Annotated in this window: 100 protein-coding genes, 2 tRNA genes, 5 pseudogenes and 1 riboswitch (2 of these 108 only partly in view); of the genes and pseudogenes, 46 read left to right on the plus strand and 61 right to left on the minus strand. The window is 68.3% G+C overall.

Annotated elements, in window-relative coordinates; translation table 11 throughout:
- The 5 genes from ACQ86G_RS18170 to ACQ86G_RS18190 all read right to left on the minus strand — a co-directional run.
- Window positions 1-351, minus strand: partial view of a hypothetical protein gene (locus tag ACQ86G_RS18170; protein ID WP_431256627.1) — the 5' portion only. The gene continues 546 nt to the left of window position 1, outside the view; 351 of the gene's 897 nt are visible here — the first part of the coding sequence; its start codon is at window positions 349-351; the stop codon falls past the left edge of the window.
- Window positions 352-550: 199 nt separating this feature from the next.
- Window positions 551-1,390: a hypothetical protein gene (locus ACQ86G_RS18175; RefSeq protein ID WP_431256628.1), complete on the minus strand. Its 840-nt coding sequence runs from the start codon at window positions 1,388-1,390 to the stop codon at window positions 551-553.
- 15 nt (window positions 1,391-1,405) lie between these two features.
- A complete protein-coding gene (locus ACQ86G_RS18180; RefSeq protein WP_067270396.1) occupies window positions 1,406-1,630 on the minus strand; it encodes a DUF350 domain-containing protein in 225 nt (74 codons plus the stop codon).
- 117 nt (window positions 1,631-1,747) lie between these two features.
- Complete coding sequence (locus ACQ86G_RS18185) at window positions 1,748-3,370, minus strand: DUF4178 domain-containing protein (protein WP_431261443.1); 1,623 nt, start codon at window positions 3,368-3,370, stop codon at window positions 1,748-1,750.
- Between the two features lie 19 nt (window positions 3,371-3,389).
- The gene (locus tag ACQ86G_RS18190; RefSeq protein WP_431256629.1) at window positions 3,390-4,445 is read right to left on the minus strand and encodes an SPFH domain-containing protein; all 1,056 of its coding nucleotides are present in this window, start codon (window positions 4,443-4,445) and stop codon (window positions 3,390-3,392) included.
- Between the two features lie 237 nt (window positions 4,446-4,682).
- Between ACQ86G_RS18190 and ACQ86G_RS18195 the strand changes: the two genes are divergently transcribed.
- Window positions 4,683-5,171 carry a spore coat protein U domain-containing protein gene (locus ACQ86G_RS18195; RefSeq protein ID WP_431256630.1) on the plus strand — a complete coding sequence of 163 codons (489 nt, stop codon included), beginning with the start codon at window positions 4,683-4,685 and terminating at the stop codon, window positions 5,169-5,171.
- An 84-nt stretch (window positions 5,172-5,255) separates the two neighbouring features.
- Here ACQ86G_RS18195 and ACQ86G_RS18200 read toward each other — a convergent pair whose 3' ends face one another.
- From ACQ86G_RS18200 to ACQ86G_RS18240, 9 genes and pseudogenes are all read right to left on the minus strand, one after another.
- Window positions 5,256-6,752: a carbohydrate-binding protein gene (locus ACQ86G_RS18200; protein WP_431256631.1), complete on the minus strand. Its 1,497-nt coding sequence runs from the start codon at window positions 6,750-6,752 to the stop codon at window positions 5,256-5,258.
- A 229-nt stretch (window positions 6,753-6,981) separates the two neighbouring features.
- Window positions 6,982-7,464, minus strand: a complete 483-nt coding sequence (locus ACQ86G_RS18205) for a hypothetical protein (protein ID WP_431256632.1) — start codon at window positions 7,462-7,464, stop codon at window positions 6,982-6,984.
- A 195-nt stretch (window positions 7,465-7,659) separates the two neighbouring features.
- Complete coding sequence (locus tag ACQ86G_RS18210; RefSeq protein WP_431256633.1) at window positions 7,660-8,298, minus strand: hypothetical protein; 639 nt, start codon at window positions 8,296-8,298, stop codon at window positions 7,660-7,662.
- The gene (locus ACQ86G_RS18215; protein ID WP_431256634.1) at window positions 8,295-9,725 is read right to left on the minus strand and encodes an aspartate aminotransferase family protein; all 1,431 of its coding nucleotides are present in this window, start codon (window positions 9,723-9,725) and stop codon (window positions 8,295-8,297) included. The genes ACQ86G_RS18210 and ACQ86G_RS18215 overlap by 4 nt, the downstream gene beginning before the upstream one ends.
- Before the next feature lie 118 nt (window positions 9,726-9,843).
- A pseudogene (locus tag ACQ86G_RS18220) lies at window positions 9,844-10,505 on the minus strand (class II aldolase/adducin family protein).
- On the minus strand, window positions 10,502-12,166 hold the full coding sequence (locus ACQ86G_RS18225) for a xylulokinase (protein WP_431256635.1): 1,665 nt from the start codon (window positions 12,164-12,166) through the stop codon (window positions 10,502-10,504). The pseudogene ACQ86G_RS18220 and the gene ACQ86G_RS18225 overlap by 4 nt, the downstream one beginning before the upstream one ends.
- Window positions 12,167-12,267: 101 nt before the next feature.
- Complete coding sequence (locus ACQ86G_RS18230) at window positions 12,268-13,152, minus strand: TorF family putative porin (protein ID WP_431256636.1); 885 nt, start codon at window positions 13,150-13,152, stop codon at window positions 12,268-12,270.
- A 23-nt stretch (window positions 13,153-13,175) separates the two neighbouring features.
- A complete protein-coding gene (locus ACQ86G_RS18235; protein ID WP_431256637.1) occupies window positions 13,176-13,628 on the minus strand; it encodes a DUF2147 domain-containing protein in 453 nt (150 codons plus the stop codon).
- A 140-nt stretch (window positions 13,629-13,768) separates the two neighbouring features.
- On the minus strand, window positions 13,769-14,953 hold the full coding sequence (locus ACQ86G_RS18240) for an MFS transporter (protein WP_431256638.1): 1,185 nt from the start codon (window positions 14,951-14,953) through the stop codon (window positions 13,769-13,771).
- 46 nt (window positions 14,954-14,999) lie between these two features.
- Here ACQ86G_RS18240 and ACQ86G_RS18245 point away from each other — a divergent pair, with 46 nt between their 5' ends.
- The gene (locus ACQ86G_RS18245; protein ID WP_431256639.1) at window positions 15,000-15,893 is read left to right on the plus strand and encodes a TetR/AcrR family transcriptional regulator; all 894 of its coding nucleotides are present in this window, start codon (window positions 15,000-15,002) and stop codon (window positions 15,891-15,893) included.
- Between the two features lie 97 nt (window positions 15,894-15,990).
- Here ACQ86G_RS18245 and ACQ86G_RS18250 read toward each other — a convergent pair whose 3' ends face one another.
- The 3 genes from ACQ86G_RS18250 to ACQ86G_RS18260 form a co-directional block, all read right to left on the minus strand.
- On the minus strand, window positions 15,991-16,929 hold the full coding sequence (locus ACQ86G_RS18250) for a glycoside hydrolase family 6 protein (RefSeq protein ID WP_431256640.1): 939 nt from the start codon (window positions 16,927-16,929) through the stop codon (window positions 15,991-15,993).
- Between the two features lie 154 nt (window positions 16,930-17,083).
- Window positions 17,084-17,443: a hypothetical protein gene (locus tag ACQ86G_RS18255; protein ID WP_431256641.1), complete on the minus strand. Its 360-nt coding sequence runs from the start codon at window positions 17,441-17,443 to the stop codon at window positions 17,084-17,086.
- 13 nt (window positions 17,444-17,456) lie between these two features.
- Entirely contained in the window at window positions 17,457-18,182 is a 726-nt protein-coding gene (locus ACQ86G_RS18260; protein WP_431256642.1) for a hypothetical protein, read from the minus strand.
- Between the two features lie 581 nt (window positions 18,183-18,763).
- Here ACQ86G_RS18260 and ACQ86G_RS18265 point away from each other — a divergent pair.
- On the plus strand, window positions 18,764-19,150 hold the full coding sequence (locus tag ACQ86G_RS18265) for a hypothetical protein (RefSeq protein ID WP_431256643.1): 387 nt from the start codon (window positions 18,764-18,766) through the stop codon (window positions 19,148-19,150).
- Between the two features lie 383 nt (window positions 19,151-19,533).
- On the opposite strand, the gene ACQ86G_RS18270 is transcribed toward ACQ86G_RS18265, so the two are convergent.
- Window positions 19,534-22,548 carry a patatin-like phospholipase family protein gene (locus ACQ86G_RS18270; protein ID WP_431256644.1) on the minus strand — a complete coding sequence of 1,005 codons (3,015 nt, stop codon included), beginning with the start codon at window positions 22,546-22,548 and terminating at the stop codon, window positions 19,534-19,536.
- A 479-nt stretch (window positions 22,549-23,027) separates the two neighbouring features.
- On the opposite strand from ACQ86G_RS18270, the gene ACQ86G_RS18275 reads away from it, so the two are divergent.
- Entirely contained in the window at window positions 23,028-23,540 is a 513-nt protein-coding gene (locus tag ACQ86G_RS18275) for a DUF4145 domain-containing protein (RefSeq protein ID WP_431256645.1), read from the plus strand.
- Between the two features lie 253 nt (window positions 23,541-23,793).
- On the opposite strand, the gene ACQ86G_RS18280 is transcribed toward ACQ86G_RS18275, so the two are convergent.
- The 9 genes from ACQ86G_RS18280 to ACQ86G_RS18320 all read right to left on the minus strand — a co-directional run bounded on the left by ACQ86G_RS18280 (window position 23,794) and on the right by ACQ86G_RS18320 (window position 32,525).
- Window positions 23,794-24,282, minus strand: a complete 489-nt coding sequence (locus tag ACQ86G_RS18280) for a hypothetical protein (RefSeq protein WP_431256646.1) — start codon at window positions 24,280-24,282, stop codon at window positions 23,794-23,796.
- A 121-nt stretch (window positions 24,283-24,403) separates the two neighbouring features.
- Window positions 24,404-24,958, minus strand: coding sequence for an NIF family HAD-type phosphatase (locus ACQ86G_RS18285; RefSeq protein WP_431256647.1), 555 nt, complete (start codon window positions 24,956-24,958; stop codon window positions 24,404-24,406).
- Between the two features lie 159 nt (window positions 24,959-25,117).
- Window positions 25,118-26,026, minus strand: a complete 909-nt coding sequence (locus ACQ86G_RS18290) for a hypothetical protein (RefSeq protein WP_431256648.1) — start codon at window positions 26,024-26,026, stop codon at window positions 25,118-25,120.
- Between the two features lie 444 nt (window positions 26,027-26,470).
- Window positions 26,471-28,336, minus strand: coding sequence for a carbohydrate-binding module family 20 domain-containing protein (locus ACQ86G_RS18295; protein WP_431256649.1), 1,866 nt, complete (start codon window positions 28,334-28,336; stop codon window positions 26,471-26,473).
- Window positions 28,337-28,608: 272 nt separating this feature from the next.
- Window positions 28,609-29,229 carry an immunity protein Imm33 domain-containing protein gene (locus ACQ86G_RS18300; RefSeq protein ID WP_431256650.1) on the minus strand — a complete coding sequence of 207 codons (621 nt, stop codon included), beginning with the start codon at window positions 29,227-29,229 and terminating at the stop codon, window positions 28,609-28,611.
- A 23-nt stretch (window positions 29,230-29,252) separates the two neighbouring features.
- Complete coding sequence (locus tag ACQ86G_RS18305; protein WP_431256651.1) at window positions 29,253-30,029, minus strand: hypothetical protein; 777 nt, start codon at window positions 30,027-30,029, stop codon at window positions 29,253-29,255.
- Between the two features lie 218 nt (window positions 30,030-30,247).
- Window positions 30,248-30,682: a hypothetical protein gene (locus tag ACQ86G_RS18310; RefSeq protein WP_431256652.1), complete on the minus strand. Its 435-nt coding sequence runs from the start codon at window positions 30,680-30,682 to the stop codon at window positions 30,248-30,250.
- Window positions 30,683-30,861: 179 nt separating this feature from the next.
- Window positions 30,862-31,218, minus strand: coding sequence for a hypothetical protein (locus tag ACQ86G_RS18315; RefSeq protein ID WP_431256653.1), 357 nt, complete (start codon window positions 31,216-31,218; stop codon window positions 30,862-30,864).
- Window positions 31,219-31,256: 38 nt separating this feature from the next.
- Window positions 31,257-32,525, minus strand: coding sequence for a PrpF domain-containing protein (locus tag ACQ86G_RS18320; protein WP_431256654.1), 1,269 nt, complete (start codon window positions 32,523-32,525; stop codon window positions 31,257-31,259).
- A gap of 81 nt (window positions 32,526-32,606) precedes the next feature.
- Here ACQ86G_RS18320 and ACQ86G_RS18325 point away from each other — a divergent pair, with 81 nt between their 5' ends.
- The gene (locus ACQ86G_RS18325) at window positions 32,607-32,993 is read left to right on the plus strand and encodes a VOC family protein (protein ID WP_431256655.1); all 387 of its coding nucleotides are present in this window, start codon (window positions 32,607-32,609) and stop codon (window positions 32,991-32,993) included.
- A gap of 18 nt (window positions 32,994-33,011) precedes the next feature.
- On the opposite strand, the gene ACQ86G_RS18330 is transcribed toward ACQ86G_RS18325, so the two are convergent.
- From ACQ86G_RS18330 to aspT, 7 genes are all read right to left on the minus strand, one after another.
- Window positions 33,012-33,293: a DUF2141 domain-containing protein gene (locus ACQ86G_RS18330; protein WP_431256656.1), complete on the minus strand. Its 282-nt coding sequence runs from the start codon at window positions 33,291-33,293 to the stop codon at window positions 33,012-33,014.
- The gene (locus tag ACQ86G_RS18335; protein ID WP_431256657.1) at window positions 33,290-33,472 is read right to left on the minus strand and encodes a hypothetical protein; all 183 of its coding nucleotides are present in this window, start codon (window positions 33,470-33,472) and stop codon (window positions 33,290-33,292) included. Before ACQ86G_RS18335 ends, ACQ86G_RS18330 begins: the two co-directional genes overlap by 4 nt.
- Window positions 33,473-33,850: 378 nt before the next feature.
- Window positions 33,851-34,225 carry a TonB C-terminal domain-containing protein gene (locus ACQ86G_RS18340; protein ID WP_431256658.1) on the minus strand — a complete coding sequence of 125 codons (375 nt, stop codon included), beginning with the start codon at window positions 34,223-34,225 and terminating at the stop codon, window positions 33,851-33,853.
- Between the two features lie 95 nt (window positions 34,226-34,320).
- Window positions 34,321-34,704 (minus strand): fluoride efflux transporter CrcB, encoded by a 384-nt coding sequence (crcB, locus tag ACQ86G_RS18345; protein ID WP_431256659.1) that lies wholly within the window; start codon window positions 34,702-34,704, stop codon window positions 34,321-34,323.
- A 58-nt stretch (window positions 34,705-34,762) separates the two neighbouring features.
- Window positions 34,763-34,831: riboswitch (Fluoride riboswitch) on the minus strand.
- 65 nt (window positions 34,832-34,896) lie between these two features.
- Window positions 34,897-36,015, minus strand: coding sequence for an ABC transporter substrate-binding protein (locus ACQ86G_RS18350; RefSeq protein ID WP_431256660.1), 1,119 nt, complete (start codon window positions 36,013-36,015; stop codon window positions 34,897-34,899).
- Window positions 36,016-36,296: 281 nt separating this feature from the next.
- Complete coding sequence (locus tag ACQ86G_RS18355; protein ID WP_431256661.1) at window positions 36,297-37,919, minus strand: bifunctional aspartate transaminase/aspartate 4-decarboxylase; 1,623 nt, start codon at window positions 37,917-37,919, stop codon at window positions 36,297-36,299.
- A 22-nt stretch (window positions 37,920-37,941) separates the two neighbouring features.
- On the minus strand, window positions 37,942-39,627 hold the full coding sequence (gene aspT, locus ACQ86G_RS18360; RefSeq protein ID WP_431256662.1) for an aspartate-alanine antiporter: 1,686 nt from the start codon (window positions 39,625-39,627) through the stop codon (window positions 37,942-37,944).
- A 398-nt stretch (window positions 39,628-40,025) separates the two neighbouring features.
- Here aspT and kdpF point away from each other — a divergent pair, with 398 nt between their 5' ends.
- The 11 genes and pseudogenes from kdpF to ACQ86G_RS18415 all read left to right on the plus strand — a co-directional run bounded on the left by kdpF (window position 40,026) and on the right by ACQ86G_RS18415 (window position 53,215).
- Window positions 40,026-40,115 carry a K(+)-transporting ATPase subunit F gene (gene kdpF / locus ACQ86G_RS18365; RefSeq protein ID WP_088406789.1) on the plus strand — a complete coding sequence of 30 codons (90 nt, stop codon included), beginning with the start codon at window positions 40,026-40,028 and terminating at the stop codon, window positions 40,113-40,115.
- Window position 40,116: 1 nt separating this feature from the next.
- Window positions 40,117-41,910 carry a potassium-transporting ATPase subunit KdpA gene (kdpA, locus tag ACQ86G_RS18370; RefSeq protein ID WP_431256663.1) on the plus strand — a complete coding sequence of 598 codons (1,794 nt, stop codon included), beginning with the start codon at window positions 40,117-40,119 and terminating at the stop codon, window positions 41,908-41,910.
- Between the two features lie 187 nt (window positions 41,911-42,097).
- Window positions 42,098-44,180 (plus strand): annotated as a pseudogene (gene kdpB / locus ACQ86G_RS18375) (potassium-transporting ATPase subunit KdpB).
- 16 nt (window positions 44,181-44,196) lie between these two features.
- On the plus strand, window positions 44,197-44,820 hold the full coding sequence (gene kdpC / locus ACQ86G_RS18380; RefSeq protein ID WP_431256664.1) for a potassium-transporting ATPase subunit KdpC: 624 nt from the start codon (window positions 44,197-44,199) through the stop codon (window positions 44,818-44,820).
- Window positions 44,821-44,825: 5 nt separating this feature from the next.
- Window positions 44,826-45,674, plus strand: coding sequence for a TorF family putative porin (locus ACQ86G_RS18385; RefSeq protein WP_431256665.1), 849 nt, complete (start codon window positions 44,826-44,828; stop codon window positions 45,672-45,674).
- A gap of 36 nt (window positions 45,675-45,710) precedes the next feature.
- On the plus strand, window positions 45,711-48,509 hold the full coding sequence (locus tag ACQ86G_RS18390; protein WP_431256666.1) for a DUF4118 domain-containing protein: 2,799 nt from the start codon (window positions 45,711-45,713) through the stop codon (window positions 48,507-48,509).
- A 54-nt stretch (window positions 48,510-48,563) separates the two neighbouring features.
- Window positions 48,564-49,271, plus strand: coding sequence for a two-component system response regulator KdpE (gene kdpE, locus ACQ86G_RS18395; protein ID WP_431256667.1), 708 nt, complete (start codon window positions 48,564-48,566; stop codon window positions 49,269-49,271).
- Between the two features lie 120 nt (window positions 49,272-49,391).
- Complete coding sequence (locus tag ACQ86G_RS18400) at window positions 49,392-49,664, plus strand: hypothetical protein (protein ID WP_431256668.1); 273 nt, start codon at window positions 49,392-49,394, stop codon at window positions 49,662-49,664.
- Window positions 49,661-50,584 carry a TIGR03571 family LLM class oxidoreductase gene (locus tag ACQ86G_RS18405; RefSeq protein WP_431256669.1) on the plus strand — a complete coding sequence of 308 codons (924 nt, stop codon included), beginning with the start codon at window positions 49,661-49,663 and terminating at the stop codon, window positions 50,582-50,584. Before ACQ86G_RS18400 ends, ACQ86G_RS18405 begins: the two co-directional genes overlap by 4 nt.
- A 517-nt stretch (window positions 50,585-51,101) precedes the next feature.
- On the plus strand, window positions 51,102-52,046 hold the full coding sequence (locus tag ACQ86G_RS18410) for an RNA ligase family protein (protein WP_431256670.1): 945 nt from the start codon (window positions 51,102-51,104) through the stop codon (window positions 52,044-52,046).
- A gap of 20 nt (window positions 52,047-52,066) precedes the next feature.
- Complete coding sequence (locus ACQ86G_RS18415) at window positions 52,067-53,215, plus strand: AAA family ATPase (RefSeq protein ID WP_431256671.1); 1,149 nt, start codon at window positions 52,067-52,069, stop codon at window positions 53,213-53,215.
- Here the strand turns inward: ACQ86G_RS18415 and ACQ86G_RS18420 are convergent.
- From ACQ86G_RS18420 to ACQ86G_RS18430, 3 genes are all read right to left on the minus strand, one after another.
- Window positions 53,197-53,928, minus strand: coding sequence for a glutamine amidotransferase (locus ACQ86G_RS18420; RefSeq protein ID WP_431256672.1), 732 nt, complete (start codon window positions 53,926-53,928; stop codon window positions 53,197-53,199). The genes ACQ86G_RS18415 and ACQ86G_RS18420 overlap by 19 nt on opposite strands.
- 138 nt (window positions 53,929-54,066) lie before the next feature.
- Window positions 54,067-54,576 (minus strand): hypothetical protein, encoded by a 510-nt coding sequence (locus tag ACQ86G_RS18425; protein WP_431256673.1) that lies wholly within the window; start codon window positions 54,574-54,576, stop codon window positions 54,067-54,069.
- A 177-nt stretch (window positions 54,577-54,753) separates the two neighbouring features.
- Window positions 54,754-55,482: a type 1 glutamine amidotransferase gene (locus ACQ86G_RS18430; RefSeq protein WP_431256674.1), complete on the minus strand. Its 729-nt coding sequence runs from the start codon at window positions 55,480-55,482 to the stop codon at window positions 54,754-54,756.
- 126 nt (window positions 55,483-55,608) lie between these two features.
- On the opposite strand from ACQ86G_RS18430, the gene ACQ86G_RS18435 reads away from it, so the two are divergent.
- The 4 genes from ACQ86G_RS18435 (at window position 55,609) to clpB (ending at window position 60,194) form a co-directional block, all read left to right on the plus strand.
- Window positions 55,609-56,121 carry a molybdenum cofactor biosynthesis protein MoaE gene (locus ACQ86G_RS18435; RefSeq protein WP_431256675.1) on the plus strand — a complete coding sequence of 171 codons (513 nt, stop codon included), beginning with the start codon at window positions 55,609-55,611 and terminating at the stop codon, window positions 56,119-56,121.
- A 70-nt stretch (window positions 56,122-56,191) separates the two neighbouring features.
- Window positions 56,192-56,497 (plus strand): CrcB family protein, encoded by a 306-nt coding sequence (locus ACQ86G_RS18440; protein ID WP_431256676.1) that lies wholly within the window; start codon window positions 56,192-56,194, stop codon window positions 56,495-56,497.
- Window positions 56,494-57,495: an LD-carboxypeptidase gene (locus ACQ86G_RS18445; RefSeq protein ID WP_431256677.1), complete on the plus strand. Its 1,002-nt coding sequence runs from the start codon at window positions 56,494-56,496 to the stop codon at window positions 57,493-57,495. The genes ACQ86G_RS18440 and ACQ86G_RS18445 overlap by 4 nt, the downstream gene beginning before the upstream one ends.
- An 86-nt stretch (window positions 57,496-57,581) precedes the next feature.
- Window positions 57,582-60,194, plus strand: a complete 2,613-nt coding sequence (gene clpB / locus ACQ86G_RS18450) for an ATP-dependent chaperone ClpB (protein WP_431256678.1) — start codon at window positions 57,582-57,584, stop codon at window positions 60,192-60,194.
- 42 nt (window positions 60,195-60,236) lie between these two features.
- Here the strand turns inward: clpB and ACQ86G_RS18455 are convergent, their stop codons facing one another.
- Complete coding sequence (locus ACQ86G_RS18455; protein ID WP_431256679.1) at window positions 60,237-60,947, minus strand: DUF599 domain-containing protein; 711 nt, start codon at window positions 60,945-60,947, stop codon at window positions 60,237-60,239.
- Between the two features lie 38 nt (window positions 60,948-60,985).
- Window positions 60,986-61,708: a pirin family protein gene (locus ACQ86G_RS18460; protein WP_431256680.1), complete on the minus strand. Its 723-nt coding sequence runs from the start codon at window positions 61,706-61,708 to the stop codon at window positions 60,986-60,988.
- 105 nt (window positions 61,709-61,813) lie between these two features.
- On the opposite strand from ACQ86G_RS18460, the gene ACQ86G_RS18465 reads away from it, so the two are divergent.
- The 4 genes and pseudogenes from ACQ86G_RS18465 (at window position 61,814) to ACQ86G_RS18480 (ending at window position 64,509) form a co-directional block, all read left to right on the plus strand.
- Window positions 61,814-62,776, plus strand: a complete 963-nt coding sequence (locus ACQ86G_RS18465) for a LysR family transcriptional regulator (protein WP_431256681.1) — start codon at window positions 61,814-61,816, stop codon at window positions 62,774-62,776.
- The gene (gene gluQRS, locus ACQ86G_RS18470) at window positions 62,773-63,678 is read left to right on the plus strand and encodes a tRNA glutamyl-Q(34) synthetase GluQRS (RefSeq protein ID WP_431256682.1); all 906 of its coding nucleotides are present in this window, start codon (window positions 62,773-62,775) and stop codon (window positions 63,676-63,678) included. The genes ACQ86G_RS18465 and gluQRS overlap by 4 nt, the downstream gene beginning before the upstream one ends.
- 105 nt (window positions 63,679-63,783) lie before the next feature.
- Window positions 63,784-64,128: pseudogene (locus tag ACQ86G_RS18475) on the plus strand (FKBP-type peptidyl-prolyl cis-trans isomerase); the annotation flags it as partial.
- Window positions 64,102-64,509 (plus strand): FKBP-type peptidyl-prolyl cis-trans isomerase, encoded by a 408-nt coding sequence (locus ACQ86G_RS18480; protein WP_431261444.1) that lies wholly within the window; start codon window positions 64,102-64,104, stop codon window positions 64,507-64,509. The pseudogene ACQ86G_RS18475 and the gene ACQ86G_RS18480, both read left to right, overlap by 27 nt.
- A 109-nt stretch (window positions 64,510-64,618) precedes the next feature.
- Here ACQ86G_RS18480 and mnmH read toward each other — a convergent pair whose 3' ends face one another.
- From mnmH to ACQ86G_RS18500, 4 genes are all read right to left on the minus strand, one after another.
- On the minus strand, window positions 64,619-65,686 hold the full coding sequence (gene mnmH, locus ACQ86G_RS18485; protein WP_431256683.1) for a tRNA 2-selenouridine(34) synthase MnmH: 1,068 nt from the start codon (window positions 65,684-65,686) through the stop codon (window positions 64,619-64,621).
- Window positions 65,687-65,721: 35 nt separating this feature from the next.
- On the minus strand, window positions 65,722-68,388 hold the full coding sequence (locus ACQ86G_RS18490; protein ID WP_431256684.1) for a [protein-PII] uridylyltransferase: 2,667 nt from the start codon (window positions 68,386-68,388) through the stop codon (window positions 65,722-65,724).
- Between the two features lie 16 nt (window positions 68,389-68,404).
- Window positions 68,405-69,223 carry a type I methionyl aminopeptidase gene (map, locus tag ACQ86G_RS18495; RefSeq protein WP_431256685.1) on the minus strand — a complete coding sequence of 273 codons (819 nt, stop codon included), beginning with the start codon at window positions 69,221-69,223 and terminating at the stop codon, window positions 68,405-68,407.
- 148 nt (window positions 69,224-69,371) lie between these two features.
- Window positions 69,372-70,199 (minus strand): undecaprenyl-diphosphate phosphatase, encoded by an 828-nt coding sequence (locus ACQ86G_RS18500; RefSeq protein ID WP_431256686.1) that lies wholly within the window; start codon window positions 70,197-70,199, stop codon window positions 69,372-69,374.
- Window positions 70,200-70,622: 423 nt separating this feature from the next.
- Here ACQ86G_RS18500 and ACQ86G_RS18505 point away from each other — a divergent pair, with 423 nt between their 5' ends.
- The 6 genes and pseudogenes from ACQ86G_RS18505 (at window position 70,623) to ACQ86G_RS18530 (ending at window position 75,867) form a co-directional block, all read left to right on the plus strand.
- A complete protein-coding gene (locus ACQ86G_RS18505; RefSeq protein ID WP_431256687.1) occupies window positions 70,623-71,237 on the plus strand; it encodes a TetR/AcrR family transcriptional regulator in 615 nt (204 codons plus the stop codon).
- Window positions 71,238-71,329: 92 nt separating this feature from the next.
- Window positions 71,330-71,983: a protein-L-isoaspartate O-methyltransferase family protein gene (locus tag ACQ86G_RS18510; protein ID WP_431256688.1), complete on the plus strand. Its 654-nt coding sequence runs from the start codon at window positions 71,330-71,332 to the stop codon at window positions 71,981-71,983.
- Between the two features lie 236 nt (window positions 71,984-72,219).
- Complete coding sequence (locus tag ACQ86G_RS18515) at window positions 72,220-73,590, plus strand: TolC family outer membrane protein (RefSeq protein ID WP_431256689.1); 1,371 nt, start codon at window positions 72,220-72,222, stop codon at window positions 73,588-73,590.
- Between the two features lie 97 nt (window positions 73,591-73,687).
- On the plus strand, window positions 73,688-74,473 hold the full coding sequence (yaaA, locus tag ACQ86G_RS18520; protein ID WP_431256690.1) for a peroxide stress protein YaaA: 786 nt from the start codon (window positions 73,688-73,690) through the stop codon (window positions 74,471-74,473).
- 105 nt (window positions 74,474-74,578) lie between these two features.
- Window positions 74,579-75,450 (plus strand): annotated as a pseudogene (locus tag ACQ86G_RS18525) (2OG-Fe(II) oxygenase).
- 87 nt (window positions 75,451-75,537) lie between these two features.
- A complete protein-coding gene (locus tag ACQ86G_RS18530; RefSeq protein ID WP_431256691.1) occupies window positions 75,538-75,867 on the plus strand; it encodes a hypothetical protein in 330 nt (109 codons plus the stop codon).
- A 100-nt stretch (window positions 75,868-75,967) separates the two neighbouring features.
- Here the strand turns inward: ACQ86G_RS18530 and efp are convergent, their stop codons facing one another.
- The gene (efp, locus tag ACQ86G_RS18535) at window positions 75,968-76,522 is read right to left on the minus strand and encodes an elongation factor P (RefSeq protein ID WP_088383725.1); all 555 of its coding nucleotides are present in this window, start codon (window positions 76,520-76,522) and stop codon (window positions 75,968-75,970) included.
- A gap of 191 nt (window positions 76,523-76,713) precedes the next feature.
- Window positions 76,714-77,820: an elongation factor P maturation arginine rhamnosyltransferase EarP gene (gene earP, locus ACQ86G_RS18540; RefSeq protein WP_431256692.1), complete on the minus strand. Its 1,107-nt coding sequence runs from the start codon at window positions 77,818-77,820 to the stop codon at window positions 76,714-76,716.
- Between the two features lie 191 nt (window positions 77,821-78,011).
- On the opposite strand from earP, the pseudogene uvrC reads away from it, so the two are divergent.
- From uvrC to ACQ86G_RS18575, 7 genes and pseudogenes are all read left to right on the plus strand, one after another.
- Window positions 78,012-79,948: pseudogene (uvrC, locus tag ACQ86G_RS18545) on the plus strand (excinuclease ABC subunit UvrC).
- A 27-nt stretch (window positions 79,949-79,975) separates the two neighbouring features.
- Window positions 79,976-80,551, plus strand: coding sequence for a hypothetical protein (locus ACQ86G_RS18550; RefSeq protein WP_431256693.1), 576 nt, complete (start codon window positions 79,976-79,978; stop codon window positions 80,549-80,551).
- A gap of 48 nt (window positions 80,552-80,599) precedes the next feature.
- Window positions 80,600-81,166 (plus strand): CDP-diacylglycerol--glycerol-3-phosphate 3-phosphatidyltransferase, encoded by a 567-nt coding sequence (gene pgsA, locus ACQ86G_RS18555; protein ID WP_431256694.1) that lies wholly within the window; start codon window positions 80,600-80,602, stop codon window positions 81,164-81,166.
- Between the two features lie 273 nt (window positions 81,167-81,439).
- Window positions 81,440-81,712, plus strand: a complete 273-nt coding sequence (locus ACQ86G_RS18560) for an HU family DNA-binding protein (protein WP_067270581.1) — start codon at window positions 81,440-81,442, stop codon at window positions 81,710-81,712.
- A 22-nt stretch (window positions 81,713-81,734) separates the two neighbouring features.
- A tRNA-Val gene (locus tag ACQ86G_RS18565) sits at window positions 81,735-81,810 on the plus strand.
- A gap of 137 nt (window positions 81,811-81,947) precedes the next feature.
- Entirely contained in the window at window positions 81,948-83,861 is a 1,914-nt protein-coding gene (locus ACQ86G_RS18570) for a peptidylprolyl isomerase (protein ID WP_431256695.1), read from the plus strand.
- Between the two features lie 117 nt (window positions 83,862-83,978).
- Window positions 83,979-84,054: transfer RNA gene (locus tag ACQ86G_RS18575), tRNA-His, on the plus strand.
- 92 nt (window positions 84,055-84,146) lie between these two features.
- Here ACQ86G_RS18575 and ACQ86G_RS18580 read toward each other — a convergent pair.
- Complete coding sequence (locus ACQ86G_RS18580) at window positions 84,147-84,959, minus strand: sensor histidine kinase (protein WP_431256696.1); 813 nt, start codon at window positions 84,957-84,959, stop codon at window positions 84,147-84,149.
- An 88-nt stretch (window positions 84,960-85,047) separates the two neighbouring features.
- A complete protein-coding gene (locus tag ACQ86G_RS18585; RefSeq protein ID WP_431256697.1) occupies window positions 85,048-85,773 on the minus strand; it encodes a Crp/Fnr family transcriptional regulator in 726 nt (241 codons plus the stop codon).
- A 168-nt stretch (window positions 85,774-85,941) separates the two neighbouring features.
- Between ACQ86G_RS18585 and ACQ86G_RS18590 the strand changes: the two genes are divergently transcribed.
- Window positions 85,942-86,070 carry a hypothetical protein gene (locus ACQ86G_RS18590; protein ID WP_431256698.1) on the plus strand — a complete coding sequence of 43 codons (129 nt, stop codon included), beginning with the start codon at window positions 85,942-85,944 and terminating at the stop codon, window positions 86,068-86,070.
- 20 nt (window positions 86,071-86,090) lie between these two features.
- On the opposite strand, the gene ACQ86G_RS18595 is transcribed toward ACQ86G_RS18590, so the two are convergent.
- The 4 genes from ACQ86G_RS18595 to ACQ86G_RS18610 form a co-directional block, all read right to left on the minus strand.
- Complete coding sequence (locus ACQ86G_RS18595) at window positions 86,091-86,594, minus strand: ferritin-like domain-containing protein (protein WP_431256699.1); 504 nt, start codon at window positions 86,592-86,594, stop codon at window positions 86,091-86,093.
- A 53-nt stretch (window positions 86,595-86,647) separates the two neighbouring features.
- Window positions 86,648-87,865 carry an extracellular catalytic domain type 1 short-chain-length polyhydroxyalkanoate depolymerase gene (locus ACQ86G_RS18600; RefSeq protein ID WP_431256700.1) on the minus strand — a complete coding sequence of 406 codons (1,218 nt, stop codon included), beginning with the start codon at window positions 87,863-87,865 and terminating at the stop codon, window positions 86,648-86,650.
- A gap of 85 nt (window positions 87,866-87,950) precedes the next feature.
- Window positions 87,951-88,517, minus strand: coding sequence for a hypothetical protein (locus ACQ86G_RS18605; RefSeq protein WP_431256701.1), 567 nt, complete (start codon window positions 88,515-88,517; stop codon window positions 87,951-87,953).
- Window positions 88,518-88,876: 359 nt separating this feature from the next.
- Complete coding sequence (locus tag ACQ86G_RS18610) at window positions 88,877-89,104, minus strand: hypothetical protein (RefSeq protein WP_431256702.1); 228 nt, start codon at window positions 89,102-89,104, stop codon at window positions 88,877-88,879.
- A 113-nt stretch (window positions 89,105-89,217) separates the two neighbouring features.
- Here ACQ86G_RS18610 and ACQ86G_RS18615 point away from each other — a divergent pair, with 113 nt between their 5' ends.
- The gene (locus ACQ86G_RS18615; protein WP_431256703.1) at window positions 89,218-91,665 is read left to right on the plus strand and encodes a catalase; all 2,448 of its coding nucleotides are present in this window, start codon (window positions 89,218-89,220) and stop codon (window positions 91,663-91,665) included.
- A gap of 30 nt (window positions 91,666-91,695) precedes the next feature.
- On the opposite strand, the gene ACQ86G_RS18620 is transcribed toward ACQ86G_RS18615, so the two are convergent.
- Together ACQ86G_RS18620 and ACQ86G_RS18625 are read right to left on the minus strand one after the other, a co-directional pair.
- Window positions 91,696-92,874 carry a PAS domain-containing sensor histidine kinase gene (locus ACQ86G_RS18620; protein ID WP_431256704.1) on the minus strand — a complete coding sequence of 393 codons (1,179 nt, stop codon included), beginning with the start codon at window positions 92,872-92,874 and terminating at the stop codon, window positions 91,696-91,698.
- Between the two features lie 89 nt (window positions 92,875-92,963).
- Window positions 92,964-93,695 carry a hypothetical protein gene (locus ACQ86G_RS18625; protein ID WP_431256705.1) on the minus strand — a complete coding sequence of 244 codons (732 nt, stop codon included), beginning with the start codon at window positions 93,693-93,695 and terminating at the stop codon, window positions 92,964-92,966.
- Window positions 93,696-93,932: 237 nt separating this feature from the next.
- Here ACQ86G_RS18625 and ACQ86G_RS18630 point away from each other — a divergent pair, with 237 nt between their 5' ends.
- Entirely contained in the window at window positions 93,933-94,157 is a 225-nt protein-coding gene (locus ACQ86G_RS18630) for a hypothetical protein (RefSeq protein ID WP_431256706.1), read from the plus strand.
- A gap of 96 nt (window positions 94,158-94,253) precedes the next feature.
- On the opposite strand, the gene ACQ86G_RS18635 is transcribed toward ACQ86G_RS18630, so the two are convergent.
- From ACQ86G_RS18635 to ACQ86G_RS18645, 3 genes are all read right to left on the minus strand, one after another.
- Complete coding sequence (locus ACQ86G_RS18635) at window positions 94,254-94,829, minus strand: PEP-CTERM sorting domain-containing protein (RefSeq protein ID WP_431256707.1); 576 nt, start codon at window positions 94,827-94,829, stop codon at window positions 94,254-94,256.
- Window positions 94,830-94,840: 11 nt separating this feature from the next.
- Complete coding sequence (gene pulA / locus ACQ86G_RS18640; protein ID WP_431256708.1) at window positions 94,841-98,470, minus strand: pullulanase-type alpha-1,6-glucosidase; 3,630 nt, start codon at window positions 98,468-98,470, stop codon at window positions 94,841-94,843.
- A gap of 129 nt (window positions 98,471-98,599) precedes the next feature.
- Window positions 98,600-99,490, minus strand: coding sequence for a helix-turn-helix transcriptional regulator (locus ACQ86G_RS18645; protein ID WP_431256709.1), 891 nt, complete (start codon window positions 99,488-99,490; stop codon window positions 98,600-98,602).
- A 96-nt stretch (window positions 99,491-99,586) separates the two neighbouring features.
- Here ACQ86G_RS18645 and ACQ86G_RS18650 point away from each other — a divergent pair, with 96 nt between their 5' ends.
- Complete coding sequence (locus ACQ86G_RS18650) at window positions 99,587-101,935, plus strand: hypothetical protein (RefSeq protein WP_431256710.1); 2,349 nt, start codon at window positions 99,587-99,589, stop codon at window positions 101,933-101,935.
- Between the two features lie 81 nt (window positions 101,936-102,016).
- Complete coding sequence (locus tag ACQ86G_RS18655) at window positions 102,017-103,708, plus strand: ATP-binding protein (RefSeq protein ID WP_431256711.1); 1,692 nt, start codon at window positions 102,017-102,019, stop codon at window positions 103,706-103,708.
- A 3-nt stretch (window positions 103,709-103,711) separates the two neighbouring features.
- On the opposite strand, the gene ACQ86G_RS18660 is transcribed toward ACQ86G_RS18655, so the two are convergent.
- Both ACQ86G_RS18660 and ACQ86G_RS18665 read right to left on the minus strand, forming a co-directional pair.
- Window positions 103,712-105,961 (minus strand): TonB-dependent siderophore receptor, encoded by a 2,250-nt coding sequence (locus tag ACQ86G_RS18660; RefSeq protein WP_431256712.1) that lies wholly within the window; start codon window positions 105,959-105,961, stop codon window positions 103,712-103,714.
- Window positions 105,962-106,226: 265 nt separating this feature from the next.
- On the minus strand, window positions 106,227-106,838 hold the full coding sequence (locus tag ACQ86G_RS18665; protein WP_431256713.1) for a cysteine dioxygenase: 612 nt from the start codon (window positions 106,836-106,838) through the stop codon (window positions 106,227-106,229).
- 153 nt (window positions 106,839-106,991) lie between these two features.
- Here ACQ86G_RS18665 and ACQ86G_RS18670 point away from each other — a divergent pair, with 153 nt between their 5' ends.
- Both ACQ86G_RS18670 and ACQ86G_RS18675 read left to right on the plus strand, forming a co-directional pair.
- A complete protein-coding gene (locus ACQ86G_RS18670; RefSeq protein ID WP_431256714.1) occupies window positions 106,992-108,077 on the plus strand; it encodes an LLM class flavin-dependent oxidoreductase in 1,086 nt (361 codons plus the stop codon).
- Between the two features lie 37 nt (window positions 108,078-108,114).
- Window positions 108,115-109,071: an ABC transporter substrate-binding protein gene (locus ACQ86G_RS18675; RefSeq protein WP_431256715.1), complete on the plus strand. Its 957-nt coding sequence runs from the start codon at window positions 108,115-108,117 to the stop codon at window positions 109,069-109,071.
- Here the strand turns inward: ACQ86G_RS18675 and ACQ86G_RS18680 are convergent.
- Window positions 109,058-109,951 (minus strand): SDR family oxidoreductase, encoded by an 894-nt coding sequence (locus tag ACQ86G_RS18680; RefSeq protein WP_431256716.1) that lies wholly within the window; start codon window positions 109,949-109,951, stop codon window positions 109,058-109,060. The two genes, ACQ86G_RS18675 and ACQ86G_RS18680, sit on opposite strands and share 14 nt — an antisense overlap.
- Window positions 109,952-110,099: 148 nt before the next feature.
- Here ACQ86G_RS18680 and ACQ86G_RS18685 point away from each other — a divergent pair, with 148 nt between their 5' ends.
- Entirely contained in the window at window positions 110,100-110,993 is an 894-nt protein-coding gene (locus ACQ86G_RS18685; protein ID WP_431256717.1) for a LysR family transcriptional regulator, read from the plus strand.
- A 10-nt stretch (window positions 110,994-111,003) separates the two neighbouring features.
- Here ACQ86G_RS18685 and ACQ86G_RS18690 read toward each other — a convergent pair whose 3' ends face one another.
- Together ACQ86G_RS18690 and ACQ86G_RS18695 are read right to left on the minus strand one after the other, a co-directional pair.
- Window positions 111,004-111,228, minus strand: coding sequence for a hypothetical protein (locus ACQ86G_RS18690; RefSeq protein WP_431256718.1), 225 nt, complete (start codon window positions 111,226-111,228; stop codon window positions 111,004-111,006).
- Between the two features lie 156 nt (window positions 111,229-111,384).
- Entirely contained in the window at window positions 111,385-112,077 is a 693-nt protein-coding gene (locus ACQ86G_RS18695; protein ID WP_431256719.1) for an aspartate/glutamate racemase family protein, read from the minus strand.
- Between the two features lie 131 nt (window positions 112,078-112,208).
- Between ACQ86G_RS18695 and ACQ86G_RS18700 the strand changes: the two genes are divergently transcribed.
- Window positions 112,209-112,563 carry the 5' portion of a hypothetical protein gene (locus ACQ86G_RS18700; RefSeq protein ID WP_431256720.1) on the plus strand. Its footprint extends 245 nt past the window's final position, so only the first 355 of its 600 coding nucleotides appear in the window; its start codon is at window positions 112,209-112,211; its stop codon lies beyond the right edge, outside the window.

The raw sequence follows: 112,563 nt of genomic DNA on the forward strand, positions 1-112,563 counted from the left end.
TGCGGCGAGGCCGAGCCGGCGCAGCACTTCGGCTTCCGCCTGGGCGCGGAACTCCTCGTCGGAACCCTCCTGGGCGACGGGCGCTCCGGCAGCCTCGGACGATGGCGCGAACAGGCTGCCGCGGGGCGCCAGCCCGACGGACGCGACAGGGCGCGGCGGCGCGGGCCAGGCATTGGACGTTGCTTCGGCCGCGAATCCCGTCAGCACCAGCGCGAGCGCGAGGGCCGTCCGGCAGGCGCGGCCGCGGTGCGCGGCGAAAGCGGACGAGGCGGCAGCGGTGATGACTGCGGATGCGGCTGCGGAGAGGGGCGCGGGAGAAGCGGCCTCGACAGCGGACGGAACGGACAACATCGGACGGAAGCGCGGGCGCGAGCGCAGGCGGAATGGGACTTCAGGCGCCGGAGTCTAAAAGGGCCAGCGTGCGCTGGCCCACACACGTTACGCCTGGTGACAAGGCCTGACCCCGTCGAACGGCGTGGTGCTGACGTCGATCTCGGGTGGATCACGTGGCGGACGACGCGTCCGACGACGCGGCGGAATCCGCCGCCGCTCAACGTCGGCAGCGCGGCGCGGTGACGTCCTTGAGCGCCCAGTGGTCACCGTCGCGCGCGAGCACGACCAGCGATTCTTCCTGCGCATTGGGGCAGGTCAGGGGATCGCCCGACGTGGTGCGCTCCAGCTCGATCGTGCGGTTGTCCTTCCAGCGCATGAAGCGGTAGAGGGCGTAGCGGTCGTCGGGCTCCTGCCGGAACCGCTCGACCAGCCGGCTCGAGGTCCGCTCCCAGATGAGGATGCCGTTGAAGTCGTTGCCCTCGGAGGCATTGACGACGACCAGCAGGCTGCCGTCCGGCGAGGGCCGGGGCGTGGCGCGCAGCCGGTAGCGTTCGCCGTCCTGGCGCGAGACCCAGATGACGTCGCTGCTCTCGTAGTAGGTGGCGCGCACGACGAAGAACTCGCGATCCGGCGACAGGCCGTCGAAACGGTAGTCCTCGTAGGCGGCTTCGCCGTGGCCGCTGGCATTGGGCCAGACGCTGTCGAAGAGTTCCGGCCGTCCGGACACGGTGGGCAGCACCAGCCGCGAGCCGGTGCGCTTGATGAGATCGTGCCGGGCCGACACGTTGGCCTTGCGGATTGCGTCCGCCTCGGCCTTGGCGCGGAAGGCCTCGTCGGAGCCGTCGCTGCCGGCGGCCTGTCCGGGGTCGGCCTCCGGCTTCGCGCGCTGCAGGTCCGTCGTGAAGTCGCCCTTGGGGGCGATGCCGGACGGTCTGGCCGGCGGGGGCGGCTTGTACGGCGTCGTCTGCGCGGCAGCCGGGCCGGCGGCGACGAACAGGGTGGCCAGGGCCAGCGCCCAGGGCGCAAGGGGGACGGCGAATCGGGCAGGCAGGGGCATGGAGGTGGCGTCAGTTCAACCGTGGATCGCCGCGGCGACGATCTGGCCGATGGAGATGCACATGGCCGCCACCACGACGGCGAGGGCCATGTTCTTGTGCTCGACGATCTCTTCCCACAGCTTGTACGGGGTCAGCTTGTCGATGACGATGAAGCTGATCCAGAACACCAGCACGCCGATCAGGGCGTACAGGATGGAGCCCAGCACGATCGCGGGCTTGAGCCATTCGAAACCTTCCATGTCGTTCTCCTGAGCTGTCGTTCGTTCAGTGTCGAGGTCGCGCATGCCGACCATGGGCGGAGGTCCGAGCGGCCGGAGTGTCTCCGCGATTGTCGGGCGACGCGTGACCGCTCGTGTCTATTTGTGGCCGCCGCCACCGCTGCTGTAACCGCCGTAAGAGCCGCCGCTGGAGCCCACGTAGCCCACGCCGGATCCGCGGCTGCTGCGCTTGCACTGCTGGTACTCGGCACTGCTCTCGCCGTAGGTGTCCTTGTAGCGGTCGCAGTCGTCCTTGCTGCAGGCGCGCAGCAGCGCGAACAGCACCGCGATGACGAAGATGCCGATGATGATGTTGCGCAGCAGCTTGCCCTGGTCCATGCCGGACGAGACGTCGCGGCGCAGCGCCGGCATCCTGTCCTCGGGCAGCGCGGAGAAGCGGCGCACCTCGGCGGCGTCGAGCGCGCGGCCGTGGCTCCAGGTCACCTCGTTGCCGGCCTGCTCGCTGCTGAGCAGCTCCAGCCGCGTGCCATTGCGCCACTCGTAGTCGCGCACGAGCGCGCGTTCCTCGCGCTTGACGCGCCAGTAGAACTCGCCCAGCACATAGGTGACCTTGGCGGTGTAGGTCCACTTGTGCTTGAAGTCCTTGTCCTGGTAGGTGACGGCCTTGGCTCTCGCGTTCGACGGCGCGCCGGTGATCGGGCGCACGACGCTCCAGCCGTCCTCGGTGTCGACCAGGAAGGCGAAGCCCTCCATGCGGCTGAACAGCAGGTATTCGCGCCAGAAGGTCTGTTCGTCCTCGCTGGACTCGGGGATGTCGCAGCGCTCCAGGTAACCGACGACCTGCCACGGCTGGGGCGTGCCGCCCGCGATGGCGAGCAGGCCGGTGGTGCCGAGCGGGATCTGCGGTTCCCCGCCGGTGTTCTGGCGGTAGGCCGTCAGGTCGGCGCCGGCGCCCTTGGACACGTCGACGACCGACTTGCACTGGCCGCAGACGATGGACTGCGTCGTGCCGAGTGCCGGCTCGAGCGCCGCGCCGCAATTCGGGCAGGGCAGCGACCTGGACTTCAGCGTCGCGCCGCTGTCCTCGCGCAGGCCGGTCAGCTTCAGGTCGGCGAGCACCACCGCGCGCCCGACCGACCAGGTGGGCTGCGCCGGATCGCTGTACTCGAGCGTCGCGACCTCGTCGGCGGTGTTGCGCAGGTCGACGACCGGGAAACTCGTCGCGAGATGGGGCGGATGCGGCAGCTCGCCCTCGACGGCCGCGATCGTCGCGTCCTCGATGGACGCGACCTGCCAGGCCGAGCCCGCCAGCATCTGCAGACCGCCAGGGCGCAGCGTCGCGGGATCGGGGGCGCGCTCGTCGAGCGGCGCCTCGAAGCTGATGACGAAGCGGCCGTTGTCCTCGGCCAGCCAGCCGCTGCGGGGCGGCCGGTCGGCGCCGGCGTCGAACAGGATGTGCCAATCGTTCCAGCCGCCGTCCGCATAGGACATCTGCAGCCGGCCGACGACGACGAAGCCCGTGCCGGCATAGCGCCCGGCGGCGCCGAGCTGCAGCGGCGAGTAGTCCTCGAAGACTTCGGAGGTCGTGCCGATCTTGCGCAGCGCGTCGCCCTCACGCAGCAGCGTGGAGCGGCAATAGCTGCAGACGGCGCTGGCGGACGCGGCCGAGGCGAACTCGACCGGCGCACCGCAATTGGGGCAGTGCGCCTGCCAGCGGCGCTGGGGGAAGCGGTAGCCAATCAGGATCCGGGGCGGGACCAGCCGGTGACGCCGGACGGCGTCAGCTGAGCTTCTTCAGCAGCTCGGCCTTCTTGGCCGCGAATTCCTCGTCGGTGAGGATGCCCTTGGCCTTGAGGTCGCCGAGCTTCTCCAGCAGCAGCAGCACCTCGTCGGCGCTGGCGCTGACGGGTTGCGGCTGCACCGGCGCGGCGGGTTGCGCGGTCTGATTGGCGCCCGCCAGGCTCTGCTGCAACTGCTGCGCCATGGTCTGGCCCAGGGCCAGGCCCGCGCCGAGCCCCATCGCATCGCCGGCCACGCCGCCACCGCCGCCCGAGCCGACGCCTTCGGCCAGCTTGGGGATGGCCTGCGCGGTCTGGTACTGCATGAACTGGCCCATGTTCTGGCCGATCATGCCCATGCCGATCTTCTGGTCGAGGATCTTCTGCAGTTCCTCGGGCAGCGAGACGTTCTGCAGCGTGACCATCTCGAGCTTGAGGCCGAGCGCGTCGAAGGACGGCGCGGTCGCTTCATGCAGCGCCTTGGCGAACTCGACCTGGTTGGCGGCGAGGTCCAGGAACGGGATGCCGGACTGGGCCACCGCGTCCGAGATGTGCTGCAGCATCAGGCCGCGGAGCTGGCCGTCGAGCTCGGTGACGGTGTAGCGCTCGCGGGTGCCGGAGATCTCGGTGTGGAACTTCTTCGGATCGACGACGCGGTATGAGTAGTTGCCGAACGCGCGCAGGCGCACGGCGCCGAAGTCCTTGTCGCGGATCGTGACGGGCTGGGTGGTGCCCCAGCGCTGGTCCACCTGCTGGCGGGTGGAGAAGAAGTAGACGTCGCTCTTGAACGGGGACTCGAAGAGCTTGTCCCAGTTCTTGAGGTAGGTGAGGACCGGCAGCGTCTGCGTGGTCAGCTTGTACATGCCGGGGCCGAACACGTCGGCGACCTTGCCTTCGTTGACGAAGACGGCCATCTGCGATTCGCGGACGGTGAGGGAGCCGCCGTACTGGATTTCGAAGTCCTGCATCGGGTAGCGGAACGCCAGGACGCCGTTGTCGTCCTCGGTCCACTGGATGATGTCAATGAACTGCTTCTTGATGAAGTCCATCAGGCCCATGGCGCTGCTCCACGAAAGGCACGGTCCAAAGCGACCGTCGCGGGGGAGTATCCCTCAGCGCCAACGCGACCTTGGTCACCCCGAGGGGGAGGGTTTCCACATGGAAACGACGGAGCGCCCCTTGCCCCTCGTCGGGGCGTGACGCAGAACTTGCGAGCCACGACCGGTTTCCCGTCAGGGTGACCGGACCTGTCCGCGCGGCAGCGCGGACTGCAGGCAACAGGTCCGGGATGACGCATGAAGATGATCCAGGCTGGAGCGGCGGTCCTGCTCGTGACTTCGGCCGGCTCCGCCCACGCGCTGTGCGCGCTGCTGTGCACCTGCACGCTCACGACCACCTCGCTGCAGTTCGGCGTCTACAACCCGTTGGCCTACGGGGACGTCAGCAGCACGGCCAAGGTGCAGGTGAAGTGCGGCGGCGTCCTCGGGCTGCTGATCCCGCTGACCGTCTACCTGGGCGCGGGCAACGGCACCGTCGCGGCCAGGCGCCTGTCGTCCGGCACGGCCAGCCTGGGTTACGGCCTGTATGCCGATCCGAACTTCACCGTGCCGCTGGGCGACGGCACCAACGGGACGGTCACGATTTCGGGCTCGGTGGACATCGACCTGCTCGGGCTGTCGCCCGGGCTGGAGTACACGATGTTCGGCCGCATCCCGGCGCGGCAGCTCAGCACGCCGCCCGGCGTCTACGTGGACGTGATCCCGGTCATCCTGGAATTCTTCTGAGCGTCTTCCTCGGGCGCACCGCGCCGGCCCGGCAGGCCCGGCGCGGTCCGGTCGGCCACCCGCTGTCCGCTGTCTGGAACAGGGCTACCTGGCGCTACCGCAACTGGCCGACGTCGGCGTCCACAGCGTCGGCGTCGAGGCCGGCGTCCAGCCGGCGCCGGCCCAGGCGGTGTGCGTCACCAGGGCCTTGTAGGTCTTGCCCTGATAGCTGACGACGGTGCCGACGTTGAAGGTCTTGCCTTCGCTCCAGGCCGCGCAGCTTGGCGCAGGCGCAGGAGACGGAGCGGGCGCCGGTGAGGGCGGGGGCGCAGGGGACGGGGCCGGAGAAGGCGCGGGGGCCGGGGAGGGCGCTGGAGAAGGCGCGGGCGGCGGCGGCGTGGCGCCGCTGGTGTCGGTGCCGTGGGTGGCGGTGGTCCAGCCGAGGAACTCGTACCCGCCCTGGTCGGGGCCGTGCGAGCGCACGTACGACTGGAAGTTGGGGATGGCGACGCCGCGGCTGACGTAACCGTTGAGCGCCAGCTCGGTATAGCCGGACTCGGTGTGATAGTTGCGGCAGTCGCGCACGCCCGATCCGTTGGTGAGCGACCTGGCCATGTACTCCAGGCCCATGGCCAGGCGCGGCAGCGCGTCCTTGGCGTTGGGCTTGTGCATCCAGACCGAGTTGTCGCCCTGGTTGGCGGCCATCTCGGCGGCCTGGGCGATGCCGATCAGGTTGTACTGCGGGTGCCAGCAGTCGCGGGCCTTGAGCTCGTTGATCTCGCCGTTGCCGTAGATCGACACCGGGATCATCTCGATCAGCCGCGTCAGGCCCGCGGCATAGCGGGTCGGGTTGTCCTGGTAGACGCCGGTGGCCATCATGCCGAGCGCGGCGGAGACGGCCCAGTTGTTGACGCGTGATTGCGCCTTGGCGGTCTCGGTGTAGAGGCGGTCGACGAAGCCGTTGAAGCGCGTGACTTCAGCGGCTGGCCAGTTGCCGAGCCCGCCGCCGTGGTGGCGCAGGATCTCGGCGGCACTGATCCACACCGGCAGCATCCACGCCGCCTCGAGCTGGACCTGCGCGGCGTTCGTGCCGGAGGCGACGGTGAAGCCGCGGAAGGTCGCGGCCCAGTCGTTGAGGATGGCGACGGCCTTGTCGCGGTGGCGCACGTCGTTGGTCTTCACCCAGCGCAGGGTGTTGAGGTAGGCGGCCATCGCGTCGTTCTTGAAGCGCGACTCCTGCGGGCCGCGGGCGCTGCCGACGACCTCGACGGTGGTCAGCGCCTGATGCGCATACGTGTAGTTGCTGCGCGAGTCGGCGAGCACCACGGCGTAGCCCGTCTTGATGCCGCTGCCGGACGGCGAGTTGGCGGCGGCCTTGAAGGTGTCGAGCCGCGCCTGGCTCATGAAGATGCCGGGGTGGCGGAACTTCGCGGGGGCGGTGGCCTGGATGGTCGCGCGGGCGCTGTCGTCCTGCGCGACGGTGGCATCGATCGCATCGGTCGCATCGCTCGCGTCGGTCGCATCGGCCTTGGACGTCGCGCCCTGCGCGACGACGCGCGGATCGAGCCCTTCGCCGCCGCCGCAGGCCGTCAGCGCGGCCAAGAGGAGGGGCGCGAGCGTCCATCGGAAACGGCGGGCAGAGGTCGCTTGTGGCGAGCGTGCGTGGCGCGTGGAGGTGTCCAGTCCGGTCATGTTCTTGAAGCTCCGCTGATGAGTGCGAGGCGACTTTACGAACCTGAAAACCGGCGGGGTGTGACGGGCGGTAATGAGATGCGAGCGGCGAAACGTCTGCGCGTTGGAGCTACCGCGAAAGGGGTAGGGTCGGGCGCGTTCAATCGCCGGGATAACGATAGGTCTTCGTGAACGGGACGCCGTTGAACGTGTGCGTGCAGCAGCGGCAGGTCGGCGCCAGGGTGGACGGGCCGACGTCGGGATTCACGAGTTGCAGCAGGCCCGCCTCATCGACGTAGAGGCCGCTGAAATGGCTGGACTCCCCGGTGCACACGTAGTCCTTCCGATCGTCCTCGTGCAGCGCGACCATCCAGAAGATCGGGTCGGGACGATCGAGTCTGCTGACGGCCTCCGAATGGACCTCCGACCACGGTTGCCCGACCTTGGACAGCAGGAACCGGTAGAGCGGCGTGTAGTCACGGCCACGTTGCTCCTTGCCATGCATGGGGCGACGCGTGGCGTCTGACATCTGCTCTGCCTTGGTGTTGCGCGTGTCGCCGAAGTCGCGTGCGCGATGGCGATCGCGCATCGTGTGCGCGGTCGTGTTTTCCTTGCGATAAAGCGGCGGCTTGGGCTTGTTCATCAGCAGCGTTGTAATCGAATCGACCGACCCATGGCCAACGCGTGTCGCGGCCTGCGGATGACGCCGGTGAACGGACGCGGAAGGCGGTTGGATGGCGGGCGCCGTATCCGCGCGCAGCTGCCCGCATTGCTTCCTCTCCCGCTTGCGGGAGAGGGTCGGGGTGAGGGCCAGCGGCCGCCGCAGTCCTCGCTCCGTTCAGTATCCGCGCGTCTCTTCGGGCCGCAGCCCCCGCCGCACCTGCTCCCGCGCCCGCGCCTCTTCCTTCATGAGCCTGCCGTTGGCAACGTGGCGGACGATCCATGGCAGCGTGCGAAGCTTCGCGCCACTGGCCGTTGCCGGCACCCAGGCCTTCGCGCATTTCTCGAAGAGCTCCGCGTTGAGCGCCAGTCGCGACGGCGTCATGCCGAGCAGCAGCAGCTGTCCCGCATGCAGTGCCACGTTGCCACCCTCGGCCAGCGCGCCGGGCAGTTGCGACAGGTCATGGGTGGGAGGCGCCATGTGGCCGAGCTGCCGGATCTGTTCGTCGAAGACGGCCGGCATCCAGCCGCCGAAGGCCGACATCTGCCGGCAGAACGGGCCGCCGCCGACGAGCACCGCGCAGACGTCCTGGCGTGCCTGGTAGACCGCGCGATGCAAGGCAACCGTCGGGGGCCCCTGCGGGCCTGGATCGAGCGGCAGCGCCTGCATCGAGGCATCCATGGCGGTCCCCCACCACATGCGTCCGCTCGAGGGATCGCGCAGCGACACGCTGTCCGAAGGCTGCGGCATCAGCCCGCGCGCCAGCAGCCGCTGCCGAAGGCTGCGCCAGGTGTCGGGAAACGCCTCGCCGCTCATGTCAGCGCCATCACGTCGTCGAAGCGGTTCAGCGCATCGTCGATCACGTCGTCGGTGTCGGCCAGGCTCGTGTAGAGCCGGCTGCCCGCCACCGAGATCAGGCCGTGTGCAGTGAACGCCGCCCCCATCTCCTCCATCATGTGCTTGCGACGCTTGGCCTCGTCCTTGACCTTGATCAGCTTCCACAGGCTGCTCGTGTCGAGCAGCAGCACGCCCGAGGTCTGCAGATGCACGATGGAACCGAGGTTGTAGGCCACGTAGGGCAGTCCGCGCCGCTGGATGATCTCGTCCAGTCCCCGGCGCAGGCGCTCGCCGGCGCGGCCGGCCACGGCGGGCGCATTGGTGCGCTCCACCTCGAGCAGCGCGTGGTAGCCCGCCACGCAACTGAGCGGATTGGCCGACAAGGTCCCGCCGACGAAAGCCCGCCGCGATGTCGTCCCGATCCCGCCGACCAGCGACATCATGATCTCGCGCCTGCCCCCGATCGCGCCCGCCATCGGGTATCCGCCGGTCAGGCACTTGCCGAGCACCGTCAGGTCGGGCGTCACGCCGAAGTAGGCCTGTGCGCCGCCCATGCCGGCACGGAAGCCGGTCACCACCTCGTCGAAGATCAGCAGCGCGCCGAACTCGTCGCAGAGCGCGCGGACCTGCGCGTTGAACTCGCGATGCACGGGCCGCGTGCCGCTCTCCGGACCGAAGGGCTCCAGCAGTACCGCCGCCGTCCCGCCGCGCAGCCGGTTCCAGCGCAGCATGCGGCGCAGGGCCTCCGGGTCGTTGGGCAGGCACTCCTGCGTGTTGGCCGCGGCGCCGCGCGGGATCCCGATCGCTTCCATGCGGCCGGTCTTGGGCAGCCGCATGCCGTAGACGAGCTGATCGCTCCAGCCGTGGTACGCCCCGCCGATCTTGATCACGCGCTGGCGCTTCGTGAACGTGCGGGCCAGCCGCACCGCGCCCATCACCGCCTCGGTGCCAGACCCCAGCATGCGCAGCATCTCCACGCCGGGCATGTGGCGGCAGACGAGTTCGGCGAGCTTGACCTCGTACTCGTGCAGCAGGCCGGTGACCGGGCCGCAGTCGTCGAGCAGCGCGTGCACCGCCGCGCGCACCGCGGGCGGATTGCTGCCGAGCAGCGTGGGGCCGCCGGCCTGCAGGAAGTCGATGTAGCGGTTGCCGTCGATGTCGGTGAGGTGCGCGCCCTCGGCCCGCGTGATCGCCAGCGGGAACGGATGGTTGAAGGCGAGGTTGTGCTGCACGCCGCCGGGAATGACGGTGGCGGCCTGCGCCGCGAGGCGCTTGGATCCGGCGCAGTGATCGTCGAACCAGCGCAGCACCTTGGGCATCGCGTCCGGCCGGATCGGTCGCATCGGCTGGTTGACCAGCGCGGCGAAGCGCTCGTAGAGCGCGTGCGTGTCGGGCCAGGCCGGCACCGCGGGCGCGTCGGGCGGCAGGACGCCGTGCGACGGATCGGTACGGCGGTCGCCTGGCGTGAACGCCGCGGGATCAGCGGCGGCGGCGCCGGAGGAGGGGCGGAGGCAAGCGTAGACATCACGGTCCCTTGAGATGGAGCAGCAGATCGCGCACCGGGGCGAGCCGGGCCATGAGGCCGGGCTCGCGGCGGGCGCGTTCGTCGATGCGCGCCGCGAGCAGGTCGCGGGCGAGGGCCTCGAGGTGCTCGACGGCGTCGAGCGCGGTGGCGCTGTCCGCCGCGCAGCACAGGATGCCATGGTTGCGCAGCAGATAGGCCTGTCGATCGGGCCGGACGGCCTTGGACAGCTTGCCCGCCAGCCACGCGGTGCCCGACGGCGCATAACCGACGACCGGCACCTCGGTGCCGAGCCAGCGTCGGTGCGCCTCCGGCACCGCCAGCGCCTGGCCGATGAGCGCGCAGGCGCTCGCCAGCGGCTGGTGTGGTGGACGCTGCAGCCGACGTCCGGCCGCGCGCGCAGCACGCGCGCATGCAGGGCGGTCTCGACGGAGGGCTTGCGTTCACCGTTGCTGGCGTCGTCGACGACGGCCAGATCGGCCAGCCGCAGCACGCAGACGTCCTCGGGCCGCATGACCAGGTAGTCCGTGGCCGACGGTGTGACGGCAACGAGTCCGTCGTCCATGCGCAGCATCAGGTTGCCGCCGGTGCCGGCGAAGTAGCCGCGCTCGGACAGGCGCAGACAGAGGTCCACCACGTGCCGGCGCGCGATCTCGTGTTTCATGTCGAGCCTTCCGTCGCCGTGCCGGTCGCGGTGCTGGTGGCGGCGGCTGCCGCTGCTGCCGCAGTCGTCGTCCCGGGCACGCGATTGAGCCGGTGATACAGCGGCGCCAGGCGCTCGCGGATTTCCTTGAAGGCCTCGAACTTGTCGTCGTAGAGGCTGCGCAGCGCGACGGTCGGTTCGTAGATGCGGCGCGTGCGACGCAACGCCGGCAGGTCCGCGAAGCGCAGCGCGCCAGTGCCGATGCCCGCGAGGTAGGTGGCGCCGATCGCATTGGCCTGGATGGGATGCTCGAGCTGTCGGATCGGCTGGCCGGTGACATCCGCGAGGATCTGGCACCAGACGTCGCTCTGCGCGCCGCCGCCCACGGTCGCGATGGTGCCCGGCGAGCGCCCCAGCAGCCGCGCGAAGGGCGCCATCATCCAGCGCGTGTTCAGCGCGACGCCCTCCAGGAACGCGCGGAAGATGTCCTCTCGCGAGTGCTCCAGCGAGAGGTTGATCAGACCCGCGCGCAGCAGCGGATCGTCCACCGGCGTGCGTTCGCCGAAGAGCCACGGTGTGTAGATCAGCCCGCGCGCGCCGGGCGGCACGCGCGCGGCGATCTTGTTGAGCAGCTCGTAGACGGCGGGGTGTTCCTCGTCGGACGCCAGCTCGTCGGGGTGGTAGAGGATGCGGTCGCGCAGGAAGGACAGGTTGGCGCCGGCCGTCGACTGCAGCGCCAGCGCCAGGTAGCGCTGATCGACCGCGCAGGGCACCGCCGCGATCTTGTGGCGGACATCGGTGCGCATGGTCGGCACATGCGCGCCCAGCCACGACGAGGTGCCGAGGTAGAGGTGGGTCTCGAAATCCGACACCGCCGCGCCGACCGCGACGGCGGAGGTGTCGACCGCGCCGGCCACGACGGGCGTGGACGCGGGCAGTCCCAGCGCCGCGGCGACCTCGGGCAGCAGCGGCCCCAGCACGTCGGTGGAGCGGACGATCGGCGGCAGCTTGTCGGCGTCCAGTCCCAGCGCGCGGATCAGGCCGTCGTCGTAGCGGATGCGCGAGGGATCGCGGTTGTCGGTGACCCAGCTGGTGAGGATGGAATCCTGCGTCGCGCACACGCGACCGCAGAGGCGGTAGTTCAGGTAGTCGAGCGCATTGAGGAAGCAGCGCGTGGCGTCGTGGACGGCGGGCTGTTCGTCGCGGATGAAGGCCATGTGGCCGGCGGCGTCGCGGCCGCTGAGCGACGGCGCGCCGCCGGTGAGCCGCAGCCAGCGCCAGAGCTTGCGCGGCGCGTAGCCCTCGATGTTGAGCCAGCGGCCGCGCAGACGGCGTCGGATCGCGGCGGCACCGCGCGCGTCCAGCCAGCTGAACGCCGGACCGATCGCGCGGCCGTCGTGACCGAGACAGACGGTCACCTCGGTCTGCGTGGAGCAGCACACCGCCACCACGCGCCGGCGTCGCGCCGCGTCGGGCGCGAGCACTTCGCCGGCGGCGTCGAGCAACGCCTGCCACCAGGCCTGCGGATCCTGCTCCGCCCGCGCGCCGTCGATGTGCAGGGGGACGGGACGGAAAGCCCAGGCGAGCACGTCCCCCGCCAGCGTCACCAGCGCGCACTTGCAGCCGCTGGTGCCGAGGTCCACCGCCAGCACCAGCGGTGCCGCGGCAGGGGCGGACGACAAGGAGGGACTCGAAGCGCCTGGCGAGGGTGAGGGTGCGCGCGAGGGCGAGGGCGAGGCAGCCGGCGACGCAGGCGGAACGGGCGCAGTGGCCGACGACGTCATCAGAACTTGCGCGACACCGACACCACGACGGTGTTGTTGTCCTGGCGCTTCCAGCCGTCGCCGTCGGGGATCATGAAGAGCTCCGGCCGATGGGTGCTGGTGGCGACCCACTCGGCGGTGAAGTTGAGGCCCCAGCGCACGTGGGTGACGCCGATCGAGTAGTCGCTGAAGTCCGCCTCCTTGAAGTGGCGGATCTTCTGCGTGCCCGCATGCAGGTTGAGCGTGGTGGTGGGCGTCAGCGGATGGCGGTAGGTCAGGTCGTACAGCAGGCTGCCGCGCGAGTTCTGGTCGCCGCGCGCATAACACTCGAGCGCCGGCGTGGGGTCGACGCCGGCGACGAGGATCTGGCCGCACACGCCGCCGGTGTCCGCGCCGCGGTAGGTGCGCGAGAGCACGTTGAGGATGCGACCTTCGAGCTTGCCCCAGCCGATCTCCAGCACGGCGTAGGCGGTGTCGTAGCGGGTGCGGCGGAAGTCCACCGGCACGCCGGCCTCCATGTCGATGCCGTGGGGCGCGTCGAACTTCGCGCCGGGGAAGAACTCCTTGGCCAGGCCGACGCCGAAGTGCCAGCCGTCGGGATCGCCGAAGCGGTAGCCGGTGCCGAGCAGCAGGTTGAAGCCGTCGCCGTCGGTGAACGCCTTCTTGCTGACGGTGGACAGCTGCGCCAGGCCGATGATCCCGGACTCGTGCGCGAGCTGCACGCCCAGTTGCAGCGAGGGCTTGCGGCCGGAGTCCGACACGCCGCGGTTGCGCAGGTCGGACAGCAGCTTCACTTCGGTCTCGATGCCCATCGTGGCGGTGCCGGACTCGTCGGCGTGAGCCGCCAAGGGGCAGAGGGCACCGAGGGCGGTCAAGGTCGTCAGCGCGGCGATCTTGTGGTTCATCTCTTGTCTCCTCGTTCTGGTGTTCAGGATTTGCAGACCGGCGTGGCAGGCAGCTCCGCCACGCGCTTCATCTGCTCGGTCTGGCCGAGGATCTCGGTCCCGATGTAGGCGCGGATGTAGAGGTCGCCGCCCTTCACGCGCAGCGCGCCCTTGTATTTCTTCTTGTCGCGTGGGTCGTAGACCCAGCCGTCGCGCCAGGCCTCGTTCTCGTAGCGGTCCAGCTGTGCGATCTGGATGCCGCAGGTGTCGTTGGCCTTGCCCGCGTCCTTGTCCCAGACGATGCGGCCGCACAGCGCGGCCGGCTTGTCGTCGCAGGGTTTGAACTCGATGACGGCGCCGCCGTCCGCGCTCAGCCATCGGCCCTTGGCGTCGTCCGGGCCGATGGCCATCGCCAGGCCGGGGATGAATGCCGTGAACAGCGTGACGCAAAGCGCGGCGATCACGGTTCGTCGAGAAAGGGCGGGTCGAGCTGCCATCGCGTCCTCTCCGGAGGGGCCTGCCCTCGCGTCAATTGGATAGTGATGGCTATGGTATAGCGATGACTATCGAATTGGATTTGCGGAGAAACCCTGTCGGAGCAAGAAGGGCGCTGCTGCCTTCGGAAAGGGCGGCGGTGTCAGTCCACCGCGTGCCGAGAGGGCGAGCGCGTCAGCGGCAGCGCGAGGATCGCCAGCCCGGCGAACGCGGCGGCCACGAAGGGCACCGGCGCGACCTCGTCGCCGGTGACGACCAGCGAGGCCATCAGCGGCCCGAACGCGCTGCCAAAGAGCTGGGCGGCCGGCACCAGCGAGGCGACGCGCCCGCTGCCGTCGACGCGGAAGGCGAGCGCCATCTGGAAGGGCAGCATGAACAGCCAGGTGAAGGTGAACAGGCCGCAGAGGACGGCGAAGGCGACGGTGCCGCCCTGGGCGGTCCTCGCGATGGCGAGCGCGCTGAACCCGAGCACGACCGCGCACCCCAGCAGCACGGGACGCACCGGCAGGCGGCGCACGAGCCAGGTGCCGACGCTGCCGCCGACGACCTGCATGCCGAGGCCGGCGGCGATCAGCGTCTGGACGGCCAGCGGCGAGAAGCCGGCGCGCGTGCCCAGCGGCTCGGCATAGGCCCACAGCGCGCCCAGGGTGGCGAGCTGCAGGAAGACGAGCAGCAGCGTGCCGACGCGGTACCGGGTCCAGGTCATGCCGATGCCGGCCTGGCTCACGGTGGGCGTGAGCGGGCCGAGCGGCCGTGCGAAGAGGAGGGCGAGCAGGGCGGCCGCGCCGCAGAGTCCGGCCAGCACGGCGAAGCCGCCCGGCCATCCGGACACGGGGAGGACCAGGTGCGCCAGCGCGAGGCCGAGCATCGACTGCGCCAGCGTCTGCACGACGAAGAACAGGCCGGCGAGGCGCTCGGGCACGGCGGCCCGGACGATGACGGCGGTGGTGCTCCAGACCATCAGGCCTTCGGCGACGCCGGCCCCGGCACGCACGAGCCCCAGGGCCAGATCACCGGTGACGCGCATGGTCACGAGGTTCAGCGCCGCCGCGGCGAGGGCGGCCAGGACGGTGACGGATCGCAGCGAGCGCACCGGCAGCGCCAGGTCGCCGATCAGGACGCCCAGGCCCAGGGCCACGATCTCTCCCATCGCCACCAGGCCGACGCCCTCCAGCGTGACATGACCGGCTTCGAGCAGGGCGCCCAGCAGCAGCGGCTGCAGGCCGAGCATCAGCAGCGCCACCGAGCCGACGGCGATCGCCAGGGCCTGCGCGCCACGGCGGCGCGTCGAGGTGGGAGCCGGAACCGCGAAAGGAAGTGTGCTCATCTCGGCGCAAACCATGCGTTGGAAGATGAGCGGAGATCTTATAGTCATGGCTATCTTTCCGGCGTGCTCGTCGACACTGGAAGAATCCCGGAGAGCCCAAGCCCGCCACGCCCTCGTCGATACCCGCATCGATGCCCCCATCGATGTTCATGCCGATGCCCACGCCGATGCCCACGCCTATGACTGCTTCGCGCCGCAAGATCCCCGCAGACGTCCCGGCGTCCGCGCTCGTCCTCGCACCGGCGATCGCGCCCGGGGCGGAGGGGCGCACGGTGTCGACTCCGAGACCGGCCCCGATGCCGTCCCCGATGCCCTGGCGGCACCGGCGCTCGCCGCCAAGAAGCTGCCCGCGCAGCAGCGCGCCACGGAGACCTACGAGCGCATCCTCGAGGCGGCGGCGCAGACCCTGATCGAGGTCGGCGTGGAGCGGCTCTCCACCAACCTCGTCTGCATGCGGGCGGGGCTGTCGCCGCCGGCGCTCTACCGGTACTTCCCGAACAAGTACGCGCTGCTGTTCGAGCTCGGGCAGCGCCTGATGCAGCGCCAGAACGAGTGCGTCGCGAAGTGGATGTCGGTGGAGGTGGTGCAGCGCGGCGTGCCGGCGCTGGAGGAGGCGCTGGCGGGACTGCTGCTGGACACCTACGCGGCCACGCGCGACACGCCGGCGGGCGTGTGGATCATGCGGGCGATGCGGGCCGTGCCCGCGCTGCAGGAGGTGCGCCTGGCGTCGCACGCGGCGGTCACGGAGGCGCAGACGCGGCTGCTGGTGAAGGCGCTGCCGGGCGCGAAGCGCGCGGAGCTCAAGCTCGCGAGCCGCATCGTCGTGGAGCTGATCTACGCGACGGTGGAGATGCTCTTCGACGAGAGCCTCAAGCCCAAGGAGGTCGCGCGCATCACGGCCGGGATGATGGCGAGCCACCTGGCGAAGGTGATGCACTGACGGCCTCGACGACCGATGCGAAGACCGATGATTCGAAGACCGATGCGATGGTCGACGCGTCGGTCGATGTGACGGGGCTCTGGCTGCCCGCCGCCCCTCAGTACCCGTGGATCAGCTTGTAGGCGAGTTCGGGATCGAAGATCCCCGCCTTGGCGGCACTCGTGCCGCACTGGCCATCGGAGAGCCCGGGGTTCTTTAGCCACAGGCGCATCTCGGGGGACTCGCCGGCGGGCGAGATCGAAGGCGCCACGCCGATCTTCCGCGCGGACGGGTTGCACCAGTTGCCCTCATAGACGGGCGGCGGGCCGTTCCCGTTGCGGCTGGTGTCGACGACGAAGGTCTTCGTCCCGAAGCCGCGCTTGGCGAGTTCGGCCGCGACGGCCTTGCCATAGGTGGTTTCGGTCTGCGTCGTCTTGAAGTTGGAAACGTTGAGCGAGAAGCCGCGCGCGTCCTTGATGCCGGCCTGGCCCAGCAGATCCGCGGCCTGTGCCGCCGACAGCCAGCTGCTGTGGCCGATGTCGAGGTAGACCTTGCTCAGCGGCGATTTCTTCTTGAACTGCTCGGTGGCATAGGCCAGCAGCGACAGGCGGGTGGCCTTGAGGCTCTCGCACTTCGTGCCGCCCAGGTCCGCGAGCGCATCGGGCTCAAGCACGATGACGGCCGAGCGCGTCGCGCCCACGGCGGAGGCGAAGGTCGAGATCCAGTCGCGATAGGCGGCGGCCGACGCCGCGCCGCCGCTGCTCTCTTCCCCGCCGCAATCGCGATTCGGGATGTTGTAGGCGACGAGGACGGGTGTGCGTCCCGCGGCGGTGGCGCGGCCGACGTAGCCCGCGACGTCCGCGCCGATGTCCGTCGTCCAGTCGCCGAACCAGCGCGCGCCCGGTTGATTGGCGATGCGGTCGCGGATGTCGTTCACGCGACCGTCGGACGGATGGGCCTTCACCCACTTCTGGGCTTCTGAATTCGGGTCGCCGTAGAAATCGGCGGCGTGGGCGATGCCGGTGACGGCGAGGAGCAGGGCAGGAAGGATTCGCAAGACAGTCTTTCTCATCAGCGGCAGACCTCGTCGATCCATTCGCGGGAACCGGGCTTGAGCGGGACCAGCCGTTGGCCCTGCGCGCCGTCGGAGGCGAGGCAGAACTTGGCCCCGTAGCCATGCGTCGGATCGGACGGATCGGAGGGCCGGCCGTTCAGGAAGACCAGATAGACGCGGTCTGGCAGCAGCGGGGCCGGTGGCGTGCTGACTTCAGCGCCGGGGGCACCTGGCCATAGGCGATGCAGCTCGCGTTCGACATCGGCGCGCCCTGCGCGGGATCGATGCCCAGCGACCAGACCTTGGTCACCGGCTTGGACGACGCATCGGAGACGATCACTGCCTGCAGTCTCACGCCGGGATCGCGCTTCGCTTCCTTCGCCGTGAGCGTGAAACAGGGCTTTCCGCCTTCCATGCGGACCTCGGCCTCGCCGCGGCGGGACGTGGCGCAGGCTGAGCAGATCCAGGCGGACAGCGCGAGCAGCAGCAGTGGCTTCATCGACTTCATGGACGTCATGGGCGTGCTCGACTCAGGGCAGGTTGGCCTTGTCGGCGGGATTGGCGATGAAGGATTTGAGCACCTCTTCGAAAAGGGGCAGGTTCTTCGCGTACTGCCTCTGGCTCATGGCATCGGGCGAACTGAGGTGCTTGAGCGCGAAGTAGTCCGCGAGCAGGTCGCCCTGGGACTCCATGTTGTAGTCACCGAGGGTCTGGCCGGCCTTCAGCTCGTACTTGTAGGACAGGCCGATCCGGATCGCGCCGCGCAGGCGCACCCAATAGCCGAGCTGGTGTTGCCACACATGGACCATCTCGTGCATGAACCAGTGCTTGTCGCCGTCCTCGCCCTGGGAGAAGTCTTCCTTGAAGTAGGCCTTGTTGAAGTACATCTCGCCGTTGGGCGTCATGGCGGTGTCGTCGGGCTGCAGGCCGAAGGGCAGGTACTCGTCCTTGTGGACCTTGATGACGGTGTAGTCGAGCGCGTCCTTGAAGAGCAGGCGGGCCATCGCGATCTCGCCGGTGGTGAGCCCGCGCTCGCCGCCGTCGGCTGTGGCGATGGGCTTGCGCGGCGCGGGGACGGACGGGGCGTGGGCGGGCGGTGTGAAGTCCGCGGCCACCAGCAGCCAGTTGTCGCCGGCGGAGGCGTCGAGGCCGATCGGGCCGGGGCGGGGCGAGTCGCCGAGCCAGGTCGTGCCCGGATCGGACATCAGCCGGGCGGTGTCGAGCCCGATGGGGCCGGGAACGCAAGCACGTGCCATGGGAAGCTCCCTGCAGGGGCGCCGCGGAGAAGTCCGGCGGCGAGCGGCCCATGTTGCCGGCTTGGTGGGGTGGGTGCAAATGACTCTTGGCCGGTCGTCCCGAGGGTGGGGGACGTCAGCGGCAGAGGCAAACGGACGGGACGCCTCTCCCGGCGGTGTCCTCGCGCCGCGAGCGTGGGGTCGGGCGTCCAGGTGCCGTGCCGCGGCCGACACTGCTGCGCGCAGGCGGCTTGCTGCGCTTCGGGGGTGGGGCGTATGGCGATCAGCAGCACGGTGAAGCCGATCACCGCCGACGCGATCAGCCATGCGGTGATCCGCTTCGTCTGCTCCGATGGCATTGCCTCTCCTCTGTCAGGGGCAGTCTGGAGTATCGCCGTGCCGCGACGCACCCTGGGTCTGCATCAGAATGCGGTGAGCACTCGAGGCCACCTACGATACCTGCTCTGCAAGTCCTCATGGTTGCCGCGAGAGCCAAGCCACTGCGTGGCGGAGGCAACGCTCACGGGACCGTGATCGGGGTGCTTGAATGAGCAAAGTCCGTCGGCGTTCGGCATAGAGCCACTGGGAGAACAAGAGAGATCATGGCGCTGTCGCTCAAGAAAATCCTCGCCTTCATGCCCGGCGGCTTTCTGGTCACCCTTTCGGATGTGGAGATCGACATCGAGGACCAGAACCAGTTGCGATTGAATGCGGACGGATGGCTTGTAGATTTCGACAAACGATCGCAGCGGGTCTCCTACGCCGGGAGGCTGCTGACGGTGTTCTCTGCTGTTGAATGCATTGACATCCAGCACTTCGTGAACGGGAAGAGGTTCGAATGGTGGGTCTTGTGCCTGAGGCTGAACGGCGGCAGGACGCGTTCGATCGGGCGCTCCATCGACGGCGCGCAGATCTCAATCGTGGCCGCCCGTGCGGCGACTGCAATGGGAAAGAAGGTTTGCGTTACGCAACGAGTGGGCGTGCTTTGAGCGCTGGGCAATGGGTCGATTGAGGTCGCGACTGGGTGTCATTGTTCAGTAGTCCTCCGTGGCCCGAACACAGCGTTTGCGATCGTTGTGGAGCGGCCGGCGGCTTCAGGCTGAACTGAGACATTCGCATGTCAGTGCCTGAACGGCAGCATCCACGAAGACTGGCCGTTGGGTGCCCTGGTTGGGTCCGGCGGCTTCATACCCGGAAGTGATCGCTCTATCCCAAGGCACAGGACGCTTACCGGGCAATGCTTGGCGTAGGGCGAACGCCTGCAACACCGCAGTCCAACCGTACCCTCGGCGACTTAGAACCCGCGCACCGCCGGTCGAGAGGGTAGACGGCACTCGCGTCGAGCTCGGTGCGCAACTCGCGCCCAGTGGTCTCACTTCAGTCGGCAGAGCCTGCGATACAGGGGATCGCAGGCGTAGATGACCGCCCATGAGTGCAACATGGCTGCAAGCAAGAACGGCCCGGAGGCGAGCTTCCAGAGCCAGCGCTTGAAGCTCGTCGGCGGGAGCTTGTGAACCAGGAACACCGCGAGCAGGTAGAGCAACAGCCATCGAAGCACATGCCCCGTCGCTCCGCTTGCAGGTCCAACAAATGCGGCGGTCCCAGCAAGGACAAGTGCGGCCAAGTACAAAGTAGCCAACACGAAGCGCTGACCAGCGGCGCCGAAACCAAGCTTCGCCGCGACCAACCTCGGCAGGCGCATAGCCCGATATCTGGCCGCACCAAGCACCGTGGCCAAGTCGCCGTCCTGCTCGAACTTCTCTAGCTTCGGAATTAGCTTTCCAAATCTCCAGTTCTGCGCCGGCTCCGCTGAGGGGTTAGCTCCGTCGTCCAGGGAATGGCTCGCCTGCAGATACCCGTCAGCCATCAGACTGAGCGCTTCAGCCTCCGAGTAGCAGTCAAGATCCGTTCGCATGCTGGCAAGCAGCCTTTGACATTCCGAATCGACGCCAAATTCAGTGGTACGCCGGAGCGACCGCGTCAGGTCGGCAAGGCGCTCATCGAGATCAAATGCACCATGCGGCGAGGGATCAGTAAGCCCCCGAGTCAGGTGCAGCGCCGTGAATTTGATGGTGGGCTGGGCAGCTGCGAGTCTGTGAGCCATGCTGTACGACTGTTCACGTATCCGCTCCATCAAGACGTCCGTCGAGTGGGTCATGACCTCAATATTGGCGACTTCTGGAAATGCCTGGAACTTCAACTGGCCAGCAGCGTCGCTTGCAAGAATCCAGTTGCAGCCATTCGAGAACAATGGATTGAATCCTTGGTTGTCGCACACGCCGCCATCAGCGAGTGCGAGCAAGGCCTCCTGGCCGGTCCTCCGGAACAGGATTGGTGCGAGGAGGCCGGGCACACTGGCAGATGCGGCCACGATCCTTGAGATCCTGAAGCTCTCTGGTCTCATGTCACCGCCAGCACTGATGTCCCCGTAGCGCCGCCACCGCAAGGTAGGCCGGCTGGAGATCTCCCTTCTCAGCTCATTGACCGGCTCACCATTCCCGCTTGTGGAAAAGATGTATCCGCCACCCGTGTTGAGTGCCGTCGTATTGATGAAGAGCTCGGGACATTTGGATCTTCTGGCCCCATTCCGCTTGGAGTCCACCTCAAATCTAGCCGGCTCCCCAAGGGGCGCCTGCATGAGGTCCCAGGGCGTGAGGGGCCAGATGGTCTCGCTCTTCCCCAGGTTCTCTCTGAATGCCAGCCCGGTTGGTTGAGAGTAGTTGAGACCGGCAACCCGCAGTGCCTTCAGTTTCGCCTCGTCAACGCCGCGATACTTAGGATTCGATCTGACGAGAGGGGCGAACAGGTGATCGTCAAGCAGATCAGCGATTCGCTCGCTGAACGTGTAGTTGGGCGACGACCACATGCGCCAGATCGCACGTGGGCTTCTAAACGCGGCCGCCCTCAGGTTCATCCCGGTCACGCGAATGAAGACGTCGACAAGATCGGCGACCAATGTCCGGTAGTCATCAACTGTGATTTCCAGATCATGCTTGGTGGTGTGCAGGGCCTTCAAGCGAACTGCATACGCTGCGCCTGCGATCGCACCGCCGGAGACGCAAGACAACATATCCACCCGACGCAGCAGGTCTCGGTCAGCCAGCGCCGCAAGTACCCCAAGATGGAAGCATGCTGCACGAAACCCGCCGCCGGACAACGCCAAGCCGCGACGCGTGTAAGGCACCAGCAGATCGTCGATCGCCCCAGACAGGGTCGCTGGATCAACGACCAACTCTGGCGGTCGGCGCGCGTCGGCCTTGGCTTCCAACTCCTCCAACCGTCTCTGCTCTTCGGCGGTGCGCTCGCCTTTCGCCAGCAGTTCGAGCGTCTCCTGCATCATTCTTATGGTCTCGATCTGATCGAACTGTCGCAGGTGAGCGTATGTCACACGCCTGCGAAGCTCCATTTCTCGCAGCACACACAGGACCGCACGCAGTGAAGGATCAACAGCCCGATCTCGTGCCACGTGCGCCCGTGCGATCACTAGGAGGGTCTGAAACAGTTCCTGAACGCCGTCGTCTTTGTCCAGAAAACCAGACGCGGTGATCGGCGTCTCACGGTACAGCTCCAGCCACTCCGAAAGCACCTCGGAGCTTTGAAACACCGCAGCGCGCACCAAGGGCAGGATGTTCTCCATAGCTTCTTCTGCCGCTCCATCCTCATCATTAGCGGTGTGCTCGACGGTGCGCGCATTCGCTACGCCAATCCGGAAGCAGTCCAACGCCCTCTGAACTCCGCCTTCCCAGGCGTCCCCTTCCGCTGACCCCCGCAAAGGCGCCTCGAGCCTGAGGGTGAGATCGCAGAACTGCCTTAGCAGCGCATGGAATTCGGAGATGGATCGGCAAAAAGGTGCCAGCCCAAGAGCCGCCTCGCGACCGACGTCCGCCAACAGGTTCCGATAGTCTGCGTCCTCTTGGCCAGCAAGTTCGTCACTCAGGCGATACGCCAGTTCTGCGAGCCACATCAAGTGCGTTGTTGAGGTCGGCAGAGATGGGTCGAACGAAGCTTCCGCTAGCTGGTTGAAGGCAGTGGCCAGTCGCGTGCGACGCGAGACCGTTTCGTTAAGACAGTAACAGATCGCCATCCGCACCTGCCTCAAGTGCTCACGCGCCATGCCCATCTGCGTCGGCTCTAGCGCGTTCTGTGATTGAGCCTCCAACATCAGCACGACCAGGAGCTCCTGGGGTGCGAAGACAGAACCGGGTATGGGTGGCTCGCTCAGCACCCGCTGCATGAACGCTCGGTCCAACGGATCGCTCTCACCCCACATCGCATCCGCGAGGATCGGGTATTCGTGTTCCTCAAGACTGTGGCGGAGATACCTGCCGAACAGCTCGGTCAAGTGTTCTACTGATACGCCTGCCGGAGGCGTCTGCTCCTTGTCCATCACATTCTCCCTGCACGTTTTCTCATCAGGAATTTTTTGTCGCTCTGATGCCACTGAGTCCAGACCCGGCCAAGCCCGATCAACACCTTCCAAGCAGCGGTCATCCTGACCCCGATAGAGTTGATTCAGGGGAGGTTGGCTGAAGTCAGCGCTAGGCTGAGAGCGGAAGTTCACCGACGTCTGCTTCGCAGCATCTCCCTACAGCGTCGAAGTTGGGCATCATATGCACCATGGACCGTACCCCCTACCACCTTCCATTCACCCAGAACCGCGTTCCAAAGTGGCGCTGCCCGAAGTGCTCAGTCGGTCACCTAGCGCTTTTGCCAACGACATTCGTGCACAAGGAAACGTCCGAGAGCCGGCGGGATCACGCGCATGACGCCTGGGAACCAGATTGGATCAGGTACGTCTTCTCTTGCGTCTTTGAGTGCACTGATGCCGACTGTAAGGAGTTGATTTCCTGTTGCGGAGAGGGCCGTGTGGAGTTCTTCGAATATGAAGATGAAGAGCACGGATGGGCGCAATCGTCGGACGACCAATTCACGCCAAAGTACTTCAGCCCCGCATTGGTCTTGATGGATATCCCGATCAAATGTCCGGATGAGGCCACAGCTCATTTGATGGAGTCTTTTGCGATCTTCTTTGCGGATCCTGGCGCAGCGCTGAACTGCACGCGCGCAGCGGTGGAGGCGGTCTTAACAGACCTCGGAATTAAGAGGTTTGTCGTTGTGAAAGGCAAGAGGAAGCCCGTGAACTTGCATCAGCGAATCCAACTACTTCCTCCCAAGCACGCCGAGCTGAAGGACATGCTACTTGCGGTTAAGTGGCTAGGAAACGCAGGGAGTCATGATGGAGAAAAGCCTAACTCAGGTGATGTTCGCACCACATATGACCTTCTGGAGCACGCCCTCTCTGAGATTTACGAAGCCAAAGCCAAAAAGCTCAAGGCCATTGCGAAGAGAGTGAATAAGAAGAAGGGGCCACTAAAGTGATGCCTGACCGTTTTGAGCTGCCGCTCGCGGCTCAGTTATAGCGTCCAATCTCCGCTATCGGACCTCGAGTTCGGCAACGCGAAGGACAGCTTCCGCTGCAGAGCGGTCGTCGGCTTCAGACTGAAGCCGCTCACCGGCTGCCCAAGGCTCCGTCAGACTTCGATCACCATCGGCCATCCCGAAAGCTTCAACGGACCATTTGCGCTCCTACCTGAGAGCAAACGCCACCTCGGAGCACATTGCGAGCCGCGAGCTACTGGTGAGACCAATCGTGGACGGTCATGCAGACGATGGTCTGCTCGGGATCATCTTCTAGCGGGCAGCAGCTTCCGCCGAAGGAGATGCCACAGGCCAATTGCGCCTCGGGGTAGTTCATCTCGTCGCCTTCGTCGTAATCAAGCGGATGCTGCTCTTGAAGATCTTTCATGGGGGTTCCGATCCCATGCTTGCCCAGGTAGGTCCCAAGGTACTTACCGGAGAGCGAGATGCAGTACAGCCTGCCTCGCGCGTTGAATGCGAGCGTCACATGCTCACCGAAGAACACCTGCCTGATCTGATCGTCCGCGTCCACAACGACAAACGTGTTGCCGGTTGCCAGCTGAGCATTGATCGGACGCGGAAGGTCGGGTGATCTGACCGCCGTCGTCAGCAGTGGCTCGATGTCGCCGACATTCATTCCAAGCTGAAAACCGGCTGCCGATTGTCCGGAAATGATCGGGGCGTTTAGTTCAAGATGGGCCATGACTCGATTGTGGCGAACGGCATCGACAAGCCCCTTGTCGTCTGCCTCGTGAGAAGGTCCGATTCCGCCGAGTTGCCGTCGCGGCGTCGAGCTGAAAGCGGAACTCCGAAGAGTGTCGGAACTAGGCGTCGGAGGATGCTTCTGCCCTGGATCGCCACCCGCGCTTCTCGATGGTCCGCACATTCGGCTCCGGCAGAAGAGATCGCAGGTACGTCGCCAGCAACGGGAGTTCGTTGTCATCCGGACTGCCGAGGAACTCACTGACGGTCACCAGGTTCCCGTAGCTTCTTGCGTACTTGGAGGGCGTGTCATCCACGGCAATGATGGCGCTCATTGCGTAGCCTTGCCGCTTGAGCTTGCTCAGATTCTTGATGGTCGTGTAGTTCCCGGTCGTCCAATCTCGCGCCGTGGTGCAGCGCTGACTCGACCACACGAATTTCAGGTCGCCAGGCTCGAAGAGTCTTTCAAGCACTGCTGCAGCGTAAACCTCCCCGGATGCAGTCCACACGGCCACATCGAAATCCTCCAGAACTGTCTTCAGGAACGCAGACAGATGCGGCCGCCGGTACACGAAGTACGGGCCGACACGGAAATCCTCAGGATGCGCAAGCTCAATCTCCGTTGCGTGAATGAGCGTCTCGTCGAGGTCAAGAACCAGAAGCTTTCGCGGCGACATGGATGCGTACGAGTGTGATTCGGGGGGACGAGCATTCGGCTTGTGCGAGCCTATCAGCTTCCGGATGTTCGATGTCCCGACGGTTCCGCGTGGAGTGCGCAAGGAATTGAATGACGCGGCCATTGCTGGCCGCTGTCTCATTCCCCTGAGCGAAGCCTCTCACTTGAGCGGCACTCTCACCGGCGGCGTCAGCGTGGTGGTCTGCCCGGTTGTCCAGAAGGCGTACTCCGTTCCGGACGCACCGGCGCCCGGCCCGGTGACTTCGCCGCGGCTCAGGACGCAATTGCCCTTACCGGACCATGTGAGCAGCCTGCGCAGCGAATCGACAGGACGATTCCACACGAACCCGCCGACATCGTTCTTGATCTTGTCATGCAGGTGCGCGAAGCACTGGTCTGCCTTGACCTCGGTCTTCACGACGACACCTGCCGGGGTGGCGTATTCCTCGGCGAGATCCCTGTTCAACGTCGTGTAAAACGCCCTACCCAGTTCAGTGTCGCTGACCGACACGTCGTAGCCTCTCTTCCAGATCGAGTCGGCGCCCGCCTTCGACGTGCCGTGATACAGCACCGTGCCCTTCGGGATCGTTCCGAAGGTGACGGAGAAGCCCTTGTCCAGCATGTTCGACAGCAGCTTCGGCGAGTTCTGCATCACCGCAGGCCACGGATAAGCAACCCGCTCCAGGACGGTCCTGCCGTCCATGGCCACCACATCGGACACATGCAGACCGGGCACATTGAACAGATAGGCCAGGACAGGCACGCCGATGTTCAGCATGCCCGGTGCGGTCGGCGTTGCCACACTCAAGGCCTCGGCGTCCCCGGTGCAGTTGGTGAAGAAATCATCGGTGCCGGAGAAGACGCCGTTGAAGGCGGATTGCCCCTTGAAGCTGGTGGCGCCGATCCTCAGCTCGCAGCCGGAGTCCTTCTTGCCGCTGATCTTGTACTTCGGCACACCGCCGGCCCCGGCGGCTTGCGGCGTGATGGTCGGCGTCCAGCCTGTGGCGGCGTGGGCGACGGCCGCCAGCCAGAGTGAGCCGGAGACAAGCAGGGTTCGTGTGGCGTTCATGACGATTCCTTTTGAGTTCAGAGAAGGGATGGCAGGTGTGGACAACCCTGCACAGACGCTTGTGCCTGCTCGTGCCTCGATGAGGGCACGCAGGTGCGAACTCAATGTAGGTAGCGCTCTCCGGCCGAACCATTACGGGCGATTACGCGCAAGCAGGCTTGGCTCACTCGCGCAGCCGTGGCCTTCAACCGGCAATTCATGGACTGCGGTGTTTCAAAGGCGCCGTGCGGTTCCGGCTTCAATGCAGGCAATGACTGGCCTGCCTGCATCAGCCCACGGCGACCTGCTCAAGCCCGCGTCGCAGCGCCGACGGTGACGCCGCAGCTCTTCACGGAGTGCCAGGTCTTGCGGGGCGATGGCGTACCAGATCACCCGTCCGATGGAACTGCCCCGCGCATGTGATGCACGGGGAACTTCGATGCGCGCATGTGCCCGCTGGAGTGCTCAGAACTTGAAGTTCCCATCAGACCGCGCCTGCGAGCCGCTCGCGCAGCTCGTGAACTCGCGATTGCCGCTGCTGGTGGCCTGGTTGCTTTCCCAGACGGCGGCCGAGCCGTTCCACTTCACGTACTTGTACTGGATGGCCGTGCCGGCGGGCAGGCTGACGGTGCCCGTCCACGGCACATTGGCGCCCGAGCCCTGGATGGTCAGCGCGAAGCCGGAGCCCGGCGCCCAGGCGCCCAATCCGGTCACGCTGCCCACCACGCGCAGGTTCTGGCCGACGACCGTGCTGGCATTCGCGATCGTGAAGGTCACGGCGCAGCTGCCTGTACCGCCGCCGCTGACCTTCTGTCCCGTGTAGATCGCCACGGCGGGCGTGCCGCCGCTGGTGTTGGCGGGCACCGTGAAGCTCGCGTTGCCGCCAGCGTCCACGGTCACCGAATCGGCCGTGCAGCCGGTGCCCGCGGCGTTCCTGGTCCCGTTGATGACGTTGCAGTAGGTGCCGGCGGACAGGCCGGTGGCGAAGCTGCGGGTCCAGGCGCTGCCGCTGTTGTTCAGCGCGACGAAGCCGACGTTGCCTCGGCTGAAGGCGACCTGGTTGCCGTTGTCGCCGGCGATCCAGTTCTGCTGCGCCTGCCCGATGCTGGCATTGCGGAAGCCCACCATGTTGGCCAGCGGCGTCCAGCGGTGGGCGAAGTCCCACGTCACGTTGATCTGAGGCACGCCGCCGCTGTAGGGGCTGGCCGTGGGGCGGTCGGCGTCGGTGTTGCTGAACTTGAAGCCGGAATACAGCTGCGCCTCGGCATAGCCCTGCGCCAGCATGAAGACGTTGGCCAGCGTGTAGCGCTGGTTGGCGGCGTCGTTGCTGGCCGCGTTGTTGATGTTCAGCGAACTCCCGTTGCGCTCGGTGTCCCAGTTGGTGACGAAGACCGTGGCGTTCTGCGGCTGGAGGAAGCCCCAGCTGCCGCCCCAGTTGCCCCACGTGCCCATGATGCCGGGGAGGCTGGACAGGGTGTTGCCGTTGTAGCCCCGGAACACGTCGCGCATCGCGTACGGGAACTGGAACTCGTTGATCGTGCCGTTGGGGAGGTAGCTGGGCCGGTCCACCTCGCCGTCGTTGATGATCTCCTGCGTGACCCAGATGTCCTCGCCCTGCAGCGTCTTGGGATACGTCGCCTTCACGGCGCTGAGGATGGAAGTCCACGCACCGGCCGGCATGTGCTTGGCCGCGTCGATGCGGAAGCCGTCGATGCCCAGCGCGAGCAGGGCCTTCAGGTAGTTGGCGATCTGGCCTTGCACGTAGCTGCTCTCGGTCGCCAGGTCGGGCAGGCCGCCGAGGCGGCAGTTCTGGACGTTGCTGCGGCCCGCCGGCGAGTTGTAGTCGGCGTCGTTGATGTTGCAGTTGGCGTGGAAGTCGCTGGCGCTGAAGAAGGGGTAGCTCAGCGTCGCGGCGTTCCAGGTCGAGCCGTCGGTGGCGGTGCCGCTGCCGTCGGCCATCTGGTTGACGACGATGTCGGCATAGACGCGCACGCCGGCCGCATGGCAGGCGTTGACCATGCTCTGCAGCTGCGCGGGCGTGCCCATGCGGCTGGTCAGGTTGGTGTAGTTGACGGGCTGGTACACGCCCCACCAGCCGTTGGCGTTCTTGGACGCGCCGGGCGGCGAGATCTGCACGCCGCCGAACCCTTTGGGCCCCAGCCATTGCGTGCATTCGGTGGCGATGTCAGGCCAGGCCCACTCGAACATCTGCACCGACGTGCTGTTCGGATTGAGCGCCTGCGCGGGGTTGCCGAACGCGGCAAGAGCGACGCCGGCGGCGGCCGTCAGGGCGTGGGCGAGCCGGCGGCTCGAGAAGGGCAGCTGGGGCATGTGGTCTCCTGTGTTGATCGACCGCCGCCCTCGTCGTGGGGCGGCTGGTGTCGGCCAATCGACTGCATGCCATGGCCGCTTCTCCACAGCGGAGAAGTGCAGCAACTCTAAGCTTGCATGTGCCGGGGATGCGTAGGAAAACTACTAAGTAGCGCCGTTTGCCTATGTATATGGAGCGGGTGATTTGTTTTTGATTGTAGTTTCGCTACTGAATGGACAGTGGAGCGACCTGCCGATGGCTCATGAGGTCGCCATGCCGTTGAACGGTCGCGTCAAGCGCGTGAATCTGCAACGAAGAGCCCCGATACGTCATCTCGCTTGAACGACGAGCCCGTCGGCTCGTCCAGAAGGTGGAGGACCGAATCGTCCTTCGACAGCACGGCGCCCAGCGTCACGTAGCGGATGTTGGCCGTGTCCTGCATGTACTCGTCCGTCTCGTCGCCGGCCGTGAAACGCCAGCCGCTATCGTTCTCTTCGTCCGGTGCCTCGCGATAGAGGAAGCGGATCGGCTGTCCGTCATGAAGGATTCGGTTCGTCACGAAGGCGCGCTTGATGTACCTGGCTGTGACGTCGTGGGGATCGTGGTGCTCGGTGTTGATGATGTGCCGCGCCTCGAAGCTCACCGGATCACCAGCCTGGAGACCGCGGATGTGAAACGGATCGTTGTCCAGCCGGCCCTCGAAACGCGCGCCGGGGTTGACAGCGTCCACCAGCACCCACATGCGCTCGACATGAACCTCGCTGGCGTCGTCGCCAGGACCGCGGAAGATCAGCTTCACGACTTCGCCGACCGAGACCTTGGAGAGGACTTCCGGCGACGGCTTGTAGAAGGTGTACTTGTGCTCCGCCGCGATGTGGGTGAGATCGTCGAGTTGCCAGTTGAAGCCGACCATGGTCGTCCGCTCAGGAGTACCCATCAGGCCGGAATAGGGAACTCGCCGATGGCGCGGCATCCCTCCTCGGATATCTCGAAGACTTCTGTCGAGAGAGGGTAGGCGGCTTCCTGATATTCCTGCACGGTGACGGCGCCCACGCGACTGGCGAAGTTGGCATGCTCCGCGGCCCAGAAATAGAGAAAGTCGCGATCGGGCGCCACTGCCAGAACGGGCCAGCCGATCGTGTGCTGAACGACTTCCCGAAGATTGGGCGCAAGCAGCAGCGACGCCTTGAAGGGCAGGGAAGTGCTCAGATAAGCCAGTCGAACGCCGTCTACGTCAGACCATTCGACCGTGGCCTCCCGCAGGCTCGACGCCAGGTTCTCGAACGCCATGTCTTGCGCCTGTGTCTCGCTCAGGCCGAGTTGCTCGAGCATGTCGTGACTCACCCAATGAATCGTTCCGCCGTCAGGCGACGTGTGAACCAGGACCCGGTCCACCCGATCGCTCAGCGGAACGCGAAAATCTGCGGGCTCTTCATAGTCATTGGGCTCCATCGCCCAGTAGAGCTGCTCAGCGGACAGGTCGTCCGTGCCGTGCGAACCCGTTTCGACGACCGTGTCCACGAAGCGGGCCACGCGATCGACGTCATCGCCATCTCCCAGACTTCTCTCCAAGTTGGAGAGACTGACCAGGAGGTCCGTTTCAGCGATGCTCAACGAATGTCGACCAGATTCCGGATCGATGCCGAATTCGATGCCACGTCGTTGCAGCTCCTGTTCAAACAGTCGTCGCGTGTCCGCAGGGGAGGTCGGCATCGCAAATCCGGTTGTTGAAAATGGCGGTCGATCTTATGCGGCGTCAGTGTGCTGCGCGAGTGCGCGTTGCGGCACTGGAGCGTTGCGCTGATAGGCGACAAGTTCGGCATCTCGCTTTGCGAGGCGCAGACTGTCTGGATGGGTGGAGCGGCCGGCCATAGAGAGCAGCGCAAGCGCGAGGCAAGGAGGCCTTCATGCCAGGGAGCCTAGCTAGACGCTCACTGGTTCACTGCCTTCTCGATGAAGTCAACGATCTCCGCCACTGGGATAGTGAAGATGCCAGCGTTCCCCGCTTCAAACGCCTGCTTCCAAGTTGCATAGCCCTCGCGGTAGTCCGGGTTTGGCGCAGAGGTGCCAACTAGTTTGAGAGCGCTGTCATCGAGGGTCTTCCTCGACACGGGGAAATGCGGAAGGTTTTGCGTAATGCCACTGGGCGCGCGACGGTTCTTGACCTTTACTCCGTTGACACTGATGTGAAAGATGGAACCGAGCTTTGCATCGAACTCCACCTTGTTGATCAACAGCGTGGAGCCTTGATCGTTTGAGCGCGTTCGGTACGACCAAACCTGCCCTTCTTTGAATTCTTGCGAGAGCGCGTCAGCCATGGTAGCCAGTGGAGTCAGGGCAATGAGAACGAGGATGTTGCGTCGCATGTACGGATCAACTGACGAGTTGGCCAATCCTGGCAACCTGAAATCGGGCCGCTCAGAGCGAATGCAGCTTACCCCAAGCCGACATTTCCTCCGTCCGCGCCTGGCAGCGTGCAATCGCCCAGGCTCATGACAGCGACAGAAAGCTTCCGCTGCGATGCCGCCGCAGCGCAAAGGCGAGATCAGCCCCAAGCAACCAGACGCTCCCTGCCGCCTTCGATCTCAAGGAACACATTCGAGTATGGACTGACCTCCGGGAACTCTGCCGTAGGGTCGCATCGCACTGCGCATGGCAGTCGCTCGGCCAGAAATCGGCCCAACGCCACGCAAGATGTCCAAGGAGCCGCCCCACCCACCGAAACACTTAGAAAGTGATCCTCGCTTTCCCATACGACGACAGGCGCGGCCTCGAACTCGAAGAACTGCACTCCTTCACCTAGGGAGTCTGTCGAAGCAATTGGGCCAAGGGCCGCCGAGAGTACAGAAATGACCGCGCTGACATCTGTCCGCGCGTAGGCTTCAATGTCGAACTTGCTCATTCGGCGTGGGTGATCAACTTGGAGTTCAGTTGCAGGGGTCAGGCCCCAGCGACTTGCTCAAGTGCCCGCTGCAGCTCTATCGACGCGCCATAGACCGGCGCAAACCCGCTGAGCAGCACTTGAGCGCTGCGCTGATAGGCCGCAGACTCGATGTCGAGCTGACCATCTCGAAGCGCGGCAACGATGGTCGTCGACAGGACCCCGGCGGGATTCTCGATGTCGACACCGATCTCGGAAAACGAGGCTGATGCCTGCTTGGGTGCCAGGTCATGCGCGACGGATCCGGGGATCAACGTCGCTGCGGCCAGGCAGCAGCCGCCCGACACCGCCAGCGACGAATGCACCGTCTGAGGCGTGAAGTACCGGACGGCCAGGTCGGCCCCGATGGTGGACGCGCCGATGATGCAGACCTTGGGAATGGTCTCGCTCAACAGCAACTCCTGCGCCGTCATGGGCTGACCATCCTTGCGGCGGAGCTGCATCTTCAAGCCGGCCTCGACCCAGATCTCCCTCAGGCGCTGCATCAGCTCGACGTCCGCCGCCAGTTCACGCGTGGACTCGTGGCCGGTCTTCCCCAGTTCGCCGGCGGGGATGATGACCATGGGAACCGCCACGTCCACGCAGCTCGCGCGCACGCCGTGGAAGACGTCGACCGCTTGACCCGTCGGAAGCAGGGCGCCGGTCTTGGCGCCCGCCGGGCGATGCAGGAAGAGATCCACCGCGGGGTGGCGCCCCATCACGCCGGGAATCTCGCCCGTGGCGAAGGACCCGTCCGGCTCGATCACCATGCGCGATGTCGTCAGGACGCCGGTATTGGTGTTCAGGATGTCCAGCTCGTTCTTGCCAGCGTTCTGCCCATTCACCAGGCCGGTGTCCAGGGCCCAGAGCTGTAGGGCCGAGGACATGTTCCCGCAGTTGACGCTCCAGTCGATGCGGCCGTGGTCCGACGCCAGCTGGGCGAGCGTGCTGATCAGGCGCGGCGCGGCGCCACCGTCTTCCAGCGAGGCGAAGAAGACCTTGTTGCTCGTGGCCGGACCTCGCCCCAGGCCTGTGATCTGTCGGTTGCCGGGCCACTCGCCTGTCGGGGGGACGCCCATCAGATGACGCAGCAGCTCCTCGCGGAGCTCGTGGTCCTGCGGAGCAATGGGATCCCAGATCACCAGCCCGGTGGAGGTGCCGCCGCGCATGTGATGCACGGGGAATTCCCACGTGTTGCCGCGAAGACGGGGGCGGGGAAGCTGGGTCATTGCTGGAGGCTCGGGGTGAGGAGTCTGAAGCGTATCCCGTCCGGGCTTCAGTCGCCTCAAGCGGCGCGCGCATCGATGAGCGCATGTGCGAATGCAGGCGACATCGGATACTCGCGCCTTCCTCCGCTCTGGCTTGCGCACGTGCTCCATCACCTGGAAATCGGTGTCTCCGATCTTGAGAACTCACTTCGATTCTGGACGCCGTTCCTGCGGCAGCTCGGCTACGAGGAGTCGCAACGATGGTCGGGCGGGGTGAGCTACCGCAGCGGCCCCACCTGCCTGTGCTTCGTGCAGACCCCGGGCGAGCACCTGGCGGCCGGGTTCCATCGCAGACGGATCGGGCTCAACCACCTGGCATTCCGCGGCGAATCCCGGGCGCATGTCGACGAACTCGCGCGATGGGTCGAGTCCGCCGGATACGCGACCCTCTACGCGGACCGGTATCCCCATGCTGGCGGGTCGGACCACTACGCGCTATATTGCGAGGATCCGGACCGGATCAAGGTCGAGGTGGTAGCGCCGGCGTGACACTCGTGTCCGGCGCGATCACGGCTGCGCCGGCAGCCGGATCGCGTGCCGCGTCGTGCCGGCGGGCAGCGCCGCCTGATCGAAGGTCGGCGGACCGAAGCTGCCCTGCGCCTGGCGCGAGAACGCGTAAGGCTCGATCGGGATGCCGATCACGCTGCTGTCGAGCTTGCCGTTGCCGTTGAGATCCTGGTAGATCGCGATGCCCACGGGCCCCTCGGGCAGTCCCTTCAAACGGACCTTGATGACGCCGTCGCGAGCTTCCGTCGAGGCTGTCTTCGCGGTCGCCACGGGCTTCTTCAACCAGCTCTCGGGGAGGCGTAGGCGGCCACCTGGACCGGGCTGGGCCTGTCCGCGCCGGTGGCGGTGACGCCGCTGATCTCGAGCTCAAGGTCGGCCGCGTACGCCGGCCGCGCTCCCAGCAGAAGGGCCGCGCCGAGGAGCGCGACGGCGACAGAGGAACGGGCAGGGCGGATCGACATTCGAGACTCCAGGAGGCGACCCAGGGATCGGGTCGATGAGACGCACTCTAGGAAATCGTCCGGGGTCAGGCCTTGCGCTTCAGATGAAACTGCAGGAAGGGGCGTGAATCGACGGGGAACGGCGTGAGCGGGATTTGGCTCCCGCCGGCGCTGGATGTCCGCCCCACAGCGCAAGCCACGCGCCCGCCGCAGCGGCTGTCCCCAAGCTGGGTTTGATGTTCATGGTCGGAAAGACGGACCGCTTTCGCTGCTGATCCGAGGAGCCCCGCGCACGTTACCGGAAGTATTGCTGTCGGTTGGATGCAAAGGTTTCAGGAATGCTCTGTCCATTTGACGGTGACGGAATGCCGATGGGCAGGCTGCAGCCGGGGTTGAGGCTCAGGGGCGAAACATCAGGATCACAGAGGCGGGTACTTTTCCGTCGACATCAAGAGGAATGCGGTCCGCTTTGGCCATGGCTCGGATGACGGCAGCTTCCCATTGCGGAGAGCCTCCCGAGCGAATCAGCTTGTATGACGTGATCTCTCCGCTTGCCTTGACGTTGATCTCCACCTCGCTGAAGGAGTCCGGAGATACGGGACCGGGATCAAGGAGGTAAAACCGTATCGCATCGCCTAGGCGCTTGGCGTACGGGATGGAGACGTCACTGAACGACGGTGGGCGCTGGCGTGCATCCTGGGGTGTTGACACGCCCTGCGCGCTGCAAAGACCTACCGCAGTAACGGAGGCAATCAAAGCGAAGAGAAGCTTCATTGTTCGAGGAGGCGCCTTGATCGGCACAGTGGGGCAGCGGCTAGCGTATCCGCATTCCGCATTCCGCTACCGCTGCGAAGCGGCCGGCGAGACCATCACCGCCCCCTGAAGAACCCCACCGTCACGATCCCCGCCGCGGTCAGCAGCAGCGACCCGCCCAGATGCATCGTCACCGCGATCGCCGCCAAGGCGGGCCGCTCGGTCCTGAGCAGCTGGACGATTTCTGCGGAGAAGCTGGAGAACGTCGTCAGTCCTCCCAGGAAGCCGGTGATGACGAAGAGGCGCCAATGCGCGGGGAGTTCCGGGTGGGCGCCGAAGTAGGCGAAGGCCACGCCGACGAGGTAGCCGCCGATCAGGTTGGCGGCCAGCGTACCGGGTGGGATGGCGGGGAAGAGCAGGTTCAGCGAGAGCCCCAGCCCCCAGCGCAACAGGCACCCGAGGGCGCCGCCCACCACCACTGCGAAGAATGAATTCACCATGTCCGTCCTTGTTGATTGGCCCGGACGGACAGCGAGTTCCTACGAAGCCATGCGCCGGGCTGTCGTAGGCATCATCAGCCGGCGGGGTGCCGGCGGTTCCTGGAGGTATGCCATCTCCAAGGGCATGACTCTAGCCGTGGCGCGGCCAGGCGCCATCGGCTCAAGTCCGCGGCGGATCCGCTGAGCGCCCGCTCAGCGCCGGACCTTCCCGTCCTCCGTGAGGATCGTCATGTCCACGTACCGCGAACCCGCGTGCTTCTGACCGGAGAAGCTGATGAAGAAGCCGCCCAGGTCGAGCTGGCTCTGCGCCTCCAGGCCGCTGATGATGTTGGACGGCGACGGGTCGTTGCCCGCGCGGCGCAGGCCTTCCACCATCGTCTTGGCGGCGACGAAGCCTTCCATGCCGGTGTAGCTCGGGTCCACCTTCGCGGCCTTCACGCGCTGCAGGTATTCGCCGGCGATCGGTGTCAGGCCCGAGAACGGGAAGGGCACGACCTGCGACACGACCACGCCGCGCGCATCCTTGCCCAGCTCCGCCGCCAGCGCCTGCGCGCCGACGAACGAGAAGTTGTAGAAGTTGCCCAGGAAGCCGGCCTTGCGCGCGCCCCGGATGAAGGCCGCGCCGGACTTGTACGCCGCCACCTGCACGATGCACTCGGGCCTGCCGGCCATCACCGAGGTCAGCGACGCCGCTACGTCCACCGAGTTGCGCTCCACCGTGCCCTGCGACACCGGGGTCAGGTTGTGCTGCTTGAGCGCCGCGGTCACCGCCGCCAGGCCGGCCTGGCCGTAGGCGTCGTTCTGGAAGAACACCGCCACGCGCGTGATGCCCACCGAGGTGATCTGCTTGACGATCTCTGCCGCCTCGTCGTTGTACGACGCGCGGATGTGGAACAGGAAGCGGTTGAACGGCGTGCGCAGCGCCTCCGCGCCGGTGAACGGCGCCACCAGCGGGATCTTCGCCGCGGTCAGCAGCGGCACCGCCGCCAGCGTCGTGGGCGTGCCCACGTAGCCGAACAGCGCGTTGACGCCGTCCTCGATCAGGCGCCGCGTGTTGGCCGCGCAGCGCTCCGGCTCATAGCCGTCGTCCATGCTGCGCAGCTCGATGCGCTTGCCGTTCACGCCGCCGCGCTGGTTGACCTGGTCGAAGACCAGCATCGCGCCTTCCTTGAACTGCTCCCCCAGTTCCTTCGCCGGGCCGCTGAAAGGCGCGGACTGGCCCAGCAGGATGCGCGAGTTGTCGGCGAAGGCAGGCAGGCTGCCGGCGCCCGCGAGGGCGGCGAAGTTCTGGAGCAGGTGGCGGCGGTTCATGGCGGGAAGACGTCCTGGCACTTCTGGAAAACCCGCAATCTTCCCCGAAGGCGGTGACCAGACGTGTATGCAGTAGCCACATCCCTGCTACATCGCCCGCGTATCCGTATTGACCGTGGACAACTTCACGCCGCTTTCACATTGAAACACGAACCCCCGGGGCCAGGGGTTGATCGATTCCGGACCCGAGCGGGCCCGGGGAAGGGCTTGACCTGCGGTGCCGCCACGTCGCCACGCCGCCGGCACCCTGGCGCAGGCCGGTCGCCAGCGTCGTCGAGTCCTCATCCGCCGGCGGGATGCTGCTGGACGTAGGCGGCATGCAGCTCGTCCGCCCACTTGCGCAGCGCCTGTCCGATGGCCGTGTACTCGTATTCGTTCAGGTTGGCCAGCGAAGCGCGCGCCGACGGCCGCGTGGCGCCGAAGCCCCGTCCAGGCAGCAGCACGATGCCGGTCTCCTCGGCGACGCGGAACAGCAGCTCGCCGGTCGACGACTGCTGGACGGCCCACTTGGCGAACGCCGGCCCGTACAGCCTGGCGGCGATGTCCTCGACGTCCAGCAGCGTGTAGTAGTTGACCGAGAGCGGGTCGTGCGCCAGTTCCACGCCCAGCGCGCCGTGCAGCGCCGTGTCCCGGCGGCGGATCAGCTTCTTCAGCGCCGCCTTGTAGGCGTCGTGCTCGTCCATCATCGCGAACAGCGAGAACAGCGTCATCTGCACCTGTTGCGGCAGCGACAGTCCCGCCGTGTGGTTCAGCGCCACCACCCGGCTGTCGGCCACCATGCGGTCGATGAACTTGAAGCCTTCGACGTCGACGGTGATCGACTCGTACCGCCGGTGCAGACGCTGCCGCTCGCTCTCCGGCGCCCGCGCCAGCGCCGCGTCGAAGATGTTCTGCTTGTGCATCGCGACCGCGCCCAGCCGCCAGCCGGTCGCCCCGAAATACTTCGAATAGGAGTACACCAGGATCGTGTTGGCCGGGCAGGTCTGGAACACCGACTGGAACTCGTCGGCGAAGGTCCCGTACACGTCGTCCGTGATGATCATCAGGTCCGGCCGCTCCTCCTTGACGAGCGCCTGGATCCGGTCGTGGCTGCGGCGGTCCAGGCAGACCGAGGCCGGGTTGCTCGGGTTGATGCAGAAGAACACCTTGACGGCGGGATCCTTGAGCTTGTCGAGCTCGGCATCGGGGTACTGCCAGCCCGCCTGCGGGTCGGCGTTCAGCGGCACGATCTCCAGCGAGAACTGCTCCAGGTGCGGGATCTCGATGTACGGCGTGAAGACCGGCATCCCGATCGCCACCTTGTCACCGGCCTTGAGCAGCCCGTTGCTCTGCAGGCTGTTGAAGATGTAGGCCATCGCGGCGGTGCCGCCTTCCACCGCGAACACGTCCATCTGGCTGGGCGCGATCGTCGACTGCGTCATCTCGCGGCTCAGGTAGTGGCCGACGATCTGTTCGGCGACGCGCAGCATGCGGCCCGGCACCGGATAGTTGCAGCCCAGGATGCCGTCGACCATCTCGTGCAGGTAGGCCGTCGCGTCGAGTCCCAGCTGGTCCCGGACGTAGCTCAGCGTCTTGCCGAGGAAACGCACGCCTTCCTGGTCCTTGTGCTCGCTGACGAAGCGCTCGAAGCGGCCCTCGATGCCCTCGATGCTGGCCAGGCCGCCGACGCCCTGCGTCATGTAGGAATAGGACAGCTCCGACTCCGCCGCGGCGAGCAGTCCGAGGCGGAAGAACGCCCGGCGCGGTGTCGTGGCCAGGAAGTTGGGGTTGCCTCGGCCCGCATTGAGCATCGCGCGGTTGCTCTTGCCGGACGAGGCCAGCTTGATCAGCTCGTCCTTGAGTTCGAACGGGCTCAGCGAGGCGAAGTTCTTCTTTCCGTGGTCAGTCGGTCCGTTTCCAGTCATGGCGGCTGTCTCCAGTGAGGCCTCAGGCGAAGGCGATGATCAGCGGACCCAGCAACGTCAGGAAGACGTTGGCCAGGGCATAGGTGATGGCGAAGGGCACCGTCGGCACGTTGTTGCCGGCCTTGTCGAGCACCTCGCCGAACGCGGGGTTGGCGCTGCGGGCGCCGGTCAGTGCGCCGGCGAAGACGGCCACGTTGTCGTAGCGCAGCACGTAGCGGCCAACGATCATCGCGATCAGCAGCGGGATCACCGTGACCAGGACGCCGAGCAGGAAGAGCTTCAAGCCCTGGTCCAGGATGGTGTGCACGGCCTGCTGGCCCGATTGCAGCCCGACCATCGCGACGAAGCCGGCCAGGCCCAGGTCGCGCATCAGCGCCGAGGCCGCCGTGGGCAGGTTGCCGGCGGTATGGCGGCGGCTGCGCCACCACCCGAAGAGCAGGCCGCTCAGCAGCGCGCCGCCGCCGCTGCCCAGCGTGATGGGCACGGGGCCGGCGCGCACCACCAGCAGGCCGATCAGCAGACCCACCGTGATGCCGAAGCCGTGGAAGACGAAGTCGGTCTTGTCGCTGGGCAGGATCACCGGCCCGACCGACTGCGCCGCGCGCTGGAGGTCGGCGCTGGCGCCGAAGAGGGTGACCAGGTCGCCGGGCAGCACCACCGTGTCCGGCCGGATCGGCACCGGGGCGCCGCCTCGCAGCAACGCGAGCGCATAGACCCCGTGACGCAGGCCCTCGGACAGGGTGGCGACGATCTCGGCAACCGGGCGGTTCAGGTACTGCGGGTTGGCGATGGACACGTCGCGCTTGACCATCACCAGTTCCATGTCCCCGGTGTGCGGCTCCTCCTTGCCGATTGCGCCGGCCTGCGCCACGACGGCGGAGCGTCGCCCCACGAGCAGGATCAGGTCGCCGGCCTCCAGCGCCATCTCGCCGGTGACGCCGATCTCGGCGCCGCCGCGTCGCACGCGCTCGACCGTCACGGTGCCCACCGGGCCGCTGTTCTCCACTGCCTTCACGGTCAGGCCGGTCTGCGTGACGCGGAGGACCCGGCCGACGATGTCCGGCAGCGCGCTCGACTCGTCGGCCGCATACAGGCGCATGCCCTTGAGTTGCGCCTGCTCGGCCTGCTGCGCGTCCTCGCGGATGTCGCGCTTCATGAACCATTGCAGCAGGTTCACGCAGACGATGATGGCGCCGAACGAGCCGAAGATGTAGGTCACCGCATACCCGATGGCCACGTTGGCCTGCATCGTCTGGGCCGCTTCGGCGGACAGGCCGAGCTTGTCGATCGCGGAGCCCGCCGTCCCGATGATGGCCGACTGCGTCAACCCGCCCGCGGCCAGGCCGGCGGCGAGGCCCTTGTCCAGTCCGAACACCCGGGCGATGACCAGCACCGTCACCAGTCCCGACAGCGCCAGGACGGCCGCCATCGAGATCTCGCGCAAGGACTGGCGCCCCAGCGAGCGGAAGAACTGCGGGCCGCTCTCGAAGCCGACCGCGTAGATGAACAGCGCGAACAGGATGGCCTTGATGCCGGAGTCGATGTGGACGCCGACCTGGCTGATGACCACCGCGGCCAGCAGGGATCCGGCGACGCCGCCCAACTGGAACGAGCCGAACTTGAACTTGCCGATCCAGTAGCCCAGGGCCAGGGACAGGAACAGCGCGAGTTCGGGGGATTGGTGCAGGACGGATTGGATGAACGTCACGCTGGCTCCCGGTTTGTGAAATGCAGCCTATCAACGGGTCGCCGTGGGGGCGATACCCCCTTCGGGGCGATTCCGGTGACAGACGAGGCGGGCTAATCGGGTCATCGGGTCATGGGGTCATGGGGTCAGGTCTGGTCTGGTCTGGCGGGGGCTGGCTGGGTCTGGCGAGGAGCGAACGGGATCACCCACGCCGTCTTTATGAAATCTTGATACCCGGCCGCCCAGCTTCTACAGCCCCTTGACGCGCCCGTTCCTAGAGTCCATCCATCCCATCCCGCCCTCAATCGAGAGGGCATGGGACCGTAAAAAATGGATGCACTCTTTCTCGGATTGAGCGTCGTGCTGTTCCTCGTGGCGGTGGGCCTGGCCGTGGCCAGCCATCGCCTGGAGGCCAAGCCATGAGCGCGCTCTACTGGCTGACCGGTTCCATCTCCGCCGGTCTGTTCGTCTATCTCCTGGTCGCCCTGTGGCGGGCGGAGGAGTTCTGACATGACGAACCTCGCCTGGGCCAACCTGGCCCTCTACCTCGCCGTCACGCTGCTGCTCGCCTGGCCGCTGGCCCGCTGGATCACCGCGCTCGCCAAGGGGCAGATGCCCGGATGGATCGCGGCGATCGAGCGACCGATCTTTCGCCTAGCCGGCATCAAGCCGGAGGAAGGCATGGGCTGGAAGCAGTACGCCATCGCGCTGCTGATCTTCAACTTCATCGGCGTCATCGCCGTCTACGCGCTGCAGCGCCTGCAGGGCGTGCTGCCGCTCAACCCGCAGGGGATGGGCGCGATCAGCCCGGACTCGTCGTTCAACACCGCCATCAGCTTCGTCGCCAACACCAACTGGCAAGGCTACGGCGGTGAGTCGACGATGAGCTACCTCACGCAGATGCTCGCGCTGACGGTGCAGAACTTCCTGTCCGCCGCCACCGGCATCGCCGTGGTGTTCGCGCTCATCCGCGGCTTCGCCTCGCGCCTGTCCGGCCACGTCGGCAACTTCTGGGCCGACATGACCCGCTGCACGCTGTGGCTGCTGCTGCCGTTGTCCATCGTGTTCGCGGTCGTCTTCGTCCAGCAGGGCGTGATCCAGAACTTCGACGGCTACCGAACCGTGCAGACGGTCGAGGCGCAGGACTACCAGACGCCCAAGCTCGGCGCCGACGGCCAGCCGATGAAGGACGCCCAGGGCGAGCCCGTGATGGAGCGCCAGCACACGCAGGAGCAGTCCCTCGCGATGGGCCCGGTCGCGTCGCAGGAAGCCATCAAGATGCTGGGCACCAACGGCGGCGGCTTCTTCAACGCCAATTCGGCGCATCCGTACGAGAACCCGACGCCGTTCACCAACCTGCTGCAGATCGTGGCGATCTTCGTGATCCCGGCCGCGCTGTGCCTGAGCTTCGGGCAACTGGTCGGCGACCGCCGGCAGGGCGCCGCGATCCTGGCCGCGATGAGCACGCTGTTCATCGTCGGCGTGCTGATCGCCACGCCCGCCGAGCAGGCCGGCAACCCGCTGGTGGCCGCGCAGGGCGTCGACATCCAGGCCACCGAGCTCCAGGCCGGCGGCAACATGGAAGGCAAGGAGACGCGCTTCGGGATCTCGGCCAGCTCGCTGTTCGCCGTCGTGACCACGGCCGCCTCCTGCGGCGCGGTCAACGCGATGCACGACAGCTTCACGCCCATCGGCGGCGCCGTGCCGCTGGTGATGATGCAGCTCGGCGAGGTCGTCTTCGGCGGCGTCGGCACGGGTCTCTACGGCATGCTGGTCTTCGCGATCCTGGCCGTCTTCATCGCCGGCCTGATGATCGGCCGCACGCCGGAGTACCTCGGCAAGAAGATCGAGCCCTTCGAGATGAAGATGAGCGCCGTCGCCATCCTCGTCACGCCGATCGTCGTGCTCGCGGGCACCGCCATCGCGGTCCTGGCGGGCGACGGCAAGGCCGGCATCGCCAACCCCGGCGCGCACGGCTTCAGCGAGATCCTCTACGCCTTCACCTCGGCGGCCAACAACAACGGCAGCGCCTTCGCCGGACTGTCCGCCAACACGCCGTTCTACAACACGCTGCTCGGCATCGCGATGTGGCTCGGCCGCTTCCTGGTCATCGTCCCCGTGCTGGCCATCGCCGGCAGCCTGGCCGCCAAGAAGCGCATCCCCGTGGGCGAGGGCACCTTGCCCACCCACGGCCCGCTGTTCGTCGTCCTGCTCATCGGCACCGTCCTCCTGGTCGGCCTGCTGAACTACGTGCCCGCGCTCGCGCTGGGTCCCGTCGTCGAGCACCTGATGCTCTGGAAGTGACCCTTCGGAGCCCATCATGACCAATCAACTCAAGACCCTCCATACGTCGGTGCCGGCCTCCGCCCGCACCGAGGTCCTCGGCGGCGCCAAGGTCGCCACGGGACCGCAAGGTCCCCAAGGATCTTCCGGCCCGCAAGGTCCGCAAGGACAGGATCCGCAGCCGCCGCGCGCCAACGCGAAGACCGGCATGTGGGACCCGGCGCTGGTGAAGCCGGCGATCCGCGATTCGTTCATCAAGCTCGCGCCGTCGACGCAGCTGCGCAACCCGGTGATGTTCGTCGTCTACGCCGGCAGCATCCTGACCACCGGCCTGTGGCTGGCGAGCTTCGCCAATCCGGCACTGGCCGGCGCCGAAGGCCCCGGCTTCATGCTCGCGATTGCGCTGTGGCTGTGGTTCACCGTGCTGTTCGCCAACTTCGCCGAGGCGCTGGCCGAAGGCCGTTCCAAGGCGCAGGCCGCGTCGCTGCGCGGCCTGAAGGCCAAGACCTGGGCGAAGAAGCTCGAGACGCCGCGCCACGGCTCGTCCTGGCATCCGGTCGCCTCCGAGGAACTGCGCAAGGGCCACGTCGTGCTGGTCGAGGCCGGCGACCTGGTGCCGCTGGACGGCGAGGTCATCGAAGGCGTCGCCTCGGTCGACGAGAGCGCCATCACCGGTGAATCCGCGCCGGTGATCCGCGAATCCGGCGGCGACTTCTCGGCCGTCACCGGCGGCACCCGCGTGCTGTCGGACTGGGTCGTCGTGCGCATCGCCGTCAATCCGGGCGAGGCCTTCCTCGACCGCATGATCGCGATGGTCGAGAGCGCCAAGCGCCAGAAGACGCCCAACGAGGTCGCGCTGACCATCCTGCTGGTCGCGCTGACGCTGGTGTTCCTGGTCGTCACCGTGACGCTGCTGCCGTACTCGCTGTTCGCGGTCGAGGCGGCCGGCGCCGGCACCGTGGTGTCGATCACCGCGCTGGTGTCGCTGCTCGTGTGCCTGATCCCGACGACCATCGGCGGCCTGCTGTCCGCGATCGGCGTCGCCGGCATGAGCCGGCTGATGCAGGCCAACGTGATCGCCACCTCCGGCCGCGCGGTCGAGGCCGCCGGCGACGTCGACGTGCTGATGCTCGACAAGACCGGCACGATCACGCTGGGCAACCGCCAGGCGAGCGCGTTCCTGCCGGCCCCGACGCTGCAGCAGCAGCTGCTGGCCGACGCGGCCCAGCTCGCCTCGCTGGCGGATGAAACGCCGGAAGGCCGCTCCATCGTCGTGCTGGCCAAACAGCGCTTCAACCTGCGCGAGCGCGAGCTGGCGACGCTGCAGGCGCATTTCGTCCCGTTCACCGCGCAGACCCGCATGAGCGGCGTGGACTTCGGTGATCCGGAGCATCCGAAGCGCCAGCTGCGCAAGGGCGCGGTGGAGGCGATCCGCCGCTTCGTCGAGTTGCATGGCGGCCAGATGCCGGCGCAGGTCACCGCGGTGGCCGAGGAAGTCGCGCGCCGTGGCTCCACGCCGCTGGTCGTGGCCGATCTCAACGACGGCCAGGCCCGCGTGCTGGGCGTGGTCGAGCTCAAGGACATCGTCAAGGGCGGCATCAAGGAACGCTTCGCGCAGCTGCGCAAGATGGGCATCCGCACGGTGATGATCACCGGCGACAACCGCCTCACCGCCGCGGCGATCGCGGCCGAGGCGGGCGTCGACGACTTCCTCGCCGAGGCGACGCCGGAGGCCAAGCTCAAGCTGATCCGCGACTACCAGGCCGAAGGCCGCCTGGTCGCGATGACCGGCGACGGCACCAACGACGCCCCCGCGCTGGCGCAGGCCGACGTGGCGGTGGCGATGGCCAGCGGCACGCAGGCCGCGAAGGAGGCCGGCAACATGGTCGACCTCGATTCGAACCCGACCAAGCTGCTGGAGATCGTCGAGACCGGCAAGCAGCTGCTGATGACGCGCGGCTCGCTGACGACCTTCTCGATCGCCAACGACGTGGCCCAAGTACTTCGCCATCATCCCGGCGATGTTCCTGGGCGTGTACCCGCAGCTGGCCGCGCTCAACGTGATGGGCCTGCACAGCCCGTCGTCCGCGATCCTGTCGGCCGTCATCTTCAACGCGCTGATCATCGTCGCGCTCATCCCGCTGGCGCTCAAGGGCGTCGCCTACCGGCCCATCGGCGCGGCCGCGCTGCTGCGCCGCAACCTGTGGATCTACGGCCTCGGCGGCCTGATCGTGCCCTTCGTCGGCATCAAGGCGATCGACCTGCTGCTGGTCGCGCTCCACCTCGTTTGACGCGGAGACATCCCTCATGACAACCACGCCATCCACTTCCCAGTCGTCGTCACATTCGCCGCTGCGCATGCTGCGTCCCGCGCTCGTCGGCTTCGTGCTGCTGAGCGCCGTCACCGGCCTGCTGTATCCGGCGCTGGTGACCGGCGTCGCCAAGACCATGTTCCCGTTCCAGGCCGAGGGCAGCCTCATCCTGCAGGACGGCAAGGTCGTGGGCTCCGAGCTGATCGGCCAGAACTTCTCGTCGCCGCGCTACTTCTGGGGCCGCCCGTCGGCCACCGGCCCGATGGCCAACAACGCCACCGGGTCGAGCGGCTCCAACCAGGGCCCGACGAATCCGGCGCTGGTCGACGCGGTGAAGGGCCGCATCGATGCCCTCAAGGCCGCCGATCCGGGCAACACCGCGCCGGTGCCGGTCGACCTCGTCAGCGCCTCGGCCAGCGGCCTGGACCCGCACATCAGCATGGCCGCTGCGCGCTACCAGGCCGCCCGCGTGGCCCGCGAACGCGGCCTGCCGGTCGAGGCCGTGCAGCGCCTGATCCAGGCCAACACCGAGGCCCGCGACCTCGCCGTGCTCGGCGAGCCGCGCGTGAACGTGCTCAAGCTCAATCTCGCGCTCGACAAGGCGCAACCTGCTCATTGAAATTCATGAAAACCCGTCTTCTCTCGCTGTTCCTGATCTCTTCCTGCTTCCTGCATGCCGCCGCGCGCGCGGAGGGCGAAGCCGCCGCCGCGGCGCCCGCGCCGACGCCCGGGCACACCTTCACCGGCAACGTCGCCTTCGTCAGCGACTACCGCTTCCGCGGCATCAGCCAGACGTGGAAGCGCCCGGCCGTGCAGGCCGGCTTCGACTACAGCCACGCCAGCGGCCTGTACCTGGGCACCTGGGCGTCCAATGTCTCGGGCAACAGCTACAACAACGGTGCGGGCATGGAGTGGGACCTGTACGGCGGCTACAAGCTGCCGGTGACCGACAGCGTCACGCTGGACGTCGGCGCGCTGGCCTACGTCTATCCCGGCGCGCGCCTGAATGCGGCCCCCGGCCAGCCGACCTCCAACAAGTACGACAACGTCGACCTCTACGCCGCCGTCACGGCGGGCGCGTTCTCGGCCAAGCTGTCGGTCGCCGCGACCGACTACTTCGGCCTGGACAGCGAGACCGCCGGCTACGCCTACTTCAGCGCGCTGCCGGCCAAGGGCTCGTCCAAGGGCACGGCCTACCTGGACCTGAACTACGGGTTCGAGCTGGGGCAGGGCTTCAACGCCGGCGTGCACGTCGGTCACCTGTGGATGCGCAAGTACGGCGACCTGTCCTACACCGACTGGAAGCTGTCCGTGACCGGGGAGCTGAAGGACCTGGGCGGACTGACGCTGGGCCTGGCCGTCGTCGGCACCGACGCGGACAAGGCGCTGTATCAGGCGGGCGACTCCGCCGCGGCGCGGGCGAAACGCCTGGGCGATACCGGCGTCGTGCTGAGCGTCTCCAAGACGTTCTGATGTTCCCTGAGCCCCTGACAGGGAGAGAATCGCCGGATGCCGAGCGCCGCTGACGAAAGACCTGACCCCGACAACCTGCTGGCGCAGATCCGTCAGCAGGAGGAGGCGCAGTCGCGCGGCCGGCTGCGCATCTACTTCGGGGCGTCGGCGGGCGTGGGCAAGACCTTCGCGATGCTGCAGGCTGCCCGGCATCTGGCGGACCAGGGAAGGGCGCCGCTGATCGGCGTCGTCGAGACGCATGGCCGGGCCGACACCGCCGCGCTGCTCGACGGCGTGCCGCCGCTGCCTCGTCTGCCGATGCGGCAGGTCGACCACCGTGGCCGGGCGCTGCCGGAGTTCGACCTCGACGGCGCGCTCGAGCGCCTGCGCGACCAGCCGGACGCGCTGATCCTGGTCGACGAGCTGGCGCATTCCAACGTCGCCGGCTCGCGGCATCCGAAGCGCTGGCAGGACGTCGAGGAGCTGCTCGCCAACGGCATCAGCGTCTACACGACCGTCAACGTCCAGCACCTGGAGAGCCTCAACGACGTCGTCGGCGGCATCACCGGCGTGCGGGTGCAGGAGACGCTGCCCGACACCTTCTTCGACCGCGCCGACGAGGTCGTGCTGGTCGACACGCCGGCCGACGAGCTGCTCGCGCGGCTGAAGGCCGGCAAGGTCTACCAGGGTGCGCAGGCCGAGCGCGCCGGCCAGCATTTCTTCCGCAAGGGCAACCTGATGGCGCTGCGCGAGCTCGCGCTGCGCCGCACGGCCGACCGCGTCGAGGACGACGTGCAGGCCTGGCGCAGCAACGAGCGCATCGCGGCCGTGTGGAAGACCGAGGCCTCGATCCTCTGCGCGATCGGTCCCGGTGACGAGGCCGAATCCATCGTGCGCAGCGCCGCGCAACTGGCGCAGCAGCTGGCGGTGAGCTGGCATGCGGTCTATGTCGAGACGCCGGCGCTGCACCGCCTGCCCGACGCTCGGCGCGAGCGCAGCCTGCGCGTGGTACGGCTGGCGCAGGACCTCGGCGCGACGACGGCGGTGCTGTCCGCGCAGGACCCGGCGCAGGCGTTGGCCGACTACGCGCGCGAGCACAACCTGTCCAAGCTGCTGATGGGACGGGGCGCGCCGCCCTCGTCCTCGTCGTTGCGCCGCTGGGGCAGCCGTGACCTCGCGGCGCACCTGGGGCGCGCGGCGCCGGAGCTGGACCTGATCCAGGTCGGCGCGTCCGCGACGCAGCGCAGCAGCGAGGCCGTTCCCGGGCCGACGTTCGGCGCCGCGCCGCGCCGCTACCTCTGGGCGACGCTGGCCTGCGTCGGCGTGGCCGTGCTCTGCTGGCCGCTGTCGCACCGCATCGCCAACGACAACATCGTCATGCTGTTCCTGCTCGGCGTGATGGGTGTGGCCATGCGCTGGGGGCGCGGGCCGGCCGTGCTGGCGAGTTTCCTCAGCGTGGCGCTGTTCGACTTCCTCTTCGTCGCGCCGAGGCTGAGCCTGGCGGTCAGCGACGTGCAATACGTGATCACCTTCGTCGTGATGCTGGCGGTCGGCCTGATCACCGGCCAGTTGACGGCGGGGCTGCGCTACGAAGCGCGTGTGTCGTCGGAGCGCGAGGCGAGGGCGCGGGGACTCTTCGAGCTGACCCGCGAGCTGGCCGGCGCGCTGCAGACCGAGCAGGTGATCGCCACGGCGGAGCAGCAGCTCGCGGTCCAGTTCGGCGGACGGGCGCTGCTGCATGTGCTGGACGACGACGACCGGCTGCAGCCGTCGCCGACGGAGCAGACACTGTCGATCGGTGATCGGTCCGATTCCGGCACCGCGCGCTGGGCGCTGGATCACGAGCAGGCCGCGGGCCTGGGCACCGACACGCTGCCGGGCAGCCAATGGTTCTACCTGCCGCTGCGCGCGCCGATGCGTACGCGCGGCGTGCTCGCGCTGCGACCCGGCGACGCACAGACGCTGATGCTGCCGGAGCGCCGCGCGCAGCTGGAGACCGCTGCGCGAATCGCGGGACAGGCCCTGGAGCGCGTGCACTATGTCGAGGTCGCGCAGCAGGCGCTGCTGCAGATCGAATCGGAACGGTTGCGCAATTCGCTGCTGTCGGCGCTGTCGCACGACCTGCGCACGCCGCTCGCGGCGCTGCAGGGGCTGGCCGAGACGCTGACCGAACGGTTGACGACGCGCGCGCCGGACCCCGGCGCCGCCGAGACCGCGCTGGCGATCCAGCAGCAGTCGCTGCGCATCAACGCGATGGTGCACAACCTGCTGGACATGGCGCGGCTGCAGAGCGGCGCCCTGAAACTCAACCGGCAGTGGCAGCCGGTGGACGAGGTCATCGGCAGCAGCCTGCAGCTGATGGGCGCGGCGCTGGCGCGTCACCGTGTGGTGCTGGACGTGCCGGCGACGCTGCCGCTGGTGGAACTGGATGCGGTGCTCGTCGAGCGCGTGCTGGCCAACCTGCTGGAGAACGCCGCGAAGTACACGCCGCCGGGGAGCGAGATCCGCGTGATCGCGCGGACGCACGCTGCGACTGGTGCGAACGACGCGACGGGTGAGAACGGTGTGGGCGGTTCCGGCGAGATGCGCCTGTCCGTCGAGGACAACGGCCCCGGCCTGCCGCCGGGCCGAGAGGAGGCGCTGTTCGAGAAATTCACGCGCGGCCACAGCGAGTCGCACCTGCCCGGCGTGGGCCTGGGTCTGGCGATCTGCCGTGCCATCATGCAGGCCCATGGTGGCCGCATCTGGGCCGAGCGCGCGACGCCGCAGGGCGGAGCGCGTTTCAGCCTGGCGCTGCCGCTGGGCGAGCCGCCGGCGCTGCCGGCCTTCGATGAAGACGGCGAATTCCACCCGTGAGCGTCCAGCCTTCTGTCCATCGTGAGTCAACCTTGAGTCAACCGTGAGTCAACCGTGACCGAGCTGCAGACAAGCGTCGTCCCCGTGGCGCTGATCGTCGAGGACGAACCCAACATCCGCCGCTTCGTGCGCCTGGCCCTGGAAGGCGAGGGCTGGGCCGTGCACGAGACCGGCACGCTGCGCCAGGGCCTGATCGATGCGGGCACGCGGCGGCCGGACCTGGTCATCCTCGACCTGGGGCTGCCCGACGGCGACGGCCAGGACTTCCTGCGCGACCTGCGCGCGTGGTCGGCGGTGCCGGTGATCGTGCTCTCGGCGCGCGGCGCCGAGGACGACAAGATCACGGCCCTCGACCATGGCGCCGACGACTACCTGAGCAAGCCCTTCGGCGTCGGCGAGCTGATGGCGCGGGTGCGCGTCGCGCTGCGCCGCAACCAGGCGCGGGCGAGCGAGCAGCAGGACCCCGTCTTCCGTTTCGGCGACGTCGAGATCGACCTGGCCGCGCGCCGCGTGCGTCGGGCCGGCGAGGACGTGCACCTCACGCCGATCGAGTACCGCCTGCTCAGCCACCTGATCGGCAACGCCGGCAAGGTGCTGACGCACCGCCAGCTGCTGAAGGCGGTCTGGGGACCGTCGCAGGTCGAGCAGAACCATTACCTGCGCGTCTACATGGGCAACCTGCGCCAGAAGCTCGAGGCCGAACCGGCCAGCCCGAAGCACCTGCTGACGGAGACCGGGGTGGGGTATCGGCTGATGCCCTGAGCGGTGTCATGCCCGTGCCCCGCGCACGATGTCCCCATGGCCTGTAGCATTGGCCGCACGCCCGCATCGGGGCGCCGACCCGACCTCCCCGGTCGACACCGCTCAACAAGGAGACATCTCATGATTCAGCAGGCCCAGGTCGAACTCGCCAAGACCTTCTTCGAACAGTCGAAGAAGGCGTTCGAACAGAACTACGCCGCATGGAGCACGGTGCTCGCCTCGCAGAAGGCGATCCTGGATTCGATGCGCGCGGGAGGCGCGCCCTTCGAGGTCGCCGCCGACCAGTTCCAGAAGCTGATCGAGTTCCATGAGCAGCAGTTCCGCGTCACCACCGACTTCATGAGCAAGCTGCAGGCGGACTACGCCAAGGTGGTGCAGCAGAAGACCAAGTGAGACCGGTCTTCCAGCCCGGCCGGCTGACGGTCGGGCTGATGACGCCCGTCGACGCGAGCCCCGATCGGATGGCCGACGTCGACGAGGCGCTCGCGCTGGCCGCGCTCGCGGACCGGCTCGGTTTCGCGGCGCTGTGGACGCGCGACGTCCCGCTGATGGTGCCGCAGGGCAGCGACAACACCGCCAGCGCGCTCGATGATCCTTTCCTGTGGCTGGGCGCCCTGGCCGGCGCGACGCGCGAGATCGCCGTCGGCACCGCCGCCATCGTGCTGCCGCTGCGGCATCCGCTGCATGTGGCGAAGGCCGCGCTGTCGCTGGACCGGCTCAGCGGCGGGCGCTTCGTCCTCGGCATGGGATCGGGGGACCGGCCCGCGGAGTTCGCGGCCTTCGGCGAAGACCTGGACCATCGCGCGGAGACCTTCCGCAGCCGCTGGGCCGTCGTGCGCGCGGCGCTGTCGCCCGACGCCGGCGACCGTGCCGCGGTGATCGAGGCGACCGGGGGCTTCCCCGTCCTGCCGGCTCCGTCGCGGCGCATCCCGATGATCGTCGTGGGCTCGGCCCGGCAGTCGCTGCAGTGGACCGCGACGCATGCCGATGCGTGGGCGACCTATCACCGCGAGGAAGCGCGGCAGGAGGGCCGCATCGAGTTGTGGCAACGTGCGCTCGAACAGAAGGGCGTCGGCGCGAAGCCGTTCGTGCAGTCGGTGCAGCTCGAGCTGCTCGCCGATCCGGCCGCCGCGTCGGAGCCGCTCGAACTGGGGCTGCGCACGGGACGCCGCGCGCTCATCGCCTACCTGCGTCGCCTGCAGGCGATGGGCGTTGCCCATGTGCTGTTCAACCTCGGGCGAGGACGGTCGGCGCGCGAGGTGATTGAGGAGTTGGGCGAGGACGTGCTGACGCGACTCGCGGACAACGATTGAGCCGCGGCGCTTCACGCGTTGCATCGCATCTCCTCGCATGGCATGGCATCGCATGGGGTGGGGTGGGGTGGCGTGGCGTCGTACTGGGCGGCGCGTCCCCTGTCCGGGTGTCGGATCGAGGCGTCAGTGCCGTTCCTCATGGGTTGACGGTGTCGAAGCCGCGATGGAAGAATCGCGCCCACGCCGGACGGCTCCGTCCGCGCGCGTTCCAACCTCTTTCCTGTCCGGAGGTGCCCCGATGAAGACCCGTACGTCCATCCACTGCTGATTGCCGACGACTGCTTCCCTGCAGCATCGTGTCGGCGCCGTCTGCGCCCGCGAAGGCTGCGGCACCGGTTCCTGACGCCCCGACGCCTGCCATGAGGCCGGTGGCGCACGACACCTCCCGCGACTTCCCCAGCGACTCCGCCCGGTCCATCGGACCGGCGGCGACTCGACCGCGCCTGCGACACGTCCGTCGGTTCCCTGACTCCACCAGGACCCGCCCGCGCCAACAACGCGGCGGGTGACGGACCTCATGCATTTGCAATCCCTGCCGCTGCTGCGCTATCCGCGCACGGCGCACCTCGCGGGCAGCCGCCTGCAGGCGGGCGACTCCGCCCATGACCAGATGCCGCTCGCGGCACTCGACGGCTGTCACGTCGTCATCGAGGAGAAACTCGACGGTGCCAACGCCGGCATCTCCTTCAGCGACGGCGGCGACCTGCTGCTGCAATCGCGCGGCCACTACCTGATCGGCGGGTTCGGCGAGCGCCAGTTCAACCCGATGAAGATCTGGGCGCTGGCGCACGAGCATCGGCTGATCGAGCGCCTCGAGGACCGCTACGTCCTCTACGGCGAGTGGGCCTACGCCAAGCACAGCGTCTGGTACGACCGGCTGCCGCATTACTTCAACGAGTTCGACATCTACGACCGCGTCACTTCGCGCTTCCTGTCGACGCCGCGTCGCCATGCGCTGCTCGCGGGCTCGCCGGTGCTGCCGGTGCCCGTGCTCTACGCGGGACCGATGCCGACCGATCCGAAGCTGCTCTGGGCGTTGGTGGCGCGCTCGCTGGCGAAGTCGTCCGGGTGGCGCGAGGCCTTCGAGGCGGCGACGCGGCGCGAATCGCTGCCGCTGGACCTGTGCTGGAAGCAGACCGACAAGGCCGACCAGTCCGAAGGCCTCTACCTGAAGGTCGAGGACGACCAGCAGGTGCTCGGGCGTTTCAAGCTGGTGAGGCCGTCCTTCACGCAGACCATCCTCGACAGCGAGAGCCACCATGCCCGCCGGCCGATCCTGCCGAACGCGCTGGCGCCGGGCGCGGACCTCTTCGCCGAGCGGCCCACGGTGACGTGGGGCGATCTCGGACTGGAGACGATCACGTCGCTGGCGGCGTTGAAGGCAATGGCTGCGTCGCGCGGCGCGTCACGCGATGCCCGACGCGACGCCCCACGCGGCGATCACGACCACCGATGTCCCTGAAGAGGACGGAGGAGAGAATCATGAATATTCAATGGAAAGACATCCAGGCCCTGGTGCCCGAAGCGGACAAGTCCGCGGACTTCGCGGCCTGCCTGGCCGCGTTCCCGGTGCTGGAACTGGCGAAGACCACGCCGCAGGATCCGCGTTATCACGCCGAGGGCGACGTCTGGACGCACACGATGATGGTGATCGAGGAACTGCTCGCCTTGCCTGACTATCAGGCCGCGAGCCGAGCCGACCAGGAGGTGCTGTTCCTGGCCGCGTTGCTCCACGACGTGTCCAAGCACGCGACGACGGTGATCGATCCGGTGACCGGCGCCATCGGCCAGCCGGGCCACTCCCGCATGGGCGCGATCGACGCGCGCGTGCTGCTGTGGGATGTCGGCATGCCGTTCGAGCAGCGCGAGGCCGTGTGCCGCCTGATCGCCGTGCACCAGGTGCCGTTCTTCGCGCTGGCCGATTCGAAGCGCGGCCTGTCCCCCGAGTTCATCGTGCGCGAGCTGTCCTGCCGGCTGAGCCTGCCGCTGCTGGCGGCGCTGGCCGAGGCGGACATGCGCGGCCGCGTCTGCCAGGACCGCGACCGGGTGCTCGACCACATCGAGCTCTTCCGCGAACTCGCGCGCGAGGAGGGCTGCTACGGCCGGCCGCGGGCGTTCGCGGATGCGCACACGCGGGTCAGCTACTTCCGCGGCGCGGACGTGCATCCCGACTACGCGCTGTTCCAGGAGCCCGGCGCCCGCGTGACGGTGATGTGCGGCCTGCCCGCGTCGGGCAAGGACACGTGGGTGGCGGCGCATCGGCGCGATCAACCGGTCGTGTCCTTCGATGACGCCCGAACGGCGCTCGGACTCCGGCACGGGCAGAACGAAGGCAAGGTCGCGCACGCGGCGGTGGACAAGGCGAAGGCGCTGCTGCGCGAGCGCGCGCCGTTCGTGTGGAACGCGACCCACCTGAGCCAGCAGATGCGGGACAAGACGCTGGACCTGCTCTTCGCCTACGGCGCGCAGGTCGAGATCGTCTACCTCGAACGCCCGCGCGCGGAACTGCTGCGTCGCAACGACCGGCGGGATACGTCGCTGTCCAACAGCGCGCTGCAGGGGATGCTGCGCAAGTGGGAACTGCCGGTGCCGACGGAGGCGCACACGGTGCGTTACTGCCCGGCCGATTGAGGCCAGCCCGCCATCCAGCGGTCGACGACCTCGCCCAGCGCCGCAAGCAGCCCCGCGCCGTGCGCGGCGGCGTCGCGGCGCAGCGTGTCGAGCGGCACGCGCGCCTGCGCGAGTTCGCCCGCGTGGCCGATCAGCCACTGCTCCAGACGCGCGGGATCGCTCTCCAGGTGGAACTGGAGCGCGAGCGCGAAGCCGTCGATCGCGAAGGCCTGGTTCGGGCAGAGCGGCGTCGTCGCGAGCGTCGCGGCGCCGTCGGGGATCTCGAACTGGTCGCCGTGCCAGTGCAGCACCGGCTGCCCGCCAGCGAGCGGCGCCAGCGCGGAGTCGCGGCCGGCGTCGGTGAGCGTCAGCGGTGCGAAGCCGATCTCCTTCTGGCCGTGCGCCATCGGCCGCACGGCGGCGCCGAGCGCCCGCGCCATCAACTGGGCGCCGAGACAGACGCCCAGCAGCGGCCGACGCGACGCGAGACGGCGGCGGATGAGCGCGAGCTCGTCGTTCAGATACGGATAGAGCGCATCGTCGTAGGCGCCGATCGGACCGCCGAGCACGACCAGCAGATCGACCGCCTCGAGGTCCACGTCGCGCAGGTCGTCGACGCCGGCGTCCAGCGTGACGAAACGATCGAAGCCGCGCTCTGCCAGCACCGGCCGCAGCAGGCCGAGGTCTTCGAAAGCCAGGTGGCGGACGGCGAGGACGGTCTTGGACGTGGGCATCGGCGTGGCGCGTCAGGCGCGCGAGCGGGTGGGAACCCGCGCAGTATCGGCGTCCGCCACGCCCGTCGCCGGTCGGGACGCATCCGATCGTCCAATCGACGCATCCCATCGTCCAGCATCGGACCGGCTCAGGCCGGCTCAGGCAGGATGAGGCAGCCGTCCCGACGCCGACCCCTTGCGGATGCGCCAGGCCTGCACGGCCATGAGGATCAGGAAGAGCAGGAACACGACGCTGATCACCTTCTGCAGCGCCGGGTCGTCGGGCCCGGTGAACAGCGGGGCGCCGACGGGCACGCGGGTGAAGGTCTCGTTCAGGCCGGGGATCATGTGGCAGAACAGCGTGAAGCTGTAGCCCAGTGTTTCCGCGTACGGCGAGAGGCCGCCGAGGAAACGCGTCCGATGCGCCGCAACGGCGATGGCCAGCGCGACGAGGGTGACGATCGCCAGCACGTGCGCAATGTTGAAACCGCCATGGCGGAAGATGCCGAAGGCCGTCAGGCAGGTGACGACCGTGCACCAGAGGTAGGCGCGCCCGAACGCCGACTGCCCGTCGATGCGGCCGTTGCGGAGGATCAAGGCGTAGCCGGCCACGAGGGCGACGATCGCGAACGCCGTATGCACGGCGCCAAGAAGGGTCAGACCGAACATGCGTGCTCCTTGCTGAGCCGCGTCGCCGCGGCGGGCTGGAGCGCGGCGCGCCCCTCCAGGCACGTTAGGGGGTGGGCCGGGGCGCGCGCATCGGTCGGATGGGGGAGGGCCGGGGGCGGGGTTTCCCGGGTCGGTCCCCCGGATTCATCCCGGGATCCGTCCGGTCACGCCGCCAGGTCACGCCGCCCGTGCGCGGCCGAAGACCGGCGGCCGATCCAGTTGCCCGATCCAATGGTGGTAGACGCTGGCGGCGGCGCCGCGCAGTCGCGCGAGGCGCTCGGGCAGGGCGGTGAGGATCTCGGTCTCGCTCTGCACCGTCACGCCGCGACCGCGTCGCAATTCCTCGCGTCCGTGCGCGCACCAGTCGCGCAGGCCCTGCTCGGTCACTTCCAGGTGGCTCTGGAGCCCGATGTGCGGTCCCAGCGAGAACCCCTTGTTCAGGCAGTTCGAGCCGAACAACGTCCGTGTCGCGCCGGCCGGGATCTGGAAGCTGTCGTAGTGCCAGTTGAAGCTCAGCAGCCGCTCCTCGCCGCCGAACAGCCCGCGCGCGGCCGGCGTGATCCACAGCTCGCGCCAGCCGATGTCGGGACGCGGATTCCGGGCCACGCCGGCACCCATCGCGCGCGCCAGCTGCTGCGCGCCGAAGCAATGGCCGAGGATCGGCCGGCTGTGCCGCAGCGCATCGATCAGCAACGCCTGCTCCGCCCGGATCCAGGGCGTGCCGTCGTTGACGCCGTGGTCGCTGCCCAGCAGCACCAGGCCGCTGAACGCGCCCGCCGTCCGCGGCAGGGTGTCGCCCAGGTCGGGCCGCAGCAGATGCACCGGCACGTCGTGCGCGCGCAGGCACTGGAGGAGGTAACCCGGACCTTGTGCGGGTTCGTGCTGGAGGATCAACACCGGTCTCATGCGAAGGGGCGCGGATCGCGCGCCGTTGTTGCGAGGCCTCCAGCGTAGGGAGCCGCGCATCAAGGTCGGGGCAAGACCCGGCCCTCCGATATCAAGAAGTCATCAAGCGCGGAGATGACGTGGGCGATGCCAGAATGTCGCGATGAACTTGCCCGCCTCGCGCGCCCCCGCGTCTCCGTCCGGACCGCCGACTTCGACCTCAGCGCCGAGACGCTGGCGCTGCGCGCCGATGACGGCGGCATCGGTGCCGTGGTGAGCTTCGTCGGCACGGTGCGCGACGGCGCGGACGGCACGCCCGTGTCGCTGATGGAGCTCGAGCACTATCCCGGCATGACCGAGGCCGCCATCGAGGCCATGATCGACGAGGCCTTCCGGCGCTTCGAGATCCGTGGTGCCCGCGTCGTCCATCGCGTCGGCGCGCTGCGACCGCGCGATCAGATCGTGCTGGTGCTCGTGAGCTCGCGCCATCGCGGCCAGGCCTTCCAGGCCTGCGAGTTCCTGATGGACTACTTGAAGACGCAGGCGCCGTTCTGGAAGAAGGAACACGGACCGGACGGCGCCCGCTGGGTGGACGCGCGTGTCGCCGATGACGAGGCGCTCGCGCGATGGGGGATCAACGTGGAGGGGAACGGTCGATGAGCTGGATGCAGGTGGCGGCGGTGTCCGTCGGAGCCTCGGGGGCGCGCTCGTGCGCTGGGGCGCGGGGCTGATGTTGAACGCGAAGTGGCAGGGTTTCCCGCTCGGCACGCTGGCCGTCAATCTCGTCGGCGGTTTCCTCATCGGCATGGCGCTGGAGTGGTTCGGGCGTTACCCCGACGACCTGCTCAAGCTGCTGCTCGTCACCGGGTTCCTCGGCGGGCTCACGACCTTTTCTTCCTTCTCCGGCGAATCGCTGTCGTTGCTGCAGCGCGGCGAATTCCTGATGGCGCTGTCGCATTCGGCGGCGCACGTGGTGGGCTCGCTGGCGGCCGCTGCGGCCGGGCTCAAGGTCATGCAGATGCTGACCTCGGCATGAGCGCCGCGGCAGACGCCCCGATCCGATTTCCCCGGCCGCTGCGTGCGGGCGACACGGTGGCGGTGGTCGCCCCGTCGTCGGGCGTGAAGCCGGCGATGCATCAACGCCTGGACGCCGCGCTCTGGATGCTGCGGCGTCAGGGACTCATCGTCCGCGAAGGGCGGTCGCTGCGGCAGCAGGTCCAGGGGGCCAGCGCGAACGCCGCCGAGCGTGCCGCTGAGTTGATGGAGGTGCTGCTCGATCCGGAGGTGGCCGCCGTGATCCCGCCCTGGGGCGGCGAGCTGGCGATCGAGGTGCTGGGACAGCTGGACTTCGAGCGACTCCGGGAGGTGCCGCCCAAGTGGTTCAGCGGCTTCTCCGACCTGTCGACGATCCAGGTGCCCTTGCTGCTGAGCGCCGGCTGGGCCTCCCTGCACGGGCCCAACCTGATGCAGCTGGGGGACACGGCACTGGACGCGGTGTCGAAACGGATCTTCGAACTGTGGTTCGCCGAGGGCGGCGCACCGTTCGAACAGGACTCGGCGCCGGGTACCGTGGCGAGGCGACTCGACGGCGGCATCGAGCCCCTGTCGATCGAAGGCTGCCTGGTCGGCGGATGCCTGGACTCGCTGTCGCGGCTGGCCGGCGCGAGGGTGGCCGACGTCGCCGCCTGGCGCGCCGCGATGGGTGACGACGAGCGGCCGCTCTGGTTCTTCGAGGTCGCCGAGCTGCCGCCCTTCGAGCTGGCCCGCGCGTTGCACGGCCTGCGACTGGCGGGCTGGTTCGACGGCGCCGCCGGCGTCGTCTTCGGCCGCAGCGCGGTCGCCAAGGAGATCGCCTCGGGCGGTGATTTCACGGAAGCCCACGCGCTGCAGCGAGCGCTCGGCGATCTGCCGTGCCCGCTGCTGCTGGACCTCGACATCGGCCATGTCGGTCCCCAGTGGTCCATCGTCCAAGGCGCGCTGGGACGCATCGACTGGCAGCCCGGCCACGCGACCTTGAGCCAGTTCCTCGCATGAGGTGAATGGGCGCGCCGCTTGCCGTAGTCTCCTCTTGAAAATTGGGGTCACATTCCCACTTGGGTTCGCAACGGAGGTTTTTACCCATGCGAGTCGACAAGCTCACCACCCGATTCCAAGAAGCGCTGGCCGAGGCCCAAAGCCTGGCGGTGACGCGCGACAACCCCTACATCGAACCCGTCCACGTGCTGGCATCGATGCTGGCGCAGGACGACGGCCCGAAGGCGCTGCTGGAGCGCGCCGGCGTGAAAGTGCCCGCCCTCAAGGGCGCGCTGGACGGCATCCTCGGCGGCCTGCCGCAGGTGCAGGGTGAGGGCCAGCAGGTCCAGCCCAGCCGGGACCTGGTCAGCCTGCTGCAGAACGCCGAGAAGGACGCCTCCAAGCGCGGCGACCATTTCATCGCCAGCGAGATGTTCCTGCTGGCGCTGGCCGACGCGAAGAGCGACCTGGCCGGCGTCGTGCGCGGCCATGGACTCACCCGCAAGGCGCTGGAAACGGCCGTGGAAGCCGTGCGCGGCGGCCAGAAGGTCGACAGCCAGGAGTCCGAGGGCCAGCGCGAGTCGCTGAAGAAGTACACCCTGGACCTGACCGAGCGCGCCCGTGCCGGCAAGCTCGACCCGGTGATCGGCCGCGACGACGAGATCCGCCGCGCCATCCAGGTGCTGCAGCGCCGCACGAAGAACAACCCCGTGCTCATCGGCGAACCCGGCGTCGGCAAGACCGCCATCGTCGAAGGCCTGGCGCAGCGCATCGTCAACGAGGAAGTGCCCGAGAGCCTGAAGGGCAAGCGGGTGCTGTCGCTGGACATGGCCGGCCTGCTCGCGGGCGCCAAGTTCCGCGGTGAATTCGAGGAACGCCTGAAGTCCGTGCTCAAGGAAGTCGCCGCCGACGAAGGCCGCATCATCCTGTTCATCGACGAGATCCACACGATGGTCGGCGCCGGCAAGGCCGAGGGCGCCATCGACGCCGGCAACATGCTCAAGCCCGCGCTGGCGCGCGGCGAGCTGCACTGCATCGGCGCGACCACGCTGGAGGAGTACCGCAAGTACGTCGAGAAGGACGCCGCGCTGGAGCGCCGCTTCCAGAAGGTGCTGGTCGACGAACCCACCGTCGAAGCGACCATCGCCATCCTGCGCGGCCTGCAGGAGAAGTACGAGGTCCACCACGGCGTCGAGATCACCGACCCGGCCATCGTCGCCGCGGCCGAGCTCTCGCACCGCTACATCACCGACCGCTTCCTGCCCGACAAGGCCATCGACCTGATCGACGAGGCCGCGGCCAAGATCAAGATCGAGATCGACTCCAAGCCCGAGGCGATGGACCGGCTCGACCGCCGCATGATCCAGCTCAAGATCGAGCGCGAAGCGGTGCGCAAGGAGACCGACGAGGGCTCGCAGCGCCGCTTCGCCCTGATCGAGGAAGAGCTGCTCAAGCTCCAGCGCGAATACAACGACCTGGAAGAGATCTGGGCCTCCGAGAAGGCGCAGGCCCAGGGCTCCGCGCACGTCAAGGAAGAGATCGACCGCATCAAGTTCCAGATCGAGGAACTCAAGCGCAAGGGCGACTTCAACAAGGTCGCCGAGCTGCAGTACGGCAAGCTGCCCGACCTGGAGAAGCGCCTCAACGAGGCGCAGGCCAAGGAGATGGGCAAAGCCAAGGACAAGACCCAGCCGCAGCTGCTGCGCACGATGGTCGGCGCCGAGGAGATCGCCGAGGTGGTCGCCCGCGCGACCGGCATCCCGGTGGACAAGCTGATGCAGGGCGAGCGCGACAAGCTGCTGCAGATGGAAGACAAGCTGCATGAGCGCGTCGTCGGCCAGGACGAGGCCATCGTCGCGGTCGCGGATGCGATCCGGCGCTCGCGCGCCGGGCTGTCGGATCCGGACAAGCCGCTGGGCAGCTTCCTGTTCCTGGGTCCGACCGGCGTCGGCAAGACCGAGCTGTGCAAGGCGCTGGCGGGCTTCCTGTTCGACAGCGAGGACCACATGATCCGCATCGACATGAGCGAGTTCATGGAGAAGCACTCGGTCAGCCGACTGATCGGCGCGCCTCCCGGCTACGTCGGCTACGACGAGGGCGGCTACCTGACCGAGGCGGTGCGCCGCAAGCCCTACAGCGTGCTGCTGCTCGACGAGGTCGAGAAGGCGCACCCGGACGTGTTCAACGTGCTGCTGCAGGTACTGGACGACGGTCGGCTGACCGACGGCCAGGGCCGCACGGTCGACTTCAAGAACTGCGTGATCGTGATGACGTCCAACCTGGGCTCGCAGCACATCATGGCGCTGCAAGGCGAGTCCGACGAGGTCATCCGTGACGCGGTGTGGGGCGAGGTCAAGGCGCACTTCCGGCCGGAGTTCCTCAACCGCATCGACGAGACGGTGATCTTCCATGCGCTGGGCGCGGACCACATCAAGTCGATCGCGAAGATCCAGCTGCGTCAGCTCGAGCAGCGGCTCGACAAGCTGGAGATGAAGCTCGACGTCAGCGACGAGGCGCTCGACGAGCTGGTCAAGGTCGGCTTCGATCCGGTCTTCGGGGCGCGGCCGCTCAAGCGCGCGATCCAGCAGCGGATCGAGAACCCGCTGTCCAAGCTCATCCTGCAGGGCCGCTTCGGCCCGAAGGACGTGATCCCGGTGAGCGTCGAGACGTCACCCGGCGGCGAACCCGGCGAGTTCTCCTTCGGCAGGGTGGTGCACTGACGTCACGGAGCGCCGCGCCGGTCGGATGACCGGCGCGGCGTCTCAGGCGCGCAGTTTCTCGAGGACCTCGGAGCGGAACTCGCGCTGGTACAGCACATAGACGACGCCGACGGCCGCGAACATCAGCGCCCACGGCGAGAAGAACCAGCCCACCACCGGGAAGGCCAGGTAGTAGCCGCGCAGGCCGTCGTTGAAGGCCTCCGCCGCCATGCCGACGACGGCGCCGGCGCGGTCGGCGAATTCCTCGCGGGCCTGCGATCCGAGTTGCGCGAACTGGCCGGCCTCCGGCGCGGACGCCACCAGCAGCGCGCCGAAGGTGTATTGCCGCATGCTCCAGGTGAAGCGGAAGAAGGCGTACACGAAGATCGCGGTCAGCAGCGCGAGCTTGATGTCGAACACCAGCGTGCTGGTCTTGACCGCGAACGGCAGCCCCAGCACCAGCGCGCTGGTCTGCTCGCTGGTGCCCAGCGCGGCCAGCAGGCCGCCGATGATCAGGATGGTGGTGGAGGCGAAGAAAGACGGGCTCGACAGCAGCGCCTGGCTGACCGCGCCGTCCAGCACCCGCATGTCGCGGTAGGTCAGCTGCAGCATCCACTGCCGGCGCACCCGGTTGGTGATGGCCAGCAGCGAGCCCTGCCCGTCGGCATGGCGCTTGGAGAACTCGGCGTAGCCGATCCAGGTCACGAAGAACAGGCCCAGCGCGGCCCAGTCGAGCGGCGGCAACGCGGCCAGCAGGGGTCGAAGCGATTGCATCGGGCGAGTGTAGGGCGGGCTTGCGCCCGCCCGCGGACTCACACCGGCAGATCGAACACCAGGACCTCGGCGTCCTGGCCGGCCTCGATCGCGATACCCGGCTCCTTGGCGAGCTGGAGCGCGTCGCCGGCGCCCAGCGCTTCCCCGTTCACGGTCGCCTGACCGCGCACGACGTGCACGTAGGCGATCCGCTCCGCCGCGAGCGGCAGCTCGGCGCGTTCATCGCCGTTGAACAGTCCGGCGTACAGACGCGCATCCTGGTGGATGGACACCGAGTCCTGCGCGCCGTCCGGCGAGGCCACCAGGCGCAGCTTGCCGCGCTTGTCGGCATCGGCGAAATGCTTCTGCTCGTAGCCCGGTTCCACGCCCTGACGGTCCGGCATGATCCAGATCTGCAGGAAGTGGGTCTGACCGTCCTTCGAGTGGTTGAACTCGCTGTGGCGCACGCCGGTGCCCGCGCTCATGCGCTGCACGTCGCCCGGACGGATCACGCCCGCGTTGGCGCCGCCCGGCGTGCCGTTGCCCATGCTGTCTTGGTGCGCCAGCTCGCCGCTGAGGACGTAGCTGATGATCTCCATGTCGCGGTGGCCGTGCGTGCCGAAGCCGGTGCCGCCGGCGATGCGGTCCTCGTTGATCACGCGCAGCGGGCCGAAGCCCATCCGCCGCGGGTTGTGATAGTCCGCGAACGAGAAGCTGTGGAAGCTCTTCAGCCAGCCGTGGTCGGCATAGCCGCGATCCGAGGACTTGATGACTTCACGCATGGGGATGCTCCTTCTGTGGCGGGCCCCCGGTGTGTGGTGGAGAGGGCCTGCTGGTTGGCGATGGACTCACGGGGCTTGAAGCCAGCATTCAAATAAGATGAAGGCATGGCTCAACAAGACAAACGCCGGGTGCTGACGCCGGAAGCGCTGGCGATGATGGACAGCATCGCGCGCAGCGGCAGCTTCGCCGCGGCGGCGCGGGAGATGGGGAAAGTGCCGTCGGCGCTGACCTACTCGGTGCGCCAGCTCGAGGACGCGCTGGACGTGCTGCTGTTCGACCGCAGTTCGCGTCAGGCGGTGTTGACCGCGGCGGGGCATGAGTTGCTGACCGAAGGGCGTCGGCTGCTGCAGGAGATGGATGCCGTCGCGAACCGGGTCAAGCGCGTCGCCACGGGCTGGGAGAGCGAACTCACCATCGCGTTCGACGACGCGATCGCGCGGCGCGCGATCTTCGACCTGATGGAGGCCTTCTACCTGCAGGCCGAGGACGGCAAGCCGCCGCCGACGCGCCTGAAGCTGCGCACCGAAGTGCTCGCCGGCACCTGGGAGGCGCTGATCTCCGGCCAGGCGGACCTGGCGATCGGCACCAGCGCGCAGCCGCCGGGGAGCTCGGTCGTCTGCGAGGTGCTGGGGCCGATGGAGATGGTGTTCTGCGTCGCGCCGCATCACCCGCTGGCGGGATTCGAGGGGGTGTTGACCTCGGCCGACATCGCCCGCCATCGCATCGTCGCGGTGGCGGACACGGCGCGCAGCCTCGCGCCGATGACCGTCGGCGTGGTGCCCGGGCAGGAGGTGCTGACGGTACCGTCGATGGCGATCAAGCTCGAGGCGATGCTGCGTGGCCTGGGCGTGGGCTCGCTGCCGACGCCGATGGTGCGGCGGCACGTCGATGCGGGGCGGCTGGTCCAGAAGGAGACCTTCCAGGGCCGGCGGATCTCGCCGATGCACTACGCCTGGCGCAACACCGGCCATCGTCCGGCCAAGGCGCTGGCCTGGTGGCTGGACCGGCTCAGGAGCGAGACGACGCGGCGCTCGCTGATCGAGCAGCACGAAGGATTGCTGCTGTGATCCAGCGGGGGCGGGGCTACGTCGGCCGGTTCGCGCCGTCGCCCACGGGGCCGCTGCATGAGGGGTCGCTGGTCGCGGCGCTGGCGAGCTGGCTCGACGCGCGGGCGCATGGCGGGCGCTGGCTGATCCGGATCGAGGACGTCGACCGGCCGCGCTGTCCGGCCGGCGCCGATGCGGTGGTGCTGTCGCAGCTCGCGCAGGTGCGGCTGCTGCCGGACGAGCCGCCGATCTGGCAATCCCGCCGCGATGCGGCCTACCGGGCCGCGCTCGATCGGCTGATCGCCGCAGGCTGGGCCTATCCGTGCGGCTGCTCGCGCAAGGACATCGCCGAGGCGATCGCCGCCCGCGGCGGCCAGCGGGAGCGGCACGGGGAGCTCGTCTATCCGGGCACCTGCCGTCACGGCCTGCACGGCAAGCCCGCGCGGGCGTGGCGGCTGCGCAGCACCTCGACCGTCGACGGCGACGCACCGCTGCGCATCGACTGGCGCGATCGCCGGCTTGGCGCGCAGTCGCAGGACCTGACGGACGAGGTCGGCGACTTCATCCTCCTGCGCGCGGACGGCCTCTGGGCCTACCAGCTGGCAGTCGTCGTCGACGACGCCTGGCAGGGCATCACCGACGTCGTCCGCGGCGAGGATCTCGCCGACAACACGCCTCGGCAGATCCGGCTGCAGGAATTGCTCGGCCTGCCGCGGCCGCGCCACCTGCACACGCCGCTGGTGCTCGGCGACAACGGCGAGAAGCTGTCCAAGCAGAACGGCGCCCAGGCGCTGGACCTGGGCGACCCGCTTGCCGCATTGCAACGCGCCGGCATCCGTCTCGGATTGCCGGCCCTGGAGGCGCGGACGATGCCCGAGTGGCTCGAACACGCCGTGGTGGCGTGGCGTGTACGCCTGCCCTGATCCGTCCCCGACCCCAAGGCCGGGCCCGGGGCCCTCGGCGGCTGGCATGATCACGCCTTTGCATTTCGGGATGTCACCGGCATCCCCCTTTCAAGGAACTCCCCGATGAAGACGACCGACAGCGGCCTGCAATACGACGACACCACCCCCGGCACCGGCGCCACCGCCAAGGCCGGTCAGGACGTGAAGGTGCATTACACCGGCTGGCTCTTCAAGGACGGCGAGAAGGGCACCAAGTTCGACTCCAGCAAGGACCGCGGCGAACCGTTCGAGTTCGAACTCGACGGCGGCATGGTCATCAAGGGCTGGGACGAAGGCGTCCAGGGCATGCAGGTCGGCGGCACGCGCGTGCTCGTCATCCCGCCGCAGCTCGGCTACGGCGCACGCGGCGCGGGCGGCGTGATCCCGCCGAATGCGACGCTGATGTTCGAGGTGGAACTGCTCGGCGTGTCCGGCGGCGTTGAAGCCATCGAACTCAACCAGCTCTCCACCACCGCCAGCGGCCTGCAGTTCGAGGACGTCAAGGAAGGCGAGGGTGCAGTCGCCGAAGCCGGCAAGCGCGTCACCGTCCACTACACCGGATGGCTCTACAAGGACGGCCAGCGCGGGCGCAAGTTCGACTCCTCCAAGGACCGCCGCGATCCGTTCCGCTTCCATCTGGGCGCGGGTGAAGTCATCAAGGGTTGGGATGAAGGCGTCCAAGGGATGAAGGTCGGCGGCACCCGGTTCCTCGTCATCCCGTCGGAGCTGGGCTATGGCGCTTACGGCGCCGGCGGCGTCATTCCGCCGCATGCGACGCTGCTGTTCGAAGTGGAATTGCTGGCTGTCTGAGCCAGGGCTTTCTTCCGCTCCCTGCAGCCCGCCGGGTCTCGGCCCGGCGGCCGAGTTCCCTTGTCAGCCGACGCCCCTGGCGGGGTCTCGCACCGTGAGGCCGCCGATGTCAAAGGCGCCCGAGCACGACGAGTTCCCGTGCGGCCCTGTCCATCTCCTCGAGGCCGCCATCGAGCAGCGACACCCTCGGCGCGTCGGCCAGCTTCGGGAACTGGTTCGTGAGCGAGCGTTCATAGCCGGGGTCGTAGTGATCCCGCATCAGTTCCCCGAAGACTTCCGTCCATTGCCCGCCGAGGGCCAGGGCTTGCCAGCGCGTCACGCGCTCGCGACCGCGCAGCGTCACCAGTCCGCCGATGAGCGAGTTGAACGTCTCGGGACGGTCCTTGAAGTGGGCGTAATCCTCGAGCAGCAACTGCACGCGTCCCGCCTCGGCCATGTCGATCCACACGCACCGGCCGTGTTGCCGCAGCCGGAGGTGAAGCGGCTCGGGCAGTTGGACGCCGCCGATCTTGCGGCTTTCGCTCTCGACGAACACCGGTCGGGCCGGATCCAGCGTCACCATCGCCTGCCAGAGCGCGGTGTCGAACGCCTTCTGGCTCGGCTGAGGCCGATCGGGGAGCGCGCCCAGCACCGAGCCGCGATGACGTGCCAGCGCCTCGAGGTCGAGCACCTGCTCGCCCGCGGCAGCGAGCGCCTGCAGCAGCCGCGTCTTGCCTGATCCGGTGCGACCGCACAGCACGACGAAGTCGAACCGGGCCGGCTGTTCCGCCAAGGTCTTGATCACCTCGCCGCGGAAAGCCTTGTAGCCGCCGACCAGCTGCAGCGACTTGAACCCGATCTGGTTCAGGAACCAGTTCATCGCGCCGGACCGCTGGCCGCCACGCCAGCAATAGACCAGCGGCCGCCAATGCTTCTGCATCAGCGGACGGTTGGCGTCGAGGTGATGAGCGATGTTGCGCGCGACGATGGCCGCGCCGAGCTTGCGCGCCTCCAGCGGATCCTGGCGGTAGAGCGTGCCGACGATGCGGCGCTCCTCGTCGTCGAGGACGGGCCAGTTCAGCGCCCCGGGCAGGTGGTCTTCGGCGAACTCCCCGGGGGAGCGCACGTCGATCACGGTGCCGAACCCGTCGAGCCGCGCGAAGGCCTCGGCCGATGGGATCACGTGGTACTGGCTCATGGCGCCGTCATTGTGCTGGCGCAGTCATCGTGCCGTCACTGCACCGACAGGGCGTCCAGCAGTTCCGTTTCGATCTGCAGTTGCATGCGGCTCTGCTGCAGCGCCGCACCGTCGAGCAGGAAGGTGTCTTCCACGCGCTCGCCGAGCGTCGAGACCTTGGCGAGTTGCAGATTGATCCCGTGCCGCGCCAGCACCCGTGCGATGGCGTACAGCAGGCCCGCGCGATCGGTGGCGCTGACCGACAGCAGCCAGCGTTGCGCGCGCTCGTCCGGCCGCAGCGCGATGCGCGGGGTGAAGGGGAAGCTCTTCACGCGGCGCGAGAGCCGACCCTTGCGCGGCTCCGGCAGCGGCCCCTGCGCGACGAGCGCCTGGCCGAGCTTGGACTCGACCAGCGCCGTGAGGTCGCGGTGGTGCAGGTCCAGTTCCGGCGCGATGACCTGGAAGGTGTCCAGCGCATACCCGCTGCGGGTCGTGTGGACCTTGGCGTCCAGGATGTTGAAGCCGGCGCCGTCGAAGTAGCCGCAGATGCGCGCGAACAGGTCCTGCAGGTCCTTCGCGTACACGAGCACCTGCAGGCCTTCGCCGACCGGCGACGGCCGCGCATGCACCACGGGCACGGTGCTCTCGACATGCCGCCAGAGCGCGCGCGCATGCCACGCCAGGTCCGGCGCGTCATGCCGCGCGAAATAGCTCAGGTCCAGCGTCTTCCACAACGCGTCCTCGGTGCCCGGCAGCTGCGCCTTCAGCGCCAGCTCCTGCCGGGCCTCCTGCTTGCGCGCCTCGATCTCCGCGGCCATGTTCAGCTTCGCGCCGCCCAGCGCGCGCAGCGTCAGCCGGTACAGGTCCTCGAGCAGCTTGCCCTTCCAGGCGTTCCAGACCTTGGGGCCGGTGCCGCGGATGTCGGCCACCGTCAGCAGGTAGAGCGCCGTCAGCGTGCGCTCGTCCTTCACCTTCTGGGCGAAGTGCTGGATGACCTCCGGATCGGACAGGTCCTCCTTCTGCGCGACGCGCGACATCGTCAGGTGGTGCTCGACCAGGAACACGACCAGCGCGGCATCGGCCTTGGGCAGGCCGTGCGCGCGGCAGAACCGTTTCGCCTCGGTCGCGCCGAGGTCGGAGTGGTCGCCGCCCCGGCCCTTGGCGATGTCATGGAAGAGCGCCGCGACGTAGAGCGCCGACGGCCGGTCGAACTGCGCCGCCAGCTGCGAGCAGAACGGGTACTCGTGCGTGTGCTCGGGGATGAAGAAACGCCGGATGTTGCGCAGCACCATGAGGATGTGCTGGTCCACCGTGTAGACGTGGAACAGGTCGTGCTGCATCTGCCCGACGATGCGCCGGAACACCCACAGGTAACGCCCCAGCACCGAGGTCTGGTTCATCAGGCGGAAGGCGTGCGTCTGTCCCTGCGGCTCGTCGAGGATGCGCATGAACATCGCGCGGTTGGCCGGGTCGCGCCGGAACGCGCTGTTCATCAGGCCGCGCGCGTTGTAGAGCGCGCGCAGCGTCTTCGCCGACAGGCCCTTGATGCCGGGCGTCTGCTGGTAGATCAGGAAGGTCTCGAGGATCGCGTGCGGCTCGCGCTCATAAAGATCGTCGCTCGCGATCTCCAGCATGCCGCTGCGCTCCAGGAAACGCGCGTTCACCGGACGCAATTCGTTGTCGCGGGTGCCGTTGATCTGCTCTTCCAGGTTGAGCAGCGTGATCTGGTTGAGCTGGGTGACCGCCTTGGCCGCCCAGTAGTAGCGGCGCATCAGCTTCTCGGAGGCCCGCAGCGAGCGCGTCGACTCGTAGCCGAAGCGCTCCGCCACCGAGGTCTGCAGGTCGAAGACCAGCCGGTCTTCGCGCCGCCTCGCCGCCAGGTGCAGCTGGCAGCGGATGCTCTTGAGCACGCCCTCGTTGCGCTGGAGCTGGCGGGCCTCGAAGGGCGTGATCAATCCCTTGGCCGCCAGCTGGGGCCAGGTCTTGCCCAGGCCCGCGCCGCGCGCGATCCAGATCAGCACCTGCAGGTCGCGCAGACCGCCGGGGCTCTCCTTGATGTTGGGCTCGAGGGCGTAAGGCGTCTCTTCGTACTTCGTGTGGCGCTGGCGCATCTCCAGCGTCTTGGCGCGCATGAAGGCACGCGCATCGACGGCCGCGCGGAAGGCCTGGTCGAAGCGCTTCACCAGCGGCCTGGCGCCCGCCAGCCAGCGTGACTCCAGCAGCGCGGTCTGGATGGTGACGTCGCCGGCGGCCTCGTCCAGGCATTCCTTGACCGAACGCACCGAGGAGCCGATCTCCAGGCCGATGTCCCAGCAGGCGGTGATGAAGGCCTCGATCGCGTGCTTGAGCGGCCCGGGCTGGTCGGGCGTGACGCCGTCGGGGAGGGCGTCGGGCAGCAGCAGCAGGACGTCCACGTCCGAATGCGGGAACAGTTCGCCGCGCCCGTAGCCGCCGACCGCGACCAGCGCGGCCTCGGGCGCCGCCGCGGCGATGCCCGATTGCGTCCACAAGGCCTGCAGCGTGCCGTCGACATGCTTCGCCAGCAGGCGCATCAGCCGCGTGGCCGCGGACACGCTGGCCTTGGCGGCCGCGAAGTCCTCCAGCAACTGCTGCTTGCCGGCCTTGAAGTGCTGGCGCAAGTCCGCGACCGACAGCGCGGCCGACAGCGCGTCAGGCGGGACCGGGGGCGAAGCGCCCACCTCGCCGGGCGTCCTGGCGTTCATGGGCGGTCCGCGCGGATCAGGCCGGCACGGCCTGGGGCAGGGCGAAGGCGGGCGGCGGCGGCGTGCCGGCCGACTGCGTCAGGATCTCGAAGCCGGTCTCGGTGACCAGCACCGTGTGCTCCCACTGCGCCGACAGCGAGCGGTCCTTGGTGACGATGGTCCAGCCGTCGCCCATCTCGCGGATCTCGCGCCGGCCGGCGTTGATCATCGGCTCGATCGTGAAGACCATGCCGGGCACCAGCTCCTCGAGGGTGCCGGGGCGGCCGTAGTGCAGCACCTGCGGCTCCTCATGGAACTTCTGGCCGATGCCGTGGCCGCAGAACTCGCGCACGACGCTGAAGCCGGCGTTCTCCGCGAAGGTCTGGATCGAGTGGCCGATGTCGCCCAGGCGCGCGCCCGGCTTGACCTTCTGGATGCCCTTCCACATGGCCTCGTAGGTGAAGGCGCACAGCCGCTTGGCCGCGATCGAGCCCTCGCCGACGACGAACATGCGGCTCGTGTCGCCGTGCCAGCCGTCCTTGATGACGGTGACGTCGATGTTGACGATGTCGCCGTTCTTCAGCGGACGGTCGTTCGGGATGCCGTGGCAGACCTGATGGTTGATCGAGGTGCAGATCGACTTCGGGTAGGGCGTGTAGCCCGGCGGCTGGTAGTTCAGCGGGGCGGGGATGCCCTGCTGCACGTTCACGATGTAGTCGTGGGCCAGCTTGTCGAGGTGCTCGGTGCTGACGCCCGGCTTGACGTGCGGGGTCAGCATGTCCAGCACCTCGGACGCCAGACGCCCGGCGATGCGCATGGCGTCGATGTCGGCGCCGGTCTTGATCGTGATGGTCATGGGTTCGATTTTAGCCGCCGCCAATCGGAAACGCCGGATCCCCACCGGAGGCCCCGAAGGCGGCCGACTTTTCAAGCGGAGCCCGGAGATCTGGCTCCGCCAGACTCATGGGCTCGCCCCCTGGGGGCCGGCGCAGCCGGTAGGGGGGTTATTCAGCCCAGACGATGACGCCGGTGTACGCGGTCACGAGCACCACGATGCCGAAGGCGATGCGGTACCAGGCGAAGGGCACGAAGCTGTGGCTGGCGATGTACTTCAGCAGCCAGCGCACGCAGATCCAGGCGCTGACGAAGGAGAAGAACAGGCCCACCGCGAACAGCGGGATGTCGCCGGTCGACAGCACCGAGCGCTCCTTGTACAGGCTGTACAGGCCGGCGCCGATCAGCGTCGGGATGGCCAGGAAGAAGCTGAAGTCGGTGGCCGCCTTGCGCGACAGGCCGAGCAGCATGCCGCCGATGATGGTCGCGCCGGAGCGGCTGGTGCCCGGCACCATCGCCAGGCACTGGACGAAGCCGACCTTCAGCGCGTCCATCGGCGACATCTGGTCGACGTCCTGGATGCGCACCGCGGTCTGCTGGCGGCGTTCCGCCCACAGGATGATGAAGCCGCCGATGATGAAGGTGCTCGCCACCACGACGGGGGTGAACAGGTGTTCCTTGATCACCTTGCCGAACAGCAGGCCCAGGATGACCGCCGGCAGGAAGCCGATCGCCACGTTCAGCACGAAGCGGCGCGCGCGCACGTCGCTGCCCAGGCCGGCGGCGGTCTCGCGCAGGCGCTGCCAGTACACGATGATCACCGCCAGGATCGCCCCGGTCTGGATCGCGATGTCGAACACCTTGCCCCGCGCATCCTCGAAGCCGCCGAGCAGCGCGCCCGTCAGGATCAGGTGGCCGGTCGAGGAGATCGGCAGGAATTCGGTCAGGCCTTCGACGATCCCCATGATCGCGGCCTTGATCAGCAGCACAGTGTCCAAACTACGACTCCAGAATGCCGCCTCGCTCGGGGGTGGAGGCGGGTCGGCGGGGATCATAGCCGCGGCCCGGGCCGGGTTTGCGGCGGTGCAGCACCCGGATGGGCGGGTCCGGCGTGAGAGGCGCGTGAAGGCCTTCAGTCCCTCTTAAAGGGCTCCGTGCCAGGCCTTGCGCGGGTGGGGCGACGCTTGACCGGTCTGAAAGCTCGCCGCTACATTACTGACCGGTTAGTCAGTTAATTTTCTGGCTGTTTGAGCCGTTCGCCGATCCCGCGCGCTGCGCGCGCCCTCACCCCCACCCTCTCCCGCAAGCGGGAGAGGGAGTAAGTTGTCCCGTTCCTTCTCCATGCCTCGCGCTTCCGCCAAGACCGCCGCTCCGGCGCCGTCGTCCGCTCGACAGCGGCGGAAGAGGCGCGGCCGCAGGAATTGCTGGAAGCCGCGCTGGCGCTGTTCGTCGAGAAGGGTTTCGCCGCCACCCGGTCGGAGGAGGTCGCCGCCAAGGCGGGGGTGTCCAAGGGAACGCTGTACCTCTACTACCCCTCGAAGGAGGAGTTGTTCAAGGCGGTGGTGCGCGAGTCCATCGGCACCAAGATCGCCGAAGGCGTCTCCGAGCTGGGCAAGCACCAGGGCTCGATGGCCGAGCTGCTGACCTGGATGCTGTGGAGCTGGTGGGAGCGCATGGGGCTGACCCCGGCCGGCGGCATCCACAAGATCATGATGAGCGAGGCCGGCAACTTCCCGCAGCTGGCCGCGTTCTACAACGACGAGGTCATCGGGCCCAGTTGCGCACTGCTGGCCGAGGTCGTGCGCCGGGGCATCGCCTCGGGGGAATTCCGCGACGTGGACCCCGATGCCTGCGTGATGGTGCTGATCGGGCCGGTGCTCCATCTGGTGCTGCATCAGCACTCGATCGGCAAGGCCGGCGCGGTGCACGATCACAAGCCCGAACCCGAGGTCGTGCTCAAGCTGCAGCTCGAACTGATGTTCGAGGGGCTCCTCAACCGCCCCCGGGATCCGGCCACCCCGCGGCCGGCCGCCTAGAATACCGCCCGCATTCCCGACCGTTTCCGGATCGCCTCCGACTGCATTCCCGACCGAATTTGGCGCGCCGCGCGGCGCCAGAGGACCAGAACATGAATTTCGAACAAGCCCGCTTCAACATGATCGAACAGCAGATCCGCCCGTGGGATGTGCTGGACACCTCGGTGCTGGCCCTGCTGGCCGTGGTCAAGCGCGAGGACTTCGTGCCGGCCGCCTACCGCAACGTGGCCTTCACCGACGTCGAGCTGCCGCTGGCGCACGGTCGCAAGATGCTGCCGCCCCGGGTCGAGGCCCGCTGGATGCAGGAACTGAAGATCGAACGGCACGAGAAGGTGCTGGAGATCGGCACCGGCGCGGGTTACATGGCCGCGTTGCTGGGCCACAAGGCGCAGCAGGTCTTCACCGTGGAGCAGGACGCGCAGCTGGTGGCAGCCGCCCGCGACGCGCTGCGCCGCAACGGCGTGCTGAACGTGACCGTGGTCGAGGGCGACAGCGCCAAGGGCCTGCCCGCCGAAGGCCCGTTCGACGTGATCCTGCTGTCCGGGTCGGTCGCGCAGGTGCCGCAGGCGCTGCTGGACCAGCTCAAGGTCGGCGGCCGGATGGGCGTGATCGTCGGCGAGGAGCCCGCGATGACCGCGCGCATCATCACCCGCACCGGCGAGCGCGAATTCGCGACGAAGAACCTGTTCGAGACGGTCGTGCAACGCCTGGACGGTGTCGACACGGGCTCGCACTTCACCTTCTGAGGCGCCTGCCGTCCGTCGCGCGTATTTGCCGTCGAAGGGGGCGAAGACTGCAGGTCGTCGCATTTCTTTCGAGGGAAGTGGGGGAGGTGATCTATAACCTCGCCCGCGGCACCCGGGTCGGATCGGAGGCGATCGACCCGCCGGTGCCGAGGTACTGAATCCCGTCCGCGGTCTGGCCGCGGCCGGTCCGCAGTTGGATCGATCCGAAGAACATCACATCGACACGAGGATGCCTCATGGCCGCTGAACGCCGTCCGTCTCCGACCTCCCGCCTGCCGCGGGTCACGCTCCTGGCCGCGGCGCTCGCCTTCGCGGCGGGCGCGGCCCAGGCGCAGAGCCTGCAAGAGCTGTACGACGCGGCCCGTGCCTACGACGCGACCTTCCTCGCCGCGCGCGCGGTGGCGGAGTCGGCGCAGTACCGTTACGGACAGGCGCAGGCGCTGGCGCGTCCGAGCGTGGGCCTGGGCGTCGGCGCGACGCGCAACGAGGTCGACCTGCCGGCGATCCCCAACGGCCAGGGCGGCTCGGTGAATACCGGCTGGCAGGGCAACACGGTCAGCAACGCCGGACTGAGCGCGAAGTACGCGGTCTTCAACCGGCCGAATGCCGGCAGCATCGAGCAGGCCCGCCTGGGCGTCGATGTCGCCCAGTCCGACCTGGCGTCGGCGGAGCAGGACCTGATCGTCCGCGTGGCGCAGGCCTACTTCGACGTGCTGGGCGCCAAGGACACGCTGTCGACCTCCAGCGCCAACAAGGCCGCGATCGCGGAACAGCTGGCCTCGGCCAAGCGCAACTTCGAGGTCGGCACCGCCACCATCACCGATACCCGTGAAGCGCAGGCGCGGTATGACCTGGCGACCGCGCAGGAACTGGCTGCCGACAATGACCTGCGCGTCAAGCGCGTGACGCTGGACCAGCTGGTGGGCCGTGTCGGCGTCGAGCCGCGTCCGCTGGCGGTGCCGGTGGCGCTGCCGCCGGTGGCGCCGTCGACGGTGGAACCCTGGGTCACCCAGGCCGAGGACGGCCATCCCGCCATCCGCAAGGCACAGCTGGGCCTGGACATCGCCAAGATCGAGATCGATCGCGCGCAGGGCGCCCGTTGGCCCACCGTCGACCTGAACGCCTCGCTGGGCGTGCAGCGCCAGACCGGCGAGGGCGTGAGCTACACCGGCAACACGAAGCAGGGCTCGCTGGGCGTGTCGGTGAACCTGCCGGTCTACACCGGCGGACAGATCACCAACCGCATCAAGGAGACGATGTCGCTGGAGGAGAAATCCCGCAACGACCTCAACTTCGCCCGCCGCAGCGTCGAGGAGAGCACCAAGCGCGCGTTCTTCGGCGTGCAGTCGCTGCAGGCGCAGGTCAAGGCGTACGAGGCGGCCGAGTCGTCCTCGAAGCTGGCGCTGGAAGCGACGCAGCTGGGCTACAAGGTCGGCGTGCGCGTCAACCTGGACGTGCTCAATGCGCAGACGCAGCTGTACACGACGCAGCGCGACCTCGCCAAGGCCCGCTACGACGTGCTGGTCAACAGCCTCAAGCTGCGTCAGGCCTCCGGGCAGCTCCGCCCCGAGGATGTGACGGCGATCAACACGCTGCTCGCGAAGTAAGCGGGCCGCCTTGGACGAAAGCCGCCTCCGGGCGGCTTTCGTCCATCCGGGCCGCTGGTGACAGGTCTTGCGCGTCGGACGCGCGACAATCCGCCCCATGCTTTTCGTGATCTCCCCCGCGAAGTCCCTGGACTACGACACCCCCACGCCGGACGCCATCGCCGCGCTCGCGAGCCGTCCCCAGTTCGTGCCGCAGTCGGCCGAGCTGATCGAGATCCTCAAGACCCGGTCGCCCGCCGACATCGGCGGCCTGATGGACATCTCCGAGGCGCTGGCGACCTTGAACGTCGCCCGCTATCACGCGTGGTCCTCGCGCTTCACCGACAAGAACAGCAAGCCCGCCGTGCTCGCCTTCAACGGCGACGTGTACGACGGCCTGCAGGCTTCGACGCTGTCGCTGGACGACCTGCAATGGGCGCAGCGCCACCTGGCGATCCTGTCGGGCCTGTATGGCGTGCTGCGCCCGCTGGACCGGCTGCAGCCCTACCGGCTGGAGATGGGCACGGCGCTGAAGAACGACAAGGGCGGCAACCTCTACGCCTACTGGGGCGACACGATCGCCGAGCATCTGAACGCGCAGAGCGCGCAGCTCCAGTCGCCGGTGATCGTGAACCTGGCGTCGCAGGAGTACTTCAAGGCCGCCGCCCGCAAGGTCCTGAAGCCGCGGGTCATCGAGTGCCAGTTCGAGGACTGGAAGAACGGCCGCTACAAGATCATCAGCTTCTTCGCCAAGCGCGCCCGCGGCCTGATGGCGCGTCATGCGATCCAGCATCGCATCGGCACGCCGTCGGGATTGCAGGACTTCGCCGTCGACGGCTACGCCTACGCCGCCGAGGCGAGCGAGCCGGACCGGCTGGTCTTCCGACGCCGGATCGCCGAGTGAGGTCCGGACGGCCGGCGACGAATGCGCAGCCAAGCGTAAGCGGCGACCGGTTTCCGGCACACCGGGATACAGGCAGAACCTCATCAGTTTGATACCGTTGCGGATATGAGTAACTCGCAATACCTCACGCCGGAGCTGCGCGACTGGGTCGCCACGCAACTGCGCAATGGCATCACGCGCGACGCGCTGTACCAGGCCATGCTCACCAGCGGCTGGCAGCCCGCGATGGCGCAGCAGGCCCTGGCCGAGCACCAGGGGGCCGAAGCGCCGTTCGAAGCCCCCTGACGCTGCCCGTGATCCCGGAGCGGGCGGTCGAACCGGGCTCCCTGCCGGAGCCCGACCTCAACGAGCAGCGCAGTGTCCTGCTGCCCGACGGCCATCGGGTCGAGATCCTGATGGCGCTGCAGCGGCCGCGGGTGATCGTGTTCGGCAACCTGCTGTCCGAGCAGGAGTGCGACGCGATCGTGTCGAATGCGGGGCAGCGCCTGGCAAGATCGGAGACCGTCGCCTCGCAGCGCGAGGGCAGCGAGGTCAATGCCGCCCGCACCAGCGAGGGCATGTTCTTCGAGCGTGGCGAGAACGAGGTCGTCGCCCGCATCGAGCGCCGCATCGCCACGCTGCTGAACTGGCCGTTGCGCAACGGCGAGGGCCTGCAGGTGCTGCGCTACCGCGCCGGCGCCGAATACCAGCCGCACTACGACTATTTCGATCCGCGCCACGCCAGCAGCAAGGCGATCCTGGAGCGGGGCGGCCAGCGGGTCGCCACCATCGTGATGTACCTGAACACGCCGCCCCGCGGCGGCGCGACGGTCTTCCCGGACATCAAGCTCGACGTGATGGCCCAGAAGGGCAACGCGGTCTTCTTCAGCTACGACCGTCCGGATCCCGCGACGCTGACGCTGCACGGCGGCGCGCCGGTCGTCGAAGGCGAGAAATGGGTGGCCACGAAATGGTTACGTCAGGGCGAGTTCGTTTGACGCGGTCTTGACCGGCCGCCCGCTAGACTCCCGTTCATCATCACGAGCGCCGGCCCGGGTCGGCGCGTCCCGAAGAAGGAAAACCACATGAAGTCGTTGATCGCCGCCCTGGGTACCGCACTGCTGACCACGCTCGCACAGGCGCAGACCCAGCCGCAGCCGCCCGCCACGGCGCCGATCCCGGCCGCGCACGCCGACATGGCGGCGCCGGCCAACCCGGTCGCGAAGCCCGCCAAGTCCGGTGGCAAGCAGAAGGCCGCCGGCAAGACGGCGAAGCAGGGCGGCAAGCATGCCGCGGCCAAGAAGTCCGGCGCGAAGAAGAAGCCCGCGCAGCACGCCGCCTCGGGCAAGTCCGGATCGAAGAAGGTGGCCAACGCCAAGCCGAAGAAGAGCAAGCAGCGCCACACCGCGGCTTGAGACCGGAAGCCCTGAAAGCAAAAAAGCAGCCTGCGGGCTGCTTTTTCGTTGGTGCACGGCGCCCGAAGGCCCGTGCCATTCGCAGGCGTCTTGGATCGCCTTAGACGCGCTTGCGGTACTCGTGGGTACGCGTGTCGATTTCGATGTTGTCGCCTTGCGCCACGAAGATGGGCACGGGGATCTCGAAACCGGTGGCGATCTTGGCGGGCTTCAGGACCTTGCCCGAGGTGTCGCCCTTGACGGCCGGCTCGGTCCAGGTCACTTCACGCACGACGCTGGTCGGCAGTTCCACCGAGATGGCCTTGCCGTCATAGAACACCACTTCCACTTCCATGCTGTCCTGCAGGTAGTTGATGGCGTCGCCCATGTTCTCGGCTTCCACCTCGAACTGGTTGTACTCGGTGTCCATGAACACATACATCGGATCGGCGAAGTACGTGTAGGTGCACTCCTTCTTCTCCAGGATGATCTGGTCCATCTTGTCGTCGGCCTTGAAGACGACTTCGGTGCCCGAGTTGTTCAGCAGGCTCTTCAGCTTCATGCGCACGGTGGCGGCATTGCGGCCACCGCGGCTGTATTCGGTCTTCAGCACGACCATGGGGTCCTTGCCGTGCATGATCACGTTGCCGGCGCGAATTTCTTGAGCGATCTTCATGATGATTCCGGGAGATTGGGTCCGGGCACAGTCATCTGGATGCTTGGAGATCCGAACTGTTCCGGCGGTGTGAGCGTCCTGTATCGGCATCCCGCCGCCTGAAGGCCTGCCCGTGGGCGTGCCGGAAGACGTACTGGGGAGCCGCGCAGTCAGAACGCGGAAAAGCCGCGCATTCTAGCTCGAAAGGCCCCTCACGCGCCACCCGGCAGCCCGGCAAAGGCCTGGAGACGGGCGGTGAGATCCGCCTGGGCGGCCAATCCGGCACGCCAGGCACGGGCGTGCGCGGCGGCGACGGGCAGTTCGCGCAGCGCTTCGGCCGCCTCCGGCGTCCACGGCGCCAGGCCGTTCCAGGCGCGGGAGAGGGCGCCCCAGCGGGCCCTCAGCGGCGCTGGCGCACCGGCCATCGATTGGGCGAGGAAGGCCTCCAGCTTCGGCCCATGCGCGCCGTCGTCCTGGAAATAGATCTGCCAGAGCATGGGCCGGCCAGCCCACTGCGCGCGGACGAACGAATCCTCGCCGCGCACGAGGTTCAGGTCGCAGGACCACAGCAGGCGGTCGTAGTCGGCCTGGCTGAGGCGGGGCAGGGCGATCGCGCGTTGCCCGGGGCGCAGCAACGGCGGAAGCGCCTGCTGCGGCGCCCCGGGGCACAGCAGCAGGAGCCACCCCGGCCCCAGCGCGTCGAGGAACGCGGCCAGCGGCGCGTGCGGGTAGGCGAACAGGCTGAGCACGCGTTCGCCGGGTGCCGGCGCCCAGCCGCGCACGGCCAGCCATGCGCCGCCATCGTGGGCGTCGGCGGCGTCGATCAGGCCGGGTTCGCGCAGCAGCCCGCCGGTGCGGTCGTTGAAGCCGGGGTAGAAGAAGCGCTTCTCCAGGCCCGCGCCGGGTCCGGAGAACTGCGGCGACGTCAAGCCATGACTGCGCTCGACGTAGCTTTCCGCGCTGAGGTATTCGAGGTTGATCCAGGCCGGCGTCGATGACCTTGCGGCCATCGCCGCGACGAAGCTGTCCGGCAGTTCGCAGCCGAAGGTCTCGACGACGACATCGCCCGGTTCGGCCCGCACGCTGTCGGCCCAGGGGCGGCAGGCGAGGCCGTCGACGGGCTCGGGCTGCATCCAGGCCAGCGGCGACAGGTCGTCGCTCCACAGCCGGGCCTGGACGCCGCGTCGCGCGAGGTCGCGCGCCAGACGCAGACACACGCCGAGGTCCCCGTAGTTGTCGATGACGCGGCAGAAGATGTCCCACGTCGGCCTGTCAGGAGTCTGCATGTCGGCCGGGGATTCGGCGGGGGTGTCGGGCATCGCCGGATTATCCGGCGGCACAATCGCGCCCCATGAGCACGACCCCCGCCGGCGCCAGCGAAGTGCCGGAACCGATCCCCGATCCGTCCCTCGCCCCCGCCGCGTCCGAGGCGCCGGCCGCCTCCGCCGCCGAGCAGTGGAACACCCAGTCCGCCGCCATCGAGGCCGCCGAGTCGCGCCGCGTCGCCGACATGGAGCGCGCCGCGCGCGAGGGCCGCGACCGTCTGCTGGCCGAGGTGCTGGCGCTGCCGGCGCTGCCCGGCGTGTACCGCTACTTCGACGCGCAGGACCATGTCCTCTACGTCGGCAAGGCGAAGAACCTGAAGCGGCGCGTCTCGAGCTACTTCCAGAAGGACCACGGCGGCACGCGCATCGGCATGATGATCGCGCGCATCGCGCGGCTGGAGACCACGGTGGTGCGCACCGAGGCCGAGGCGCTGCTGCTCGAGAACAACCTGATCAAGGCGCTCAACCCGCGGTTCAACATCCTGTTCCGCGACGACAAGAGCTACCCCTACATGCGGCTGTCGGGCCATGCCTGGCCGCGCATCAGCTACTACCGCGGCGCGGTCGACCGGCGTCATCGCTACTTCGGCCCGTTCCCGAGCGCCTGGGCGGTGAAGGAATCGATCCAGCTGATCCAGAAGGTCTTCCAGCTGCGGACCTGCGAGGACACCGTCTTCAACAACCGCAGCCGGCCCTGCCTGCTGCACCAGATCCACCGCTGCACCGCGCCCTGCGTGCCCGAGGGGCAGAACGACGACTACCGCCGCAACGTCAGCAACGCGGAGCGCTTCCTGCTCGGCGAGACGCAGGAGGTGATGGACGCGCTGCAGGCGCAGATGATGACGCACGCCGAGCGCTTCGAATACGAGCAGGCGGCCGGCATCCGCAACCAGATCACCGCGCTGTCGAAGGTGCTGCAGCAGCAGGCCGTCGACGAGAACAGCGCGACCGGCCGCGACCGCGACGTCGACATCCTAGCGGTGAAGCTGCAGGGCGGGCGCGCCTGCGTGAACCTGGCGATGGTGCGCGGCGGACGGCATCTGGGCGATCGCGCGTATTTCCCCAAGCACGTCGACGACGCGACCGCAGTCCAACTGCTGGACGACGACGAACTGACGCCGGTCGAAGGCGAGGGCGGCGCCGTCCGCGTCGAGCCGCCCAGCCCCGAGCGTCTGGTGCTGGAAGCCTTCATTGCCCAGCATTACCTGGACATGGCGGTGCCGTCGCTGCTGGTGCTGTCGGACGCGGTCGATCCGGCGTTGGCCGAGGCACTGGGCGTGCAGGCCGGCTACCGCGTGACGACGCAGGCGCAGCCGCGCGGCCAGCGCCGCATCTGGCAGGAGATGTGCGTCAAGGGCGCGGAGATCGCGCTGGCGCGGCTGCTGTCGGAAGAAGGCTCGCAGCAGGCGCGCACCCGCGCGCTGATCGACGCGCTGGACCTCAGCGTCACCGACCTCGACAAGTTCCGCATCGAGTGCTTCGACATCAGCCACACGGCCGGCGAGGCGACGCAGGCCTCGTGCGTCGTCTTCGAGGGCATCAGATGCAGAGCGCCCAGTACCGACGCTTCAACATCGAGGGCATCACCGGCGGCGACGACTACGCCGCGATGCGCCAGGTCCTGACACGCCGTTACAGCAAGATGGCCGAGGCCGCCCAGAATGGCACCGGACGGATGCCGGACCTGGTGCTGGTGGACGGCGGCAAGGGGCAGGTGTCGATGGCGCGCGAGGTCTTCGAGGAACTCGGCGTGGACCTGGGCCTGATCGTCGGGGTCGAGAAGGGCGAAGGGCGCAAGGTCGGCCTCGAGGAACTCGTCTTCGCCGATGGGCGCGAGAAGGTCTACCTCGGCCGCGATTCGGCGGCGCTGATGCTGGTCGCGCAGATCCGGGACGAGGCCCACCGCTTCGCCATCACCGGCATGCGGGCCAAGCGCGCGTCGATCCGCACCGGCGGCTCGCGCCTGGAGGACGTGCCCGGCGTCGGCCCGAAGAAGCGCGCGCAGCTGCTGCAGCGTTTCGGCGGCGTGCGCGGCGTGGCCGGCGCGAGTGTCGAGGAGCTCTGCAGCGTCAAGGGCATCTCGCGGGAACTCGCCGAAGAAATCTATCGTGCGCTGCATTGAACGGCGCGCGGCTTGTTGGGAACAGACATGACATCGATCGAACGAACTTCCAGGCGCCGTTCCTGGGGCCTGGCGTTGCGCTGGAGCGGCAAGCTCGCGCTCGCGCTGTCGCTGGCGGCCTGCGGCTCGCCGACGCAGCGCCAGCCGGAGCGTCCTCCGGTGCAGGACGCCCCTCGCATGCCCAGCGCGCCCGTCGCCACCCCCGTCGCCCCGGCCGGTCCGGTGCCGACCTCCCCGGCGGTGCGTCGCGGCCTGCCGCTGCCGGCGCCGCACGCGGTCAGCTCGCATGAGGATCTGCGCCGCCAGGCCGCGCAGCGCATGGTCGCCGCGAACCCGGACGGCACCTACATGGGCGAGGTGCCGCCCGAACTGCTGGCCATCCCCGTGCTGGAGGTCGAACTCAACCAGGACGGGTCGATCAGGCACATCCGGGTGCTGCGCAAGCCGACCCAGGCCGAGGACACGATCGAGGTCGCCATCGCGGCGGTGCGCCGCGCCGCGCCGTTCGGCGATGTGAGCCGCCTGCCCAAGCCCTGGAAGTTCGTCGAGGTCTTCCTGTTCGACGACGACCGGCGCTTCAAGCCGCGCACCCTGGACGATTAAGCGAAAGCCGACGGTTCCGCGCCTGGAAACGTGGGCACAATGCCGCCCATGTTCTGGACGCTGCCAACCCTGCTGACCTGGGCCCGCATCGTGGCCATCCCGCTGATCGTCGGGGTGTTCCACCTGCAGATGTCGCCCGCCCATCAAAACCTGCTGGCCACCGTCCTGTTCATCACGGTCGCGTTGACCGACTGGGCGGACGGCTACCTGGCGCGCAAGCTCAACCAGACCTCGTCCTTCGGTGCCTTCCTGGATCCGGTGGCCGACAAGTTCCTGGTCTGTGCGGCGTTGCTGGTGCTGCTGGAGCAGCAGCGCGTGGACGCGCTGGTCGCGCTGGTCATCGTCGGGCGCGAGATCGCGATCTCCGCGCTGCGCGAGTGGATGGCGCAGATCGGCGCCTCGCGCTCGGTGGCGGTGCACGTGCTGGGCAAGCTCAAGACGACGGTCCAGATGGTGGCGATCCCCTTCCTGCTGTTCGACGGCAAGGTGTTCGACCTCATCAACACGCGGATCTGGGGCACCTGGCTGATCTACCTGGCCGCCGTGCTCACCATCTGGTCGATGGTCTATTACCTGCAGAAGGCGCTGCCCGAGATCCGGGCCAAGGCGCGCTGAACCGGCCGCGGCCGGGCTTCAACGGCCCCTTCGACGAGTCCTTCAACGGGCCCTTCAACGGCCCCTTCGGCCGGGCGCTTCCCCCGCCACGTTGAAACAGCGTGTGAAGAGTGCGTGCGGATGCGGGTTTCAAGCGGGGCGCTGTCCCCTGGGCGACGGTCGGGCACCCCCTGGTATCAGGACTTCCCCTTGTCTGAGCCGCCGGGCAATGCGTCTAGAATCCGCTTCCCGCGCCGTTCGGGCGGCCTGGCAAACCAATGAGGGGGTACCTTCGTGAACAAGTCCGAATTGATCGAGCACATCGCCAAGCAGGCGGACATTTCCAAGGCGGCCGCGGGGCGCGCATTGGAAGCCGTGATCGGCGGTGTGAAGACCACGCTCAAGAAGAACGGCACCGTGTCGCTGGTGGGCTTCGGCACCTTCAGCGTCACGAAGAGAGCGGCGCGCACCGGCCGCAATCCGCGCACGAACGAGGCGATCAAGATCAAGTCGGCGAAGGTGCCGAAGTTCCGTCCGGGCAAGGCCCTCAAGGACGCGGTGAACTGAAGGCCGGGACCTGAAAGATTCCGGGCGCTTAGCTCAGTTGGTAGAGCACCTCCCTTACACGGAGATTGTCGGCGGTTCGAGCCCGTCAGCGCCCACCAGAAAACCGAGGCAGGTCCACGTCATCCGTGGACTAGAATGCCGCGGCCCAAAGGCGAACCCCGGTTCGCCTTTGTCGTATGTGACGTGCCACTGAAACGTGTCTTAGAAACGTGTCTTAAGAGACCTGAGGTTGTTGATGTTCGATTTCGTACGCAAGCACACGCGGCTGTTCCAGTTCCTGCTGCTGATCCTGATCGTGCCGTCCTTCGTGCTGGTCGGCGTGGAGGGCTACAGCCGCTTCATGGAAGGCGGCAACACGGCGGTGGCGTCCGTCGACGGCCACAAGATCACGCAGGCCGAATGGGACGATGCGCAGAAGAAGCAGGTCGAGCGCATGCGCGCCGAGGCGCCGACGATGGACCCCAAGGTCTTCGACTCGCCGGAAGTGCGCAAGGACGTGCTCGAGAACCTGCTGCGCGAGCGCGTGCTCGCCGCCGTGGTGGCCGACGAGCATCGCACCATCAGCAACGACCAGCTGCTCGAGCTGATCAAGACGGATCCGCAGCTCGCGGCGCTGCGCGACGTGGAGACGGCCAAGCGCATCGCCGCGCAGCAGGGCCTGACGGTGGACGGCCTGCTGCAGAGCATCCGCCAGAGCCTGCAGATCAACGGCGTGCTGGGCCCGATCGCGCAGAGCGCGCTGCCCACGCAGTCGAGCGCCGGCCTGGCCTTCGATGCGCTGCTGCAGCAGCGCGAGCTGCAGTTCCAGTCCTTCGCCGCGAAGGACTTCGCCGCGACGCTGACGCCGAAGGAGGCCGACCTCGAGGCCTACTACAAGGACCCGAAGGTCGCCGCGAAGTTCCAGCTGCCCGAGAGCGCGGACATCGAGTACGTCGTGCTGGACGCGGCCTCGCTGCAGGCGGGCGTGACCGTCAACGCCGACGACGTGCAGAAGTACTACGACGAGAACAAGGCGCGCTTCACCTCCGATGAGGAACGCCGCGCGAGCCACATCCTGATCAAGGCCGGTGCCGACATGGCGGCGGCGGACAAGGCCAAGGCGAAGGCCAAGGCCGACGAACTGCTGGCCGAGGCGCGCAAGAACCCGGCCGGTTTCGCCGAGCTGGCGAAGAAGAACTCCGAGGACCCGGGTTCGGCCACGAACGGCGGCGACCTGGACTTCTTCGGCAAGGGCGCGATGGTCAAGCCGTTCGAGGACGCGGTCTACGCGCTGAAGAAGGGCGAGATCAGCAACGTCGTCCAGTCCGACTTCGGTTATCACATCATCATGCTGACCGACGTGCGCGGCGGCCAGACGCGTCCGTTCGAGACGGTCAAGGCCGGCATCGAAGCCGACCTGCGCCGCCAGCTGGCGCAGAAGCGCTACGCCGAACAGGCGGACAGCTTCAGCGACACGGTCTACAGCGATGCGGATTCGCTGAAGCCCGCGGCGGACAAGTTCAAGCTGACGATCCAGAAGGCGACCGTGCAGCGCAAGGCCGCGGCCGATGCGACCGGCGTGCTGGCCTCGCCGAAGCTGCTGGAAGCGGTGTTCGCGGCGGACTCGCTGAAGGACAAGCACAACACGGCCGCGGTCGAGGCGGGCGGCAACCAGCTGGTGTCGGCGCGCGTCATCGCCTACAAGCCGGCGCGCGTGCCGCCGCTGGCCGAGGTCAAGCCGCTGCTGACGATGGCCTGGGTGCAGGACCACGCGGCGCAGGCCGCGAAGAAGGCGGGCGAGGCCCGTCTGGCCGAGCTGCAGAAGGGCGGCGACGCCAAGGGTCTGGGCGAGGCACTGACCGTGTCGCGCGCCAAGCCGGGCACGCTGCCGCAGAAGGCGCTGGACCAGGTCCTGCGCGCGGATGCCTCGAAGCTGCCGGCCTATGTCGGCGTGGATGCAGGCAACGGCGACTACTTGGTCGTCAAGATCGACAAGATCCTGCCGCGCGATCCGGCGCTGATCGATCCGAAGCGTGCGGCGGAGCAATACGCGCGTGCCTGGAGCACGGCCGAGATGGCCGGCTACTACAACGTGCTCAAGGCCGAGTACAAGGCGGCGATCAAGCCGGCGGTGCTGAAGGCGACGGCGGCCTCGGCGCCGGCGAACTGATCGGGCGCTGACAGGGAAAGGGCGGCACTCGCGCGATTCGAAAGTATTTGAAGAAGAATCGCAGAAAGTGCTTCCCACAGAGGAGAAAAGTGGCCATAATCTAAGGCTTCTCCAGTGGTGGCTATAGCTCAGTTGGTAGAGTCCCAGATTGTGATTCTGGTTGTCGTGGGTTCGAGTCCCATTAGCCACCCCACCAAATAAGAAACGCCCGCAAGACGCAAGTCCTGCGGGCGTTTTGCTTTGGGGTTTTGAATTGCCGTTCGCGCTGATCCTGTCGGGTCGTCCTCAGATCGCTTGCGGCGCTTGCCAGACGGGCAGCGTGAGGCAGAACTCGCTCCCCCGACCCAGGCCTTCGCTGTGGGCCGTGATCGAGCCGTCATGCAGTTCCGCGATGGCCCGGGCCAGCGAGAGCCCCAGTCCGAGCCCGTGGTACCCCGTGTCGAGCGGCCGTCGGCCCTGCACGTACGGCTCGAAGATGCGCCCCATCTGTTCCACGCTGATCCCCTGGCCGTTGTCCTTCACATGCACCACGCAATGCGTGGCGGAGGTGACGGCCCACAGTTCGATGCAGCCCTCCGCGGGGGTGTACCGGGTGGCGTTCGCGAGCAGATTGCCGACCACTTGAGACAGCCTCGTGCCGTCGCCGCGGACCTGGATCGCCGTCCCCGGCAGAAGGGCCATCATCCGATGCCGCTTCAGATCGCGTCCGGGTCGCGTGGCGTCCAAGGCGTTCGACAGGAACTCCCGCGCGGGGACCGGTACCCGCTGGACCGTCAAGGTGTGGCGTGAGACCAAAGCGTGATCCAGGAGGTCCTCCACCAGGCGCTGACAGGTGTCGAGCTGGCGTTCGATGACGGCGCGCTCCGCCGTGTCGCTCGGACTCGCCCTCACGTTGAGTACCCGCAGCGCGGAGCCGATCGCCGCCAGCGGATCCCGCAGCTCGTGCGCGACGAGGGCCAGGACGTCGCTGCGCCGCTGCTCGGAAGCCTGCAGCGCCAGGGCGCCGACTCTCAGGCTTTGATCGAGGGACGCACCAGGCATCTTTCCGACGCCCGCACCCTGCACGTCGGACCTCGTGAATTCAGGGGGCAGCGGCATCGTCGATCCTGAAGGCGAGGAGGGGACCTCACGCTGTTCCTCCCACGCGGACGCGTCTGTGCGCCGGCGAACCGACGGCCCTTGCTGTTCAGATTCCGGGGACAGGCGATGCCGTCAGCAGCCGGTTGTATTCGTTCTTGACGACGGCATAGCACTCGCAGGTGCGGTGCTCCAGCCCCGGGCGGTCCAGCACGGTGATGTGTCCGCGCCGGTAGCGGATGAGGCCCGCGTCCTGCAGGTTGCCCGCCGCCTCGGTGACGCCTTCGCGGCGCACGCCCAGCATGTTGGCGATCAGCTCCTGCGTCATGACGAGGTCGTCGCCATGCAGCCGGTCCAGGCTCAGCAGCAGCCAGCGGCAGAGCTGCTGATCCAGCGAATGGTGGCGATTGCACACCGCCGTCTGCGACATCTGCGTCAGCAGGGCCTGTGTGTAGCGCAGCAGCAGCTGCATCACCTTGCCGGCGCGGTTGAACTCCGTGAGCATCAGGTCGGATCGCAGCCGCAGCAGCTGACCGGCGCTCTGCACGACGCCGCGGCTCGGTGTCGTCTGGCCGCCCATGAAGAGCGACACCCCGAGCACGCCCTCGTAGCCGACGACGGAGATCTCGGCGGAACCGCCGTCCTCGAGCACGTAGAGCAGGGAGACGATGCCGGTCGTCGGGAAGTAGACGTGGGTCAGTTGCCCGCCCGACTCGTAGAGCACCTCACCGAGCGGTGCATCCACCACTTCCAGATCGGGCAACCATCGGGACAGCTCGTCATCGGACAGCGCGGCGAGGAGCCGGTTCGCGCGCGCCAACTCCATGGTCACCATGGGCGCTCCCTTGCGGCGTTGGACCGTCGATCGAGTATAGGAACGACGGACGACGGTGGCATCCGGTGAAGCCCCGGGCCATGGCGGCTGGGTACGGTGGCGCACCGACCCCGCCGACGGATGGGCGCAGGCTGCGCGCTCAATCCCCTCATCGGCTCAGGAGTACGCATGTCCAAACGTCAGCACGGCAACAAGGAAGCGAAGAAACCCAAGCAGGCCAGGCCGCCCACGCCATCACCGGCGATGCCGGGGCCGGCGGCACCGCCGCTGACGCCGTCGCGCGTCGGGCGTCGATAGCCTGGGGCGGCCGCTGGAGACTATTCCTCGGCCGCTTCACGATTCACGGCCGCTTCGGCCAGTTCCGTCATCAACTCGTCGGCGTCGTACAGGTCGTCGACCGCGTCCTTCAGCTGCTGGCTGTCGTCCTCCAGCTCGAGCGCGTTCGCGAAGGCCGCCACCGTGCCGAAGCCGGTGATGCCGTAGTGCGTCATGCGCTGGTACTGCGCAATGATGAGCGCGTCCAGCACCGGGCCGTTCTGCGGCGGGTGCTCGAGCACATGCTTGAGCGCCTCGCTGACCAGGCCTTCCATGCCCTTGCAGTGCTCCTTCGAGACCTCCTCGCCCTGGTTGGCGATCAGCGCCTTCAGGAGGTTGGTGTGGTCCGCGATGCCGGTCTGCGCCTCCTCGAGCAGTTGCGTCAGCTTCGCGTTGGTCGCCTGAGGCGTGATCTTCTTGAGGGCCCGCGCCATCTGGTCGTTGGCGGACCAGAGGTCCTTCAATTCGCTGATGTAGAGGTCGGAGAGAGAGGAGATGGTGGCCATGGTGGCGCTCCGGGAAGTGGGGGAAATGGGTGGGAAGGGGGCGGTCGCGGGTGTCACGCGTCCGCGGTGCGCGGATGCGCGGAGAAGAAGCAGATCATCTGGCTCGCCGCATCCGGGCCTTGCCAATCGGCGTGGGAACCCCGCCGGTCGCCGCCGGACCAGGCATGGCCCGCGCCGTCGATGAGCCAGAGCTCGGCGAGCGGGCGTCCGTCCGTGGCGACGCTGGTCTTGCGCGTGTAGGCCCGACCGCCTTCGCGGCCGTGTTCGATGCGTTCCGTGGTCTTGAGGCCGCTCGTCGCATCGGCGTAGACATGCTCGCCGTTGAGCGGGTGGACCGTCATGTCGCGGGTGCCGTGGAACACGATCGTCGGCATCGCCCGTGGCGGCGACGCCGAAGGGCGTGCGGTGTTGCGCGTCTCGTGGCCGGTCCGCATCATGGCGAGCGCCTCGGGCGCGCTGGCGACCGCGCCGCAGGGCAGGCCCGAATGGACGCCGACCGACGCGAACAGCTCCGGGTAGGTCTGCCCGAGCACCGCCGCCATCGCGCCACCGGCGGACAAGCCCGCCACGTGCACGCGTCGCGCGTCGACAGGACGCCCGGCCATGACGTGGTGCGTCAGCGCCGCGAGCAGCGCCGGCTCGCCGCGGCCGCGCTCCTGGTGGCTGGTCTTGAACCAGTTCCAGCAGCCTTGCGGATTGACCTTCGTCGACTGCTCCGGATAGAGCACCAGCCAGCCGTGGCGTTTCGCGACCTCGTTCATGCGGGTCCCGGCGGCGAAGTCGTCGGGATTCTGCGTGCAGCCATGCAGCATCAGCAGCAGCGGACGCGGCAGCGACGGATCGCCGGGCGGCACGTAGAGCTTGTAGTCGATGGATGCGCGGCCATGCGTGTAGGCGGCGGCGAGGAACCGCTCCTCGTCCATGACCGGCGCGCGGGCTTCGCGCGCCTGTGGTACATGGTGATCGGCATGCGCCTGCTGGAGGTCATTGACGTCGTGAACGTCACGGGCGTCGAGCACCTCACGTCGGACCGGCGCAGACCGCAGTCCCTCGGTCACGCCGATCTCGACGTGCCGATCCTCGATCACGCGCGCCTCGACGTCGATGACGTCACCATGCCGTGCGTCGCTCTCAGCCTCGGCCGTGGCATCGTCTGTCGTGTCTGCCGCGCCGGCCAGGGCGTTCTGAATGGAACGCGTGGCCCCCATCAGATCGCCGCCACGCGTCTGCAGGGCGGCGCGCGACATCATGCGTTGGAAGTCGGGATTCATCAGGGTTCTTTCTTGACGCAGGGACACCGGGCGAACCCGGCGGCGGCCGCGGAGGCCGCGGGGATGGCGAGGCGGGCGAGGCGCATCACCGCGCCACGTTCTGGCCATTGGCGGCGGTCCAGCTGCGCTCGAAGTGCGCCGCGTCCTCGTCGTTCTTCGCGCGCAGGCCCATCAGGATCCCGCCGTTGCGCACGCCTTCCTCGTACTGCTTGACGCGTTCCTCCGGCATGCTCCAGCCGATCAGCGCGCCGATCAGGCCCCCACCGGCCGCGCCGGCGCCGGCCCCCGCGGCCGCCGCCGCGATCGGACCGGCGATGACGAGGCCCAGCCCCGGCAGCACGAGGCTGGTCCCCACCGCGGCCACCGCCGCAGCGATCGCGCCGACGGTGCCGCCGATGGCCCCGCCTATCCCCGCGCCTTCAGCCGCCTTGTTGCCGAGCTCGGTCTCGACGCCGGCATCGCTGAAGTGGCGCTGCCGGGTGTCGTCCGACATCACGAGATCGATGTCCTTGGGGTCATAGCCGCGCTCGCTGATCGAGCCGTAGGCCGATTCCGCGCTGGCACGGTCCGGGAAGAGTCCGGTCACGAGACGGTCCTGCGACGAGCCCGCGGCGGCGGAAGAGACGGACGGGGAGGTGGGGGTGGGGTTCATGAGAAGGTCCTGGTTTGAGGGAGAGGCGTGGGGGCAACGGCTCGCGTGCGCATCGGTGATGCGGCGCGGCCTGAGTCGACCGATCTGTTCCCGTGCGGCCGATCCTGGTGGAAGGCAGGCGGGCCTCCATGCGGCGCTGCCTGCGTCGAATCGACCGATCCTCCTCTGAAGAAGGGCAGGGATCGTCGGCGCGGATCCGGCGCGTGGCGGACGCCCGGCGGCGCCGGATCGGGAAGTTCTCTCTGCGTTTGCTCGATAGCGGGCGGGCTTACCGATCGACGTTCCACCCGATGGCCACGGGCTTCGGCCCTGGCACCGAGCCGCCAGCCGTCAAGCCCAAGGCGCTGAACGCCGACGGACTACAACTTCCCCGGCTTGAGGATCCGCCCAGTCTTGGCGAGGTCCGTGGGCTGGCCGACACCGCCGACGAGGCCTGCTCCAAGAACGCGCAGGCGAGGGTCGTCGGACATGCGCATCGCTGCGATGCGCACGGCGGCGGCCCGGGAGGCGCGGGCGGCCTGGCGCCCGGTCGGCGTCATCGCTTCCGTGGCGAGCTGGCCGATGTAGTCGGGATCGAAGGGGTGCATGAGGCTTTCGAGGGAGGGAGACCGCCTCCATGGGCACGCGGCGAGCCAGGGTCGGCGGGAGCGCTTCCTGCCACCCCTTCCGTCGAGCTTCAAGCCCACACACGAGGACGACCATGCCCAGATCTCCCACTCCGCCCGCCCCACCGTCCCGCAAGGGACCCGCTGCCAGCAAGACGCCGGGTGATGCCGGTCCCAAGGCCGCCGCCCGCAACACCGACAGCGCGTCCAGCAGCGCGCCGTCCGGCGAGGCTGGCGATCTCGCGCTCAAGCAGGCCGCCGAAACGAACGCACTCGCGACGGCATTCCCCTTCAATGCCAACAAGCCGGCCGAACACGGCTTCGATGAAGGCGTGCATCCGCAACCCGGCGTGACCGTCGAGGCGCCATCGCGCCTGCCGTCGGCCAGCACGCTCTCCGAAGCGCAGACCAACGGCAAGGTCGGCACGCAGGCGACGGAAGGCCGCAATGCCACGATCGCGCCATTGGACCGTGTGCGCGTCGATTCCTCGGGTCAGGCGCTGACGACCAACCAGGGCGTGCGCATCGCCGACAACCAGAACTCGCTGAAGGCCGGCCCGCGCGGCCCGGTGCTGCTCGAGGACTTCATCCTCCGCGAGAAGATCACCCACTTCGACCATGAGCGCATCCCCGAGCGCATCGTGCATGCGCGCGGTTCCGCGGCGCACGGCTTCTTCGAGTGCTATGACGCGATCACCGACCTCACGCGCGCAGCGCCGTTCAAGGAGGTGGGCAAGCAGACGCCCGTGTTCGTCCGCTTCTCCACCGTGCAAGGCGGCGGCGGCAGCAAGGACACGGCGCGCGACGTGCGCGGCTTCGCCGTCAAGTTCTACACCGACGAAGGCAACTGGGACCTGGTCGGCAACAACATCCCGGTGTTCTTCATCCAGGACGCGATGAAGTTCCCCGACCTGGTCCACGCGGTGAAACCCGAGCCGCACCACCACATGCCGCAGGCCGCGAGCGCGCACGACACCTTCTGGGACTTCGTCTCGTTGATGCCCGAGTCCACGCACATGCTGATGTGGGTGATGAGCGACCGCGGCATCCCGCGCTCCTACGCGACCATGCAGGGCTTCGGCGTCCACACCTACCGCTTCGTCAACGAGGCGGGGGAGAGCGTGTTCGTGAAGTTCCACTGGACGCCCAAGGCCGGCACGCACTCGCTGGTCTGGGACGAGGCGGTGAAGATCTCCGGCGCCGATCCGGACTTCCACCGGCGCGACCTGTGGGAACGCATCGAATCGGGCGCCTTCCCCGAGTACGAGCTCGGCGTGCAGGTCTTCACCGAGGAGCAGGCGGACGCGTTCAGCTTCGACATCCTGGATGCGACCAAGCTCATCCCGGAGGAACTGGTGCCGGTGCGTCCGATCGGGCGCATGGTGCTGAACCGCAACCCGGACAACTTCTTCGCGGAGACCGAGCAGGTGGCGTACTGCACCGCGCACGTGATCCCGGGCATCGACTTCAGCAACGACCCGCTGCTGGCCGGGCGAATCCACTCTTACGTGGACACGCAGATCACCCGTCTGGGCGGTCCCAACTTCCACGAGATCCCGATCAACGCGCCGATTGCGCAGGTCCACAACAACCAGCGCGACGGCGCCCATCGGCAGGCGATCCCGCGCGGGCGCGTGTCCTATGAGCCGAACTCGCTGGGAGGCGGCTGTCCGTTCCAGGCGGGGGCGGCGCAGGGCTTCACCTCCGTCGCGGCGCGCCAGCGCGGCTCGGACGAACAGGCCAAGGTGCGCGCCAAGCCCGAACTCTTCGCCGAGCACTACAACCAGGCGCGCCTGTTCTTCGAGAGCCAGTCGCCGGCCGAGCAGGCCCACATCGCGGCGGCCTTCCGTTTCGAACTCAGCAAGGTGACGGTGCCCGCGATCCGCGAGCGCATGCTGTCCTCGCTGCGGAACGCGTCGGAAGAACTGGCGGCAAAGGTCGCCGACGGCCTGAACATGCCCTTGCCGCCGCCGATGCCCCTGGCCATCGAGAACGCGCCCGAGCCGGAGGTGCGCAACTCGCCGTCGCTGTCGCTGCTCGCGCGTCCGGGCGACGGCTCGATCGCCGGCCGCAAGGTGGTGATCCTGGTGGCTGACGGCGTTGTCGGCCAGGGGGCCAAGGACGTCCATGCCGCCCTGCTCGCGCAAGGCGCCGTGCCGCGCTTCGCGGCGCCGCGCATCGGACCGGTGAAGTCGGCCGATGGCGTGATGATCGAGGCGGACGTGTCGCTGGAGAACGAACCCGGCTTCCTGTTCGACGCGCTGGTCGTGCCGGACGGCGAGGAAGCGATCCGCGCCCTCGGCCGTGACGCCCACGTCTATGAGTTCGTCCGCGACCAGTTCCGGCACTGCAAGCCGATCCTGGCGCTGGGCGCCGGCGTCGCGCTACTGCGCGCGGCGGGTCTCGGACCGGCGGTGGAGCCCGACGTCATGACGCCGGGCCTGTTCACCGGGGATTCCGCGGAGAAGGGCGTCAAGTCGCTCATCGATGCCCTGGCGACGCACCGCCACTTCGAGCGCGAAACCGATCCGCCGAAGGTCTGACGCTTCAAGTCGGACGCCAAGTTCGATGCTTCACGGCGGCGCCGCGACGGGGTGCTCCGACACGTCGAAGGAGACCGGCTTGTGCAGCGGGATCCGCACGAGGAACTCGCTGCCCTGGCCGATCCCGTCGCTCTTCACTTCCACGGTGCCGTGGTGGAGGGCGACGATCTCCTTGACCAGCGCGAGCCCGATGCCCAGGCCGTCCCCGCGCCGGGTCGAGGCGCCGTCGGCCTGCGTGAACATGTCGAAGATCCGGGGGCGCAGGTCGGGCGCGATGCCGCAGCCGGTGTCCTGCACCTTCAGCACGAAGTGCGACGCGTCGACATTCACCACCACCGCGACCTGTCCCTGCCGGGGCGTGAACTTGATGGCGTTGTTCAGCAGGTTCACCACCACCTGAAGGAGGCGGCCGGGATCCGCGTCCACCAGGACCGGCACCGGCGGCAGCACGCTGATCAGCTCGATGCCGGCGGCCCCCGCGGACTCGCGGCAGGTGTCGATCGCGTCCAGGACCAGGCGCTGGAGCTCCACCCGACCGTAGCGCACGGTCATCTTCGCCTGGCTCACGCGCGTCATGTCGAGCAGGTCCTCCACCAGCCGCTCCATCAGGCCCAGTTGCCGCCCCAGGATCTTGACGGCCTGCTCCTGCCGCGTCGGATCGTCGGGCGGCGAGAGCAGCCGGCTCGCGAGGCGCATCGGTTGCAACGGATTGCGCAGCTCGTGCGCGATGGTCGCGAGGAACACGTCGCGGTCCTTGCGCTCGCTTGCCAGGCGCTGCAACTCGTTCTCCAGCCTCAGCACGCGCAACTGCAGATGGGTCGCATCGCGGAACAGCTTCGCAAAGCCCCGGAACGTCCCGCCGTCATGCATCGGCAGCGTGAGACCGCTGGCCCAGAAGCGCGACCCGTCCTTGCGCATGTGCCAGCGCTCGTCCTCCGCGACACCCAGCGTGCGCGCCGCATTCAGCTCGTGGTGGTGCTGACCCCGCGCGACGTCCTCGGGAATGAACAGGCGCGAGAAATCCTGGCCCACGATGTCGTCGGCCGAGAAACCGGTGAGGGTGTGCGCGCCCTCCGTCCAGCCGCTGAGGCAGCCTTGCGCGTTCAGGAACGCGATGCCGTACGGACCGGCCTGGGCCGTGAGCAGATCCCGCATGAGCTCGACATCCGCCGGATCCCATGCGCCGTGTTCGGTTCGATGCGGCGTCATGGCGATTGCTCCAGGAGGGGTGGCCCGTTCGCCGGAGGAGGATCGGCGGGGCCGGGTCGGTGGTTTCTCGGCAAGGCGTGTACCCGGTGTCAGGCGGTGACGTCGTCGATCGTCAGCAGGATGAAGGTGCGATGCGGCCAAGCGACGCAGGCCGCGTTGAGCTTGACGGTGCGAAGGCCGATGCGGGGAAAGACGGCGCTGACCGCGTAGTCGCGCACCCGCGTGTGCCGGGGGACCAGGGTCTCGAGCAGCTCGCGCAGCGCCGGGATGTTCCATTGACCGTCGCCCAGTGCGTAGAGCCCCTTCTGGAGCGTGTCGCGCGCGGTGGTCTCGTAGCGGCTGTAGAACGCCTGGTTGGCGCGCGTGACGCGCCAGTCGGGCGTCAGCACCAGCAGCGGCAGGGACATGGTCTCGATGATCGCGTCCGCGAAGTCGCGGCCTTGGGTCACCTCGTCATGCAGGACCTTGAGCTCGCGGTTGCGGACCCGCAGTTCGTCGTTGGTCGCGCTCAGTGCCTCGTTCAAGGCCTGGAGGTGCTCCATCGCGGTCTCGAGTTCCTCGTCGCTGCCCTGGCGCGCCTCGTGGCTCGACTGCACCTCCTCCTCCGACGCCTTGATCGACGCCACCGCGCGGGCGTGTTCCGCGCGCATCACGCGGGTCTGCGCGTGGTTGTGCTCGCGGGCCGCCTGCAGCGCGTCGGTCAGCCGCTGGATCTCCTGGCGCTCCGCGACCCCGCCGCCCAGTCGCGCCTGCACCGATGCCTTGAAGGCGCGAAGCCGACGGCATACGCGGTCGAGGCAGACCTCGTCAGGATGGGGCACGGCGCGGACTCCCGCGATCAGATCCACTCAGATCAATGGCAACCGCAGCTTGAGGCGTCGACGTGACGGGGTCTGTGGGCCAGCGCACGCAGGCCCCCGTGCATCGGTCCGGGGAAGAAATATCCGGACCGCCCGGGCATCCGTGCTTGAATCGGCGCCACTGACCGCACGCGCACCCGACTCTCCCAGTCCCCGCGTCAGCCAGTCGCTGCGGAGAAACGGACCATGAGTACGTCAATGACAGTCGACTTCCGGCACACGTTCCTGGGCACGGGCCGATCCATCAAGGTGTGCGCGGACGTCATCGCCCGCGGCAGCTTCCTGACCTGGATCGCCACCTTCAACATGGATCCGAAGGTCTTCGAGATGACGGGCTGCGTGTGCCGGGCCGAGGACGAGAGCGAGCGCCACGCCGTGATCTGGTCGATCGGTCAGGCGCTGGACGTCAGACGCTTCGACTGAGCGGTCGCTGAACCGGCGACGGACCAGCGCCGAGCCCGCGCCGAGTCCGCGCTGGACAACAGCTCGATGGCGCCTGAACGCCGTTTGCGCAGCAGGTCAACGCTCGCGCCGGCGCGCCCGCATCCCCACGACGACGCCCAGGCCCAGCAGGACCAGCGCCGCGCTCGCCGGCTCCGGCACGGCCGAGGCGGCCGTCACATCGAAGGTCAGACTGCCGCGCAGCCATTGCCCTTCGGCGACGTCGAGCGCGAAGTCCTTGTACGCCTCGCTGAACTCCAGTCGCAGCAGGCCGTCCGCGCCGACGCTCAAGCCGAACGCGCTCAGGTCGAGCGCGCCGCTGTAGCTGCCGACACCGCTGGCGAAGTCGGTGCCGCCCGGCGCGAAGGTGATCAGGTCCGAACCGCTCGATCCACCGAAGCTGACCTGCATCTCCGACAACGCGCTCGGCGCGAAGGCATTCAGGTCGAGCGACCACGACAGCGAGTTCAGCACGGCGTTCGCGCCGACATCGATGAACCACACGGTGTTGCCGGCTTCGCCTTGCAGGTTGATGCTCTGCGCCCCGGCGACGTCGATGACGATGGGCGCGGCCTGCGCGGGCGCGCTCGCGAGGCCCAGCAGGGCGGAGGCAGCCAGGACGGACGCTGCGGCGAAGTGAGGGATTCTCTTCATGACGTCGGCTTTCAATGGGAGGCAGAGACGGTTGTGGTGGCGGAAGCGGAGGCGGGGACGACGAACACGACCGCCGTGCGCGCCGGCACGGAGAAGCGTCCGGTGGCGCGATCGAAGCCCGCCTGCCGGGCGCACGCGTCGGCGGCGCCTGGCGCGGTGTGCACCGGATGCAGCGTCAGCGCATGCCCCGCCAGCGACGGCAGCGTCAGGTCCTTGGCGGTCTTGTCGACGTTGATGAGGTAGACCAGCTCGGCGAAGTTGGCGCCGGGATATCCGGTGCCATCGAGCCTGCCGACCAGCACCGTCGCCTCCTGCGACGAACCCGTGTTCGGGAACGTCAGCCGCGCCTTGATGTCCTCGGCTGTGCGCAGGCGCAGCAGCGTCGAACTCTTGCGGATGCGCAGCAGGTCGCGGAAGGCGTCGCGCGTCCACGCGATGTCGGCCGCGGCCGGCTTGATCAGCGCGTTCGCCAGTAGCGGCTTCGCGTACGGCCAGTTGTCCGCGTTGTCGCGCGACGGTGGCAGGCCGACGCCGAAGTGGTTGTTCGCGTAGGTCCAGTCCAGGCGGTTGAACCAGTCGCCGCTGTCGTAGCTGTTGCGGTCCAGCGACTTGCTGCGCAGCGTGTCCGTGCCCGCGTGGAAGTAGGCCACGCCCTGGCTGAACGCGTTGATCGCATTGGCCAGGATCTGCACGCGGGCGCGGTCCTCGCGGCTGGTGCCCACCGGCAGCCTGAACGCGTTGTTGTCGAACAGGGTCAGGTTGTCGTGGTTCTCCACGTAGTTGACGACCTCGCCCGGCTCCAGCACCCAGCCGGCGGGAATGCCGCCGACGTCGATCTGCTCCAGGCGCAGCGTGGCGTCCCAGCTCGTCTGCATCTGGAAGCTGCGGATCGAGCCCGCCAGTGACGCGCGGAGGCGGTCGGCCTGCCACATCAGCTCGGCGCGCGTCTGGCCGCCGTTGTGCCCGTTGTTGTCGTAGAAGAAGCCGTTCACGTAGCCCTGGCTGGCGAGCAGCGCCTCGCCCGAATCGCAGCAGCCGCCGCCGCGCACCGCGTCGCGGATCAGCGGGTTGAAGCTGCCGATGCCCGAGCCGTTCAGCGACAGCATCTCCGCCTGCACGAAGCGCGCGCCGTTGGCGACCTCGCCGAGGTTCCAGCCCTCGCCGACGATCTGCACCTGGCGACCGGCGGCCTGCTGGACCCGCGTCTTCAGCGCCTCGATGACCGCGCGCGGATGGTGGCCCATGATGTCGAAACGCAGCGAGCTGATGCGGTAGTCGCGCGTCCAGATGACCGCCGAATCGATCATCAGCTTGGCCATCATGAGGTTCTCTGACGCCGTGTTCTCGCAGCAGGTCGAGCGCTCGATGCCGCCGGCGGCGTTGTAGCGGAAGTAGTAGTTGGGCACGACCTTGTCGAGCACCGAGGTGGCGTTCTGCCCCGACGAGGTGGTGTGGTTGTAGACCAGGTCCATGCCGACGCGCAGGCCGGCGGCGTTGAGCGCCAGCACCATGCGGCGGAACTCGACGACGCGAGCGAGTGGGTCGTTCGCGTTGCTCGAGTAGCTGCCCTCCGGTGTCGAGAAGTGCTGCGGGTCGTAGCCCCAGTTGAAGCAGTCGGTGCCGGCCGAGGCGGCGACGGCGGCCTGCTGCGACTCGCCGTCCGGCGCGCCGGCGGGCGAGGGCGTCACGCAGCCCTTCTCGTTGACGGTGGCGAAGTCGAACACCGGCAGCAGGTGGACGTCGGTCAGACCTGCGGCGGCGAGGGCGCCCAGGTGACGCATGCCGTTGGAGCCCGACTCGGCGAAAGCCAGGTACTTGCCGCGCCGCGCGGCGGGCACGGTGGCGTCATTGATCGAGAAGTCGCGGACGTGCAGCTCGTAGATGCTCAGGTCCGACGGCGCCGACACGGTGGCGGGCGGCACGCTGCCGTCCCAGCCCACGGGCTTGGTCGCGGCGGACTGCAGGTCCATCACCACGCTCTGCTGGCCGCCCAGCGTCACGCCCAGAGAGTAGGGATCGGCGACGAGGTTGCGCACCAGGCCCACGCCCTTCACGAACACCTGCACCTGGTAGCGGTAGGTGGCGCCCTGCAGGCTGCCGGCCTTGCTGAGGCGCCAGACGCCGGTGGCAGCGTCGCGCGTCATCGGCTCGGTGGTCGTGCGGGTGAGCGTCGATCCGGCGATCGGCGTCGTCAGCACGAGGGCCACGTCTTGCGCGGTCGGTGCCCACAGCTTGAAGGAGGTCGAGCCGTTGGCGACGACGGCGCCGAGATCCGGCACGTCGTTGGCGGCGGCGTAGAGGTCGTCGAGCGCCCCGGCGATCTGCGCGGTCGTCGCGTTCTGGACGCGGCCGTCCGCGTCCTCCTGCACGAGCACGAGTTGCCGCTGATGCAGCGCCGGCAGCCGCGCGACATCGCCCGCGCGGACGCTGAAGACCGCGCCGTTGCCGACGTACTTGAAGCGCAGCGCGTCGGCCGGCGGCACGGTGCCGGTGAAGGCGTCCAGCGTGATGAACCCGTCGGCGCCGCTGACAGGCGCGTTGGCGGCGACGCTGATCTGGCCGGTCGCCGAGTGGTACAGCCGGACGGTGCCGGTGGCGCTGATGCGCGGCCACTTCACCAGCGTCTTGTTGAGCCACACGGCGCGCGCGTCGGTGCTGGACACCTGGCGCAGGTCCGGCGACGCGGTGTAGACCGTCGCATCGCGCTCGACCAGCCAGACGTGGCCGACCTGGTTCTGGATCGTCAGCGCGGAGAACTCGACGCGGACGTTGTTGTCGCGGCCGTCCTTGTCGTTCTCGTTGGGCGGCATGCCGTGGACGATGAACTCCAGCCCCTTGCGGCTGGCGTCGCCTTGCGGATTGAGCACGGGGATGTCGAAGACGACCTCGTCCGCTCCCGCCGCGTATCCCGGCATCGCGCTGAAGGCGACGGGCTGGTTCCAGTGGTCGATCGTGACGCCGCCCGGCAGCGCCGCGGCGTTCAGGCCGCTGCCGTTCCACAGGTGCAGGCCCCAGGCGCTGTACGCGCCGTCGAAGCGCTTGTAGTGCACGCGTACCGTCGTGATGTCGGGCGTGGCCAGCTGCAGCGGGTTGCCCGGGTAGGTGGTGCCGTCGCCTTGGAGGCGCCAGACCTCGTTCGCGCCGGCCTGCAGCACGAGGCTCTGGTCGGCGCCGCCGTTGTCCTTGTTGTCGCCGTTGTGGAAGAGGAAGCCCACGGTGCCGCTGGTGGCGGCCAAGGGCACGTCGTAGTAGACGCCGAAGTCGTCGCTGCCCGCGGCGTTCCAGCCCTCGTTCCAGTTGGGGCTCTTCGCGGCGTTCCAGGTGTGGATCTGCCAGCCCGCGTGATTGCCGTCCGCGCGGCGGTAGTGGACGCGCAGCGAGGTCGCCGGAGCGTCGGGGGTTGCCACCGCGGCGACTCGCGCGCGGGTGGACGGCGGTGTCGCGCCCGTCGGCACCTCGGCGATCAGCGCGACGCCGTTCTCGTCGACGGCCGCCGCGCTGGTGCCGGCCTTCTGCGCGAGTCCGGCCTCGCCGCCGCCGCACGCGGAGAGCAGCCCGCTCAGGCCCATCGCCACGCCGAGCGTCAACGCGCCCGCCATCCGCCGCGCCGTGCGCGACCACCCGTCAGCCCATGCCTGCATGTCCGTGCCCTCCTCAAAGGTGGCCGGATGCTAAAGAAGTAAAACTACATCAATAGACCGTGAAATCCCGAAGTCGGATTACATGTCGATGGTTCATGGGACACGGGAGGGACACGACTTAGGCGGTATTCAGGCCAATGCGCCACGGCTGGCGTCTGCGGGATGTAGTTTTGCTTCACCTCGGAGCGTCCGTGGCGAACACCCGAACTCCCGCCGGAACGCGCGGTTGAAGTTCGACAGGTCCGCCCAGCCGCTGTCGTAGGCGACGTCGGTCACCGGACGGCGGGTATCGCGCAGCAGATGCAGCGCGTGCATCAATCGCTGGCGGATGAGGTACTGGTGCGGCGTGACCCCGATGGCCCGGCGGAACACGCGCAGCAGGTGGAAGGGGCTCAGGCCGGCGGCGTGAGCGACGTCGTCGAGCGTGAGGGCCTCGGCGCTGCGGGTCTCGATGCAATGGGCCGCCGCGCGAGCGCGCTCATCCTGCCGGGGCGCAGGCGCGGGCGCCTCCTCGTCGCCCAGCGCGCGGCGCACCTGGGCCACGATGGCCAGTGCCGCCTCTTCGAGCGCGAAGCCTTCTTCCCCGCCGTCGTCCAGCCCGCGGAAAAGTCCCGCCACGCGCGGCAACGGCGGCAGGCAGGCATGGGTGAAACGTTCAGCCCCCAGCGTGCCGTCGAGCATCGCCGCGGACATCGACAGCACCGTGCAGTCGTCGCCCGAGCCGTCACAGTCCTCGTGCGAGCAGGCGTAGCCGTCGCCGGCGTTGCCGAGCATCAGCCAGCCGGGGCCGAGCACCGCGCCGCCGGTGCGCGTCCGGTAGGTGAAGCGGCCGCGGTCGACCAGCGTGATCGAGCACTGCAGGTGCTCCTCGTCGACCGGCGGCTCGCCCTGCACCGCGCGGCACTGGCAGTGCAGCAGGCGCAGGCCGGTCCCCGACTGCAGCGGCCGATAGCGGCGCTCGGGCGCAACGAGGTCGTCGACGTCATCGGTGTCGTGGAGGGTGGGGCAGGGCAGCGACATGGTCGGGATGCTATGGAGCGCCGGCTCCAAGGCCTGTCAGCAGGCATCGCAGTTTTTGCCAAGTCTTCTGCGGAGGCCGTCCCTAGGCTGACGGTCATGAAACACCTCATCACCCCCTCCATCGCTGCGCTCATGAGCGCGCTGTTCCTCTTCACACCGGCCGAGGCCGCCGACCACCTCGACACGCCGACCGTCATCGCCGACCCCGCCGCCGACATCGGCGACCTCTACGCCTGGACCTCCGCGGATGGCAGGCGTCTGAACCTCGTCATGGACATCGTGGGCAAGCGCTTCTCCGATCAGGTCCAGTACGTCTTCCTCGTCGACAGCGGCCAGCGCTACGGCGCGACGACGGTCGGGACGCGGCTGCTCTGCCAGTTCGAGGCGGCCGGCGTCGTCCGGTGCTGGGTCGGGCGCGAGGACGGCGTGCAGGGCGACGCCGGCGCGGCGGCCGGTCTGACCAGCCGCAGCGGGCGACTGCGCGTCTTCGCGGGCCAGCGGGACGATCCCTACTTCAACAACGTGCGTGGCACGCGCGCCGCGCTCAATGCGGCGGCGGAGGCCATCCGTGCCGATCAGGCGCCGCCGGACGCGAGCGGCGTCCCTCGTTTCGACGAGAGGACGGTGAAGCGCATCGGCGCGCTGTGGGGGCAGACGGAGGGCGGTCCGGCGCGCAACTTCCTCGCGGGCTGGACGACCTCGGCGCTGGTCGTGTCGGTGGACCTGGGCCTCGTGAACGCCGGCGGACCGATGCTGGCGGTCTGGGGGCGCACGGAGCGCCGCCAGGAGGTGCCGACTGCGGATGCGGGACCACCGCCGCCCGGCGCGCCCATCGATCGCATGGGACGCGCGCTGACCGGCAACGCGCTGCTGGCCACGATCGGCACGGACGAGGCGGCGAACGCGCTGAAGGAGGCCTACAACCGCGCGGGCCCGGCCGACTGGCAGGACTTCGCCCCGGAGATCGGCCGCAACCTCGCGCTGTACGACGGCTTCGACGGCGTGGCGGGCAACCAGTGGCTCGTGGAGGCGAAGGAGGCGTCGCCCGGGCGGCACCGGCGTCTGGCGGCGCTGCTGGCCGACGACCGCCTCTGGGTCGATAGCCGCCAGACGCGATGCGAGGTCTATCTGGCGGTCGAGCGCCGCGCCGCCGGCGCAGCGGTGCCGCCCGACTGCGGCGGTCGCACGCCGCTGGTCAACGTCAACGCCGTGTTCCGCTCGCTGCTGATCCGCGGCACGCCGGACGTGGCCGACGATGGCGTCACGCAGGATGATCGCGCGCATTCCACCGTGGATTTCCCGTTCCTCGCCGCAGCGGTGATGCCGGCGGGCTCCACGGCTTCCGTCGCATCCGCCGCATCCGCCGCATTGGCGGTATCCGCGGTATCCGCGGCAGCCGCCGCATCGGATCCGTCAATGCCTTCAAGGCCCGCGGCAGCCACGACGCAGGGCGTGATCGCCATCGCCAACCTCGATCACCTCATTCACCAGCACGGCACCGATCCCGCAGCGTGGGAGCTGTCGCTGATGCGTCTGCAGTTCTTGGCCGACTACCGGGTACTCGACCAGGCGGCCGCGCTTGCGGCGCCTTCGACGGTCGACGCGGCTCGTGGTGCCGCCGGCCGCCTGCGGCAGGCACGCGCGCTCACGACCCTGCATCGCTTCGCGCAGGCGGAGCGGGTCCTCGATGCCGCTCGTGCCACACCGGTCCAGCGCGCTGCGTTGCTCGTCGCGACCGGGCGGGCGGGTCAGGCCTTGCCGGTGCTGAGGGACGAGGCCGCGCGCCGGCCGGACTTCGCCAGCCTCAGCGCGCTGGCCCGGGCCGAGGCCGGCGTCGGTCGCCTCGAAGCCGCCGATCGCCACTACGCCCAGGCGCTGACGATGCTGGACACGACGTGGCCGTTTCCCGCAGCCGCCGTTGCGTTCGCGCGTGGGCTGATGTGGACGGAGCAGGGCGGCGACCCGGTGCGGGGCGCGGCCTTCTACGAAGAAGCGCTGCGCCTGCTGCCCGACTACGCGGCGGCCGGCATCCACCTCGCCGAGTTGGAGCTGGCCCGCGGCGACGACGCCTCGGCGCAGTCGCGGCTCCTGCGCGTCGTCCGAGCCAGCGAAGAGCCCGAAGCCCTCGCGCTGCTCGGCGAACTGCATCTTCGACAAGGCGAGACTGCGTTGGGTCGCGAGGAGATCGTCCGCGCGAAGCGTCGCTACGAGGCGCTGCTGGCCCGTCACCCGCAGGCGTTCGCCGATCACGCCGCCGAGTTCTACCTCGGTGCGGGTCGCGATGCGCGCCGCGCATGGGTCCTGGCCCAGGCCAACCTGCGCGAACGCCCGACACGCCGCGCCTACCTGCTGGCGATCCGCGCCGCCGAGGCCCTGGCACTGACCCGCGAGGCCGCTTCGCTGCGCGAACGCAGAGACGCCCGCCACGCGCCCCATGCGGCATGACCCGCAGACGTGTCGTCGCACCCGGCTGCGATACTCCGCCGTCCCCTTCGCTCCGGAAGGGCCCAGCTCCTGCCGCCCGCCATGACCGACGACCTGCGCCACCCTGCCGATCTCCCCGCCCCGGCGGCGACCTCCGAGGCGGCCCCCGAAGAAGCGGCATCGCAGCGCGAGCCCGACGACCTGGCCCAGTTCAGGACGCTGTTCGAGCGCATGGACGAGGGCTACTGCGTCATCGAGTTCCTCGACGGTCCGCACGGCCCCCTGAGCGACTACGTGCACGTGCTCGCCAACCCGGCCTACTACGCCAACGCCGGCATCGCCGACGTCGTCGGCCAGAAGGTGCGCGAGATGGTGCCGGACGAAGCCGGCGCCTGGGTCGAGATCTACCGCAACGTCCTGCTCACCGGGGTGCCGGTGCGCTTCGAGCGTGAGCTCGAACGGACCGGCCGCTACCTCGAGCTGTCCGCCTTCCGCATCGATCCGGTCGAGCGTCGGCAGGTGGCGGTGCTCTTCCAGGACGTGACCCGGCGTCACCGCGCCGACCAGGAACTGCGCGAGCTCAACGACACGCTCGAGCGTCGCGTCCAGGAGGAGGTCGAGCAACGCCTGCGCACCGAGGAGGCGCTGCGCCAGTCGCAGAAGATGGAAGCCGTGGGTCAATTGACCGGCGGCATCGCGCACGACTTCAACAACATGCTGGCGGTGGTGGTCAGCTCGCTCGACCTGCTGGCGCGCAAGTTCCTGAAGGACGACCCGCAGGCCATGCGCTACGTCGACGCCGCGCGCAACGGCACCCAGCGCGCGGCGCAGCTGACGCAACGGCTGCTCGCGTTCTCGCGCCAGCAGCCGCTGCGGCCCGAGGCGCTCAACGCCAACCGGCTGGTGGCCGGCATGTCCGACCTGCTGCGCCACTCGATCGGCGGGACCATCGCGCTCGAGTCGGTGCAGGCCGGCGGCCTCTGGCGCACCCACGCGGATCCGAACCAGCTGGAGAGCGCGATCCTCAACCTGGCGGTCAACGCCCGCGACGCGATGCCCGAGGGCGGACGCCTGACCATCGAGACCGCGAACGCGCACCTCGACGAACGCTACGTCGCCGAGCAGGTGGGCGTGCTGCCCGGCCAGTACGTGATGGTCGCGGTGACCGACACCGGCAGCGGCATGACGCCGGAGGTGCTGACACGGGCCTTCGATCCGTTCTTCACGACGAAGGAAGTGGGCCGCGGCACGGGGCTGGGACTCAGCCAGGTCTACGGCTTCGTCAAGCAGTCGGGCGGGCACGTGAAGATCTACTCCGAGCTCGGCCAGGGCACGACGGTGAAGATCTACCTGCCGCGCCTGCTCAACGACCAGGAGGAAGAGATCGAGTCGCAGCGCGTCCCGCTGGTGTCCGCGTCGCAGGGCCAGGAGACGGTGCTGGTGGTCGAGGACGAGCCCGCCGTGCGCGCCTCCTCGGTCGATGCGTTGACGGAGCTCGGCTATCGCGTGCTGGAGGCCGACGGCGGCGAGGCGGCGCTGAAGCTGCTCGACGCGCATCCCGAGATCGCGCTGGTGTTCGCGGACGTCGTGATGCCGGGCATGAACGGCCGCAAGCTCGCCGACGAGGCGCGCCGGCGCCGGCCGGGACTGCGGGTGCTGTTCACGACCGGCTACTCGCGCAACGCGGTCGTGCACAACGGGGTGCTCGATCCCGGCGTGGACCTGCTGGGCAAGCCGTTCACGCTGGATGAGCTGGCCGCCGCCGTCCGCGCGGTGCTGGACCGCGCGGATTGAGGCTCAGAACCGGTAGGTCGCGTTGACCGACACCGCGCGCGGGGCGCCCCAGGAGTAGGTCGAGTACCAGCTGAAGATCGTGTAGTACTTCTTGTCGAAGAGGTTGGTCACGTTGATCGAGGCGGACAGGTTCTTGTTGAACTCGTAGCTCGCCATCGCATCGAAGATCCAGTAGCCGTCGACGGTGTGCTTCATCGTGCCGCCGCTCGGCGTGGCGATGTCGCCCCAGGTCTTGTCCTGCCAGCGCGCGCCGCCGCCCACGCGCAGGCCGTTCAATGCGCCACCGAAGGCGCCGTCGAGCTTGTGCGTCGTGTACAGGCTGAACTGGTTGGCCGGCGTGAGCGTCGTGACGCGCGTGCCCTGCTGCCTGGACACGCTGTTCGTGTAGCCCGCCTGCAGCTGCCAGCTCGGCGTGATCTGGCCGGAGATCTCGAACTCCACGCCCTTGGTCTTGATGCCGTCGGCCGCGCGGTAGGCGACGCCGCCGGTGGGTGTCTTGCCGCCGGTCTCGATCGCGAAGTTGTCCTGCTGCAGCTGGAAGTAGGCCGCCGATGCGTTGAGGCGGCCGTTCAGCCATGAGGCCTTCACGCCGGCCTCGTAGTTCTTGCCGCGCAGCGGATCCAGCGTGCGGCCGGCTTCGTCCTGCGAGGACTGCGGCGTGAAGATGTCGGTGTAGCTCGCGTAGAGCGCGTACTCGCGGGTCAGGTCCCAGACCGCGCCGAGGTAGGGCACGAACACGCCGGACTCGTCTAGTCCCTGCGCCTTGTTGCGGTACGCGGACCAGCGGCCGCCGGTGATCAGCTTCAGATCGGCGGGCAGGTTCCAGCGCACGGCGGCGTAGACCCCGCGCTCGCGCGTCGTCTCGTCGTTGGCGAAGTCGGGGGTGCTGTGCCACACCGGCTCGGGCACCTGACCGTTCCACTGGTAGTAGTTGGGCACGTTCACGTCATAGCCGTCGGCGAGGTAGTAGCCGTCGTTCTTCCATTGGCGGCGGGCCAGGCTGCCGCCCACCACGAGTTCATGCTTGCGGCCGCCCAGCGTGAAGGGACCGGTGGCGTAGACGTCGGCGGCATCGCTGGTCGTCTTGCCGATGTACTGCCCGATCCACATCGACACGCCGGCGCCAGTGGCCGGGTTGGGAAAGCCCGAGGCGCCCGCGCCGAGGTTGGCGTCGTAGCCGTTGATCTGGTGGTTCAGCTGCAGCTTGGCGACCCAACCGCTGTCGAAGTTGTGCTCCAGCGTCGCGAAGCCGGTGCGGGTGTACTGCTCCCAGCGGCTCCAGGTCGCGCCGTTGTTGAACGAGCGCGGCCGGTCGTTGAACTCGCCCAGCGAATTCAGCAGCGGGATGCCGCCCCAGCTCGAGCCCTTGGGCTTGCTGTCGAGGTAGTCGAAGCCGACGGTGAGCAGCGTGTCGGGGGTCAGGTCGGCCTCGACGATGCCGTAGAGCACCGTGGTCTTGCGCTCGTAGTGGTCGACCTGCGACTGCCGGTCGGTGTAGGCGGCGACGCCGCGTGCGCGAATGCTGCCGCTGTCGTTGAGCGCGCCGCTGGCGTCGACCTCGCTGCGCCAGGTGCCCCAGCTGCCGATGCCGGCCGAGGCGTGGCCGCGGACTTCACGCGTCGGCTTCTTGCGGATCAGGTTGATCGTGGCGCCGGGCGAGCCGCTGCCGGTGAGCAGGCCGGTCGCGCCCTTGAGGACTTCCACGCGGTCGTAGATCGAGGTGTCGCTGAGCGTGTTGCCGGCGGAGTACGACGAGTCGCGCGTCATCGGCACGCCGTCGTACTGGAAGTTCTGGACCGCGAAGCCGCGCGAGTAGTACTCGGTGCGTTCGCTGTCGTAGGTGACGATGCTGATGCCGGGGGTCTGCGCCATCACGTCGTCGATGGACGTGAGGTTGAAGTCGTCCATCTTCTGGCGCGTGATCACGCTGATGGACTGCGGCGTCTCCTTGGGCGAGAGCACCAGGCGCGTCGCGGTGGCGATGGTGCCGGAGGCGTAGGAGCCGGACTTCTCGGTGATCTCGCCGAGGCGGTTGGCGTTGACGGTGACCGCGGGCAGCGCGACGTCGGCCGTGGCGGCGGAGGCCGCCGAAGCCGCGGGGGCCGCGGCCTTGGCCGGGGCATCGGCGCTGGCGGGATTGCTCTGCGCCAGGATCGGCGTGGAGATCAGCAGGCCGGCGCCGGACAGGGCAATGGCGAGCAAAGGCAGAGCAGGGCGGGGCAAGCCGCGCGAGGACCGGAGCGTGGTGGACATGGCAGGGCGTCTCCTGCCGCGGCCCTCGGCGAGGAGGGCATCACGTCGGCCTGTGCCGCGGAGATCTAGGTGGGGAGGGGGTGGAACATGGTCGAGCAGACCGCGAGTTGTTGATAATAATTCTCAATTGAGAAATTTCTCATTTGAGTTGATCGCGTATTCGCACAGGGCCACGTCCAGTCGCACGGATGCGACGGTGGCCGGCCTCGGTCGGACTCCCTCGCCCGCTTGCGGGAGAGGGGGTGAGGGCCAGCGGCCTGGGCAGTCAGCCCAGCGCCGAGTACCCCGAGACGAAGCGATGCGGCGTGCCGTCGGCGTCGTAGGTCGACCGCTCGATGCGGCCGATGTCGGCGCCGTAGATGTGGATGCTGATGGAGACCTGACCCTCGACCGCGTTGTGCACGCGATGGATGTCCCCGAGCCGCGGCGAGACCGCCTCGACCTGACCCGGTGACAGCCGCACCGGCGGACCCTCCGGCACCAGCTCATCCGGCCCCGTGAAGCGGTACCCCTGCGAGTCCTCCGCGCCGCGCAGCATGCCGATCAGACCCCAGACGGTGTGATCGTGGATGGGCGTGGCCTGGCCCGGTCCCCAGACGAAGGACACGACGGAGAAGCGCCCCTGCGCGTCGACGTGCAGCGGGTACTGGCGATAGCGATCGACGCCGGGTTGCGCGTGGGTCGACGGCAGCCAGTCGTCGCGTGCGACGAGTTCGGCGAGCAGCGGGCGCAACGCCTTCAGCAGTTCCGGCTCGCGCGGATGCCGATCGAGCAGATCCTCGGTGCGCTCGATGAAGCGGGCCAGCGGCGCCGGCACGTCGGTGTCGGCGGACGTGGCGTCGCGGACCTCGCGGACCTCCACCTCGAGCTGTGGCATGTCGGTTCCCCTCATCAATCCGGGCGAGTGTGAGCTCGGCCCCGGCGGCCGTGAATCCTGCAATCCGAGCATGGAAAGTCGGATTCGTTCTTTGCGGGTTGCCGTGCGGATCTCTACGGTCTGGGCCTGTCCGACCAACGCAGGGCCACGAGCATGAGCATCCAATTCATCGGCATGATCCAGTCGCAGAAGACCTCCGAGATCCACGCGGCCAGCGGGCCGGTCGTCGATCCGGACTACGTGACGGCCTTCGCCCAGGCGCACGAGGCGGCGGGTTTCGACCGCATCCTGGTGCCGCACCATTCGACCGGCCCCAGCGCGCAGCTGACGATCGCCCACGCGGCGGCGCACACCTCGCGCATCGGCTTCCTGCTGGCGCATCGGCCCGGCTTCGTCGCGCCGACGCTCGCCGCGCGGGAGCTCGCGACGCTCGACCAGTTCACCGGCGGCCGGCTGGCGGTGCATGTGATCTCGGGCGGCTCGGACGCCGAGCAGCGCCGCGATGGCGACTACCTCGACCACGACCAGCGCTACGAGCGGACCGACGAGTACGTCGGCCTGTTGCGCCGCCTCTGGACCAGTGACCAACCCTTCGACCACGAGGGCACGCATTACCGCTTCGACGGCGGCTTCAGCGAGGTCAAGCCACGCCAGCAGCCGCATATCCCGGTGTTCTTCGGCGGCGCATCCGACGCGGCGCTGCCGGTGGCGGGCAGGCACGCGGACGTCTATGCACTGTGGGGCGAGTCGCTGGAGCAGACCGCCGACCTGACGCGGCGCGTGCGCGCGGAGGCGGCGCGCCATGGGCGGAACATCGGCTTCTCCGTGTCCTTCCGGCCGATCCTCGCGGACACCGAGGAGGCGGCCTGGGCACGCGCCGAGCGCATCCTCGAGGACACGCGCCGGCTGCGCGTCGCCGCCGGCTACAGCCGCGGCGGCCCGCAGCAGAGCGAGGGCGCGCGACGCCTGCTGGCCGCGGCGGAGAAGGGCAGCCGCGTCGACAAGCGGCTGTGGACCGAGATCGCCCGCGAGACCGGTGCGCGTCACAACAGCACCGCGCTGGTCGGCACGCCGGAGCAGGTGGCCGAGGCCCTGCTCGACTACTACGACCTGGGCGTCACGACCTTCCTGATCCGCGGATTCGATCCGCTGGAGGACGCGATCGACTATGGCCGTGAGTTGATCCCGCGCACCCGGGCGCTCGTCGAGCAGCGGCTGGCGCAGCGGCAAGCCGCCTGAGCTCGACCCGTCTTTCTCTCTCCGATTCGAGGACCGCATGAGTTCCCATTCCAACGATCCCTCGCGCCGTCGCGTGCTGACCCAGGGCGCCGCGATCGCGGCGCTGACGGCCGTCCCCTACGTGCGCTCCGCGCGCGCACAAGGCCGCGTGCTGGTGAAGGCCGGCGACCAGAAGGGCAACCTGCGCGCGTTGCTGGAGGCGGCCGATGAACTCCGCCAGTTGCCCTACGACATCCAGTGGAGCGAGTTCCCCGCCGCCGCGCCGCTGGCCGAGGCGCTCAACGCGGAGGCCGTCGACTTCGGCCCGATCGGCGATGCGCCGCTGCTGTTCGCGATCGCCGCGGGCACGCGCATCAAGGCCTTCGCCGTGAACCGCTCCGATGCCTACGGCACGGCGGTGCTGGTGCGGCCGGATTCGCCGTTCAAGACGGCGGCGGATCTCAAGGGCAGGTCCATCGGCACGAACCGCGGGTCGATCGGGCATTTCATCGCACTGAAGGCGCTCGCCTCGGCGGGCTTGAAGCCGGACGACGCGCAGATCCGCTTCCTGCCGCCGGCCGAGGCGAAGCTCGCGTTGACGCAAGGCTCGCTCGACGCGTGGGCGACGTGGGAGCCGTACACCGCGCTGGCGGAAACGGCCGGCCACGCGCGCGTGCTGGTGAGCGGGCGAGGGCAGTGGTCGGGGCTGAGCTTCCTGGCCGCGACCGACAAGGCGCTCGCTTCCAAGCGCGACGCGCTGGCCGACCTGGCGCAGCGCGTGAAACGCGCGCAGGCCTGGTCCTACCAGCATGTGCCGGAGTTCTCCGCGACGCTGGCGCGGATCATCGGCATCCCCGTCGAGGCCGCGCGGCTGCAGTTCGAGCGCCGCGCCACGCGCTGGATCGCGCTCGACGACCAGGTGCTCGCGGACCAGCAGCGCAGCGCCGACTTCTATCTGCAGGTGGGGCTGCTGAAGCAGCGGTTGGATGTGAAACCGACCATCACGCTGGTCTAGCGTCGACCGCGGTCCTGCTGGCAGGCTTCGACTGGAGTCCAGCCAACTCGCTGTCCGTGAAGTCCGCCGCCAGGGCGACCGCCCGCTGTGCTTCCAACGCGGAGAGACGGCTCGACAGGGCCTGCCTGACGTTCGCGTACGAGTCCGCGCCCAGCACCAGGCGTCGGGGCAGGGGCTCGCGGCGATCGACCATCTCCAGCATCGCGGTCGTCATCCGGTCGGGGTCGCCCTTGATGACCCAGCTGCCGTCGAGCCCGTCGCGCAGCTGCTGCACCGGGGTGTCCTGGTAGGCCGGCGTGGGCGCGGTCTTCACGAGATTGACGCCGAAGTCGGTGCGGGCCGGTCCGGGCTCCACGAGGGTGATCTCGATGCCGAAGGCGGCGACCTCCTGGCACACGGCCTCGACGAAGCCTTCCACGCCCCACTTGGTCGCGTGGTAGAGGCTGAAGCCGGGATAGGCGCATTGACCGCCTTCGCTCGAGATCTGCAGGAGGCGTCCGCCGCCTTGCGCGCGCAGGTGCGGCAGCGCCGAGCGGATCAGCGCGATGGCGCCGATGAGGTTCACGTCGATGATGTCCCGCAGCTGGCGGTCATCCGTTTCCTCCGCGGCGCCGAAGACGCCGTAGCCCGCATTGCTGACCAGGACGTCGATGTGTCCCGCGCGTCCGAAGGCGTCGTCCACGGCAGCGCGGACGGCGGCCGGATCCTTGAGGTCAAGGCCGACGATCCGCAGATGCCGCGGATGGCGCTCGCGCAGATCGGGGAGGGCGTTGCCGTTGCGGCTCGTGCCGATGACGTGATCGCCGCGCGACAGGGCCTTCTCGGCCAGCAGGCGACCGATGCCGCTGGACACGCCGGTGATGAACCAGGTCTTGCTCATGCTTTGTTCCTGAAAGAATGGGATGGCTTTCAGCGTAGGTCCTGGCTTCCCGCGCATTGGCACGTCCTCCCGAACAGGCTGATGAAATCCGGCCATCAATCCCGCCGATCGCCTCATCCGCCGATCCCGCCTTGGAGTCTTCAGCGACATGCCCCGTCCTTCCTTCAACGACCTGAACGCGTTCGTCCTGGTGGCGACGCATCGCAGCTTCCGGCGCGCGGCGGAGGAGGCCGGCGTGGCGCCTTCCACGCTCAGCCATGCGATGAAGACGCTGGAGGAAAGCCTGGGCGTGCGGCTCCTCAACCGGACCACGCGCAGCGTCGCGCTGACCGAGGCCGGCGAGCGGCTCTTCGCGCGGCTGACGCCCGTCCTGGAGGACGTGGACGCCGCGCTGGCGGAGGCGTCGGCCACACGGGGCGTGCCGGCGGGCACCGTGCGCATCAACGCACCGGAGACGGCGGCCTGGATCCTGGTGCGGGAGGTCGTGCCGTGGGTGCTGGACCGGTTCATCGACGTCTCGGTGGACCTGGTCACCGAGGGCCGCTTCGTGGACATCGTCGAGGCCGGCTTCGATGCCGGCGTGCGCCTGGGCGAAACGGTGCCGCAGGACATGGTGGCGGTGAGATTCGGCGGTGACATCCGCTTCGTGACCGTCGCATCGCCGAACTACCTGAAGCGGGCGGGCCCGCCGAAGTCACCGGAGGATCTGCAGCGTCACGCCGGCATCCGGCACCGGATGCCGAGCGGCAAGCTGTACCGCTGGGAGTTCGAGCGCGGTGGCGAGAAGGTCGCGATCGATGTGCCGGGCCGTCTGACCTTGAACAGCATTGCGCTGATGGTGGAGGCGGCGCTCGAGGATCGAGGCATCGCGTATGTGCCGGCGCCCGCGGTGGCGCCGTATCTCCGCAGCGGACGGCTGGAGGTGGTGCTGGACGACTGGTGCCCGCCGGGGCCGGGTCTTGTCCTGTACTACCCGGGCCATCGGCAGGTGCCGTCGGCGCTCCAGGCGTTCATCGAGGTCCTGCGCGAGCGGTTGCCTTAGGCTGGCTGCCTCAGGGGCAGTGCGGATCGGGGTGCTGGCGCTCGTTCCTGCGGGACTGCGGTCTGGCCCTGCCGCTCCATGCCAATGCGGCGCTGCAGGCCAGCAGCAGCGCCGACCCCAGGAAGTTGCCCAGCGCCTCTTCCGGCTGCGACGGATGGAGTTCCCAACCCACCCGTGCATTCCAGACGGCAATCCCCGCGACGGCCACCGCCGCCGCCCATTGCGCGACTCGCATCCCGACTCCTCGTTCTTGTCGGGAAATCGTAGTCGGTAATGTTCGGTAGCGAACATAGGGAATAGCACCGGCGCGTCGCGGCTCCCCGGATCAGGGGAGGGGGCGGGGTGTCCGCGTTGTTCGGGGCGTACGACGGTCGCCACCACCAGGCCTCGGCTAGGGCGCCAGCGCCAGCTCGATCGCCGACTCGCAGTGGATCAGCGTCGTATCGAAGACGGGCACGGAGACATTGCCGGCGTTGAGCAGCATCCCGACCTCGGTGCAGCCGAGGATCATGCCATCGGCCCCGCTGTCCACCAGACGGCGCGCGACGTCCTCGAACCGGGTGCGGCTGTGATCCGTCGTGATGTCCTTGCACAGCTCGTCGTAGATGATGCGATGCACGTCCGCCCGATCGGCATCGCCCGGAATCACTGGTTGGAGGCGGGTGGCCTTGAGGCGATCCACGTAGAACGCCTGCTCCATCGTGAATGCCGTCGCGATCAGGCCGGGTGTCCTGAGACCCGCCTTCTGGATCCGTGCCGCCGTGGCATCCGCGATGTGCAGAAGGGGAATGCTGACCCCGCCCATCATCTGATCAGCCAGCTTGTGCATCGTATTGGTCGCCAGGACGATGAAGTCCGCGCCGCCGCGCTCCAGCGCCTTGGCCTCGGCGTTCAGGATCTCTCCGGCTTCCTCCCATCGCCCCTTGGACTGCAACTGCTCGATCCTCGCGAAATCGAGGGACCGGATGAGCAGCTCCGGCGAGTGCAGACCGCCGAGACGCCGGCGCGTGATCTCGCACATCTGGCGGTAGTAGGTCTGCGTCGAGGCGGCGGACATGCCGCCGAGGATTCCGATGAGCTTCATGGCGGTGTTGATCGACGTGAGCCGGGGTTGACTGGAGGTCAGCGTAGCACCCGCGCGAATGAATCCGACACCCCGGCATTGATTGCAATCTACTAGTTGGTAGACAATGACGCCGAGCCATGAGGATTCCCATGACCAGCATCCGAGCCCTTCCATCGACGCCCTACGTTCCGCCGACCGCTGCAAGGCCGGGCAACAACGCGCTCTCGGGCGCGGCCACGGCGGATTTTCCGACCGTGATGAGGGATCACCACCAGAAGCTCCTGGCGCCGGCGGAATCGGCGAGGTCGGCTGCGAAGCCGGAACTCCTCGCGACGATGTCTCGCCGGCCGGACATCGAGGCGATGATCGAGCGGCAGCATGCGGCCAGGAAGACGTCGGTGTGCGCCAAGGGTTCGGCAATCGTGCGAGGCGATGAAGAAGGTGACGATCTCTGCGAGGAGCTCCGCGAGGATCCGCCCGCACTGCGGGTGGACCCCTGTGGGC

The organism is Roseateles chitinivorans (genome assembly GCF_050632145.1).
In the GTDB taxonomy this organism is placed as follows: domain Bacteria; phylum Pseudomonadota; class Gammaproteobacteria; order Burkholderiales; family Burkholderiaceae_C; genus Roseateles; species Roseateles chitinivorans_B.

Coding starts and splice junctions, on each gene's coding strand:
- ACQ86G_RS18670 (WP_431256714.1), top strand. CDS start 106,992: ATGAGCATCCAATTCATCGGCATGATCCAGTCGCAGAAGACCTCCGAG.
- ACQ86G_RS18415 (WP_431256671.1), top strand. CDS start 52,067: ATGAATATTCAATGGAAAGACATCCAGGCCCTGGTGCCCGAAGCGGAC.
- ACQ86G_RS18570 (WP_431256695.1), top strand. CDS start 81,948: ATGTTCGATTTCGTACGCAAGCACACGCGGCTGTTCCAGTTCCTGCTG.
- earP (WP_431256692.1), bottom strand. CDS start 77,820: ATGCCCGACACCCCCGCCGAATCCCCGGCCGACATGCAGACTCCTGAC.
- ACQ86G_RS18390 (WP_431256666.1), top strand. CDS start 45,711: ATGCCGAGCGCCGCTGACGAAAGACCTGACCCCGACAACCTGCTGGCG.
- ACQ86G_RS18410 (WP_431256670.1), top strand. CDS start 51,102: ATGCATTTGCAATCCCTGCCGCTGCTGCGCTATCCGCGCACGGCGCAC.
- ACQ86G_RS18585 (WP_431256697.1), bottom strand. CDS start 85,773: ATGGTGACCATGGAGTTGGCGCGCGCGAACCGGCTCCTCGCCGCGCTG.
- ACQ86G_RS18460 (WP_431256680.1), bottom strand. CDS start 61,708: ATGCGTGAAGTCATCAAGTCCTCGGATCGCGGCTATGCCGACCACGGC.
- ACQ86G_RS18480 (WP_431261444.1), top strand. CDS start 64,102: ATGTTCGAGGTGGAACTGCTCGGCGTGTCCGGCGGCGTTGAAGCCATC.
- kdpA (WP_431256663.1), top strand. CDS start 40,117: ATGACGAACCTCGCCTGGGCCAACCTGGCCCTCTACCTCGCCGTCACG.
- ACQ86G_RS18270 (WP_431256644.1), bottom strand. CDS start 22,548: ATGGACAAGGAGCAGACGCCTCCGGCAGGCGTATCAGTAGAACACTTG.
- ACQ86G_RS18175 (WP_431256628.1), bottom strand. CDS start 1,390: ATGCCCCTGCCTGCCCGATTCGCCGTCCCCCTTGCGCCCTGGGCGCTG.
- kdpF (WP_088406789.1), top strand. CDS start 40,026: ATGAGCGCGCTCTACTGGCTGACCGGTTCCATCTCCGCCGGTCTGTTC.
- ACQ86G_RS18455 (WP_431256679.1), bottom strand. CDS start 60,947: ATGCAATCGCTTCGACCCCTGCTGGCCGCGTTGCCGCCGCTCGACTGG.
- ACQ86G_RS18350 (WP_431256660.1), bottom strand. CDS start 36,015: ATGAACCGCCGCCACCTGCTCCAGAACTTCGCCGCCCTCGCGGGCGCC.
- ACQ86G_RS18180 (WP_067270396.1), bottom strand. CDS start 1,630: ATGGAAGGTTTCGAATGGCTCAAGCCCGCGATCGTGCTGGGCTCCATC.
- ACQ86G_RS18420 (WP_431256672.1), bottom strand. CDS start 53,928: ATGCCCACGTCCAAGACCGTCCTCGCCGTCCGCCACCTGGCTTTCGAA.
- ACQ86G_RS18435 (WP_431256675.1), top strand. CDS start 55,609: ATGCCAGAATGTCGCGATGAACTTGCCCGCCTCGCGCGCCCCCGCGTC.
- pgsA (WP_431256694.1), top strand. CDS start 80,600: ATGTTCTGGACGCTGCCAACCCTGCTGACCTGGGCCCGCATCGTGGCC.
- ACQ86G_RS18630 (WP_431256706.1), top strand. CDS start 93,933: ATGACAGTCGACTTCCGGCACACGTTCCTGGGCACGGGCCGATCCATC.
- ACQ86G_RS18515 (WP_431256689.1), top strand. CDS start 72,220: ATGGCCGCTGAACGCCGTCCGTCTCCGACCTCCCGCCTGCCGCGGGTC.
- ACQ86G_RS18615 (WP_431256703.1), top strand. CDS start 89,218: ATGCCCAGATCTCCCACTCCGCCCGCCCCACCGTCCCGCAAGGGACCC.
- ACQ86G_RS18580 (WP_431256696.1), bottom strand. CDS start 84,959: ATGCCGCTGCCCCCTGAATTCACGAGGTCCGACGTGCAGGGTGCGGGC.
- kdpC (WP_431256664.1), top strand. CDS start 44,197: ATGACAACCACGCCATCCACTTCCCAGTCGTCGTCACATTCGCCGCTG.
- ACQ86G_RS18620 (WP_431256704.1), bottom strand. CDS start 92,874: ATGACGCCGCATCGAACCGAACACGGCGCATGGGATCCGGCGGATGTC.
- ACQ86G_RS18305 (WP_431256651.1), bottom strand. CDS start 30,029: ATGCCGACCTCCCCTGCGGACACGCGACGACTGTTTGAACAGGAGCTG.
- ACQ86G_RS18530 (WP_431256691.1), top strand. CDS start 75,538: ATGAAGTCGTTGATCGCCGCCCTGGGTACCGCACTGCTGACCACGCTC.
- ACQ86G_RS18235 (WP_431256637.1), bottom strand. CDS start 13,628: ATGGCAGCTCGACCCGCCCTTTCTCGACGAACCGTGATCGCCGCGCTT.
- ACQ86G_RS18190 (WP_431256629.1), bottom strand. CDS start 4,445: ATGGGCCTGATGGACTTCATCAAGAAGCAGTTCATTGACATCATCCAG.
- ACQ86G_RS18195 (WP_431256630.1), top strand. CDS start 4,683: ATGAAGATGATCCAGGCTGGAGCGGCGGTCCTGCTCGTGACTTCGGCC.
- ACQ86G_RS18605 (WP_431256701.1), bottom strand. CDS start 88,517: ATGAACCCCACCCCCACCTCCCCGTCCGTCTCTTCCGCCGCCGCGGGC.
- ACQ86G_RS18660 (WP_431256712.1), bottom strand. CDS start 105,961: ATGTCCACCACGCTCCGGTCCTCGCGCGGCTTGCCCCGCCCTGCTCTG.
- ACQ86G_RS18285 (WP_431256647.1), bottom strand. CDS start 24,958: ATGTCGCCGCGAAAGCTTCTGGTTCTTGACCTCGACGAGACGCTCATT.
- ACQ86G_RS18425 (WP_431256673.1), bottom strand. CDS start 54,576: ATGTTCGGTCTGACCCTTCTTGGCGCCGTGCATACGGCGTTCGCGATC.
- ACQ86G_RS18440 (WP_431256676.1), top strand. CDS start 56,192: ATGTTGAACGCGAAGTGGCAGGGTTTCCCGCTCGGCACGCTGGCCGTC.
- ACQ86G_RS18255 (WP_431256641.1), bottom strand. CDS start 17,443: ATGACGTCCATGAAGTCGATGAAGCCACTGCTGCTGCTCGCGCTGTCC.
- ACQ86G_RS18490 (WP_431256684.1), bottom strand. CDS start 68,388: ATGAACGCCAGGACGCCCGGCGAGGTGGGCGCTTCGCCCCCGGTCCCG.
- ACQ86G_RS18385 (WP_431256665.1), top strand. CDS start 44,826: ATGAAAACCCGTCTTCTCTCGCTGTTCCTGATCTCTTCCTGCTTCCTG.
- ACQ86G_RS18645 (WP_431256709.1), bottom strand. CDS start 99,490: ATGTCGCTGCCCTGCCCCACCCTCCACGACACCGATGACGTCGACGAC.
- ACQ86G_RS18310 (WP_431256652.1), bottom strand. CDS start 30,682: ATGCGACGCAACATCCTCGTTCTCATTGCCCTGACTCCACTGGCTACC.
- ACQ86G_RS18300 (WP_431256650.1), bottom strand. CDS start 29,229: ATGGTCGGCTTCAACTGGCAACTCGACGATCTCACCCACATCGCGGCG.
- ACQ86G_RS18240 (WP_431256638.1), bottom strand. CDS start 14,953: ATGAGCACACTTCCTTTCGCGGTTCCGGCTCCCACCTCGACGCGCCGC.
- ACQ86G_RS18290 (WP_431256648.1), bottom strand. CDS start 26,026: ATGAACGCCACACGAACCCTGCTTGTCTCCGGCTCACTCTGGCTGGCG.
- ACQ86G_RS18340 (WP_431256658.1), bottom strand. CDS start 34,225: ATGAAGCTTCTCTTCGCTTTGATTGCCTCCGTTACTGCGGTAGGTCTT.
- ACQ86G_RS18245 (WP_431256639.1), top strand. CDS start 15,000: ATGGCTATCTTTCCGGCGTGCTCGTCGACACTGGAAGAATCCCGGAGA.
- ACQ86G_RS18695 (WP_431256719.1), bottom strand. CDS start 112,077: ATGAAGCTCATCGGAATCCTCGGCGGCATGTCCGCCGCCTCGACGCAG.
- ACQ86G_RS18355 (WP_431256661.1), bottom strand. CDS start 37,919: ATGACTGGAAACGGACCGACTGACCACGGAAAGAAGAACTTCGCCTCG.
- ACQ86G_RS18635 (WP_431256707.1), bottom strand. CDS start 94,829: ATGAAGAGAATCCCTCACTTCGCCGCAGCGTCCGTCCTGGCTGCCTCC.
- ACQ86G_RS18600 (WP_431256700.1), bottom strand. CDS start 87,865: ATGAATCCCGACTTCCAACGCATGATGTCGCGCGCCGCCCTGCAGACG.
- ACQ86G_RS18650 (WP_431256710.1), top strand. CDS start 99,587: ATGAAACACCTCATCACCCCCTCCATCGCTGCGCTCATGAGCGCGCTG.
- ACQ86G_RS18610 (WP_431256702.1), bottom strand. CDS start 89,104: ATGCACCCCTTCGATCCCGACTACATCGGCCAGCTCGCCACGGAAGCG.
- mnmH (WP_431256683.1), bottom strand. CDS start 65,686: ATGAGCCAGTACCACGTGATCCCATCGGCCGAGGCCTTCGCGCGGCTC.
- ACQ86G_RS18230 (WP_431256636.1), bottom strand. CDS start 13,152: ATGAACCACAAGATCGCCGCGCTGACGACCTTGACCGCCCTCGGTGCC.
- ACQ86G_RS18210 (WP_431256633.1), bottom strand. CDS start 8,298: ATGAGCGGCGAGGCGTTTCCCGACACCTGGCGCAGCCTTCGGCAGCGG.
- ACQ86G_RS18335 (WP_431256657.1), bottom strand. CDS start 33,472: ATGTCGATCCGCCCTGCCCGTTCCTCTGTCGCCGTCGCGCTCCTCGGC.
- ACQ86G_RS18675 (WP_431256715.1), top strand. CDS start 108,115: ATGAGTTCCCATTCCAACGATCCCTCGCGCCGTCGCGTGCTGACCCAG.
- ACQ86G_RS18685 (WP_431256717.1), top strand. CDS start 110,100: ATGCCCCGTCCTTCCTTCAACGACCTGAACGCGTTCGTCCTGGTGGCG.
- ACQ86G_RS18400 (WP_431256668.1), top strand. CDS start 49,392: ATGATTCAGCAGGCCCAGGTCGAACTCGCCAAGACCTTCTTCGAACAG.
- pulA (WP_431256708.1), bottom strand. CDS start 98,470: ATGCAGGCATGGGCTGACGGGTGGTCGCGCACGGCGCGGCGGATGGCG.
- ACQ86G_RS18315 (WP_431256653.1), bottom strand. CDS start 31,218: ATGAGCAAGTTCGACATTGAAGCCTACGCGCGGACAGATGTCAGCGCG.
- ACQ86G_RS18280 (WP_431256646.1), bottom strand. CDS start 24,282: ATGGCCCATCTTGAACTAAACGCCCCGATCATTTCCGGACAATCGGCA.
- ACQ86G_RS18550 (WP_431256693.1), top strand. CDS start 79,976: ATGACATCGATCGAACGAACTTCCAGGCGCCGTTCCTGGGGCCTGGCG.
- ACQ86G_RS18510 (WP_431256688.1), top strand. CDS start 71,330: ATGAATTTCGAACAAGCCCGCTTCAACATGATCGAACAGCAGATCCGC.
- ACQ86G_RS18465 (WP_431256681.1), top strand. CDS start 61,814: ATGGCTCAACAAGACAAACGCCGGGTGCTGACGCCGGAAGCGCTGGCG.
- ACQ86G_RS18445 (WP_431256677.1), top strand. CDS start 56,494: ATGAGCGCCGCGGCAGACGCCCCGATCCGATTTCCCCGGCCGCTGCGT.
- clpB (WP_431256678.1), top strand. CDS start 57,582: ATGCGAGTCGACAAGCTCACCACCCGATTCCAAGAAGCGCTGGCCGAG.
- ACQ86G_RS18665 (WP_431256713.1), bottom strand. CDS start 106,838: ATGCCACAGCTCGAGGTGGAGGTCCGCGAGGTCCGCGACGCCACGTCC.
- ACQ86G_RS18595 (WP_431256699.1), bottom strand. CDS start 86,594: ATGGCCACCATCTCCTCTCTCTCCGACCTCTACATCAGCGAATTGAAG.
- yaaA (WP_431256690.1), top strand. CDS start 73,688: ATGCTTTTCGTGATCTCCCCCGCGAAGTCCCTGGACTACGACACCCCC.
- ACQ86G_RS18260 (WP_431256642.1), bottom strand. CDS start 18,182: ATGGCACGTGCTTGCGTTCCCGGCCCCATCGGGCTCGACACCGCCCGG.
- map (WP_431256685.1), bottom strand. CDS start 69,223: ATGACCATCACGATCAAGACCGGCGCCGACATCGACGCCATGCGCATC.
- ACQ86G_RS18205 (WP_431256632.1), bottom strand. CDS start 7,464: ATGAACAAGCCCAAGCCGCCGCTTTATCGCAAGGAAAACACGACCGCG.
- ACQ86G_RS18430 (WP_431256674.1), bottom strand. CDS start 55,482: ATGAGACCGGTGTTGATCCTCCAGCACGAACCCGCACAAGGTCCGGGT.
- ACQ86G_RS18295 (WP_431256649.1), bottom strand. CDS start 28,336: ATGCCCCAGCTGCCCTTCTCGAGCCGCCGGCTCGCCCACGCCCTGACG.
- crcB (WP_431256659.1), bottom strand. CDS start 34,704: ATGGTGAATTCATTCTTCGCAGTGGTGGTGGGCGGCGCCCTCGGGTGC.
- ACQ86G_RS18590 (WP_431256698.1), top strand. CDS start 85,942: ATGTCCAAACGTCAGCACGGCAACAAGGAAGCGAAGAAACCCAAGCAG.
- ACQ86G_RS18265 (WP_431256643.1), top strand. CDS start 18,764: ATGGCGCTGTCGCTCAAGAAAATCCTCGCCTTCATGCCCGGCGGCTTT.
- ACQ86G_RS18680 (WP_431256716.1), bottom strand. CDS start 109,951: ATGAGCAAGACCTGGTTCATCACCGGCGTGTCCAGCGGCATCGGTCGC.
- efp (WP_088383725.1), bottom strand. CDS start 76,522: ATGAAGATCGCTCAAGAAATTCGCGCCGGCAACGTGATCATGCACGGC.
- ACQ86G_RS18655 (WP_431256711.1), top strand. CDS start 102,017: ATGACCGACGACCTGCGCCACCCTGCCGATCTCCCCGCCCCGGCGGCG.
- ACQ86G_RS18690 (WP_431256718.1), bottom strand. CDS start 111,228: ATGCGAGTCGCGCAATGGGCGGCGGCGGTGGCCGTCGCGGGGATTGCC.